Below are 115,343 nucleotides of genomic sequence, written 5' to 3' on the forward strand. Positions count from 1 at the left end.
CGACCATCGCCCGCCGCTGACCCGGTCGACTCACCCGGAATCGCGACTGGGGGGTGGATCCCCACTCAGGGTTGCGGGCCCCACCCCACGGTGAGCACTACCGCGGCTCCTCCCGGATGACGGCGACAGCACCTGCGGCGAGGTCGACCCGTCCACGGTGGACGGTGCCGGTGAGGAGGTCCTCGCCGGTCGCCTCCGCCCACGCCTCGGCATCCGTGTGGTTGATGAGGAAGAGGAAGGACTGCCCGTCACCACCACGGCGCACGGCTTCGACGCCGGATGAGGCATGTGTCACGGCCGCGACGCCCGTCTCCTCGAGGATGCGCTCCAGGAGTGCACCGAGTCCGTCGGGTTCCAGTTCCGTCGACAGGTACCAGGCGGTCCCTCGGCCCACGGATCGGCGGGTGACCGCCGGATGACCGGCGTTCGGACCGGTCGCGTAGCTTGCGACCACCTGGGCGTCGTCGACGCGGACGAGCTCCGTCCACCGCTTCGCCGACCATCCGGCGTCGAGGAGCACCGTCTCGTCGTCGGTCAGCGGATGGATCTGCTCGCTGCTCGCTCCGAGCAGGTCACGGAACGCTCCCGGGTAGCCGCCGAGGCGGACCGTGTTGGTCCCGTCGACGATCCCGGAGAACCAGGTGACGAGCACGGTGCCACCCCCGGCGACGTAGTCGGCGACCGCTGCGGCGTGCTCGTCCGAGACGAGGAACAGGCCGGGAACCACGACCACCGCGTACGCGTCGAGCGTCGTCCACGGCGGGACGACGTCGACGGTCACCGCCCGGTCGAACAGGGCGTCGTGGATCGCACGCGCCGTGTCCGCGTAACCGATGCGGTTGTTGGGCTTGAGTCCACTCCGCAGCGCCCAACCGGCCTCGTTGTCGTGCAGCAGCGCGACCCGCGCCCCGACCACCCGGCTCCCGCGAACCTCTCGCAGCCGTTCGACGATGCCGCCGAGCCGGACGACGTCCTCGAAGACCCTCGTCTCCGCGCCCGCGTGCGGGAGCATCGCCGAGTGGAACTGCTCGATCCCGGCGCGTGACGCCCGCCACTGGAAGAACATCACGCTGTCCGAACCGCGAGCCACGTGCCCGACGGCATGGCGGATCATCTCCCCCGGCAGTTTCGGCTGGTTGATGGCGTGCCAGCTGGACGCACCGGTGGCGTGCTCCATGAGCATCCACGGGCCGCCGCCGGAGATCCCGCGCATGCGGTCACCACTGAATGCGAGCTCCTGGTGCCGGCGTGGGTCGGGACCGAAGGTGTAATGGTCGTTGCCGACGACGTCCATCTCCGGCGCCCACCGCGCGTAGTCGACGACGTCTGGGCCGAGCCCCACCATGAAGTTCGTGGTCACCGGAACCTCGGGCGTCCACTTCTTCAGGATCGCGCGCTCCGCACGGTAGTGCCCGAGCAGCTCGTCCGAGGAGAACCGCTCGTAGTCGAGTTGCTGTCCCGGGTTGTGATTCGTGCCGCCCCGCGGCGTCTGGATCTCCTCGAAGGCCGAGAAGCTGTTCCCCCAGAACGCCATGCCCCACGCCTCGTTCACGGCCTCCACAGTGCCGTAGCGGGCCTCGACCCACTCCTGGAAGCTGCGCGTGGACTCGGCGCAGTGGCAGCGACCGTTCCCGCCGCCGAGCTCGTTGCTCACGTGCCACAGTCGGACGGCCGGGTGCCCGGCGACGTGCTCGGCCAGGCGCTCGACGATGCGGAGCGCGACCTCCCGGAACACCGGCGACGACGCGCACCACCCGAGTCGACCGCCGGGCGCCCGGCGCCTGCCCCACTCGTCCTCCGGCAGGATCTCCGGGTGGGCGTGCTGCAGCCACATGGGCGGAGCCGCGGTCGGCGTCGCGAGGTCGACCGAGATCCCGTGCTCGTGCAGCAGGTCGAGCATGCGGTCGAGCCAGGAGAAGTCGAACTCTCCGTCGCGGGGTTCGTGCACGACCCAGGAGAACACGCCCAGGGTGACGAGGTCGACGCCCGCCCTCCGCATGAGCCGCATGTCCTCGAGGATGACGTCCCAGTCCCACTGCTCCGGGTTGTAGTCGCCGCCGTAGGAGATGCCGTCGGTGGGCCATGCGCCGAGCGCTTGTCCTGCGCCGCTCATCCCTTGAGCCCGCCGGCCAGGAGGTCGGTGCGCCAGTAGCGCTGCAACCAGAGGAACACGAGGATCAGCGGCACGACCGACACCGCCGATCCGATGATGACGAGGGCGTACAGGTCGGTGTCGCCGGACCCCTTCGAGAGGAAGGTGTAGAGGCCGAGGGTCAGCGGGTACTTGTCCTGGTCGGACAGCATGATGAACGGCAGCAGGAAATTGTTCCAGATGCCGACGAACTGCAGGACGAACACGGTGACGAGCCCCTGGATCATCATCGGCATCACCATCGAGACGAAGATGCGCACTTCGCTCGCACCGTCGATGCGGGCGGCCTCGATCGTCTCGTCGGGCACCGCCGCCGTCGCGAAGACCCGGCACAGGAAGATGCCGAAGGGGTTGATGATGACCGGCAGCAGCACCGACCAGTAGGTCCCGGCGAGTCCCACCCAGGCGAGCAGCAGGTACTGCGGCACGGCGAGCACGATGCCTGGGACGAGCACGCCCGCCAGCAGGATGCCGAACAGGGTGTCCCGACCACGGAAACGGAACTTGGCGAGCGCGTAGCCGGCCATCGCCGACACGATCGTCGAGAGGACCGCTCCGACACCGGCGTAGAGGACGCTGTTCAGGCACCACTGCCAGAACTGTCCGTCGCTGTAGGCGTTGAGGTCGGCGAGGTTGTCGAGGAACGCCGTGCCCGGAGCGAAGGAGAAGGTGGAGAACAGTTCGCGCGGCGACTTCGACGACGCGATGATCACCCAGGCGACCGGGACGAGGCAGTAGACCGCTCCGAGGAGCAGGACGATGGTGGCGACACGCGAACCCGCCGTCCCTCGGCGGCCCGCACTTCCTCTCCGACGTCTGGGATCCGGTGTCGCCAGAGGGGCCTCTCGGCGATCCGCCGGCATCAGTGTGGTCGTCATGATCGGCCTCCGAAGGTGCGACGGTTGAAGAAGGTGAGGACTGCGAGCGAGAATCCGAGGATGCCGAGCGCCAGCACGACGGAGGCAGCCGCTGCTGCACCGAGGTTGTCGTTCATGAAGGCGTCTTGATAGATCTTCATCAGCGGCACCCAGGTCGAGGAGATCGTGGAGGTCATCGGCCGGAGTGTGGCCGGTTCGCTGTAGAGCTGCAGCGTGCCGATGACCGAGAACAGGCTCGTCAGGACCAGTGCCGGCGCGACGAGCGGGATCTTGATGCGGAGCGCGATCTGCAGCTCACTCGCACCGTCGATCCGCGCCGCCTCGTAGATCTCCGTCGGGATGGCGCGGAGCGAGGTGTAGATGATGATCATGTTGAAGCCGACGCCCGACCACAGCGCGATGTTCGCGAGCGAGAAGTACAGGACGGGATAGCTGAAGAAGTCGAGCGAGTCCTGCCCGAGGGAGCGCGCGATCGACGAGATCGGGCTCGTGCTCGGCAGGTAGAGGAAGCCCCAGAGCAGGCTCGCGATCACACCGGGAACCGCATAGGGGATGAAGATCGCCGTGCGGGAGAAGGCCGTGAACCGGGCCTTCGGAGTGTCGAGCAGCAGCGAGAACAGCAGGGCGAGACCGAGAACGCTCGGGACGGCGATCGCACCGTAGGTGAGCGCCCGGCCGAGGCCGGCGACGAACTCGGTGTCCGTGAGCGCAGCGACGTAGTTCTCGAAGCCGATGAACGTCTCGACGCGACGGCCGAAGGCGCCACCGCCCTCCACCCGCTGGCCGCGGAAGCTGAGGTAGACGGCGTATCCGATGGGGATGACCATGAACGCGACGAAGAAGACGATCGCCGGCGCCAGGAACATCCAGGGTGCGCGGGTGGGCCGCCGTTTCCGGCGGGGGCCGGTCGGCTGCGGTGCGACGGCCGGGGCTCCGCTGCGCGGCGCGGTCGCGGTGGGGGTTGGTGACATGATCCGTCCTGTTCTGGAGTCGTGCGGGAGCGGTGGGGCCGTGACGACCCCACCGCCGTTCGTCACTTCGTGACCGTGTAGCCCGACTTCTCGAGATCGTCGATGATGGCCTGCTGCGCCGTGGTGAAGGCCTCGGAGAACGGGGTGCCGTCGAGCGCGGCCTGCTGCAGGGCGTCTCCGAGCGTCGTCTGCGCGACGTTGACGTTCGGTCCCCAGGTGAGTGGGATGGTCGAATCCGAGATGATCTGGTCGGTCAGCTCGTAGAAGTCGGTCTGCTCCGGCATGAGGAGCGGCGGTTCGGCCGACTTCGTCGCCTCACGACCAGCGGTGGCTCCCGGGTAGAGGTCGAGGCCGAGGAGCAGCTTCGAGCCCTCGTCGGAACCGGCCAGCCAGGACGCGAACTTCGTGGCCGCCTCGGCGTGCTTCGACTTCTCCGGAATCAGGTAGGTCGAACCGCCGAGGAACGGAACGGACGGGTCGCCGGCGCTCCACTGCGGCAGCGGCGCCCCGGCCCACTTGCCCGCGGTGTCCGGTGCGACGGCGTAGATCACGCTCGGCGCCCAGGATGCGGCCGCCCAGCTGAGGATCTTGCCGTCGTTCACCTGCGCGTTCCACTCCGGGGTGAGGAGCGGCTCGACCTTGACCAGGTCGCGGTCGACGAGGTCCTGCCAGTAGTCGGCTACCTCGATCGAGGCGGCGTCGTCGATGCCGACGCTCCACGCCTCACCGTCCGACTCCCACCAGCTGGCACCCGCTTGAGCGGCCTGGCTGGCGAAGAAGGCGAACTCGGTGGGGGCGAACGAGGCGATGTACGCGGTCGGGTCGGCGGCACGGATCTGCTCGGCCGCAGTGGCGTACTCCTCCCAGGTGGTCGGGACGGCGACGCCGAGCTCCGCGAACCGATCCGTCCGGTACGTGAGCATCATCGGTCCGATGTCCTGGGGCAGGCCGTAGATCTCCCCGCCGACGGTCGTCAGATCCCAGACGTTGTCGGCGAAGGCGTCCTTCACGGGTTCCACACCCTCGGTGATGTCTTTGACGACGCCCGCGACGACGAGCGACGGCAGCGCCCGGTACTCGACCTGGACGACGTCGGGGACCTCGTTCGCGCGGTCGGCGGCGAGGAGTTTGGAGGAGGTGTCGGCGGTCCCGCCGACCTCGGAGAGCTTGATGGTGACGCCCGGGTTCGCCGCCTCGTAGGTGTCGATGATCGCCTCGGCCCGCTCCTCGCCACCCTTCAGCGACCAGGTCCAGAAGTTGAGCGTGACGTCTCCGTCGCCGCTGCCGGAATCGGCCGAGCAGCCGGTGAGGGCGCCGACGAGGAGGGCGCTTCCCAGCACTCCCCCGATGATCGCGTGTCGGTTCCTCATCGCCCGTCTGGCGCGAGCCCCGGTGCGTGTGGTGATTCGTGGTGCAGTCATGTCACATCTCCTTCGACGTGTTTCGGGGCCGTGTGGCGACCGGGTCGGAACCGGCGCCCTGGCTTGTGCTCCATCGGTGCGTTCTCCATGATGATGTTAACGTTGTCATTTCGTCAAGTGAAAAGTTGTCTGAGCCAACAAACTGGGAGTTCCATGACCCTCGTCCGCAATCCGGTCCTCCCGGGCCTCCACCCGGACCCATCGCTCTGCCGCCACGGCGACGAGTACTTCCTCGTGGTCTCCTCGTTCGGGTACTGGCCCGCCATCCCCGTGTTCCGATCGACCGATCTCGCCCACTGGACGCCGATCGGGCACGTCGTCGACCGGGTGGAGCAGCTCGACCTCCACGATGCAGACCTCTCCGACGGCGTGTGGGCGCCGACGATCCGGTTCCATGACGGCGAGTTCTTCCTCGTCGTCACCATCGCGAAGCAGCGCACCGGCGAGCGGACACTGCTCTTCACCACGACGGACCCGGCCGGCGATTGGAGCGACCCGATCGACCTCGATGCGACGGGCATCGACCCGTCGCTCCTCTTCGACGACGACGGGCGGGCCTGGCTCACCCTCTCGCGCGACGCGGAGAACCCGGAGCTCGGGCCAGCGGAGATCACCCTGCAGGAGTTCGACCCGCGCAGTCGACGGCTCGTCGGCGACGTCACCGTGATCTGGCGCGGATTCGCGCGAGACACCTGGGTCGAGGCGCCGCACCTCTATCGGTCGGGCAACGGCTACCTGCTCCTCGGCGCGGAGGGCGGCACTGAGCGCAACCACGCCGTGACCGCAGCCGTCTCGGAACACATCGAGGGACCCTACCGATCCGATCCACGCAATCCCCTCCTCACGCATCGACACCTCGGTGCGGCGCACCCGATCCAGAACGTCGGCCACGCGGACCTCGTCGACACGCCGAGCGGGGAGACCTGGGCGCTCGTACTCGGCACCAGACCCGTGCACGGGCACCATGTGCTCGGTCGTGAGACGTTCCTCGTGCCCGCCGTCTGGGACATGCAGGGGTTGGTGCTCGCGCCCGGGGACGGTCAGGTGCCGGATCGGGTCGAGATCCCCGGCAGCGGGCCGACCTCGCCCGGCACCCTGCACACGGATCGATTCGACGGGGATTCGCTGGCAGCGGACTGGCTCTCGCTGCGCGGGCCGCTCGGCGAACGCGCCGCGACCCGAGCCCGCTCGGGCGCCGGACTCCGGCTCCGGAGCTCGAGTGAGCTCGGTGCCGTCGACGGGACCCCGGCGTTCCTCGGTCGTCGGCAGCAGCACCACCGGTTCAGCGCCGCCGTGACCCTCCGGCCTGACGGACTCGTCGATGCCGCTGCAGGGATCGCCGTCGTGCAGAGCGAGCACCGCTTCGTCAGCGCCCTCCTCGAGCAGCGCACCACGGGCGACTTCCAGGTGCGCGTCACCCTGCGCGCCGACGGTGAGAACCGCGTGCTCGGTGCCGAACCGGTACCCCAGGGCGCGTCCTGGGTACGCCTCGTCGTCGATGCCGACGAGCGCGCCTACCGCATCGCGGTGGAGACCGACCTGGACGCCGGCACACGAGCCGACCCGGGCATCGCGATCGACACGAGGCTCCTCAGCACCGAGTCCGGGGGCGGATTCGTCGGCGTCGTCCTCGGACCGTACGTGGAGGGTCGGGGGTCGGCCGGAGCAGCCGTTCTCGAGCAGTTCGACTATCGCGGCGTGGAGCGCAGCTGCGACGACGACGACGCGGCGGTCAGCGACGGGGAGCTGCGGTACTCCGTCGCACCATGAGCTCCGGGAGGAGCCGCGTGATCCCGGGCGCGGCGCCGCCGATACGGTCGAGCACGATCCGGATCGCCTCGGCCCCGAGAGTGGTGAAGTCCTGACGCACGGTCGTCAGCGCCGGCACGGTGAACTCCACACCCGCCTGGTCGTCGTAGCCGACGAGGGAGACGTCCTCCGGCACCCGGATCCGGTGCTGCGCGAACGCGGCGAGCACACCCATGGCGATCTGGTCGTTCGCGGCGAACACCGCCGTGGGCGGACCCTCAGGTCGTGTCGCGAGGAAGGAGCCCCAGCGGTATCCGCTGGTGGCTTGGAAGTCGCCCTCGTAGCGCTCGCCGCCGGTGATGCCGTGGGCTCGCAGTTCCTCCTGCCATCCCTGGAGGCGCGCGTTGGCGTCGAAGGTCGCCAGGTTACCGGTGATGTGCGCGACGGTGCGGTGGCCGAGGTCGAGCAGGTGCCTGACGGCAGCACGCGCGCCGTGGACGTGGTCGTACTCGATGTACCCCAAGCCCTCGGTGCCCTCCACCTGGCCGGAGAGCATCGCCGTGGTGGGCACGCGCGGGCGGAGCGCCGCCAGTTGGTCGACGACGACCGGTCGGTCGGCGATCAGCAGCACGCCTTCAACGGCGCGGTCACCGAGCCGCTCGATGGTCTCGGCGAGCGGGTCACCGCCGATGCCCTGCCAGCTCGCGAGGTTGAGTCCGTACCCGGCCTCGCGGGCGGTGGTCTCCACGCCGAAGAGTGTGTGCGGCAGCTCGAACAGCTGCGCGCCGGCGAGCACGACGCCGATGGTCGAGGACTTCCGGCTCTTGAGCTCCCGGGCGATCTCGTTGCGTCGGTAGCCGAGTTCCGCGATCGCGTCCTCCACGCGCTTGCGCGTCTCCGGTTTGACGAGCTCGCGGTTGTTGAGCACGCGCGAGACGGTCACGTGGGAGACGCCGGCCAGTCGGGCGACGTCGACCATGCCAGGCGGACGGGACACGCGACACTCCAGTGGTTCGACCGCGCGAACAGCTCGCGCAGTCGAATCCTCCCATACGGGCGCGGCTCACGGATGCAACGGTCTCAGCAGCGCGTAGCGTTGGCGCATGACCGTCGTCATCGCGTTCCTCGCCAACATCGTCGTCGCCATCGCCAAGTCGATCGTGGCCGCCCTCACCGGTTCGGCGTCGATGCTGGCGGAGGCTGCGCACTCGTGGGCCGACGCCGGGAACGAGATCTTCCTCCTGATCGCCGATCGACGGGCGGTGAAGGATCGAGACGACGCCCATCCGCTCGGGTACGGGCGCGACGCGTACATCTTCTCCCTGTTCGCCGCGTTCGGGATCTTCACCGTCGGTGCGGTGGTGTCGATCCAGCACGGCATCCAGAGCCTCGCGGCACCTGAGGCCGTCGAGAACTATGCACTCAACTACCTCGTGCTCGCCGTCGCGTTCGTCCTGGAGGGCTTCTCACTCACCCAATCGATCCTCCAGGGGCGCCGTGCGGCGAGGAAGTACGGGCGCGGGTTCTTCGACTACGTCGTCAACGGGTCCGACACGACACTCCGCTCGGTGTTCTTCGAGGACACCGCTGCGCTCCTCGGCCTCGTCATCGCGGGTGCCGGGATCGGACTCCACCAGGCGACCGGCGATCCGGCGTGGGACGCGATCGGCTCCATCGCGATCGGCATCCTGCTCGCGGGCGTTGCCTTGCTACTCATCAGCCGCAACCGCCGGTACCTGCTGGGGGCCGGGCCGAGCGCCCAGTACCGGACCCGGACGATCCGCGCGTTGCTCGCGCACTCGGAGATCGAGCGGGTCACGGCCCTGTACCTCGAGTTCAGCGGGCCGAGCTCACTCTTCCTCGTGGCCGCCGTCGACCTCGTCGGTGACGACACCGAGAACGACGTCGCCCGTCAGCTGCGCCGTCTGGAGCGAGACCTCGAGCAAGACGAGCTCATCGGCAAGGCCGTGCTCACCCTCTCGGTGAGCGACGAACCGTCCCTGACGCCGTGATCTCACGCTGAGTCGCCCGAAAACGCGCGAAATCCGCCGATTTCCGAACCGTTTCGGGCGACTCAGTGAGGGGTCACGCCATGCAGGGGGCCCATTCCTGGTTGGAGAGCTCGCGCTGCTCCTCGTCGGTCTCGACGATCCAACCGGTCTTGGTGGCGCCGCGGTACTGACCACTCACGAGGTCGGCGCACCATGATCGGCCGTCGAACGCCCAGCGGACGAAGCTCGCCTCGCTCCCCTTACGCAGGAGTGGTCGTTCGCGCTCGGCCTGAATCATGGGATCCGTTCTGTTGGGTGAACACACAAGTCTTCCCACCGTACAGATGATCGATGTCGCTGAACAGACATCTTGCGTTTCCCTCAGCGATCACGCATGATGCGCCGCGGAGTCGGCGCCGCCGAACCGGGCGATCCCGCCGAGCAGACATCGCCTCCGATCAGAGCGTCTTTCGACAAGCTGAGGGACCGGGCGCGGTCGGCAACCCCGCCACTCAGCGAAGCGAGTAGCCGCCGTCGACGTAGAGGGTCGAGCCGGTGGTGTAGCCGTTCGTGAGCAGGTGCACGACGGCACCGGCGATCTCGTCCTCGGTGCCGGGACGGTGGAGGAGCGTGTCGGCGGTGAACTGCGCGAACGCCGCCGTGCGCGACGCTTCGTCGCGGTTCGCCCAGAGGTTGCCGTCGATCGTGCCCGGCGAGACGGCGTTCACCCGCACCGGCGCGAGCTCCACCGCCAGCCCTCGCGCCAAACCCTCGATGGCCGCGTTCGCCGCGACGTAGGCAGGCGCTGCCGCCGGCGGCCGCACACTTGCCGCACCCGACATCAGCACGATCGACGCATCAGCGGACAGCCGGTCGAGCGCCGCCCGCACCACGCGGTACTGACCCCAGAACTTCGATTCGAACGGCGAAGCGGCGGCCACCGGATCGAGGTCGCGCATCGACCCCACCGTGTAGTCCGCGGCGGTCGTGAAGATGCCGTCCACCACGGGCACACCGTCGAAGAACGCCGCGACCGACGCCTCGTCGCCGGTGTCGACGACCGCCCACGTGGCCCGCTCCCCCAGCTCAGCGGCGGCCGCGCTGAGGCGCTCCGGAGTGCGACCACCGAGCACGACCGCAGCGCCGAGCGCGATCGATCGTCGCGCCACAGCCAGACCGATGCCCGAACCACCGCCGATGAGCACGACCGTGCGGCCATGCAGCGACTCGTGGAAGGGGTGGGCGGTGGTCGTGGCCTGCGGTTCTTCGTTCGTCATGCCCTCAGTGTGACGACAGCGCGCGCGCACGGGATTGTGCAGAGTGCTGATTGTTACGCCCGATTACTGCATCTTGCACATTCAGTCCCTTTCGCCGCCTGCGTAGGGTTGCCGCAACCCGCACCTCTCCCGCCTCATCCCCCACCTCTGGAGACCAGCATGGCTCGCATGGCACACGCAGACGACTTCGCCCTGTCCCGCGTCCGTCCCGACGCGCAGAAACCCTGGTTCGGCATCGCCGTCCAGCGCTTCGGTCAGGTATCAGCACTGTCCCAGTTCCTCCTCGGCGCCACCCTCGGTTACAGCATGACCTTCGGCGAGGCCTTCCTCGCCCTCCTCCTCGGCTCGATCATCCTCGAGGTGATCATGTGCATCGTCGGCATCATCGGTCAGAAGGAGGGCCTCAACACCGCCCTCCTCGCCCGCTGGACCGGCTTCGGCGAAGTCGGCGCCTCACTCGTCGGCCTCGCGATCGGCATCAGCCTCATCGGCTGGTTCGGCATCCAGAGCGCGATCTCCGCAGAGTCCCTCGACGCCCTGCTGCCGGGCGTCCTGCCGGTCTGGGCGTGGAGCCTCATCTTCGGCCTCGCCGTCACCGCGATCGTCGCCTACGGCTTCAAGGGCATGCAGTGGCTCGCGAACGTCACCGTGCCGCTGTTCCTCATCCTCGTCGGATGGTCGATCATCAGCGAGCTCACCCAGCACGACTTCATGGAGCTCGTCACGGGCCCCGCTCCCGGTCCCACCATGAGCGTCTGGGCGGGCACCGGGATCGTCGCCGGCGGCCTCATCGTCGGCGCGATCATCACCGCCGACATGACCCGCTTCAACCGCTCACGGGCCGACGTCATCAAGCAGACCGTCGTCGGCGTCTCGCTCGGCGAGTTCGTCATCGGCCTCTCCGGTGTGCTCCTCGCCCACGCGGCAGCCTCCGGCAACGTCGTCGCGATCGTCACCTCCTCGGTCGGCCTCGTCGGCCTCATCATCGTGATCACCGGGACCCTCAAGATCAACGACTGGAACCTGTACTCCTCGACGCTCGGGCTCGTGAACTTCATCTCGACCGCCCTCGGCAAGAACCTCAACCGCGTCACCACCACGATCGTCCTCGGCGTCGTCGGCTCGATCCTCGCCGCCGTCGGCATCCTCGGGCAGTTCTCCGGTTTCCTCATCATCCTGGGCGTCGCGTTCCCACCCATCGCGGGCATCATGGTCGCCGAGTACTTCATCGTGAAGCGCTGGCGCGGCGAGCTCGACGCCACCCGCGAGTCGGGCCGACTGCCCGTCTCGGCTCCGCGCATCGTGCCGGCGACCATCATCATCTGGGCCGTCTCCGCGATCACCGGCTACTTCGTCACCTGGGGCATCCCGGCGGTGCTCTCGCTCATCCTCTCGATGGTGCTCTACGTGATCGCCGGCAAGCTCGGCTGGGTCCGCGGCGTCGGCACGGCGCACACCACCCAGCCGGATGCCGAACCGGCCCTCGACACCCCTGCCAACGCGACCAGCTGACCGACCGCACCATCGCGCACCTCTCCACCGCTCCAACAGAAAGCGAACCCCCTTATGCACATCGGTATCGATGTCGGCGGCACCAACACCGACGCCGTGCTCATGGACGGCACCAGCACCCTCGCCGCCGTGAAACACGCGACCACCCCTGACGTGACGGACGGGATCGTCCAGGCGATCGGCGAGCTGCGCAGCGGCCACCACTTCGACGGCGAGCAGATCACCGCCGTCATGATCGGCACGACGCACTTCATCAACGCACTCGTGCAGGCGAAGCGGCTCGCGCCGACGGCAGCCCTGCGACTGGGGCTTCCGGCGACGCGGGCGCTCCCGCCACTCGTCGACTGGCCGGCGGAGCTCATCGAGGCGATCAGCGCGAGGAGCTATCTGGCGCACGGCGGCTACGAGTTCGACGGCCGGCCGATCTCCCCGATCGACCCCGAGGAGCTGCGTGCCCACGCCGAGGACATGCGGGCGAACGGTATCCGCTCGGTCGCGATCTCGTCCGTGTTCAGCCCGGTCAACCACGACCTCGAGGTGGAGGCTGCGCGCATCGTCGGCGAGGTCCTCGGACCGGACGTCGCGATCTCGCTCTCCCACGAGGTCGGACGGATCGGCCTGCTGGAGCGGGAGAACGCGACGATCATCAACGCGGCGCTCCGCGAACTCGCCTCGGAGATCGTCGACGGGCTCACCGCCGCGGTGCGGAAGCAGGGCATCGAGGCGCCCATCTTCCTCAGCCAGAACGACGGCACGCTCATGGACGAGGACTACGTGCGCCTCTATCCCGTGGCGACCTTCGCCTCCGGGCCGACGAACTCCATGCGGGGGGCCGCGCTCACCAGCGGACTCGCCACCTGCGCGGTCGTCGACATCGGCGGCACCACGGCCGACATCGGGCTCCTCATCAACGGCTTCCCACGCGAGACGTCGAACGAGGTGAAGGTCGCGGGCATCCGTACGAACTTCCGGATGCCCGACGTGCTGTCCATCGGCATCGGTGGCGGCAGCATCGTCGATGAGGAGACCGCGGAGGTCGGCCCGGCTTCGGTCGGCTACCGGTTGATGACCGAGGCCCTCGTGTTCGGCGGTTCCACCCTCACGGCCACCGACATCGCCGTGGCCGCCGGGCGCGCGTCGATCGGGGACGCCTCGAAGGTGGCCCACCTCGACCCCGTGTTCGTGGAACGGGTGCTGGCCAGGATCGGCGAGCGGATCGCGGAGGCCGTCGACCGCATGCGCACCTCGCCCGAACCCATCCCGGTCGTCGCGGTCGGCGGTGGTTCGATCCTGCTGTCCGAGGAGCTGCCCATCTTCGGCGCCGTGCACCGACCGGACAACTACGCGGTCGCGAACGCGATCGGCGCCTCCATCGCCCAGGTCGGCGGCGAGATCGACAAGGTCTACGCGATCGAACCGGGGCGTCGAGAGGAAGCCATCGCCGCTGTCCGGGCTGAGGCGGTCGACAAGGCCATCGCAGCTGGTGCGTCGCCGTCGTCGGTCGCGATCGTCGACTTCGACGAGGTCCCCATCCCCTACCTGCCCGGCAACGCCACACGCATCCGCGTGAAGGCGGTCGGCGACCTCGACATGGGAGGACTCCGATGAGCTGGACGATCACCGCCGACATCATCCCCGAACTCGCCCGCGGGGCGGCCGTCCTCGGCACCGGCGGGGGTGGTGACCCCTACATCGGCGCGCTCCTCGCCGCCCAGGCGCTCCGTGAGCACGGCGACGTCACCGTCGTCACGCTCGACGAGGTGCCGGACGACGCGCTCGTCCTCACCGTCGCGATGATGGGCGCCCCGACCGTCATGGTCGAGAAGCTGCCGAGCCTCACCGAGGTCACGGCTCCCGTGCACGCCCTGAGTGCGTCGCTCGGCCGCGCGGTCACGCACGTGGCCTGTGCGGAGGTGGGCGGGGTGAACTCCACCATCCCGATCGCCGCGGCAGCCGCACTCGGTCTGCCGCTCATCGACGCCGACGGCATGGGCCGCGCCTTCCCCGAACTCCAGATGGTGCTGCCGACGCTCTACGACATCGACGCTTCGCCACTCGCGTTCAGTGACGAGAAGGGCAACACCGGCGTCCTGACGACCGTCGACAACAGCTGGACCGAGCGCATCGCCCGCGTCGCCTGCGTCGAGATGGGTTGCTCGGTGATGATCTCCGGCTTCCCGATGTCCGGCGTCCAGGCACGCGAATCGCTCGTCGCCGATTCGCTGTCGCTCTGCCGCGAGATCGGTGCGGGCATCGTGGAGGCTCGCGCCGAGAAGACCGACCCGGTCGAGCGCACGGTCCGCCTCCTCGGTGGGCGGGAACTGTTCGCCGGCAAGGTCGTCGACGTCGAACGCGCGACGACCACCGGGTTCGCGAGAGGTCGCGCCCGCATCGACGGCGTCGACAGCAGCCTCGAGCTCTCGTTCCAGAACGAACACCTCATCGCCGCAGTGGACGGCGCGGTGCTCGTGACGACGCCCGACCTCATCATGGTGCTCGAGCACGACTCCGGCGAACCGATCACCACGGAGGGCTTGCGCTACGGACAGCGGGTCCGTGTGATCGCCGCACCGAGCGACGAGCGCTGGCACAGTGAGGCGGCTCTGGCCATGGTCGGCCCGGGGTACTTCGGCTACGACGTCCCGTCGCGTCGATTCGACGGCACCGTCGACGACACGTCGCCCGTCGGGACGGAGGTGGCGGCGTGAGCTGGCAACTGACGGCGGCCGACCTCCCCGACCTCGCCCGCGGCGCCACACTCCTCGGCACCGGCGGCGGCGGCGACCCCTACATCGGCATGATGCTCGTGCAGCAGGTGCTCGGCGACCGCTCGATCACGATCCTCTACCCCGACGAGCTCGACGACGACCTGTTCGTCATCCCGACCGCTCAGATGGGTGCCCCCACTGTGATGATCGAGAAGATCCCCGCCGGCTTCGAGCCGACGCTCGCGCTCCGCACCCTGGAGGAACATCTCGGCCGCACCGCCGACGCGACCATGCCGATCGAATGCGGAGGCGTGAACTCGATGATCCCCCTCGTCGTCGCCGCAGAGACCGGCCTCCCGGTCGTCGATGCCGACGGTATGGGACGCGCGTTCCCCGAGCTGTCGATGGAGACTTTCGCGGTGTACGGCGTGCACGGTTCGCCCCTCGCCCTGGCTGGGGAACGCGGCGAGCGCGTGATCATCGACACGGGCGACGACGACCGCCAGATGGAGTGGTTGGCGCGTGGGATCACCATCCGACTCGGCGGTGTCGCGCACATCGCCGAGTACGCGATGAGCGGTGCCGATGTGAAGCGCACCGCGGTGCCGCGCACGATCTCGATGGCGCTCGCCCTCGGCCGGGCGATCCGCGTCGCGCGCGAGGAGCACCGGTCGCCGTTCGACGCCATCGCCGAGACGCTGTCGACGACGCTCTATTCGCACGTGCGCGAGCTGTTCGTCGGGAAGGTGACCGATGTCGAGCGACGGACGACCGACGGGTTCGCCAAGGGCACCGCGGTCATCTGGTCGGTGGACCAGCCGAGCACCGAGCGTCTGGAGATCACGTTCCAGAACGAGAACCTGATCGCCAAGCGGAACGGCGAGCTTGTGGCGATCGTGCCCGACCTCATCTGCATCGTCGACCACGAGACCGCCGAGCCGATCACCACCGAGGGCCTGCGTTACGGCCAACGGGTGCGGGTGCTCGGCATCTCGACGCCGGCGATGATGCGCACGGACGGGGCGCTGCGGGCGTTCGGTCCGACCGCCTTCGGGCTGTCGGAGCCGTTCGTGCCCGTGGAGGGTGAGGCTGCCGCGGCTGTCGCAGCCGAGACCTTCGCAGCGACCGCGCACGCGCGCGGGCTGGGGCTGGGCGAACTCGTGCCGGAGGACCTCGCGGGGGCGGTTCGCGCCTAGGTGCGGGGCGCCCGTGAACCGACAACGGCGCTTCGTTTTCGGTGCACTGTGGTGAGGAGGTCGGCCTGGGGTCAGCGGTCGATCCAAGACTGCATCTTGTCCGGATAGCGAGCCGCTGACGTATCGATGCCAGCCGAAGCTTCGGTGAGCTGAGCCAGCTCATCGTCTGTGAGCGCGACCGCGGCTGCTCCGGTGTTCTCTTCGAGCCGATGGATCTTCGTCGTGCCGGGGATCGGTGCAATCCAGGGTCGCTGGGCGAGCAACCACGCCAGGGCGACCTGCGCGGGTGTGGCATCTCGACCCTTGGCGATCGCACTGAGCAACGAGACCACCTGGGCGGCCGCGGCGCGGCTCTCTTGCTCGTACCGTGGCAGGGTGGCTCGGACGTCACCCTCAGAGAACCGGGCCTGCATGTCGACCGTACCCGTGAGTAGCCCCTTGCCCAAGGGACTGAACGGTACGAAACCGATTCCCAGCTCTTCGAGCGTCGGCATGATCTTCGTCTCGGGCTCCCGCCACCAGAGCGAGTACTCGCTCTGGAGCGCAGCGACCGGATGCACGGCATGTGCTCGGCGGATCGTGGAAACACCGGCCTCAGAGAGGCCGAAGTGCGCCACCTTTCCCGCCTGGATCAGTTCTTTCACTGTTCCTGCGACGTCCTCGATCGGCACGTCGGGGTCGACGCGGTGCTGGTAGAGCAGGTCGATCTTCTCGATGTCGAGCCGCTGGAGCGAGGCGTCGACGGTCTTCCGAATGTACTCCGGGGAGCTGTTCAGCCCAGATTCACGGGTGCCCTCGAAGTCGAAGCCGAACTTCGTTGCGATCTGTACGTGATCCCGCACGGGGGCGAGCGCTGCGCCGACGAGTTCTTCGTTGGTGAACGGTCCGTAGACCTGTGCGGTGTCGAAGAACGTCACCCCGAGGTCGACGGCTCGGCGGATGATGGCGGTGGCTTCGCCGTGGGTGAGCGTGTGGTTGTAGCCGTGGTTGAGCCCCATGCACCCGAAGCCGAGGGCGGAAACCTCCAGCCCGTCACCGAGTTTGCGTGTCTGCATCGTGTGGTCCTTTCGTTTCAGAGCGCCTGGTCGGCTGGGCGCAGCATGATCTCGTTGAGTGCCAAGTGGCGCGGCCTCGACAGCGCGAAGGCGATGACCTCTGCGATCTCCTCGGGCTTGACCGTCGCCTGGTCGTAGCCCTGCTGGACGGCTCGGCGGGTTTCCTCGTGAGTGATGTGGCTGGGTAACTCGGTGTCGACCACTCCTGGTTCGATGATCGTCACTCGAACATCCGGACGCAGCTCCTGGCGCAGCGACTCGGACCACCCGTTCATGCCCCACTTCGTGGCGGCGTACACACCGTTGCCCGCACGAGCGACCCGTCCGGCGACGGAGGAGATGTTGACGATGTCGCCGCCGCCGTCCTTGAGCTGGTCCAGGAAGACCTCTGTCGCGGTGATCGCGCCGAGCAGGTTCGCCTCGATCATTGCCCGGTAGTCCGCGTGCTGCTCCGAGAGAAATGGGCCCAGCAGCATGATCCCGGCGTTGTTCACCAGGACGTCTGCGCCTCCAAGCTCCTCCTGCACACGGATGCTCGCCGCGATGATCTGTTCGCGGTCGGTGACATCGGCGGCGACCGCCAATGCCCCGTCGCCGAGTTCGTCAGCAAGGCTTTCGATCCGGTCGACGCGCCGCGCCAGAAGTGCGACCTTGTAGCCGTCGGCGTGCAGGGCCCGCGCCGTGGCTGCCCCGATGCCGGATGAGGCGCCGGTGATGACCGCGACGCGGCCCGAGTTCTGAGTGTTCGACATGTGCTTCCATCTTCTGCAAGCGAGCAGAGCGCTAGTCGGGCAGCTCTGCGAGAACGTTGACCGCGGTCATGCCCGCGGGCCAACCTGCGTAGAACGCCAAGTGGGTGGCGATCTCGGCGAGCTCGTCGCGTGTGACGCCGTTCTGGAGCGCCCTGCCCATGTGTCCCTTCAGCTGGACGTCCCGACCGAGGGCCATCAGCGCGGCAACCGTGATCAGACTCCGATCCCGAGGAGACAACTCGGGGCGTTCCCACACGTCGGCGAAGAGAACGTCGTCGGTGAGGTCGGCAAGCTTCGGCGCGTGTTCGCGAATGCGATCGGGGGCGACGCGAGGGTTGGTGCCAGTCATCTGCTCAGGCCTCCGGGATGTCGCGCCCGAATGATTCCAGGGTGATGACCTCGGGCTCAGGGCCACCGCGGACTCCGGTGTCGAGGCCGTCGATGGCGGCGATCTGCTCATCGGTCAGCTCGAAGTCGAACACGTCGAAGTTCTCCGCGATGCGGGTGGCCTTGGTTGACTTCGGGATGACGGAGCGACCTTCCTGGATGCCCCAGCGCAGCATCACCTGCGCGGCGGATTTGCCGTGCGCCTCGGCGATTTCGAGGAGGGTGGGGTCTTCAAGGGCGCTCTTGTCGGAGTCGCGGTAGTGGGTGATGCCGCCGATGGGCGACCACGCCTGGGTGAGGATGCCGTTCTCGTCGTTCACGGCCTGCAGCTCCTTCTGCTGGAAGAAGGGGTGCAGCTCGATCTGGTTCACTGCGGGTACGACCGTTGTCTCGGCGAGAAGCTGCTCGAGGTGGTCGGGCATGAAGTTGCTGACGCCGATCGCGCGCACCTTGCCGTCGGCGAGGAGCTGCTCGAGAGCTTTGTACGCGTCGATGGTGAGGTCGAAGCGGCTCGGCAGGGCCTGGTGGAGGATGAACAGGTCGATGGTGTCGACGCCGAGCTTCGCGGCGCTCTTCTCGAACGCGTGCAGTGTCGCGTCGTAGCCGTAGTCACTGATCCACACCTTCGTCTCGATGAAGACCTCCTCGCGGGGAACACCGGAACGGCGGATGCCCTCCCCGACCTCGCGCTCGTTGCCGTAGGCGGCGGCGGTGTCGATGTGGCGGTAGCCAGCGCGGAGAGCGGCCTCGACTGCGGCGGTAGTCTCCTCCGGCGGGGTCTGGAACACGCCGAGACCGATGGCGGGAAGCTGCACCCCGTTGTTCAGGGTGAGGGCGGGGACGGTGGTCATGATGGTGCTTCTTTCTGTCGTGCTCGGCCGGTTGTTCGGCGAGCGAGGGGTGTGGAGGCTAGGCCGCCGCTTGTTCCTTGATCTGGGCAAGGGCGTTCATGAACCCTTCAGAACAGCCGCTAGAGCCGGCGAGCCGATCGACCGCGATCTCGTCGAGGTTGCGGCCGATGACCGTCCCGGGAAGCGCTTCGGCGAAACGCTGCTGGTAGCCCAGCGAGGCTTCGTCCTCGGCGGGGGTGGTGATCTGCACCTCGGTGACGATGTCTTCGTCGACGGTCAACGTGACGTCGTGATGTGAGGGCAGTGATCCGTACCAGCCGGTCGCGCTGTACGTGCCGTCCGCATACGCACCGGCAGCGTCAGGCGCAGGTGTTGCGGCTGCTGTCGGTGACGGTTCCCGGGAGTCGACGGCGGACGATGCGGGCGTCTGCGCCTGCGCGGCGCAGGCGGCAAGCGTGGCGCTGAGGGTGAATGCGCCGAGGCCGAGAGTAGCCCGGGTGCGGAGGTTGTGAGGCATGATCGGGTGGTCTTCCGGTGTCAGTCGGTGGCGGCGGGTGCGGTGGCTGCCCAGCTGGCCAGGAGGCGGAGGGCATCGGCGGTCTCCGAGCCGGGCTCTGCGCCGTAGACAATGAGCATCTGGCCGTGGTCGGCGGGGAGTTCCATCGCTTCGAAGGTGAGGTGCAGGTCCCCGACGACGGGATGGTGAACGTCTTTGAACCCGGTGTCGTGGTAACGGACGTCGTGCGACGTCCACAGCGCCCGGAACTCGTCGCTCCCCCGGTTCAGGTCGTCGATCAGAGCCGTGACGCCCGTGTCGAACGGATCGCGGCCGAGCTCGGTGCGGATGTTCGCGACCGTGTCGACAGCGGTCTTGTGCCAATCAATGAAGAACTCCCGCGAAGCCGGGCTGAGGAACAGGAACCTGGCCGTGTTCGGAATTCCGTGTGACGCCGCGTCGTAGAGCGGGGAGAAGACCGCTCGTCCGAGCGCGTTCGTCGCAATCAGGTCACGGTTGTTGGTGGCGACGAACGCGGGAGCGTCGGTGACGGCATCGAGGACCCGCTGCACAGCCGGACGGACGACGCGAGGTGCTGGGCGGCGTCGGTCGGGCCGGATCGTCGCGGCGGTGCCGGTGAGGTTGAAGAGGTGGTTCCGCTCGGCCGGGGTGAGCTGCAGGGCCCGGGCCACCGCATCGAGGACGCTCTCCGACACGGCACCGATCGTGCCACGTTCGAGTTTCGTGTAGTAGTCCACGCTGACGCCGGCGAGCATCGCGACCTCTTCACGGCGCAACCCTTTCACCCGCCGGTTGCCGCCGTACACGGGCAGCTTCGCCTGCTCGGGCGTGATCTTGGCGCGGCGGGTGCTGAGGAACTCGCGCAGCTCGGTTCGGGTGTCCATGTCCACCACGCTACGCCCGGGACTCAGGGTGAGAGAGGCTCTCTCGGTACCTGGCTCACGAGAGCCTGTGCCGGATCGAATAGGAGGTATTGAATCAGCAGGAGACACCGCACACGCTGCGGGAAGAACGGAAAGGCCATCATGACCACCATCCGAACCGTCCTCATCGTCGGCGCCACGGGGAGCATCGGCCGACTCGTCACCGAGGAGGCAGGGCGTGACGGACACATCACCCGCGCACTCGTGCGACCCACCTCGAACGGGGAGCCACATGCCCCCGGTGCAGTCGCTGTCGTCGGTGACCTCACCGACCCCGACCAGCATGCGCTCACCTTCTTACAAGGCGACACCCGGCGTGCGGGCGATCCCAGCGACGGAGCCATCTCCCGCCGGCAACTCGGGCAGGTGCTCATCGAGAGCCTCACCTCCGCATCCGCGGAAGACGTCACGTTCGAGCTCGTCGCCGACACCGGGCCCACGCCGGCGCAGCTCGAACCGCTGTTCGCGGCGCTCGACCGCGACCCCGCGGACTCCATCGACGGAGTCCGCGACCCCGACAACCTCCCGGCGCGCGGCGAGCCCGACCGCGTCCGCGCCGATCTGACCAAGCACACATCGATGAAGGGAAACTGACATGACCACCTGGTTGATCACCGGAGCTTCCAGCGGCCTCGGAGCCGCACTCGCCCGCGCCGTCCTCAAGCAGGGCGACACTGCCGTCATCACCGCCCGAAACCCCGATCACCTGACCGACATCACCGCTCAGTACCCCGACACGGCGCTGGCGGTTGCGTTGGAGGTCGCCGACCACAACCAGGTCGTGGCGGCAGTCACCGCTGCGACCGCCCGGTTCGGAGGAGTGGACGTTCTGGTCAACAATGCCGGTCACGGCTACCGGGCGGCTGTGGAAGAAGCGTCCGTCGACGAGGTCGACGAGCTGTTCGCCACGAACTTCTTCGGACCCGTCGACCTCGTCAAAGAGGTGCTGCCGCAGATGCGTCACCGTCGCTCGGGCACCATCATCAACGTCTCCTCGATCGGCGCGCCCCGCTCGAACCCGGCGTCCGGCTACTACACCGCCTCAAAAGCCGCACTGGAAGGCATGTCCGACGCCCTCAATCGGGAAGTCTCACCGCTCGGCATCCGGGTGATCGTGCTCGAGCCCGGCGCCTTGCGCACTGACTTCTCCGGCCGCTCTCTGGCACAGTCCCGCACAGTGATCGACGACTACGCCGACACGGCGGGCAAACGCCGCAAGGAGAACGACACCACCCACGGCACCCAGCAGGGCGACCCCGACCGCGCCGCGCAAGTCATCATCGACACGGTCCGAAGCGATTCCGCACCGTTCCGGCTCCTGCTCGGCTCCGACGCGATCGCCATCGTGCGAGACGAACTGCAGGGCCGCATCGACGAGATCGACGCGTGGGCACACGTCAGCGCCACCACAGACTTCCCAGACCAGACCCGCCCGTGACCACTCGCCCCTCGCCGGAACCTCCAACGCCCCCGGTCGAGTTCCGCCGAGCATCCCACGACGGTCGCCAACGACCGGTCGCGTGCCAGATCTCGCACACGTCACACGACAACGAAGAAATCTTCCCCGCTGCCATCAGAAGCTCTCAGCTGAGCGGCACGATCGCGTCGATCTGCACGAGCGCATTGCCCTGGAGTACGTCCACTCCGATGAGAGAGCGCGCAGGAGGCGCCACGGTGAAGAACTCACGGAGGACACGATCGATGATCGGGGCGAACTGGATCAGCATGGGCGTGTAGACGGTGAACTTGATCGCGTTGGACAGATCGGCCCCTGCCGCCTGGCAGATGGCGTGCAGATTGTTCAGGCACTGCCTCATCTGAGCGTCGGCCGCTTGCTCGCCGCCGCCGAACGACGGGTTCAGCGGTCGGGGCAGCATCTGCCCGGTCGCCGGGTCGATCGGCAGCTGACCCGACACGTGGAGCAGACCGTTGTACGCGATCGCCTGACTCGAGCCGCCGGGCGACCACGGTGCGTTCGGAGTGAAGATCACGTTGCGTTCCACAGGTCCCTCCCCAGGTGTGATGTCGACAGCTCTGATCCCGACATCCTACGGTGGCACCTTCCTCGCACCGATCGGCGACGCAGCGGCGGTCCGAGCCTAGGCTGGTGCCATGCCGACCACCCTCGAGCCTGCACGGCTCCCCGCGCTCGCCACGGGGTTCGCCTTGCTGGGATCGGGCGGGGGCGGAGCGACCACCATGCTCGAGATCGCGCTCCGCGATTCGGGCGGCTGGCCGTTCACGCTCTTCGACGTCGACGACCTCGATCCGGCGACCCCCTGCCTCGGCGTCGGCTTCGTCGGATCGACCATCCTGCTCAGCGAGCGCCTGCCGGGCACCGATCCGTTCGGCCGCCTGATCGCAGCCGCCGAACGCTGGCTCGGCCATCGGGTGCCGGTGATCTGCTCGCTGGAGGGCGGCGGCGTCAACGGGCTCGCACCGTTCGCATTCCCGGGCGGACGGATGATCGTGGACGCTGACCTCACCGGGCGGGCGTTCCCCGCGCTCGACCAGATGTCACTCCTCGTCGACGGCGTCGGCGGAGTCGTCGTCACCTGCGACACCGGCGACGGCGGCGTCGCGCTCGTCGACACCGGCCGAGCCCTCGACATCGAACGCGTCGTCCGCGCCGCGACCGTGCAGGCGGGCGGCAGCGGCGGCATGGTGTTCGCCGGCTTCACCGTCGGCGACCTGCGAGAGCACGCGATCATCGGCGGGACCGCTCGCGCCCTGCGGCTGGGCGAGGCGTTCCTGTCGGCCGCCTCCGGCCCGCTGAGCGAACTCGCGGCGCGCCTCGGCGGTCGACTGCTCGCGGAGGGGCGGGTCAGCGCGGTGGAGGCCGACGCCCTCGATCCACACGTGATCGCCTTCGGCATCGACGGCTCTGAGGGCGCCGTGCACCGCCTCGTCGCCCGATCTGAGACCCTTGCGTTCATGACCGACGGCCGGTTGGAGGCCTCTGCACCCGACCTCATCGTCGTCATCGACGCGGTCTCGCGCGACATCCTCGAGGTCACCGCGGTCTCGATGGGCCGCCACGTCGCCGTCATCCACCTCGACGGACCGGGGTGGTGGTTCCAGGCCGCCGGTCGACTCCGGCACGTCCTGCCCTCTGCCTACGGACTCGACGAGCTCGACGACCGCAGCGGGCTGAGCCGTGTCGGCGGGGTGAGCGCATGAGCGACGTCCTGCACCTGAGCGCCCTGCTCGCGCACCCGGAGAACGGGGGCGTGCGGATCGTGGCCGGGCCCGCCGTGGCCGAATGGGCCGGGGTCGTCGTCGAGACCAACGAAGCCGCGCTCCCCGCAGACGGCGCCGGTCGGCTGGCCATCCTCACCGACCTGCCGCCGTCCCGCCCCTGGCAGCAGGACGCCCTCGTGCGCCGCACCCGTGATCGCGGGTTCCGGGCGCTGGCCGTCCCCGAGGCCGACGCGTTCGGTTCGGGGACCCGCGCCCTCGCCGACCGCTTCGGGTTCTCGCTGCTCCACGTCGACCGGCCGATGCTCCTCGCGAAAGCGTGCTGGCAGCTCGTCGAATCCCGCGACGCCCTGACCCTCGGATACGTCCGCAAGGTCGCGCAGTCCATCGAGTACCACGCCGACGGTCTGCCCGATCTGCTCCGCCATCTGTCGTCGAGCGTCGGGCATGGGATCGCCCTCATCGACGCCGAGGGGGTGCTGCTCGAGGCCGGCGGTCGCCTCACGTCCGAGGTGCACGGAGCCATCGACTTCGCCCCATGGGTCGATCTCACCAGGATCGGTGCCGGGACCGCGGCGTCAGTGCGCGTCGACAGCCCGAGTCGCGAAGGTCTCCGACTGGCGTTCTTCGGGGACGGCCTCGACGAGCGTCAGATCAGCGCACTGGCCGTCGCCGCCGAGGTCGCCATGCCGGCCGTGGCCGCGCGGATCCTCATCGACGAGGTCGCCGAGGTGAGCGACGCGTCGGTGTCGTCGGGCGTGCTCCGCGACTTCGTCGACCTGCGCGGGCGACCGGACCCGGATGTGGAGCGTCGCATGCTCGAACGCGGCTGGCGCACCACCGGCTACCATCTCGCCTTCCGGATGATCGGGCGCAGCCGCGTCGACGCCCTCCAACTGCTGCGGTCCGTCACGGCAGGGCTCGGGCGTATCGCCGCCGACTCGCATGCGACGACGAGTGGTCGAGGGGTGAGCGGGTGGCTGACCTTCGCCGAACCGCCGGCGCCGTCCCAGGTGGAGCGGTACATCGCCGCGCTCCGCGACCTGCACGTCCACGCGCGGCGTTCGTTCAACATCGCGACCGCGGTCGGTTCCCTCGCGAGCGGTTCCGCAGGACTCACGAGTTCGCTGGGCGAAGCCGCCGACGCCGCGCGGATCGCCGTGAACCGGTCGACGACCGGCTGGTTCGTGCGCGTCGACGGGCTCGGGCTCGAACAGCTGCTGCTCGCCTGGACCGGCAACGACACCTTCGTCCCGGCCGCGCGGTCACTGCTAGCGCCCTTGCAGACCGGCGGCGGAGAACTCCTCACCACACTGTCCGCCTACCTCGACCACGAGTCGGCGGTCGCCCCGACGGCTGCGGCGCTCGGCCTCCACCGCAACACCGTCGCGACGCGCATCACGCGTGCCCAGGAGCTGCTCGGCGTCGACATGTCCGACCCCGAGGTGCGCCTCGCCCTGCACCTCGCCTGTCGCGCCGTCCAACCCCGCTGAGTCGCCCAAAACGGTGCGAAAATCGTCCGGATCCGTGCAGATCCGGGCGACTCAGCGCTCGGACCCGTTCGGACCCGACCGGATCGGACCGCAAGAGTAGGGTGCCGGACTGAGAGACACGGCAGTGTGGCTGTCGAAGGAGGCGCTGATGATCTCGGAGTTGAACGCCCTGGTGGACCTCGTGGAGGAACACCTGGACGACGACCTCGACGTGGGTGCCGAGGCGACTCGACTCGGCACGACCGAGTACCACCTCCGGCGGATGTTCTCATCGCTTGCCGGGATGCCCCTGTCGGAGTACATCCGTCGACGCCGCATGTCGGTCGCCGCAGCAGAGGTGCTCGGGAGCGGAACGCTGCTGGGCATCGCCGTGCGCTACGGCTACGGCTCGACCGAAGCGTTTGCGAGAGCGTTCCGGTCGGTGCACGGCGTCGGGCCCGGCGAGGTGCGACGAGACGGCGGCCCCCTTCGATCACAACCGCAACTCAGGTTCCGCCTGACCGTCGAAGGGAACTCCCCCATGGACACCAGCATCACCGACCGACCCGCCTTCCGCCTCATCGGCCACGCCGTTCGCGTCCCACTCATCCACGAGGGCGTCAACCCTCGCATCCAAGCGCACATCGCTGCGCTACCCGGCACAGAGCACGCCCGGCTGAGGGCGCTGAGCGACACCCAACCGGCTGGCCTCCTGCAGGTCAGCGCCGACGTGGACCCGGACTACACCGAGGGGAGCGAGCTGACCTACCTCCACGGCGTCGCGGTGACCGAGACGACGCCGGTTCCCGCCGACCTCGACGTGGTCGAGGCACCTGCAGGCACCTGGGCGGTGTTCCACACCGAAGGCGAGTACCCGGCCACCCTGCAGGCGACGTGGGCGGCGACAGCGACGGACTGGTTCCCCTCCAATCCGTGGCGGCTCCGCCCAGGGCCGTCCATCGTCGCGATCCTCGACCGCGCAGACGACTTCAGCACGGCACGGTGCGAACTGTGGCTCCCTGTGGAACGCACGGCACCGGCAGAGCCGCCCCGCTGAGTCGCCCCAACGTGCACGAAAATCGCCCGGATCCGTGCAGATCCGGGCGATTCAGCGTGGGGTCAGACCGCCGTGGCGGTGAACTGCAGGCGCGGGTTCGCGTAGAACTCCTGCGCCTCGACGAGCTGCAGCTCACGCTGACCGGAACGGTAGGTGAGCTCCACGAGGTCGAAGACGCTCGACACCGTGCGCTCGAGCGAGAGCTTCGCGTCGCGGGTCTCGCCGTAATGCGCCGCGAACAGCGCAGCCGTGACGTCGCCCGAGCCGTTCGCCTTGAACGGCAGCAGCGGCGTCTGCACGAGCCAGCGCCCGGCGTCGTCGACGACCAGCATCTCGATGGTCTCCGGGTCGCGGTCGGGGCGCTCGACGCTCGTCACGAGGACGACCGACGGGCCCATCGCCCGGGCGAGCTCCACCGAAGCGAGCGTCGACTCGAGCGAGGCGGGCTCCGTGCCGGTGAGGTAGCCGAGTTCGAACTGGTTCGGCGTGATGATGTCGGCGTTCGGCACGACGCGGTCGCGCAACAGGTCGGGGATCTCGGGGGCGACGAAGCAGCCGGACTTCGCGTTGCCCATCACCGGGTCGCACGCGTAGAGCGCCGACGGGTTCGCCGCCTTGACCCGCTGCACGGCGTCGACGATGACGTCGCCGATGCCGACCCCGCCCTGGTACCCCGACAGCACGACGTCGATCTGCGGGAACGCTCCACGCTCCTCGACGCCCGTGATGACCTCGCCGACCTGCTCGGGCGAGATGAGCGGACCGCGCCACGCGCCGTAACCGGTGTGGTTCGAGAAGTTCACCGTGTTCACGGGGATCACCTCCACGCCGATGCGCTGAAGGGGGAACACTGCTGCCGAGTTGCCGACGTGCCCGAAGGCCACGGCGGACTGGATGGAGAGGATCTTCACGGTGTCGCAATCACGATGGGGTGGCCGCCTCGGACGGTGCGTCAGGGCGGGCGTGGACGGTGCCTGCAAGAAGTCAACGATACTCTCGCCGGAGTCAAGCCGAGCCCGACATCCGGACACCCGCAGTGTTCCCCTCCTATGCTGATCGGATGACGACACCCGAGAGCACGACACCCTCGAACGACGCCACCGGCAGCACGCCGCCCACCGCCGCAGGCAAGCGCGTCGCCGCCGTCGTCTACAACCCCGTCAAAGTCGACCTCGACGCCCTGCGCACGGCGGTCGACGAGTCCGCCGCCGAAGCAGGCTGGGGTGAGTCGCTGTGGTTCGAGACGACCGTGGAGGATGTCGGCCAGGGGGTCACGGCTGAAGCGATCGCCGCCGGCGCCGACCTCGTCATCGCAGCCGGTGGCGACGGGACCGTCCGCGCCGTCGCCGAGGCGCTGCGCGGAACGGGCGTCCCGCTCGCGCTCCTCCCCTCAGGAACCGGCAACCTCCTCGCCCGCAACCTCGACCTCACCCTGAACGACCTCCCTGGCTCGGTCATCACGGCGTTCACCGGTGAGGACAAGCGCATCGACCTCGGCGTCATCGACATCGAGCGCGCCGACCATTCGCGCGACCGCCACGTGTTCGTCGTCATGGCCGGCATGGGTATCGACGCGAAGATGATCAAGAACACCGACGACGACCTCAAGGCGAAGGCCGGCTGGGCCGCGTACGTCGACGCGATCGTGAAGTCGCTCCGCGATCCCGACGAACTGCACATGCGCTTCAGGATCGACGGCGAGGACGCCACCCGCGCCACGGTGCACACGGTCATCATCGGCAACTGCGGCTCGCTGCCCGCCAACATCCTGCTGCTCCCCGACGCGGTCGTCGACGACGGCATGTTCGATCTGATGTTCATGCGCCCGGGAGGCCTCCTCGGCTGGCTGCGCATCTGGGCGAAGGTGGCGTGGGTGAACGGCGTGCTCCGACGGACGAAGGCCGGGCAGGCACTCGCCGGGAAGACCAAGGACGACAAGCACCTGCAGTACGGCACGGCGAAGCGGTTCGTCGCCCGGCTGTCGAAGCCCGAGGAGATCGAGCTCGACGGCGACGGCTTCGGCAAGGCGACGGCGTTCAACGCGTGGATCGAGCCCGGTGCGCTCGCCGTGCGGGTGCCGGCAGCGACGGCCGACGCGCCGCGATAACCTGGCCGACATGACCGCCTCGTTGAACGCCCTGGCCGCCGAACTCGCCCGTCGGGAGCTCCTCCCGTCACCGACCGTCGAAGACGACTTCGTCTACGGACTCACCCGGTTCGCGGCGATCGACGCCGAGGTGATGTTCAACGTCGACCCCGAGCCCGAGGACCGCCCGGAGCTCGACGTCTCAGACCTGGCGGACGCCGTCGAGCGGGTGCTCGCGATCACGCCAGCGCAATGGAGTGTGCTCATCGAGCGCATCGCCGCCGAGGTCGAGGAGGCCGTCGGTGAGGACCCGGTCGAGGAGTCGACCGACCTCCGCGACGACCTGTCCCTCATGTCCGTGGTCGTGTTCGCCGACGTCGTCCTCCTGTCGTTCGACGCCCCGAAGCAGTTCCCCGACAGCGACATCCGCGTCCAGCTCGACGAGGAGCTCGCGTTCGACGACCTCGAGATCGAGGACCGCGACGCCGACGACGCAGAGACCATCACCTTCGAGAGTGTCGACGCGCTGCTGGACCACCTCTCCAAAGATCAGTGATCGGGCCCCTCACCCGCGTCACGCCCTGGTCGTACGCCTCGCCCACAGCAGGACGGGGATGAGCAGCAGCGCGAGCACTCCCCCGGCGATCGACAGTGCTCCGTAGCCGACACCGGCCATCACGACGCCGGACAGGACACCGGCCCCGGCTCCGGCGAGGGCGATGAGCACGTCGAGCGTGCCCTGCGTCCTGGCCCGGTTCGCCGGCACGGTGTGGTCGACGACGAGCGCGGTTCCCGCGATGAGGCCGAAGTTCCAGCCGAGGCCGAGCAGCGCCAGTGCCAGGATGAGCAGCCCCAGCGAGTCGGCCGGTGCCAGTGCGCCCGTCGCCCCCGCGAGCAGCAGGGTGACGCCGGCGGCGACCGCCATCGGCGTGCGGCCGATCCGGTCGACGAGCGCACCGGTCACGAGCGACGGCAGGTACATCGCACCGATGTGGATACCGATCACCAGGCCGACCTCACCCAGCCCGTGATGGTGCGCGCGCATGTGCACGGGCGTCATCGTCATGATCGCGACCATCGCGATCTGCGTGACGACCATGACCGCCGCACCGACGTAGGCGCCGACGCCCGGCCTCGGCACGACGGCGGCGGCGGGTGCGGGTGCGGATGCGGATGGAGTGGGTGCGGTTGCAGTTGTGGGTGCGGGTGCGGAGGGTGACGCACCGGGGGCGAGGGCCGGTGCGGACGACGCGTCGGACACGGCCGCCCGGCCGTCCACCTCCTCTCGGGCAGCGCGCTCCGCATCGAGGCGTCGGGCCAGGAGGAAGGGGTCGGGGCGCAGGAGGAGCAGCAGCGCAGAGCCCGACGCGAGGTAGGCGACCGCGGCGAGGAGGAACGGGCCGGCGAGCGGCGGCAGGCCGAAGGAGGTCGCCATACCGCCGAGCGGCTCGACGAGGTTCGGTCCGGCGACCGCCCCCAGCGTCGTCGACACCATCGCGACGCTGATCGCCGTACCACGACGGGCGGGGACGGCGAGGTCGGTGGCCGCGTACCGCGCCTGCAGGTTGGTCGCGGTCCCAGCGCCGTACACGAACAGCGAGAGGAAGAGGAGCGGCACCTGCTCGGTCGCACTCGCCACGACCACACCGATCGCGCCCAGTCCGCCGGCGGCGAAGCCCAGTCCCAGGCCGATCCGACGCCCCAGACGTTGCGTCACCCGGCCGACGAGGAACGCGGTGAGCGCCGAACCCAGGGTCAGCAGCGCCGCCGCGACCCCGGCGAGGCTCGCGCTGCCGAGGATCTCCTGCACGAGCAGCGCGCCGACGGTGACCCCCGCCGCAAGACCGGCACCGCCGAGGACCTGACTGACGACGACGACCCGAAGCGTCCGCCGTTGGACGCGAGCGCGTTCCGACTCGATGGTCGCCGCGGTCATGCTCGCGGCGCGGTCATCGCCTGGTGGACACGCGCCCGTAGGCATCGACCGTGACGATGAGCGACTCGATCTTGCGGTTCACCACGCGGATGATGACGACGATGAGCCAGAGTCCTGCCGTGAGGAGGGTGAGGATCAGGTTCCAGAACCAGCCGATGCGCTTCTTGCGTTGGAGCACCGCCTGCTGCCCCTGCACGGACGACACCGTCCAGCCGCGTGCCGCGAAGCGAGCGACCTCGGCGTTGAGGATCGCGGTGAGCTGGTCCATCGGGAGCGGTGCTGCGGCTGCGGAGGTCATGGTCCGAATCTACCCGGCCGAGGCCGCCACGGCAGCCGCGCTCCCTGGGCCACCCGGTCCCCGAACCGCCCGCGGTCACTGAACCGCCCGCGCTCCCTGGCTCACCCCGGCCCCTGAGACGCTCCGGTCCTTGGGCCACTCCGGTCCCTGAGCCGCTCTGGTCCTTGGGCCGCTCCGGTCCTTGGGCCAATCCGGCCCCCGAGCCACTCCGGCCCCCGAGCCACCCGGCCCCCGAGCCACTCCGGTCCTTGAGCCACTCCGGCCCTGGGGCCACCCCGGTCCCTGAGCCTGTCGACGGGCGTCGCGCCTCTACGATCGAGGGATGCACATCCGTCATGCCGAGACCGACGACCTGTCGGGCATCCTCGCCATCCACGCCGACGCTGTCGCGAACGGCATCGCCATCTGGACCGAGGTCCAACCGGACCTCGAAGAGCGCGCTGCGTGGCTCGCCCGCCATCAGGAGCCCGGTCGCGTCGCCCTCGTCGCGATCGCCGACGACCCGGCGGACGGCATGCCCACCGGCAGCGTCCTCGCCTTCGCCGGCTACGGTCCGTACGCGGCGAAGGACGGCTATCGGCACACCGTCGAGAACTCCGTGTACGTGCATGCCGACGCCCAGGGCCGTGGGCTCGGGAAGGCGCTGTTGCTGGAGCTCCTCGAGCGCGCGACCGCCGACGGCCACCACGTCATGCTCGCGCTCATCGAGTCCGGTAACGCAGGATCGATCGCACTGCACACGAAACTGGGCTTCGAACAGGTGGGCCTGCTGCCGGAGGTCGGCACGAAGTTCGGTCGCTGGCTCGACCTCGCGATCCTCCGACGCCCCCTCGGCTGAGCCCCTCCGTCCACAACTCCTGCATCCCGGAGCGACCGGGCCCCGGGCATGCCCCCAAGCGGCGGAACACCGCAATCAGCAGGAGTTGTGCGCGCCGCCCCCGGAGAACTCCCCCGAAACTCCCCCTGACCCCCGGAGAACTCCCCCGGCAGCTCCTCGGAGAACTCCCCGGGACTCCCCCAGAACTCCCCCAGAACTCCCCCGGCAGCTCCTCGGCCGAGCACCCCGTCCACAACTCCTGCAGCCCGCGCCGAATCGGGCCGGGTCAAGCCCGCGAGCGGCGACGGGTGGAGATCAGCAGGAGTTGTGGACGCGGTCAGTCGACGGTGACGACGATGCGGACGACTTCACCGGCGGACAGCTCGATGGCCTGAGGCGTCGGCGAGGCTGCCAGCTCCACGCGCAGTGCAGCCTCGGTCAGGTTGCCGAGCAGGAGCACGACCTCCCCGGTGTCGTCGACGGCCGCGACGGCAGTCAGTCCACCATCCGACACCGGCGACCCGTCACCGATCGAGACACCGTCGACGTCGACGGCCACACGTCGACGCCCAGCGAGAGCGGCGATCCAGCCGAGCGCCCGGCCGGCACCGGTCAGCGTGCCGTCAGCCGCCGCCAGCCCCCGCGGCCCCGTCGCCTCGAAGTAGGACAGTGTCTCGACGCCGGGCACCGCGAGCGCCGCGACACTCGCCACGACCCACGCGCCCAGCGCCTCGGCGGATTGCCGCTCGTCCGTCGCGCCGGGCACGGATTCGGCTCCGAAGCCTGCTCGCAGGTCCGGGTCGACCGTCTCGCTCTGGGCGGCAGCGGTCGTCGCGACGGCGTTGTACCGGGCACCGAGCGTCACCGGGCCCACGTGCAGCGGACGACCGTCCGCGATGCGCGCCGCGTCCCGCACGACGACCGCCTGCATACCGAGCGATTCGACGAGCTGGTGTCCGCCGCGATCGTGCATGAAGGGCGTGATGCTGAACGCGAGTGGTCCGCTCCAGCGTTCGAGCCTCGCGTGGTTGCGGTTCAATTCGGTGAAGTGGGCGCGTGTTCCACCGACGACGGTGGGGCGGGGAAGGTCCGTGTCGACCCACACGGCATCGAGCGCGTGCGAGACCGAGTCGAGCAGTGCACCCTCGGAGAGGTGCGTCCGCCGGTGGAAGACGCCGAGGCGGGCGATCGGCGACGCGTCGTCGAGCAGGCGGCGCAGCACGGGCGTCGCCTCCTCGCCGCGTCCGAGCACGAGTCGCACGTCGAGGGGGCGGCCGTCGGCCTGCCGCACGGCGCGGTCGAGGACCGCCGACCACTCGGGGTGGACTGGGTCGAGCTCGACGAGCAGTGCGCTGATCGACACCGGGACGGATGCTCCAGCGCGCCCACCGTCGGGGTCGCTCGACACCGCGGTCGAGACCGTCGGGACGACGGCGTCGAGGACCGCGCCGAGCTGGATCCGCACCGGCGCACGCTCGGCCTGTTCAGCATCACGCCTCGCTGCCACCTCGGTCTCGGGCACGACCGTCACACCGAGCGCCGCTGCGAGCGGTTCGTCGGACTCCCCCGACCCGCTCGCGCGCTCGCACCGGACCTCGACCTGCTGCGTGATGACCTCTCCGACCGCGAGCGGCACGGGGAAGGGCAACGAGAGCGGCGTCGAATAGGTTTTGAACGAGGCGTCGGTCCAGTTGCGCTGGTCCTCCATCTCGAAGACGTCTCCGGCGAACTCGACACGCGTGGCGATGCGATCGCCAGTCCAGGACAGCGAACCGATGCGGATCGCGGGCTGGTGCGGCGAGACCTGCTCCGGCAGCACGGAGGTCGTGGTGGAGCCCTCCGGGTGACCGACGATGATCTCAGTACCCGCGAGCGACGGCGACTGCAGCACGATGAGACCGAGACGGTTGCGCCGGAACGGCGTCTGGACGACGGCTCGCAGGCCGACACGGAGGGCGGACGCCGCGACGTCGACGGTGAGCGTCCACTCGGCCACCTCGCCGTCGAACCCGGTGCGGCCACGCAGCAGCAGGCCCCCGGTCGTCTGTTCGAGTGCGTCGACGACCACCGGGAGCGTCGTCCAGTCCTGGTCGCGCACCACGAAACGGATGCTGCGCAGCACCGTCTCCCCGTCGAACGCGATGTCGTCGAGTTCGGAGCCGCGCAGGGAGCACGACCAGGGGCCGCGGGTGACGGAGAGCGCCGTGCGTTCGCGCTCCAGCAGGAGTTCCGGTGCGACTCGGAAGGTCATGGTCCTGGCCTCAGAGGCTCGTCATGCCGCCGTCGACGCGGAACGTCGCGCCGGTGGCGAAGCTCGACTCGTCGCTGGCCAGGTAGACCATGATGCCCTCGACGTCGGCGGCCTGGCCGGGACGACCGAGCGGGATGCGGCCGACGATCGCCGCTCGCGACTCGGGGTCGCCGGAGATCGCGGTGACGAGCGGCGTCTCGGTGTATCCGGGGACGACGGTGTTCACGCGGATGCCCTGGTCCGCGTATGCGGCGGCCACGGTGCGGCCGAGACCGTGGATGCCGGCCTTCGTCGAGCTGTAGGCGGTGAAGTCGGCGCCTTCGCCGTTCAAGCCGGTGGGGCTGCCGGTGAGGATGATGGAGCCGCCGCGACCGAGCATCGCGCGCACCGCGTGCTTGGTGGTGAGGAAGGTGCCCGTGAGGTTGATGTCGACCGTACGACGCCACACCTCGAGGTCGAGGTCGGCGATCTTCGCATCCTGTCCGAAGAGTTGGACGCCGGCGTTCGCCACGACGACGTCGGGGGTCTTGCCAGCAGCGTCCATGACGGCGAAGGCGGCTTCAACGCTCGCTTCGTCGGCGATGTCGAGTCGCACGGCGATGGCCGTCGGGAAGGGGGCGGCGGCTTCGCGGGCGGCGGCGATGTCGCGGTCGGAGAAGACGACCGAGGCGCCTTCTCGCGCGAAGCGTTCGGCGACGGAGCGCCCGATCCCGGAGCCTGCTCCGGTGATGAGCGCGGTCTTGCCTTCGAGTCGTCCAGTCATCGTCGTCTGTCTCTCCTGTGCAGCGTTGCGGGGGTCCTGCGGGGGCATTGCGGGGTGTGCCTGGGGGTGGTCGCCTGCAGCCTATCCGGGAGAACCGGTTGACCGCACGCGTATTACCTGACAAGTGTCGGTTTTCAACCACCAGCGCGCTGTTGCCCCTTTCTCAGGAGCTGCCCGGCGTGTCCGGCCCGACGGGGCCGGACACGCCGAAGCGAGCCTGAGAAAGGGCGAGGGAGCCGGTGGTGACGGTGCGGCCTAGCGCTCGATCTTGTCGAGGTGGAGCATCGCGGCGAGGTTCTTGTCGAGCTCGTCGTCCTGGAAGACCTTCTTCCAGTCGTCCTTGATGATGGCGCCGCGGCCGTAGTCCATCGCGATGAGGCACGCGTCGGAGAACGGGTTGTCACCCTTGAGCGAGTTCGCGAGCGCGACCTGCGTGTGACCGAGGAGGATCGCGCGAGCGGCCGGCTCCGGGACACCCATGGTGTTGACGGCCTCGTCCAGCGACTCCTTGAGGAGTGCGCCGATCATGCAGGCGATGGTCTCGACGAGCGTCGGCTCCAGCTGTGCGAGCTGCTTCACGGTGACCCAGTGCACCTCGCCGACGGGCGCGAAGATCGCGCGGACGACGGCCTCGACCTGCGCCTGCTTCGCGGCGTCGTCGGACTCGATCGCGGCGATCGCGTCCTGGAGGGCGGCGATGCCACCGAAGGTGTCCGCGTACTCCTCGGGCGTGTGACGCTCGACGAACACCGACGGGTGACACGGGTGCGTGACCGCCTGGATGACGTCGTCACGACGCGTGAGGAGACCGGCGTAGGCGGCCGCAGGGTCCAGCGTGAGCAGCACCGCGCCCGACTTCATGAGCGGGACGACACCGGCGGACACGGCCTTGAGGGCGAGGTCCGGGACGGCGAGGATGACGACGTCGGCGTCCGTGACGGCCGCATCGGTCTCGGTCAGCACACGACCGGTCGCGGTGACGCGCTCCTGGCCGGCGGGCGAGACCTCGCTGTAGAAGACGTTGTGGCTGGTCTTCACGAGGTTGTTGGAGACGCGCATGCCCATCTTGCCGCCAGCGCCGATGACGGCGATGGTGAGCTGGTCCGCGACGGTGTTGGTGTCGGTCATGATCTTCCTTCTCTCAGGTACTGCAGGTTGTGTGCGGTCCACGTGCGCTCGAGTTCGATCGTCTCCGTGATGGAGTCGCCGAGCGGGAGCCAGTGTTCGATGATCTGGTTGATGCCGCGGTCGTCGGGCTGCACGACGGCCACGAGAGCGGCGTAGTCGAGCAGGCCGGTGCCGAGCGGCGCACCCTCGAGGGTGAAACCGACCCAGCCGCCACGGCGGGTGAATGCGAAGTCCTTCACGTGGATGTTGCGCACGTGAGGGGCGGTGCGGGCGATGACGTCGCTCGGGTGTTCGAGGCGCGCGACGGTGTTCGCGGGGTCCAGGCAGATGCCGAGGTTCGGGTGGTCGACGGCGGTCACGAGCTCGACGAGTTCCTGCGACGACAGCTGCTCGTACGTCTCGAGGGCGATCGTGACGCCGGCAGCTGCGAACGCCGGGAGCACCTGGCGAAGACGCTCGACGGCTTCGGCGTGCGTCGGGCGGTCGTCGCCCGAGGTCACCATGCTGCGGAGCAGGGTCGCACCGAGCAGCGTCGCGATGTGGAGGAACTTCTCCAGGTGCGGGACCGCGATCCCCTTCGTGCCGAGTTCCAGCGCGACGCCGCGTTCGCGGGCGACCTCGGCGACCCGTCGCAGCTCGTCGTCCGACATCGTCTCGATGCGGCTGTCGTCGCAGATCTGGAACAGCTCGACGCCGGCGTCCGCAGTGCGCTCGACCATGCCGATCACGTCGAGGCGTTCAGGCGCGAGTTCCGAGCCCTCCCAGAAGAAGGTGTACGTTCCGAAGCCGATCACGCTTGGCCCTCCGATCCCTGAGCCTGTCGAAGGGTTTCATCGAGCACGGCCTCGAGGGCGGCGACGTCGTGGGCGAAACGTCCGAGGAACACGCCGTCGACGTCGTCGCCGAGAGCCGTGAGCAGACCGGGGCCCGCACTGCCGCCGTAGATCACCGAACTGCCGACACGGTCGGCGCGTGAGGCGATCGCGTCCTTGAGGATCGCTCCGACGGCCCGCACGTACGCGGGTTCGGCGGGCTCGGCCGCACCGATCGCCCACACGGGCTCGTACGCGACGATGACCGCGCCGGCGACGGTGTCCGCGAGCGCCGAGTCGAGTTGCCGCAGGCACTCGGCCGCTGCCGCTTCGGGGCTGACCCGTTCCAGCTCGCCGATGCAGAGGACGGGCGAGATGCCGTTGCGGAGGGCGGCGGCTGCCTTCGCGGCGACGACCTCATCGGTCTCACCGAAGAGCGAGCGACGCTCGGCGTGCCCGACCTCGGCCACCGCGACGCCCACCTCAGCGAGCTCCGGGCCGCCCACCTCACCGGTGAACGCACCACGGTCCGCGCTCGCGAGGTCCTGCGCGCCGACGAGCACACCGGTGCCGTCGAGCGCTGCGACGGACTGCACGATCGACAGGTAGCCGGGGATCACGAACAGCTGCACGCGGCCGTCGACGATCGCCGGGTGACGACGCGCAAGCGCACCGACCTGGCCGATCCAGTCGAGCGTCTGCGCGTGCCCGAAGTACATCTTCAAGCTCACGCCGACCACGCGCTGCGCGGCGGAGGAGGACGGGGAGGTCATCAGCAGGAGCCCGTTGCCTCGTACTCGCCGATGACGGCGACCTTCTCGGCACTCGCGCTGGTCTCGTCGAAGCGGTAGGTCAGCCACTCGCGGACGAGGCGGCGGGCGAGCTCGATGCCGATCACACGCTGACCCATGGTGAGCACCTGGGCGTTGTTGCTGAGGACGCCGCGCTCGACGGAGAAGCTGTCGTGGGCCGTGACGGCGCGGATGCCCTCGACCTTGTTGGCTGCGATGGCGACGCCGAGGCCGGTGCCGCAGAAGAGGAGGGCGCGGTCGGCTTTTCCGGCGGCGACGAGTTCGGCGGCGGCGATCGCGACGCGCGGGTAGGCGGTGTGGCCGTCAGCATCGACGCCGACGTCCTGGACGGAGGCGACGCCGTCGTTCTGCTCGAGGTCGCGCTTGACGATCTCCTTGTAGTCGAACCCGGCGTCATCCGAGCCGATGACGATGCGCAGCTGATCGGTCATTGCTGATCTCCTTCGTAGGTGGTGCTTCGGTGGTGAATGCTGTGCGGGCGGCGCTTCAGACGCTCAGCGCGGGCACGATCGCCGTCACGATGAGACCGAACGAGTACGCTCCCGCGTCAACCGTGCCGAGGCTCTTCTCGGCGTGCGGGCGGGCGCGGCCCATCTTCGGCAGCAGGTTCGCGGTATCGGCCGCGGCGGTGCGTGCCGCCTCGGCGGCGTTCGTCCACGCGGCGACGAGGTCGGCTCCCGCTGCCACGTCCGCGCTGAGCGTCGTGGTGAAGGGGACGAGCGCGTCGACCATGGTCTTCTGTCCGACCTCGGCCTTCCCGAAGGCCATGATGCCGTCGACCGCGGCCTGGACGCCGGCGGCGACATCGGAGCGGGTCGGCGCCTCTTCGTCGCCGAGCGCGGTGCCGACGGAACGCAGCGCGACGCCCCACAGGGCACCCGAGGTGCCGCCGGCGCGGTCGGCCCAGGCGTCGGCCGCGAGGTGCAGGACGGTGCGGGCGCCGGCTCCGGCCTCTGCGGCGGCGTGGGCTGCGGCGACCGCGGCACGGGCTCCGCGCTGCATCCCGATGCCGTGGTCGCCGTCTCCGGCGATGGCGTCGATGCGGCCCAGCTCGTCGACGTTGGTGTCGATGACGTCACCGAGGGCGTCGAGCGCTCCGACGACGACCGCTGCTGCCTCGCGGGAGGCTGGGCTCGACGCGGGGATGACGGCGGCGAGCTCGGCGACGATGTCCGCAGGGTCCAGCTGTTCGGCGGCTCCGACGACTCCCTTGCGGTAGGCGGGGGTGTCGGCACCGGCGAGCCAGAAGCCTTCGAGCTCCTCGTCCAACCAGAAGAGGGTGAGCGAGACGCCGGCCATGTCGAAACTCGTGACGAGCTCGCCGACCTCCGGGTCGACGATCTCGACACCGGCGGCCTCGAGCTGAGCTGAGACCGCGCGGTAGACGACGAACAGCTCCTCGTACTTCACCGAACCCAGGCCGTTGAGGATGACGCCGACGCGGGCACCGTCCGCTTCGGTCACGCCGTCGGGCAGTTCGGCGAGGAGGGAGGAGACGAGCAGGGCGGCGAGTTCGTCGGCGGTCGGGACGTCGGTCTCGTCGATGCCGGGCTCACCGTGGATGCCCATGCCGACGGCCATGCGGCCCTCGGCGACGGTGAAGAGCGGTTCGGTCGCCCCGGGGAGTGTGCACCCGCTGAAGGCGACGCCGAAGGAGCGAGTGCGCTCGTTGGCGTGGGTCGCGACGCGCACGACCTCGTCCAGCGGGTAGCCGGCCTCGGCTGCTGCAGCGGCCGACTTGAAGACGGTGAGATCACCGGCGATCCCGCGACGCTTGTGCTTCTCAGCGATCGGGGCGCTCGAGATGTCGTCGGTGACCGCGACGCTTCGGGTCGGGATGCCCGCAGCGTTCAGGGCGTCCTGTGCCTGGGTGAAGTGGAGGACGTCGCCCGCGTAGTTGCCGTAGCTGAGGAGGACGCCGCCGCCGCGCTGGGCGGACTTCGCGACGGATTCGACCTGGTGCGCGGAGGGGGATGCGAAGAGGTTGCCCATCGCCGCCCCGTGAGCGAGACCCTGGCCGACGATGCCGCCGAACGCCGGGTAGTGGCCGGAGCCGCCGCCGATGACGAGCGCGACGGTGCCTTCGGGGGTCTTGGTGCTGCGGACCACACCACCGACCACGCGACGGACCTGCTTGCTGTTGGCAGCGACGAAGCCGTCGATCATCTCGTCGGCGAAGTCGGCCGGATCGTTGAAGAGGCGGGTCATCGGGAGTCCTTCGTGAGAAACGGCCGTCGGTGGCCGGTGGAGCGTGGAGCGTGGATTGGGGCGGACGGGGCGACGCGCATCACCCCGTCCGGGCGCGGGTCAGGAGTGCGCTGCGACGTCCTCGACCGAGGCGTTGAGCCGCTGCGAGCTCTTCTGCTTCGAGAGGATGAGCATGAGCACCGCTGAGAGCAGCATGAAACCGCCCACGATGAACATCGGCACGATGTACTGCGGGGTGTCCCCGACCTTGGTGAGGTCGGCGACGGCACCCGTGATGTACGGCGCGGAGAATCCGGCCAGGTTGCCGACGGTGTTGATGAGCGCGATTCCCGCTGCGGCTGCTGCACCGGTGAGGAACTGCGTGGGCAGCGTCCAGAAGTTCGGCAGCGCGGCGAAGATCGCCATGGCGGTGATCGCGATGATCGCGATGGTGAGGGCGGGCGAGTTCGCGAACAGCGCGAGCGGGATGCTGACGGCACCGACGAGCGCGGGGATCACGATGTGCCAGGTCTTCAGGCCACGACGCGTCGCGTCACGCGACCAGAAGTAGAGCGCGATGGCAGCCGGCACGTACGGGATGGCCGTGATGAGACCCTTCTGCATGACGTCGAACTCGACACCGAAGGACTCCTGGAAGCCGGCGATGATCGTCGGCAGGAAGAAGCCGAGCGCGTAGAGGCCGTAGATGAAGCCGAAGTAGATGAAGGCGAGCATCCAGACGCGGCCGCTCTTGAACGCGTGCTTGATGCTGACGTGGCCCTGCTTCTGCTCGGTCGTCGCCTTCTCGTGGGCGAGTGCCGCCGTGAGCCAGGTCTGCTCCTCGGGGGTGAGCCACTTGGCCTCGGAGGGACGGTCCTTGAGGTAGAACCAGGCGATGACACCGATGATGATCGCGGGGAGACCGACACCGAGGAACATGAAGCGCCAGCCCTCGAGGCCGAAGAACACACCGTGCTGGCCGATGAGCCAGCCGGCGAGCGGGGCGCCGATGACGGTGGTGAGGGGCTGCGCCAGGTAGAACAGCGCGAGGATCTTGCTGCGGTGCTTCGCCGGGACCCAGAGGCTCAGGAAGAGGATCGCGCCCGGGAAGAAGCCGGCCTCGGCGACACCGAGGATGAAGCGCAGGATGGCGAGCTGTTCGAAGTTCGCGACCCAGGTGAAGAGGACCGCGACGATGCCCCAGGACACCATGATGCGCGACAGCCAGCGGCGGGCGCCGAACTTGTTGAGCGCCAGGTTGCTCGGGACCTCGAGCAGGATGTAGCCGATGAAGAACACGCCCGACGCGAAGCCGAACTGAGCCGCGGAGAGGGCCAGGTCGTCGTTCATGCCGTTCGGGGCGGCGAACCCGATCGCGGTGCGGTCGAGGTAGTTGATGAAGAACATCAGGGCCACGAACGGTACGAGGCGAATCGATACCTTCCGGATGGCCGAGCGCTCAACGGCCGGGTTGGCCGCGGGTGCTGTGGTGTCCACTGTGACTCCTTGGGTGGGCGGCGTCGGCGCCGCGTGCAGGGCTGGTCCGTTCCGGACCCGGGATGACGATACATCAACCGGTTGACCAATTCAAGCGACCAGTAGGCCTGGATACATGACCGAGCCCGGTAGCCCTCGACAAACACCCGACGAGCACTGACATCGCGGGATGATCAGGGCACGCCGCGGGAGACGGCACGAACCCCTGGCGGGAGCCGACGAACCGTGGCACGCTCTCGGTACCCAGTGCGAGACGGAGAGCATCATGACCACTGCCGCTGACCTCATGACCGACGACCCCGCCGCCATCACCCCTGCCGACACGCTCGTCGAGACCGCGGAGTTCATGCGCGACCTCGACTCCGGCGTCCTGCCCGTCATCGACGACGACGGGTACCTCATCGGCGTCATCACCGAACGCGACATCGTGGTCCACGCCATCGCGAAGGGCTTCGACCCCGGGACGACCCTCGTCGACGTGCTCGGCTTCCAGGTCGTCTACACCGTCAGCCGGGAGACCGACCTCGACTCGATCCGATCCCTGATGCAGCGTCGCCGGGTCCGCGAGTTGCCGGTCGTGGATGACGGCGGTTTCCTCGTCGGCATGATCTCCTTGCGCGACGTCGCGGCGCACACCGCCGACGCGCTCACGCGCATGCTCACGACCGTGCTGTCCGAGTAGCACAAGCGGCGGCTGGCGCGGAGGGAACCGGTCGGCCACCGCGCTACAGTGAATGCATGCCAGCGTTCCCGGATCGGCCGACCGACGAGATCTCGTCCGCGCTCCGCCCGGTCGCCGTCGGCTCGGCCGTTTCAGCGGTCGCGAAGCGCCTGCTCGACCACTTCACGAGCGGCGACATCGCGCCGGGCACCCGTCTCCCACCGGAGCGCCAGCTCGCGGCATCACTGGGCATCGGCCGCTCTGCGGTGCGCGAGGCCCTCGCCGCCCTGGAGATCCTCGGCGTCGTCGACGTCCGCCCCGGCAGCGGCACGTACCTGCGCGGCAGCGTCTCCGAACTCCTCCCGGAGACGCTCAGCTGGGGGCTCATGCTCGGCGAACCCCGCACGCGCGAGCTCATCGAGGTGCGCGGTCAGCTCGAGGTGTTCGCCGCCGGACTCGCCGCGACGCGCATGGACGACATGGCGCGCAACCGCCTCCGCAACCACCTCACCGCGATGCGCGAAGCGGGCGACAACCGCAACAAGTTCATCGAGGCCGACCTCAAGTTCCACCTGGAACTGGCTTCCAGCACCGGCAACCGCGTCCTCTCAGACCTCCTGCAGAGCATCCGGTCGCTCCTGCGCATCTGGGTCGAACGCGGCATCCACGCCGACGAGGACGCCCAGCGTGCCTTCGAGGAGCACGAGGCCGTCTACGAGGCGATCCTCTCCGGCGACCCCTCCGCCGCCAGCGCCGCGATGCAGCACCACATGGACACCGCGACCGAGCGCCTCAACCGCACGCTCACCGCATAGGCCCCACGCCGCAGCAGGTCATCCGCGCGACGGCAGGACGTTCCGCGGCGGCGTGTCCTGCTGTCGGGCACATCTCCTGCTGGCCACGGGAGCGGCACACCCGCACGGACCCGTGGTGTCACTATCTTGGTGGCATGAACTCCCGGACTGCCGCGATCCTCTACCGACTCGTGTTCGCCGTGCTCTCGCTCACCGCCGTGTTCGTGCAGTTCTTCGCGGTGACGGTGGCGGGCGGCCTCAGCGTCTTCAACTTCTTCTGCTATTTCACCAACCTGTCCAACCTGATGATCTCGGCCGTGTTCATCATCAGTGCCGTGCGGCTCATCGTCGGCCGCACGGATCCGTCGGATTCGGACGTCGCGATCCGCGGCGGCGCGGTCGTCTACATCGTGTTCGTCGGCGTCGTCTTCAACACGATCCTTGCGGACGGCGACGTCGGTGCGGTCATCCCCTGGGTGAACACCGTCGTCCACATCATCGTGCCGATCGCCGGCCTCGCCGACTGGATCATCTGGGCGCCACGACGTCGACTCCCGTTCAGCGTCACCCTCTGGTGGATGATCTGGCCCGTCGTCTACTCGCTGTTCTCGCTCATCCGCGGGGCGATCGACGGCTTCTACCCCTACCCGTTCTACAACCCGGAGCGGTCGGGCGGCTACGGCGGTGTCGCGCTCTGGTGCCTCGCGCTCATCGTCGGGTTCTTCGTGCTCGCGAACGTCGTGCGCTGGGTGGGCAACCTGCGGCACCGCACGCTCGAACCCGCCAGCTGATCGCAGGAGTTCCGCGCGGCGACAGGCCCCTCGTGCACTGTCGGTCCTGCTGCGGGGCGATGCTCCTGCTGCCGAGCGGTGTGGCTACAGCGGGCGACCGAGCAGGCCGGACAGGAACGCGCGGAGCTCGTCGGCCATGTCGACTGATTCCGGCGCGAGCAGCCACTGCACCTGCAGGCCGTCCATGAGCGCGATGGTCATCGACGCGGCGCTGTGCGCGGAGAACCCCTCATGCACCTCGCCGCGCTCGACGAGTAGTCCGAAGGTCCGCTCGAGGCGCCCACGGGTGGACGCGTAGCGCCGCACGAAGTAGTCGTGAGCCGGGTGATCGGGCGACGTCCCCTCCGCCGATAGCGTGCAGTAGAGCGCGACCACACCAGGGATGGAAGCGTTGTACCTGGCCAGGTCGACCAACCCCCGAAGGGTCGCGATCGGGTCGTCGCCGTCCATCGGCACGAGCCGCCCGGCGTGGTCGTCGCGGTGGGCGAGGACGGCCGACAGCAGGGTGCTCTTGTTCGGGAAGTGGTGCAGCAGACCCGCCTCGCTCATGCCCACATGAGCGGCCACTTCACGGAGGGATCCGGCCCGGTATCCGCCGTTCGCGAAGACCGCCAGGGCAGCATCGAGGATCGCCAGACGCTTCATGCCCGTTTTCGCATACGAGCCGCGCGGCTTCCCCTGCGCCTTGCTCGCGGTGTTCGCGGTGTTCGCGACTGCCATCGGACGACCTCCCCCTTCGGACGGCTTCACGATATCGCGCTCGTCGTCGAACGCCGCGGCCTGGTCGTGATCCAACTGTGACAGAGCGGAAAACAAAAAGCTAGTAGGTACTCGGGTTTCGTGCTAGCGTCCTCAATCACCAGCGATCCGATGAGGGATTGCTCACAGCGAATAGGACAAAGATGTTCCGATGGAAGACGACCGCAGCCGTCGCGGTCACCGCTGCTGCACTCGTGCTCACCGGATGCTCCGGTAGCACCTCCGGTTCCGACAGCGGCTCCGGCGGCACCCTGATTCTCGGCGCGATCACCGCCCCGACCACGTTCGACCCGGCCGGCTCCGAATGGGGCAACCGCTCGGCGTACTACCAGGCCGTGTTCGACACGCTCCTGGTCGCCACCGCCGACGGCGAGATCGAGCCATCGCTCGCCACCGAGTGGTCCTACAACGACGACAACACGGTCCTCACCCTGAAGATCCGCGACGACGTCACCTTCACCGACAAGTCCAAGCTCACCGCAGACGTCGTCAAGCAGAACCTCGAGCGTTTCAAGACCGGCACCTCCCCCGACGCCGGCTACTTCGCAGGCGTCGCATCGGTCGAGGCTCCGGACGACACCACCGTCGTCATCACGCTGTCGGCTCCCGACCCCGCCATGCTGAACTACCTCACCCGCGACCCGGGCCTCATCGGCAGCGCCGAGAACTTCGACAGCCCCGACCTCGCAACCACCCCTGTCGGCTCCGGTCCGTACATCATCGACACGGCCGCGACCGTCACCGGGACGAGCTACTCCTTCACCAAGAACCCCGACTACTGGAACAAGGACTGGCAGCACTACGACAAGCTGACGATCAACGTCCTCCAGGACGCGACCGCAGGTCTCAACGCCATCAAGGCCGGCGAGGCGAACGGTGTGAAGCTCGCGAGCAACGACAACCTCGCCGAGGTCGAAGGCGCCGGCTGGACCGTCAACGCCAACGAGCTCGACTTCCAGGGCATGCTGCTCCTCGACCGCGCAGGCACGATGAACCCGGCCCTCGCCGACGTCAAGGTCCGCCAGGCGATCAACTACGCGTTCGACCGCCCCGCACTCCTCAAGGCGCTGCAGAACGACAACGGCACGGTCACCGGTCAGGTGTTCCCGGAGAGCTCGCCCGCGTTCGACAAGTCGCTCGACGACCGCTACGGCTACGACCCCGAGAAGGCCAAGGAGCTCCTCGCCGAGGCAGGCTACGCCGACGGCTTCACGCTCGCCATGCCGTCGTCCCCGGTGCTCGGTGCCACGACGTACACGCTCATCTCCCAGCAGCTCGCCGACATCGGCATCACCGCTGAGTACACCGACCCTGGCAACAACTTCATCGCCGACCTCCTGGCACCGAAGTACGCCGCCTCGTTCATGGCACTCGAGCAGAACCCCGACTGGCAGCTGATCCAGTTCATGATCGCCCCGAACGCCGTGTTCAACCCCTTCAAGTACGACGACCCGAAGGTCGACGAGCTGATCAAGCAGATCCAGTACGGCGATGAGGAGACGCAGGGCAAGGTCGCCAAGGAGCTCAACACGTACATCGTCGAGCAGGCCTGGTTCGCACCCTTCTACCGCGTGCAGGGCAGCTTCGCGACGGACGCCAACACGACCGTCAAGATGATCCCGACGAACGCCTACCCGTCGCTGTACGACATCCAGCCGAAGTAGCCCTGCCGGCAGTCGCACCATTCCCGGCCCACCCGAGCGCCTCGCGCTCGGGTGGGCCGGCCCCAACACCCCTTCGTTCACCCACTTCCTGGAGTGACCCATGCTCGGATTCATCCTCAGACGCCTGGTTTCCGGTGTCGTCCTCATCTTCGTGATCTCCGTGATCGCGTACACCCTCCTCTATCTCGGCGGCGGCGACATCGCCCGTCGCATCCTCGGTCAGAGCGCCACGGCTGAGACCGTCGCCAAGAAGGCGACCGAACTCGGGCTCGACCGCCCACTGCCCGTGCAGTACATCGACTGGCTCACCTCGGCCTTCCAGGGCGACCTCGGCCGCTCCTGGTTCACCGGTCAGCTCGTCGCGACGGGCGTCACCAGCCGACTCGCCGTCACCCTCTCGATCGTGATCGGCGCGACGATCATCGCCGCGATCGTCTCGGTCATCCTCGGTGTCCTCGCAGCCCGTCGCGGTGGATGGATCGACAATGTCGTCCAGTTCATCTCCGTCATCGGCTTCGCGATCCCCAACTTCCTCATCGCCCTCGTGCTCGTGATCACCTTCGCGATCAACCTGCGGCTGTTCAAAGCGACCGGGTACATCCCGATCACCACGTCGTTCTCCGGCTGGGTCGCCTCGGTGACGCTCCCGATCATCGCGCTGGCCATCGGCGCCATCGCGACCGTGTCGCAGCAGGTGCGAGGTTCCGTCATCGACGCGATGTCGAAGGACTACGTCCGGACACTCCGCAGCCGCGGCCTCGGCACCAACCGGGTCGTCTACAAGCACGTGCTCCGCAACGCCGGCGGACCCGCTCTCGCCGTCCTGGGCGTCCAGTTCATCGGCCTCCTCGGTGGCGCCGTCATCATCGAGCAGATCTTCGCCCTTCCGGGCATCGGCCAGCTCGCCGTCCAGGCGACGAGCTCGGGTGACATCCCGATCGTCATGGGCGTCGTCATCGCGACAGCGATCATGGTCGTCATCGTCAATCTGCTTCTCGACCTCGCGCAGGCTGCGCTCAACCCGAAGGTGCGACTGTCATGACCGCCATCGAAACCCCGATCACCGTCCCGACGCCGCAGGTGCGCGTCAACCTGCTGCGACGACTGCTCAAGCGACCGATCGGTGCGATCGCGCTCGGGTTCCTCACCATCGTGGCCGTCATCGCCGCCATCGGACCGCTCATCGCACCGAAGGACCCCAACCTCGCCTCGTTGCAGCTCGTCCTCGCCCCGCCGAGCGGCGACCACCCGCTCGGCGCCGACAGCGCCGGCCGCGACGTGCTCTCGCGACTGCTCGCCGCGACGCAGATCAGTATCGCCGCCGCCCTCGTCGCCCTCGTCGTCGCGATCGTCATCGGCGTCATCGCCGGTCTGATCGCCGGCTACTACCAGGGCTGGTTCGACGCCGTGTCCTCCTGGTTCGCAGGGCTGATCATGGCGTTGCCCGGGATCGTCGTCCTCCTCGCCGCCCGCGCCGTCCTCGGCCCGTCCGTGTGGATCTCCATGGCGATCTTCGGCATCCTGCTCTCCCCGGCCTACTTCAGGCTCGTCTACGCCGCGGTCACCGCGGTGCGCTCGGAGCTGTACGTCGACGCCGCCCGCGTCTCCGGCCTGAGCGACCCGCGCATCATCGCGAAGCACATCCTGTCGGTCGTCCGCGCGCCGATCATCATCCAGTCCGCCATCGTGGCGGGCATCGCGATCGCGATCCAGTCCGGCCTGGAGTTCCTCGGCCTCGGCGACCTCTCGGTGCCGACCTGGGGTTCAATGCTCAACGACGGCTTCACGAACATCTACAAGGCGCCGCTGCTGATGGTCTGGCCGTCGCTCGCGATCGCCCTCACCTGCATCGCCCTCACCCTGCTCGCCAACGCCATGCGCGACGAGCTGGAGCGCACCGTCACGGTCCGTCGCCGCAAGCGCAAGATCGTCACCACCTCGAAGACCGGCTCGAACACGATCGTCACCCAGTCGATCAGCACGTCGGGCATCTCCGAGGACGAGATCGTCGGCGTCCCACCGATCCGTCACGACGACGACGCCCGCGCCGCCGTCCGTGAAGGCGGGCTGGTCCTCAGCGTCCGCGACCTCCGGGTCGGCTACGACAAGGAGGGCGGCAAGGTCACCGAGGTCGTCCACGGCGTCGACCTCGACATCCGGAAGGGCGAGGTCCACGGCCTCATCGGCGAGTCGGGCTCCGGCAAGACGCAGACGGCGTGGGGCGTCCTCGGGCTCCTCCCGCGCGGCGGTCGCGTCACCGACGGCACGATCAGCTACGAGGGGACGCGCCTCGACACGCTGGGCGAACGCGAGTACACGGCCATCCGCGGTCGCCGCATCGGCTACATCCCGCAGGAGCCCATGTCGAACCTCGACCCCGCGTTCACGATCGGCAGCCAGCTCACCGAACCGCTCCGCGTCGGCCTCGGCCTGAGCAAGAAGGAGGCGACCGCGAAAGCGCTCGCACTGCTCGACCGGGTGGGCATCCCCAACCCGAAGCGCACCTTCGACGCCTACCCGCACGAGATCTCGGGCGGTATGGCTCAGCGCGTCCTCATCGCCGGAGCCGTGTCCACCGACCCCGACCTGATCATCGCCGACGAGCCCACCACGGCTCTCGACGTGACGGTGCAGGCCGAGGTCCTCGACCTGCTGCGCGACCTGCAGGCCGAACGCCACATGGCCATGCTGCTCGTGACGCACAACTTCGGCGTGGTCGCAGACCTCTGCGACCGCGTCTCGGTCATGCAGAACGGCCTGATCGTCGAGACCGGACCGGTCCGCGCGATCTTCAACGACGCGAAGCACCCGTACACGCAGTCGCTGCTCGGCGCGATCCTCGACGAGGGTCCTGCGCGTCCGGCGCTCGCAACCGAACCGGCAGGAGAGACCCGATGACGAAGTCACTGCTCGAGGTCGAGGACCTCGAAGTCGAATACCCGGGCAAGGGGTTCCGCGCCCAGCCCTTCAAGGCCCTCAAGGGTGTGTCGATCGACATCAAGCCCGGCGAGACCGTCGGCCTGGTCGGCGAGTCCGGCTCCGGCAAGACCACCCTCGGTCGCGCCGTGCTCGGGCTCGCCCCGGTCACCGGCGGCAGCATCCGCTACCGCGAGCAGGAGATCGGTCACCTGAAGCGCAAGGAGCGCAGGGCCCTCAGCTCGGAGATCCAGGTCGTCTTCCAGGACCCGTACTCGTCGCTGAACCCCTCGCTCACGATCGAGCAGATCCTCACCGAACCGCTCACCGTGCGCGGCGTCTCCGGGGCGGATGCGCGCAAGCGTGTCGGTACCCTGCTCGACCAGGTGCAGCTGCCCACCGGAGCCGCCTCCCGTCTCCCCCGTGAGTTCTCGGGTGGTCAGCGCCAGCGCATCGCCATCGCCCGGGCCCTCGCGCTCGACCCGAAGCTCATCGTCTGCGACGAGCCGGTGTCGGCGCTCGACCTGTCGACGCAGGCCCGGGTGCTCGACCTGTTCATCGACATCCAGGAGCAGACGGGCGTCGCCTACCTCTTCATCTCGCACGACCTCGCGGTCGTCCGGCACATCAGCCACCGCGTGGCCGTGATGTACCACGGTGAGATCGTGGAGTCCGGCGACGGCGACCAGGTCACGGCCCGCCCGCAGCACCCGTACACGCAGCGGTTGTTCATGGCTGCGCCCATCCCGGACCCCGACCGCCAGGAGGACCGGCGCGTCGAGCGACGCCGCCTCATCGACGAGCAGAAGGCCGCGGAGACCGCCGCCTGATCCTCGATCACCACGACCGCCCGGTCGGCCAGGGCCAGGAACCAGGCCGGCCGGGCGCACCATCGCTCCACCACAGCACGAGCACCGCCGCCCGTCCTCCGCCCGGCGCCTCGATCCCCACCGCGCCGCGAGCGCAGAACGGACACCCCGTCATGACGATCACCTCCCCCAAGCACGCGGCGCCGGCGCGCACCGTGGATCTCGCGGCCATCGACGGCCTCGTCGCACGCCTCGACCTCGAGGAGAAGGTCGCGCTCGTGTCGGGCGCCGACTTCTGGACCACGGTCCCTCTGGAGAAGATCGGGCTCCGAGCCATGGTCCTCTCCGACGGCCCCGCCGGCGTCCGCGGGCCGGTGTGGGACGAGCGCTCCCCCTCCATCAACCTCCCGTCGGCCACCGCCCTCGCGTCCTCATGGGACCCGGCGCTGGCGTACCGCTACGGTGCGGTCGCCGCTGCAGAGGCCCGCCGCAAGGGCGTCGACGTCGTCCTCGGCCCGACCATCAACCTGCACCGTTCACCCCTCGGCGGCCGCCACTTCGAAGCGTTCAGCGAGGACCCCGAGCTCACCGGCACGCTCGCCAGCGCGTACGTCAGCGGGCTCCAGGACAACGGTGTCGCTGCGACCCCGAAGCACTACGTCGCCAACGACTCGGAGACCGACCGCTTCACCGTCGACGTCCACGCCAGCGCGCGTGCCCTCCGCGAGCTCTACCTCGCACCCTTCGAGCGCACCGTCACGGAGGCGGGCACCTGGGCGATCATGAGCGCCTACAACTCCGTGGACGGCGTCACCATGAGTGAGAACGACCTCCTCGAGACACCGCTCAACTCCGAGTGGGGCTTCGACGGCGTCGTCGTGAGCGACTGGACCGGCGTCCGCAGCCTCGGCTCGGCCACCGCATCACAGGACCTCGCGATGCCGGGCCCGGCTCCCGCGTGGAGCGAGCAGTTGGTCGCCGCCGTGCGCGACGGCAGTGTCCCCGAGGCCGACGTCGACCGCAAGGTCGCCCGTCTCCTCGCACTCGCCGTCCGTGTCGGCGCCCTCGGCGAGGAGGCGCTCGCGCCGGCGACGGTCGACGGCATCGGCTTCTCCCGCGAGGCCGAGACCGAAGGCATCGTGCTCCTCACCAACGACGGGACCCTCCCGCTCGAAGCCGCAGCACTCGGCCGTATCGCCGTCATCGGCCACAACGCCCGCGATGCCCGAACCCAGGGCGGCGGCAGCGCGACGGTCCTCCCGGAGCACACCGTCAGCCCGCTCGAGGGGCTGCGGGCCGCACTCCCCGGCGCGACCATCGACTACGCGGTCGGAGCGATCGTGCAGGAGGGCGTCGCCGAGCTGCCCCTCGACCGCCTCACCAACCCGCGCACCGGTGGGCCCGGCCTCGTGTCGACCTTCCTCGACGCCGACGGCGGCGAGCTGTTCACCGAGGACCGGTTGTCCACCTCGCTCGTCTGGTTCGGCGGCGACGCCCCGGTCGGTACCGCCGCCCAGCTCGTCCTCACCACCACCTACACGCCCGACGCGACGGAGCAGCTCCGCCTCGGCTTCGCGACCGCCAACCACGGTCGCCTCTTCGTGGACGGCGTGCTCCTCGTCGACGAACAGCCCGTCGTCACCGGCACCGACCTGGGCGCAGCTCTCCTCGCACCGCCCTCCGCCACGGGTGCCTTCGCAGCCACCGAAGGGGTCGCCGTCGAACTGCGCGCCGAGTTCGACCTGGTGGCGACGGAGAACGGGCTGAGCGCGGTCAGTGTCACCGTCGGCCGTGCGCCCGACGACTCCGACCCGGACGCCCTCATCGCGCAGGCGGTCGATGCGGCGCGCGCTGCGGACGTCGCCGTCGTGGTCGTCGGCACCAACTCGCAAGTCGAGTCGGAGGGCTGGGACCGCAGCGACCTCACACTGCCGGGCCGACAGGACGAACTCGTCCGTGCCGTCGCCGCCGCGAACCCGCGCACGGTCGTCGTCGTCAACTCCGGCGCGCCCGTGCTCCTGCCGTGGAGCGAGGACGTCGCGGCGGTCCTGCTCGGCTGGTTCGGCGGTCAGGAGATGGGCAACGCCCTCGCCGACGTCCTGCTCGGCGCCGTCGAGCCGGGTGGTCGTCTGAGCACCACGTGGGCAGCTGCGCTCGACGACGTCCCCGTCCGGGGCGTCACCCCGCAGGACGGCGTCCTCCGCTACGACGAGGGCATCCACATCGGCTATCGCGCCTGGCTCCGAGCGGGCGCGACGCCGGCGTTCTGGTTCGGTCACGGCCTCGGGTACACGAGCTGGAGCATCGGGGGCAGCAGCCTCGACGGCGACGTCGCCACCGGCACCGCGCGCCTCCACGGCTCCGCGACGAACACCGGCGACCGCGCTGGCAAGCACGTGGTGCAGGTCTACGCCGAGCGCAACGACTCCGCCGTCGACCGTCCGGTGCGCTGGCTCGTCGGGTCCGCCGTCGTCCGTGCGGCGGCCGGCGCGACCACCGACTGGGAGGTCGCCCTCCCGGCGCGGGTCTTCGCGCACTGGTCCGACGGCTGGCAGGTCGAAGCCGGTGACTACGCGGTCCGTGTCGGCAGCTCGGTCGCCGACCTCGCTGAGGGCGTCGTCGTGACCGTCGCCGAGGGAACCGACCGATGAGCACGGGCGCGGCAGCAGGATCCGCCGAGGCTCGCATCGCGGGCTTGCGGGCGGAACTGCGCGACGACCGGCCGGCCGTCGCGACCCCACTGCCGCGCCTCAGCTGGACCGTCCAGACGCCGGGCACCGACTGGGTGCAGGCGTGGGCCGAACTCCGGAGCGACGGCGAGACCGTGCGCCTCGAGGGCCGCGACTCCGTGCTCGTCGCGTGGCCGTTCGCGCCACTGTCGGCAGACGACGTCCGCACCGTCGAGGTCCGAGCGGCGTCGACGACCGGCGAGGCCACGCCGTGGAGTGCGCCACTCAGCGTCGAAGCCGCGTTCCTCTCCGAGGGCGACTGGCGGGCCGAGTTCATCGGGCTCGCGTCGCCCCTGCGCGCCGCGCAGCCCGTCCGACTCCGTCGGTCCTTCACCGTCGATCGGCCGGTACGCCGCGCCCGCCTGTACTGGACGGCCCTCGGCGCCGCTGCGCCGCAGCTCAACGGCACACCCGTCGACGACGACGTGCTGGCTCCGGGCTGGACCGCCTACCGCGACCGCCTCGTCCACGAGACGGTCGACGTCACCGTCCACCTCGTCGACGGCGAGAACGTCATCGGCGTCGACCTCGCCGGCGCCTGGTACACCGAGAAGTACGGCTTCTTCCAGTTCGCCGACCGCGTCTACGGCGATCAGCCGTCCTTCGCCGCGCAGCTCCGACTCGACTACCTCGACGGGACCAGCGAGACGATCGTCACCGACGCGACGTGGTCCGCCTCCGACGGCGCCGAGCACGTCGACAGCGGCATCTACGCGGGCGAGACCATCGACGCCACCCTCGCCGAACCAGCCTGGGCGACCGCCGGTTTCGACGCCTCGGCGTGGCCCCCGGCCCGCATCGACGAGACCGCGACACCGACTCCGGAAGCGCGCATCGCTCCGCCGGTGCGCCGTATCGAGGAGCGGGCTGTCGAGGCCGTCTTCACCTCACCCTCGGGCGGCACCATCCTCGACTTCGGACAGAACCTCGTCGGCCGACTCCGCCTCACGGTCACCGGTCCTCGTGGGACGCAGCTCACGCTCCGTCACGCCGAGGTGCTCGACGCCGGCGAACTCGCCCTCCGCCCACTCCGCAACGCGGCGGCCACCGACCGCATCACCCTCGCCGGCACCGGCGAGGAGACCTTCGAACCCCGCTTCACCTTCCACGGGTTCCGCTACGCCCAGATCGACGGCTGGCCGGGCGAGTTCGACCCGTCCGCGGTGCGAGCCGTCGTCCTCCACAGCGACCTGACGCGCACCGGATGGTTCTCCTCCTCGCACGAGCTGCTCGACCGACTGCACGAGAACGTCGTGTGGGGCATGCGCGGCAACTTCCTCAGCATCCCGACCGACTGCCCGCAGCGCGACGAACGCCTCGGCTGGACGGGTGACCTGCAGGTCTTCGCGCCGACCGCCAGCTTCCTCTACGACAGCGCCGGCTTCCTCGACTCCTGGCTCCGCGACCTCGCCCTCGAACAGCAGCACCGCGACGGCATCGTGCCGATGGTCGTGCCGTCGGTCCTCCCCGGGTTCGGCGGTGGCGCCCCCACCGCGGCCTGGGGCGATGCGGCCACGGTCGTGCCATGGGTGCTCCACGAACGCTACGGCGACGTCGACATCCTGCGCGACCAGTACCCGTCGATGCGCTCCTGGGTGGAGGCGGTCCTGCGCGTCAGCACGGAGGGCCTCTGGTCGAACACCTTCCAGCTCGGCGACTGGCTCGACCCGAGCGCGCCGGCCGACCAACCGGCGAAGGCGAGGGTCGACTCGGACATCGTCGCGAGCGCATACCTCGCCCGGTCGCTCCGCATCCTGGCCGACACCGCCGCGCTCATCGGCGAGACGGACGACGCGGCGCGCTATGACGGGCTTGCCGAGAGCAGCCGTGCCGCATTCGTCGCGGAGTACGTGACCCCGGCCGGCCGCATGATGTCCGACGCCCCGACCGCCTATGCGCTCGCACTCCGCTTCGACCTCGTGACCGATGTGCGCATGCGCGACCGTCTGGCCACCCGCCTCGCCGAACTCGTCCGCGCCGACGGCTATCGCATCGGCACCGGCTTCGTCGGCACGCCGCTCATCACCGATGCGCTCGCCGACGGCGGCCGGCTCCGGGAGGCCGGACGCCTGCTGCTCCAGACCGAGAACCCGTCGTGGCTCTCACCCGTCACCAAGGGAGCGACGACGATCTGGGAGCGCTGGGACAGCCTGCTCGAGGACGGCTCCGTGAACCCGGGTGAGATGACATCGTTCAACCACTACGCGCTGGGCGCTGTCGCGGACTGGATGCACCGCACCGTCGCCGGGCTCGCCCCCGCAGCCCCTGGGTACCGCGAAGTGCGGATCGCCCCACGGCCGATCGCCGGGCTGGACCACGCCCAGGCCCGCCATCTCACGCCGTACGGGCTCGCGTCCGTCGGCTGGCGACGTGACGGGTCGACCGTGCACGTCATCGCCGAGGTGCCGGCGAACACGACCGCGACCGTCGCCCTGCCCGGTGCCGCCGAGTTCACGGTGGGTTCCGGGTCGCACGGGTGGAGCTTCGCAGACGCGGTCGACCACGTGTCCTCGGTCTCGTACGGCCTCGACTCGACCCTCGCCGAGATCATCGACGAACCCGCGGCGTACGAGGCGCTGCTCGCGGCGGTCGCGAAGCACGATCCGGGCAAGGCCGACGAGATCCGGCGCGGCACCACGTGGAGCGCCGGACGACGGGTGGACCAGCTGCTCATGTTCGTCTCGCCGGCCCTCTCGTCCGAGGTGGCGACGGCCCTCGCCGCAGTGGGTTCTCGGGAGCCGGAAGTCGCTCACTGACCACCGGCGGACCGTTTCACGTGCAACACTCCCACCGCCTGCTCCACCCGTTCCTCTCGTACCATTCGTTTCACCGCGCAGAACAGCGCCGGGCACCGCTCGGCTGATCAAAGGAGTTCCATGTTCGACCGCAGCTCAGCCTTCGGAGACGTCATCGCAAGCCCGGCCGGTCGTACCGCCCTCGAGACGTTCCTGCCCGGGATCGCGGCATCGCCGATGGCCAAGCAGTTCACGAGCATCCGTCTCGGCCAGCTCTCCGCGATCGTCCCGGAGCTGCAGGACGCCGATGCGAAGGAGCGACTCTGGGCCGCGCTGGCCGAGGTCGACGACGGCCCCGACGCGCGCGCTCCGTACGGTGCGGCCATCGACGCCTCGACCGAGTACGAGGGCGACGACGTCGAACGCGGCTCCGCGGCCCTCACGCTGCCGGCCCCGACCCCGCTCTACGGCGTCATCGAAGTCCGCCTGGACGGCCCCTCGCACGGCAACCCCTTCGTCGACGTCGAACTCGGTGCGACCTTCTCGAACGGGTCGCGGGAGATCACGATCGGCGGCTTCTACGACGGCGACGGCCGCTACCTCCTGCGCATCCTCGCCGAAGCGGAGGGCGAATGGACGTTCACCACGACATCCACCGCGCGCTCGCTCGACGGCATCACCGGCAGCGTGACCGTCGCGGGGGCACAGCCCGGTAGCCACGGGCCCGTCCGCGTCGACGGGTTCCACTTCGTGCACGCCGACGGCACCCGACACCGCCCCCTCGGCACCACCGCATACGCGTGGACGCACCAGCCCACCGAGCTGCAGGAGCAGACCCTGCGCTCGCTCGAGGCAGCACCGTTCACCAAGATCCGCATGTGCCTCTTCCCGAAGTCGTACCTCTACAACGCGAACGAGCCCGAGGTCTTCCCCTTCCCCGGCTCCCTCGCCGACGGCTTCGACCACGAGCGCTTCGACCCCGACTACTGGGCGAACCTCGAGCAGCGCATCGCCGAACTCGGCCGACTCGGCATCGAAGCCGACCTCATCCTCTTCCACGCCTACGACCGCTGGGGCTTCGCCGACCTCGGTCCCGCCGTCGACGAGCGGTTCCTCCGCTACGCCGTCCGTCGCCTCGCCGCGTACGCGAACGTGTGGTGGTCGATGGCGAACGAGTACGACCTCCTGTGGGCGAAGACGGGTGACGACTGGGAACGTCTCGCGGCAGTGGTCGGCGCGGAGGACCCGCACGGGCACCTCAACTCGATCCACAACTGCCAGGGGTTCTACGACTACTCGAAGCCGTGGATCACCCACTGCAGCGTGCAGCGCATCGACGTGTACCGCACGGCGGAGAACACGGATCAGTGGCGCGAGCAGTGGGGCAAGCCGATCGTCATCGACGAGTGCGCCTATGAGGGCGACATCGACCAGGGCTGGGGCAACATCACCGGCGAGGAGATGGTGCGGCGGTTCTGGGAGGGCGCGATCCGTGGTGGGTACGTCGGCCACGGCGAGACGTACCTGAACGACATCGAGCAGTTGTGGTGGTCGAAGGGTGGGGAGCTCGTCGGTACGAGCCCCGACCGCATCGCGTTCCTGGAGCGGATCTCTGCGGAGTCGCCGACCGGTGTGCTCGACCCGTTGCCCGGCGACTGGGACGTGCCGTGGGGTGGCGCCCCGGGCCGATACGTCATCGGGTACTTCGGCTTCAACCGTCCGCGCTTCCGGAACGTGTTCCTGCCGGACGGCGAGTTCCACGTCGACGTGATCGACACCTGGAACATGACGGTCGAGACGTTGCCAGGCACGCACTCAGGTACGGTGCGCGTCGATCTGCCCGGCCGCCAGTTCATGGCGGTGCGGCTGCGTCTCGTCGAGTAGGCCGGCCCTGCCCCCACCCACCCCGCCCACCCCTCTCGCCCTCCTGAACCACTGGCCCCTGACCCCTTCTCATCTCCCCAACTCAGGAAGCGCTCGGCGCGTCGTGCCTGAGCGTCCTGCTCCGGACGCGACACGCCGAGGTGTTCCTGAGTTGGGTCACCGCGCCGGTTCGCGTTGACAGGGTTTGCACGGACGGTTTACGGTTGGTGCGCATTCACGCAACGTCCGTTGCGTAATGCGCAACCTCTGCAGACTGGAGCGTGAGCATGCACGACGGCACCAGCACCGCCCTCCTCGGTGGGCTCCTCCGAGGTACCGCGCTCACCGCGCTCCTGCCGAGCTGGGTCTCCGGCGGCGGCGGGGACGCGGTCCTGGATCGCCTCCGCGACGACGCGGTCGTCGCCGAACTCGAACGTGCGCTCGACGAGCCGCCCGAAGCCGACCGGATCGACTGGTCCGCTGTACGCATCGCACAGGTGTCGCACCCCGACCTCGCCGAGCTCGTCGGTCGCAGCATCGCGGACCTCGCCGCTGAGGCCGGACAGACCCCGCTCGCCGTCGTCTCGGACACGCTCATCGCCGACCGCCTCACCACGCTCGTCGACGCCTCGCCCGCGCTGTCGCCCGCACCCTCCCGACCCTGAGTCTCCCGACCCCGCCGCCAGGACCAACGCACCAGTTCCGACCACCTCCTCCCCGTCCCTGTCTCAGGACTCCCTCGGCGCGTCGCTCGCCCAGCAGCGCGACGCGCCGGGACTCTCCTGAGAACGGGTCAGAATGAGGGAGGCTTCGATCAGAGGAGGAGAGCAGATGCTCCCACTGCCCACGTCCGTCCGACCGCAGGGCGGGGCGTTCACGCTCCGCGAGACGACCGGCCTCGGCGGCGACCGCCGCTTCATCGCAGCGAGCCGGTGGCTGCGCGGGGTGCTGCAGGCGTCGACCGGTTTCGACCTCGACGCACGGATCGACCTGCGCACCGACAGCATCGCGTTCATCCACGACGGCGCCGTCGTGCCCGGCGGCTACCACCTCGAGGTCGGCGCGGAGGGCGTCCGCATCGCAGCTTCCGACGCGTCCGGCGCGTTCTCGGGCGCCGTCACGCTGACGCAGCTCCTCCCCGCCGAGGCCAACCGGCGGGCGCTCGTCCGCGGCGTGGACTGGACCGTCCAGGCCACGATCATCGACGACGAGCCACGGTTCGGCTGGCGCGGGGTCATGCTCGACGTCGCCCGCCACTTCCTCCCGAAGGCCGACGTCCTCCGCTTCATCGACCTCGCTGCACGCCACAAGCTCAACGTCCTGCACTTCCACCTCACCGACGACCAGGGCTGGCGCGTCGAGATCGACGCGTTCCCCCGCCTCACCGAGGTCGGCGGGTGGCGGACCGAGAGCCAGCACGGCGCAGCACGTCACGCTCCGGGCGATGGGCGTCCGCACGGCGGCTTCTACACGAAGGACGACCTGCGGGAGATCGTCGCGTACGCCGCGGACCGCTCCATCACCGTGGTTCCGGAGATCGACCTCCCGGGCCACGCGCGCGCGATCATCGCCGCGTACCCGGAGCTGGCGGTGCCCGACGTCGCGCAGGATGCCGACGAGCCGTCGGTGTGGACCCGTTGGGGCATCAACGAGGCGATCCTCGACATGGGCGAGGAGACCGTCGCCTTCTTCCGCACGGTGTTCGACGAGGTCATGGAGGTGTTCCCGTCGACCTTCATCGGCGTGGGCGGCGACGAGGCGAAGAAGGCACGCTGGGCCGCGAGTGCGCGGACGCAGGCGCTCATGGCCGAGCGAGGTCTCGCCTCGGTGGAGGAACTGCAGGCCTGGTTCATCCGTCAGCTCGAAGCGCACCTGGCTGCCGCCGGCCGTCGGCTCTACGGCTGGGACGAGATCTTGGAGGGTGGCGGGTTGCCGCAGGGTGCGACGGTCGCGTCCTGGCGGGGAGAGTTCGGCGCGGTCGCGGCGGCACGCTCCGGTCATGACGTGATCGCCTGTCCGGACGACCGCGTGTACCTCGACTACCGCGAGTCCGACGATCCGCGCGAGCCGATCCCCGTCGGACCGCCCCTGACGATCGCAGAGGTGTACGCCCTGGAGCCGGTGCCGGCGGAACTGACCGACGACGAGGCGAAGCACGTCATCGGCGTGCAGGCGAACATCTGGACGGAGCACATGGACTCCGCGCGGGTCATCGACTATCAGGCGTACCCGCGGCTCTGCGCCCTGGCCGAGGTCGCCTGGGTGGGTCGCGAGCGCGACTTCGCCGGATTCGAGTCACGTCTGGAGCAGCACCTCGAGCGGCTGGACGCCCTCGGGGTCGAGTACCGGCGTGCGTCCGGCCCGATGCCGTGGCAGGAGCGCCCGGACGCGGAGGGCCGCCCGTCCACGCGCGAGCAGCGCGCCGCCCTCGTCGCCGAGCTCACGAAGGACATCCGGGCGTAGCCCCTCGACAGGCTCAGGGACCGGCGCCCTCGCTGCGCCCGACCTCCCGGTTCGCAGCGCCCGACCTCCCGGTCCTGAGCCTGTCGAAGGGTGCCCTCGCCCGCTACTCTCAGATCTGACGCGCATGGTGCGCCCGCCGCCAGATCGGACCCTGTGGATGCCCGGACTCTCCCGACGCCAGTTCATGACCCGCGCGGCCGTCATCGCGGCCGCCACCGGACTCGATCTCGACCTGCTCGGCCCGCGCCTCGCCACGGTTGCGGCGGCCGCAACGACCGCGCCCGCCACCGTGCTGCCCGGAAACCAGGACATCCCCACGACCCTCCTGCAGACCATCCGTCAGGGCGGCGTCACCGCCGGGCGATACCGCACCCTGACGACCGGTCCTGGTGAGCCGTATCTCCCCCGACTCGACATCCTCCGCGCCACGCCCACCGCGAACCGCCAAGCCGCCCGACGCTCACTCCTCTACCTCGGGCATCTGTCCGACCTCCACGTGATCGACGCGCAGTCCCCGGCGCGCATCGAGCCGATGATCGAGCAGGACCACGCCGCATGGGGCTCGGCGTTCCATCCGCAGGATGCACTGAGCGTTCACGCCACGGCGGCGATGGTGCAGGCGTTCTCCGACGCCCGCTACAGCCCACTCACCGGCGCGCCGATGGGAGCGGCGATCGTCACCGGCGACAGCGCGGACATGCACTCGAACCTCGAACTGCGGTGGTACATCGACCTCATGGACGGCCTCTCCGTCGACCCGGCGACGGCCGGCGGCGCCTACCAGGGCGTGCAGGCGTGGGCCGAGGCGCAGTGGGCGTACCGGCCAGGCGATCCGCGAGGCGGTGCCTTCGGCGAGTACGGTTTCCCGACGCTCCCCGACCTCCTCGCGCAAGCCATCGCGAAGCCCGTCGAATCGGTCGGCCTCCCCGCACCGTGGTACGCGGTCTACGGCAACCACGACACCCTCCTCCTCGGCACCTTCGACCTGACACCGCAGCTGCGCGCGCTCGCGATCGGCGGGCAGAAGTCGTACACGCTCGACGGCACGGCGGGCGTCGCCCTCGGCGGGTACACCTCTGCGGCCGGGGCGCTCGCTCAGGCGATCGACGCGCTCGGCCTCGCGTTCGGTCGGCCGGGCTTCCGATCCGTCCCGTCGAACCGGGACCGCTTCCTCTTCGAGCAGCGCGACTTCATGGCCGAGCACTTCCGCACCGAACCGACTCCCGGTCCGGTCGGCCACGGCTTCACCCAGCACAACCTCGACACCGGTGAGACCTGGTGGCGGACGGAGCTCACCCCGAGCATCCGCGCCTTCGGCCTCGACACCTGCAACCAGGTCGCCGGCCCGGACGGCGCCGTGCCCGACACCCAGTTCCAGTGGCTGCGCCAGGAACTCGACGTCGCGCAGCGCGAGCAGAAGCTCGTGCTCGTGTTCAGCCACCACAACAGCCTCACGCTCGAGAACCGCGCGCAACGCCCCGGCGACACGGAGGTGCTGCACGGGGCGGAGGAGTTCGTCGACCTGCTGACCGGCTACCCGGTCGTGATCGGCTGGCTGAACGGCCACACGCACCTCAACCAGATCCTCGCCCACCCGGCGGCCACGGGCACCGGCGGCTTCTGGGAGATCACGACCGCGTCCTGCATCGACTTCCCGCAGCAGCAGCAGACGGTGGAGGTCGTCGACAACCGTGACGGCACGCTCTCACTGTTCACGACCGTGCTCGACCACGCCTCCCCCGCGGTGCCCGGCACGAGCGGCGACCGCGCCGACCTCGCCTCCCGCAGTCGAGAACTGGCCGCCAACGACTGGGCGGAGACGCCGATGATGCGCCGCGGGTCACCCTTGGATCGCAATACGGAGCTGCTCCTCCCGGCTCCGTTCGACCTGTCGGGCATCACCGACGCCACGCTGGAGTCCCAGCGGATGACCGAGCACGCACGCCTGCTCGCCTATGAGACGGAGCGCGGACTGTGATGAGGCGACGGACCGGGAGCATCCTGTTGCTCAGCGGATTCGGGCTGGCGGTGCCGCTCGGCCTGCTCGGCTGCTCGCAGATCGCGGCGGTCGCCCCGGTCGGCGGCGACCACCTCGCCGAGGTGCGTTACGCGACGATCGACGTGCTGCTCGATCAGGGCGTCGACGTCATGGTCGCGCCGGACTGCGAGCAGGCTGCCGACAGCACCGTGACCTGCACCGGTGAGACGACAGACGGTGAGCGCATCCTGTCCGTGTCGGAGGCGGCCGACCCGACGAGGGTGACCGTCACCGTCGGTGACGACCAGGTGTTCGACGGCGTGATCCTCGACGTGCTCGACGACGCAGCGCGGGACGCCTCGTGAATGCGACCGGCGACGTGACGTCGCCTCGCGTCTCGACGTCGCGTTCGGCGTTGGGGCTCGTCGCCCACGGGTGGCGTCTGCTGGTGCCGGCGGTCATCGGCAACGCGGTGGTGCAAGCGCTGACGGCTGCGCCGCTGGCGACGCCGGAGGCCACCTGGTCGGTCGGCCTCCGCGTCGGCGGTTCGGCCCTCGCCGTCCTCATCGCGACTATCCTCGTGCTGTCACAGCTTCGCGCGTCCGCCCTGGGTGACCGGCTGTGGCCTCCGCGGGCGCGGCTGGTGTGGTTCGTGCTCGTCGCCTCGGCGGTCGTGATCGCCGCGACCGTGCTGCTCTGGCCGCTCCTGATCCCGGCGACGGCCGCCGCGGTCCTCGTCCTCGCTCCGCGGCCAGCCGACGTCACGTGGTGGTCCGTGTTCCGCGTCGATCCGGCCCGATCCGTCCTGCTGTTCGCCGGGACGCTGCTCGTGCTGACGCTGCTCGTCGTCGGCGCGTTCCTGTCAGGCTTCTTCATCTCGGGCCGCGGCTCCGCGCTCCTCGTGTGGGTCGTCGTCGGTGCGGTCGTGACGCTTCTCGTTGCCGCGTGGACGGCGCGAGCGTGTCGGGGTCTCGCAGTCCCGAACCGCCCCGCTGCTTGAGTCGCCCCGGCCTCTGAACCACCCCGGGGCCTGAGCTACCCCGCCCATGACGACCCCCGGGCCCTGAGCGTGTCGAAGGGCATCCCGCCGCGCACGTGTCCCAGGTCGCACGGAGGGTCGCCTGGAACACTGGCGACATGACGACCATCACGCTGACCAAAGGCCTCACCGCCTACCGCGCCGACCCGCCGAAGGGCGTCGAGCTGCGCGGCGGGCTCGTCCTCATCCACGAGATCTGGGGGCTCGTGCCGCACATCACCGATGTCGCCGACCGTTTCGCCGCGGAGGGCTACATCGTCATCGCGCCCGACATCCTGAGCGGCGCGGGTGTCACGCCTGAGATCGGCGAGGAGCTGCAGCAGCTCGTGTTCAACGCCGACGAGGCCACCCGCACCGCTGCCCAGCCGAAGCTCAGGGAGAAGCTCTCGACCACGAAGTCGCCGGAGTATGCGGAGGAGGCGCTCGGGTACCTCGGCAAGGCCGTCGACAAGCTGTTTGACGAGGAGGGGGTCGACGGGCGTGTCGCGGTGGTCGGCTTCTGCTTCGGCGGCGGCTTCAGTTTCGCGCTCGCGGCCGCCGATCGCCGCATCCGTGCCGCCGTCCCGTTCTACGGCTACCCGCCGGAGCCCGAGGCCGTCACCGCCATCTCGTGCCCCGTGCTCGCGTTCTACGGCGATCAGGACGAGGGCCTCATGAAGAGCCTCCCCGAGCTGACGGCCACGATGGAGGACGCCCGGGTCGAGTTCACCGCGACCGTGTACCCGGAGGCCGGCCACGCCTTCTTCAACGACACGAACACGATCACCTACCGTGAGGACGCCGCCCTCGATGCGTGGGCGAAGACGCTCACCTTCCTCGACACGTCCCTCGGAAACGCCTAGCCCCGTCCCGTCCCGCCACCGCCCTGCCCCGTCCCGTCCCGTCCCTGCACCGCCGCGCCCCGTCCCGTCCCTGCCCGTCACCGCCCCGTCTCTGCACCGCCGCGCCCCGTCCCGTCCCTGCCCGTCACCGCCGCACCCGGTACACAACTCCTGCGATCTGCGGATCCGTGCCGCCTCAACAGCCGAATAGGGCCGACGACGCGCCATCGAGCAGGAGTTGCGAACCGGCTTCGACCGATGCGGCGGTTCCGCGCACAACTCCTGCAGCAGCCGGACTTCACCCCCGGAACCGACGGTCTGGGCCCGCCTCGCAACCAGGAGCAGGAGTTGTGCACGCAGCACACTCGGCGACCAGGCACCGCGGCCGCGCACCGCGCACCCCGCACCGCGCACCGCGCACCCCGCACAACTCCTGCAGCAGCCCGGTCCGGACCACAGATCGAAGCAACTCAGGGCCGAATCGAGGGATCAGCAGGAGTTGCGCGCGAAACGACGGGGACGGAGGACGAACGAGACAAGCTCGGGACCGGAAACCGGTCACCGAGCTTGTCGAGGTGGAGAGCAGAGGACCTACGCGCCCTTGAGGCGGGTGGCGAGGTACGCGTAGAGCTCGTCGATCGCGACGCGCTCCTGCTGCATGCTGTCGCGGTCACGCACGGTCACCGCGTTGTCCTCGAGCGAGTCGAAGTCGACGGTGACGCAGAACGGCGTGCCGATCTCGTCCTGGCGACGGTACCGACGCCCGATGGCGCCCGAGTCGTCGAAGTCGATGTTCCACGACCCGCGCAGCTCGTCACCGATCTGCCGGGCGAGCGGCGACAGCGCCTCGTTGCGGGACAGCGGCAGGACGGCGACCTTCACGGGCGCGAGACGCGGGTCGAGGTGCAGCACCGTGCGCTTCTCGACCTTGCCCTTCGCGTTCGGCGGCAGCTCCTGCTCCTCGTAGGCGTCGACGAGGAACGCCATGAGCGCACGCGTCAGGCCGAAGGACGGCTCGATGACGTACGGGATGTAGCGTTCGTTCTTCGCCTGGTCGAAGTAGGAGAGGTCCTTCGTGGAGCTCTCGGCGTGCACCTTGAGGTCGTAGTCGGTGCGGTTCGCGACGCCCATGAGCTCGCCCCACTCGCTGCCGGCGAAACCGAACTTGTACTCGATGTCGACCGTGCGCTTCGAGTAGTGCGCGAGCTTCTCCTGCGGGTGCTCGAACCAACGGATGTTGTCGGGCGTCATACCGAGGTCGATGAACCACGCCCAGCAGAGGTCCATCCAGGTCTGCTGCCACTCGTCGTCCGTGCCGGGCTCGACGAAGAATTCGATCTCCATCTGCTCGAACTCGCGCGTACGGAAGATGAAGTTCCCGGGCGTGATCTCGTTGCGGAACGCCTTGCCGATCTGGCCGATGCCGAACGGCGGCTTCTTCCGCGCCGTCTGCAGCACGTTCGCGAAGTTCGTGAAGATGCCCTGCGCGGTCTCCGGACGGAGGTAGTGCAGGCCCGACTCGTCGTCGACGACCCCGAGGAACGTCTTCAACAGGCCTGACATCTGACGGATCTCGGTCCACTGGCCGATCTTCGACGGGTGCTCCGGGTCGGGGATGTCCGCGAGACCGTTCTCCGGCGGGTGGCCGTGCTCGGCCTCGTACGCCTCGAACAGGTGGTCGGCGCGGTACCGCTTGTGGGTGATGAGCGATTCGGTCAGCGGGTCGCTGAAGACCTTGACGTGACCGGACGCCTCCCAGACGGCGGTGGGCAGGATGACGGCGGAGTCGAGGCCCACCATGTCGCCGCGGCCGCGCACGAACGCGTTCCACCACTGCTTCTTGATGTTCTCCTTCAACTCCACGCCGAGGGGCCCGTAGTCCCACGCCGACCGGGTTCCGCCGTAGATGTCACCGGACGGGAAGACGAACCCCCGGTGCTGCGCCAGGGTGACGACGGAATCGAGTCGGGACTGCTCTGCCATGTGGGCCTCTCCATGCCGCTTTGCCGTGCGGCGGTACCTTCCGTGCTGACGCCTGGCTGGCGCCCGCTCCCGGAACCACTCAATCCTATGGGCGCGCGCCTGACAGCCCCAGTCGTGTGCCTGGACCGCGTCCTCGTCCATCGGCGCTCGGAGCGACGGGACTGCCGCCTCAGGATCGCGAGCGCTACGCTCAGCACATGCTCGACGTCATCGGAAGCCTTCTTCCGCTCGGCCTCGCCGTGGCGCTCAGCCCGTTCCCGGTGATCGCCATCATCCTCGTCCTGCTGTCCGAGCGGGCGCGGGCGAGCGGCCCGGCGTTCCTCGCGGGATGGGTCCTCGCCACGACCGTGGTCGCGATCGTGTTCACGGCATTGGCGAAGACGGTCGAGCCCTCGGACCCCGACGTCCCGAACCCGCTGACCGGCGTGCTGCGACTCGCACTCGGCGCACTGCTCCTCGTGCTCGCCGTCCGCAAGCTGCGTGGCGGACCGAAGCTCGACGCGGACGGCGAACCCGAACTGCCCGGCTGGATGTCGACCCTGACGTCCGCCACCGCCGGCCGCAGCTTCACCATGGCGTTGCTGCTCGCGGGTGCGAACCCGAAGAACCTCGCCATCACGGCCGCTGCCTCCCTCTCGATCGGAACCGGCGGGCTCGCGCCGGGTGAGGTCGTCTGGTCGATCGTGGTCTTCGCCCTCATCGCCTCGGCGACGATCGTCGTGCCCGTCGTCGGCCATGCCTTCTTCGCCGCTCAGCTCGACGCCCCGCTCCGTCGGCTCGAAGTGTGGCTGCTCGGCAACCACACGGCCGTCATGGGCCTCCTGCTCGTGATCTTCGGCGTCATCCTGCTGGGGAACGGCATCGCGAGCTTCTGAACGATCCACCGGCTCAAGCCTGTCTGCGTGCGGGCCCAGGATCGGCCGGGACGGGAGGACTACTGCAGCGACGACGTCAGGCGCGCGAGGTTGTCGAGTACCTTCGCCGAGAGCGGCCGGCGCTGCCAGTCGTCGAGGTGCAGCCTGGTGCTCGCCGCCTTGTAGTCGTCCTCGACGGCACGCATCCGTGTGACGAACGCTGCGCCGTGCACCAGCACCGAGGCTTCCATGTTGAGGCTGAAGGAGCGGATGTCCATGTTGCTCGAGCCGATGACCGCGACGTCGTCGTCGATCGTGAAGTGCTTCGCATGGAGGACGACCGGCGGCCGGTACTGGTAGATGGCGACGCCCGCACGGAGCAGGGACTCGTAGTAGGAGCGCTGCGCGTGGTGCACGAGCTTCTGGTCTCCCAGTTCGGAGACGAACAGTTCGACCTGGAGCCCCCTGGCCGCCGCGGTCGTCATGGCGAGCAGCAGCGATTCGTCGGGCACGAAGTACGGGCTGGCGATGCTCACGCGCCGGTCGGCCTTGTGGATGAGGGCGGTGAACAGTTTGAGGTTGTTGTCGGCATCGAAACTCGGGCCGCTCGGCAGCACCTGGGCGTCGAGCAGCTCCGGGTCGGATCCCGGCAGCACTGCGGACGTGTCGAGCGGCAGGAGCACCCCGGTCTCGGCGTACCAGTCGGTGATGAACACGGCGTCGAGCTCCCGGACGACGGGACCTTCGAGCTCGACCATCAGTTCGAGCCAACGGAGACCACGCGCGATGTTCGCGGGCTTCAGGTAGCTCTCGTCGATGAGGTTCTGCGATCCGGTGAAACCGATGCGCCCGTCCACGACCACGATCTTGCGGTGATTGCGCAGGTCCGGCCGCTGCCACTGTCCGCGGAACGGGCGGAGCGGGAGCATCGCCTCAGCGGACGCGCCCATGGCCCGCAGCGCCTCGGCGGTCTGGGCGCGATTCGGCGACAGGAAGCTCGCGACGTGGTCGAAGAGCACCCGCACGACCACCCCGCGGGCGCAAGCGCGGGCGAGCGCGTCGAAGAACGGCCTCGTGGAGTCGTCGAGCACGAGGATGTAGAACTCCACGTGAACGGTCGTGGTCGCGCTGTCGATCACCTCGATCATGCGGTCGAACGACTCGCGGTAGTCGGCGATGAGCGAGGCACGGTTGCCGCCCACCATGGGCAGCGCACCGAGGGTCGTGTTGAGGCGCACCGTCGTGTGCAGCCACGCCGGCCACTCCTCGGAGTGGCTGAGGAGCCAGGGGCCGTCGGTGCGGGCGAGCATCGCCGCGTTGACCTCGTGCTGTTGTCGGACTCTCGCGGCCGGGAGGCGGTCGCGACCGACGAGGAAGTAGGCGAGGGCGCCGACGAAGGGGATGAAGACGATCGTGAGCACCCAGGCGATGGCCGCGGACGGGCACCGATTGGCAGCCACGAGCACCGTCGCGACGAAGCCGAGGACGATGTGCGCGCCGATGAGGAGTAGCGCGACCGTCTCCGTCGTCTCCAGGGCGGTCACGCGAGTTCCTGCTTCGGGACGATGACCTTCTTGATGATGAGGAGGATCGAGGCGCTCACCGGGCACGCGATCAGTGCGCCGAGGAGACCGAGGAGGGTGCCGCCGACGAGCGCACCGATGAGCACGAGGGAACCGGGGATGCTGATCGCTTTGCCGACGATGCGCGGTGTCAGCACATAGGACTCGATCTGCACGTACACCAGCATGACGATGAGCACGACGAGGCCGGTTGTCGGCGAGGTGAACAGTGCCACCGTCGAGATGACGACGGTGTTGACGACGCTCCCGACGAGGGGGATGAGGGTGATCGGGAACGCGATCGCGGCGAGGACGGCGGCTGAGCGGACCCCGCAGACGCTCAACAGCACGAAGGTGAACACGGCGTTGCACGCCGCCAACGTCACCATGCCGCCGAGGTACTTTCCGACCGACTGCGTGATCGTCTCCGACAGCTCGATGAACGAGGTCCGCTTCGATGCGGGTACGAGCGCATACGCCGCCGTCTTCATCGATTCGAGACCGGCGACGAAGTACATCGTCAGGACGACGACGAAGACGGTGCCGAACGTGGCGTTCAGGAATCCGGCTCCGACACGCAGCGCGCCGCCGCCGACGGCGAGCCAGACGCTCGGGTCGACGATGGCACCTCGCAGCCAGGTCACGGCGTTCGTGAGCGCTCCGCCGAAGGTCGCGTCGACCTCCGTGAACCATTCCTGGTGCTCGATTCGGGCGAGACCCGCCGGCACGGAGTCGATCAGTTCGCGCAGCTGGGCGATGACGATGGGGACGACGAGACCGATGAGCAGCGCGGCGATGGCGAGGAAGACGCCGAGCACCGTGAGGACGGCGCCAACGCGGGACAGCCCGCGACGTTCGAGCCAGAGCACGCTCGGGTACATGCCGAGGGAGATGAAAAGTGCCAGGAAGATGAGGGTGAGCGCGGTGCTCAGCGAAGCGATCGCAGCGCCCAGGAGCAGCGCGAGCAGCACCCCGAGGGTGGTGACGAAGCCGAACTGGAACGGGCCTCGGGCAAGCAGTGACGGTCGACGCGGTTCGCCGGTCTCGCTCATGCTGATCGCCTCTCGTCGGGTGCCCGTCTCACCAGGCGGACGCCTGCTGGAGCGGCGGGGTCCGCGCGCTGCCGCCACAGTACTGGAAAACGGAGCGCCCGCCGGGCTCGCTACGAGGAGCTCTCTGGCGCGGGCGGGCCGGCGATGGCGGCGCCCGTGTCGGTGGCCCCCGCCGTGGCGCCGCTGGTCGGCGCGGCGTCCGCGGTCGCGAGGAAGGTGCCCGCCCGGACCGCCGCACGATACTCGCCGGGCAGCATGCCGTGACGGGCGCGGAACGCCGCCCGCAGCTCGAATGCCGAGGAGAATCCGCTCCGTCTCGCGAGCTCGTCGATCATCATCGCCGAAGCGCCTGTCGCGGACAGCAGCATCGACGCCGTCTCGGACCGGCGGTCCGCGATGGTTCCCGAGATCGTCGAGTCGCTCCCCTGGAAGGCGCGTTGGAGGCTGCGCAACGAGACACCCAACGCGAGCGCGACGGTCTGTGGCGACAGGGCGGTGTCGCGGTGGCGCTCCTGGATGTGCGTGAGGGCCCGCCGTCTGAGGCCCAGTCGGAGTTCGTCGCTGTCCATGGCGCGACCGGAAGCCTCCTGGAAGAGGCCGATCACGAGGTCTTCGACGACACGCTCCGCGACGATCGCCGTCGCTGGGTCGGGCGCCCATGCCGCATCGGCGATCGCCATGCCGAAGTCGCGGAGCGGTGTCGCGAGTGACAGCCGGACGTCCGCACGGTAGCGGTGGGCGGACAGGTCCACACCCCGTTCCCTGAGCCGCGCCTCCGGCACCCTGATGCTCAGGCCGCGCGTCGATTCGAGCGCCGTGAGGTTGTACGAGGTCCAGTCGTGCACGACGTACGCCTGGCCGCGCCCGATCGAGCCACCGCCGCCCGACGACGGACCGAAGTCGCAGACGCCCTCGAGGAGGAATCCGAGGTGGACGGTGCCTGAGGAATGCGCTTCGCGCCCTCTGATCCGCAGGCCCGACTGGCTCGACATCATGACGAGTGAGCGTCCCAGGCGCGCCGTCCGCGCGGCGAAACGGAACGGTCGTCCCTTCCGGGTCCAGAATCCCGGGCTGAGCCGACCGAGCTGCGCGTCAGTCGCTGTGACGCCGGTGGTGCGCAGGATCAGCTGACGCAGATCGGTGGTGGCGATGGGCTTCCACACGTACGCCCCTTTCAACGTCGTCCACCGTCGGTGGGCCCAGAAAACGAGCACCTGTCGGATTTGGGCCCGTGCGCTCACGTTACACAGGATCGAAGCCCACCGATGCACCCCGATCGCGGGCGATGCGCACCGTGAAACCGCGCCACTGCCGCAGCAATCCCGTGCCACCGACTCGGAGGGCTCCCGAGCACCGTCCTACTCTCTGCACAGGAGCGCACGCACCCGAGCGCCCCTCTCTCCGCCGCAGCCCGGGCAGCGGCGCTTCGCCTCGAAAGGCCTCCCGTGAACTTCTTCGACGTCCTCTGGCTCATCATCATCTCCTTCGCCTTCGTCGCCTACCTGAGCGTGCTGCTGTCGATCGTCCGCGACCTCTTCCGCGACCACGGCCACAGCGGTTGGTGGAAGGCGATCTGGGTCGTCTTCCTCGTCTTCGTCCCCTTCCTCACCGCGCTCGTCTATCTCATCGCGAACGGCAAGGGCATGGCGGAGCGCCAGCTCGCCGACGCCCAGCAGCACCAGCACGCCGCGCAGGAGTACGTCCGAGACCTCGCCGGACGCAGCCCGGCGACCGAGATCGCCGACGCCGCAGCACTTCGCGATGCAGGCACGATCACCGAGGCCGAGTTCCAGGCGCTGAAGACCAAAGCGCTGGCCTGACCCTCCCCGACAGCCGCGGTCGCGTACCGCGGTGAGCCCGCCTGCCGACCGCGCTCCCCGACGCGCGGTCGGGGGGGGGCGTCAGCGCACGCACACTTCGGTCGATTCGCCTCTGGCGCGCTCCAGCACCCGAGGTCTAGCGTTCCCCGTAGGCGCCACCACACGCACCACGCACGATCACGAGAGAAGAGCAGCATCATGGCATTCGGACGACGCAGAGCACGCGGCAGCCTCCTCCAGACCGCAGCGCGGACCGCGGTGATCACCGGCACGGCCGCGGCGACGAGCAATGCCGTCCACGGCAAGGCCGCGGCCCGCGAACAGGCCGCGCAGGCCGCTGCCGCACCAGCTGTCGCCCCGGTCGCAGCCGCCCCCGTGGCCGCTGTACCAGCCACCACCGGCGTCAGTCTCAGCACGATCGAGCAGCTCGAACGCCTCGGCGCTCTCCACGCCTCCGGTGTCCTCACCGATGCGGAGTTCGCGACCTTGAAGGCCCAGGCGATCGGCTGACCTCGGTCGTTCCGCACCGTCTCGCAGCACCAGCTTCTCGAGAAAGCAGCAGCGCATGAACGCACCAGCGACCGAACCCGCGGTGGAGACCGAGACGCGAGCGTCCTGGCTGCCGCTCGTCGTCGTGGTCCTCACCCAGATCCAAGCGTCGTTCGCCGTGAACGCCCTGACCGTGTCCATGGGCGGCATCACGACCGACCTCGACACGCCGGCCACGTCGGTCGGCACAGCGATCACCGCTGGAACCTTCGCGATGGCGGCGTTCATCCTGCTGGGAGCGAAGATCGGCGCGAAGTTCGGCACGCGGCGCGTGTTCCAGATCGCGGTCGTCGTGCACGGCGTAGCCATGGCGCTCGTCGCCCTGAGCGTCTCGCCCGCCATGCTGTTCATCGCCCAGGCCGCGTCCGGCGCGGTCATCGCCCTCATCGCCCCGGCGCTGACGGTGTTCATCGCCTCGAACTTCCGTGGTGCGCAGCAGGGCCAGGCGATCGGATTCCTCGCCGCAGCCATCCCAGCGGCCGGCGTCCTCGCACTCCTCATCGCGGGCACGTTCGCCTCGACGATCGGCTGGCGCTACTCCTTCGCCCTCGTCGCCGCGCTGGCAGTCATCAACCTGCTGCTGAGCTTCAAGCTGAAGGTCGTGCCAGCGCACCCCGAGCTCACCATCGACTGGATCGGCGCCCTCCTCGCCGCAGCCACGATCATCCTGCTGAGCTTCGGCTTCTCGGGTCTCGGCTCCTGGGGAGTGTGGCTCGCTCAACCGGGCGCACCGTTCTCGGTGCTCGGCCTCTCGCCCGCGCCCGTCCTCATCATCCTCGGCATCGTTGGCGGCCAACTGTTCTTCTCCTGGCTGCGCAAGGGCAAGGCCTCAGGCCAGCCGCGCATCTTCGACCTCGACGTGCTCGCCACCGGCGCCGAACGTGCCGTCACGGTCTGCATGGCGACCATGTTGTTCGTCGGCACCGCAGCAAACTTCCTCATCCCGCTGTACATCCAGGTGGTCCAGGGACGGTCGAGCTTCGAGACGTCGATCGCGATCATCCCCTACACGTTGTCGATCTTCGTCGCCAGCACGGTCGTCGCGAGCCTGTACAAGCGGTTCACGCCACGCCAGATCGCCCGCTTCGGCTTCGTCGTCGTCGCCCTCGGGCTCATCATCCTGGCGTTCACCATCCGCAACGAGTGGGAACAGTTCTTCGTCGTCGTCGGCCTCATCACGCTGGGTCTCGGTCAGGGCTCGATCGTCGCCCTCGTCTTCAACACGCTGCTGTCGGCCGCGCCGAAGCGGCTCGCCGGGGATGTCGGGGCCTGGCGCGGACTCGTGCACAACCTGAGCGGCAGTGTGGGAATCGCCGTGGCGAGCGTCTTCGCCGTCGGACTGCTGAGTTCCATGGTGCTGACCGGTGTGGCACAGAACGAGGAGCTCACCGAGCAGCTGACCGCGCAGGTCGACCTCGGCAACATCAACTTCGTCTCGAACGACCAGCTCGACGAGGTGCTCGCGACGACCGACGCCACGCCGGCGCAGGTCGAGGCAGCGGTCGCCCTCAACGAGGAGTCGCGCCTGCGTGCGCTGCAACTCTCGCTGCTCGGTCTCGCCGCCCTCTCGCTGCTGGCGATCATCCCGGCCGGTCGTATGCCCGGTCGCTTGCCCGGTGAGCTGCCGGAGGACCTCGCGGCGACCAGTGTCCCCGTCCCCGCCGGCGAATCGCCCGCAGCAGACCGCGACTGAGCGCGGCGTCGGTGGATCAGGTCTGGATCACCCTCGGCATCCTGCTCCTGGCTGTCGTGGCCTTCATCTGGAACCGTCTCCCAGTGGGCATCGTGGCCATCGGGGTGGCTCTCGCGCTCGCCTTCAGCGGCGTGCTCACCTTCCCCGAAGCTCTGGCAGGCTTCGGCGACCCGGTCATCGTGTTCATCGCGGCGCTCTTCGTCGTCAGCGAGGGCCTCGACGCCACCGGCGTGACCACCTGGGCCGGCCAGCAGCTCGTGCAGCGTGCCGGCACCGGACGGAAGACGCTCATCACGCTCGTGATGGTCCTCGTGGCCGTCGTCACGGCGCTCATCAGCGTCAACGGGGCAGTCGCGGCTCTCGTGCCGATGGTCGTCGTGCTGTGCCTGCGCACCAAGCAGCCACCGTCGCAGATGCTCATGCCGCTCGCCTTCGGCGCCCATGCCGGATCGCTGCTCGTCCTGACCGGCACACCCGTGAACGTCCTCGTCTCGGAGTTGGCAGCCGACATCACCCCGGAGGACGGTGGACGGCCCTTCGGCTTCTTCGAGTTCGGCCTGGTCGGCGTGCCACTCGTCGTCGGCACGATCCTCATCGTCGTCCTGTTCGGCAACCGGCTGCTTCCGAAGCGCGCAGCGACGCACGCACCACGCGACCTGAGCGCCCACGCCGCAACGCTCGCCCAGCAGTACGCCCTCGACTCCGCCGACGGTCTCCTCACCCGTGATTCGGGCCTCACCGAGGTCGTCGTGGTCCCCCGCTCTCCGTTCATCGGCGATGAGGTCTTCCCCGGCATGGTCACCGCCAGCGGCGACCTCGTGATCGTGGCCATCCAGCGCAGCGGCGAGGACCTCGGCAGGGTGCGGCTCGCGGCCGGAGACGTCATGCTGTTGCAGGGCACGTGGGCAGCCCTCGATGCGAACACCGTCGACCCGGCCGTCGCCGTCATCGACACCCCGCAGACGATCAGGCGTCAGGCCGTCCCGCTCGGGCCCCGAGCCGGTTTCGCCATCGTGATCCTCGCCGCCATGGTCGTCCTCCTCGCGACGGGCATCGTCCCGCCGGCCGTCGCCGCACTGACGGCTGCCGCAGCGATGGTGCTGCTGCGGGTCATCAGCGTCAGCCAGGCGCACCGGTCCATCTCCTGGACGACCCTCATCCTCGTCGGCGGCATGATCCCCCTGTCCACGGCGATCCAATCGAGCGGCACCGCCGACCTCATCGCGAACGGCCTTGTCGCCGCGCTCGGCTCGTCGAGCCCGTATCTGCTGCTGCTCGGCATCACCGTCGTCACGGTCGTCCTCGGGCAGCTGATCAGCAACATGGCGACTGCGCTCATCGTCGCCCCCATCGCCATCGCGATCGCCGCGGAATCGGGCATCTCCCCGCTCCCGCTGCTCATGGGCGTCGCTGTCGCAGCGGCGGCGTCATTCCTCACCCCGGTCGCGACGCCCGCGAATACGATGGTCATGGGGCCGGGAGGCTACCGCTTCGGCGACTACTGGAAGCTCGGGCTACCGCTCATGCTCCTGTTCATCGCCGTGGCCACGCTCCTGGTGCCACTCATCTGGCCGTTCTGATCGATCATCGACGCCCGGACCACCAGCCACCCACCGACAACCGAGACGAAGGACGCTGAGATGCCATCCCGCCCACACAAACTGATCCCGCCGACGTTCTCGCGCACGCCGTCGCTCGACGCAGAGACGGTCGAGCTCGCCGTCGCCATCGAACTCCCCGAGGGCGTCGAGGCGATCGGCCTCGCGGTCGCACCGGTGGTCGATGAGGATGCCGACGACGTCCCCTCGGCTCTCGGCCTCGATCGCGCCGCGCTCAAACGCGCCGGTTTCACCGGCGAGGTCGGCCAGACGCTCGTCATCCCGGCCCAGGACGCACCCACTTACATCGCTGTCGGCGTCGGCGCGCCGGAGAAGCGGACCGCCGCAGTGCTCCGCGACGTCTCCGCAGCGTTCGCGCGGGCTGCCGGCGCGTTCGCGAGCATCGGTCTCGACGTGTCCCGCTCCTTCGACGTCGATCCGGCGTCCGCCGGTCAGGTCATCACCGAGGGCGCACTGCTCGCCCGGTACCGCTACACCGAGCTGAAGCGCGAGGCGAAGCACACGCCCCTCGCAGCCCTCCACCTCGTCGCCGGTGCTGAGGACATCGCAGCGACCGCCTCCGGCGCACACCGTGGCGAGGTCCTCGCCCGATCCGCGAACCTGGCCCGCGACCTCGCGAACACCCCACCGAGCCACCTCACCGCGAGCGACCTCGGCGACGTCGCGCTCGCGGTCGGCGCGACGCACGGTCTCGCCGTGGAGGTCTTCGACAAGGACGCCCTCATCGCGCTCGGCACGGGAGGCCTGCTCGGTGTGAACGCCGGCAGCGTCGAGGAGCCGCGCATGATCCAGCTCCGCTACACGCCGAAGGACGACAGCGGCGCACCGATCGAAGCGACTGGACACCTCGCCCTCGTGGGCAAGGGCATCATGTACGACTCGGGCGGCATCTCGCTCAAGCCGTCCGACCCGATGCACGCGTCGATGAAGATGGACATGGCCGGCGCCGGCGCCGTGCTCGCGGCGATGACCGCACTGCAGGAGCTCGGCTGCACGAGCAGCGTCACCGCGTTCCTCATGTGCACCGACAACATGCCGTCGGGATCGGCCACCATGCTCGGCGATGTGCTCACCTTCCGGAACGGCACCACTGTCGAGGTCAAGAACACCGACGCCGAGGGTCGGCTCGTCCTCGCCGACGCGCTCTGCCTCGCCGCCGAGGAGGAGCCTGACGCCATCGTCGACATCGCGACCCTCACTGGCGCCGCGCTCATGGCGCTCGGTACGAAGACCGCGGCCGTGCACGGCAACGAACAGGGCATCGTCGACCAGGCGCTCGCCTCGTCGAAGGCGACCGACGAGCCACTCTGGCAGTTGCCCCTCGAGCGCAGCTACCGCAAGCAGCTCGACTCCGATGTCGCAGACATCTCCAACATGGGTGGCCGCTTCGCGGGATCGACGATCGCCGCACTGTTCCTCGCGGACTTCGTCGGGGACATCCCGTGGGCGCATCTCGACATCGCCGGCACGATGCTCGTCGACGCCGACGAGTCCTGGCGTCCCAAGGGCGCGACGGGCTACGGCACGCGCCTCCTGATCGACCTCGCGGAGAACTTCACGGCCGCTCGCTGAGTCCCGTCGACACGTTCGGGGACCGGGAGCCACCGGTCCCTGAGCGTGTCGAGGGGGTTGCCGTTCCAGCAAGAAATCGGCGCCCGAATGACCGGATGGTGCACACTCGCGAGATGACCACTGCACATCGCCACCCGCACCATGAACCGGCGATCACCGACGAGCGGGCGATCACGGACCCCGCGGCCTTCTGGGAAGACCGCTACAGCAGTCGCGGTCAGGTGTGGAGCGGCCGACCGAACGCCGCGCTCGAACGCGAAGTGACCGGGCTGACGCCCGGCACCGCACTTGAACTCGGCAGCGGTGAGGGCGCGGACGCGATCTGGCTGGCGCAGCAGGGTTGGCAGGTCACCGCCGTCGACATCTCACCATCGGCTCTCGCACTCGGGGCGTCGATCGCCGAGCGGGCGGGCGTCGCCGAGCGCATCACGTGGGTCCAGGCCGACCTCGTCGACTGGCAGCCGGAGGGCACGTACGACCTCGTCACGTCGGCGTTCCTGCACTCCCCCGTCGAGTTCGCACGCGAGACCGTGCTGCAGCGCACCGCCGCAGCGGTCGCTCCCGGTGGCGTCCTGCTCGTCGTCGGCCACGGTGGTCCACCACCATGGGCGCCCGCCGAGCACATCGGTCATGCCACCTTCCCCACCCCGGAGGAGGTCCACGCCTCCCTCGAACTCGACCCGACAGCATGGGATGTCCTCACGTCCGGCGTCATCGCGCGCGCCGCGATCGGACCCGACGGCGAGCCTGCCGAGCTGGACGACAGCGTCCTCAAACTCCGTCGACGCTGACGGCGATCAGCTGAGGGCGATCACCGGCTGGAGCCGCCAGCCTGCTGCTCGTTCGTGGTCGAGCCGTCGCCGGCAACGGCGAAACCGAAGCGGTCAGGCACGCGGAACACCTGAGCCGCCGCGGTCATGCCGGCTCCGAAGCCCATGCTCAACGCGAGCTGACCAGGACGGACGATTCCGGCGTCGAGCATGCGGGCGAGCGCGAGCGGGATCGATGCGCTCGAGGTGTTCCCCGAGGTCCGGATGTCGTCGGCGATGATCGAGTGGCCGAGACCGGAACGACTCACCAGCGCGTCCGTGATCCGAAGGTTGGCCTGATGGGGCACGAACACCTCGATGTCGGCAGCAGTGCTCCCCGCTCGTTCGAGGGCGTGTGCGATCAGGCCGGGGCCGTGCTCCACGACCCACCGGTACACCGCTGGACCCTCCATGCAGACGACCGGCCAGACAGGAGGGTTCGCATCGAACGCGCGTCGCCAACCGGCCGGACGCATGCCGATCAGGCCTCGACGTGTCCCGTCTGCGAGCGTCGCCGCCGGCCAGAGGCCGGGAACCGGCGAGGCGACCACGAGCGCTGCTCCGGCGCCGTCGCCGAAGACGGGTGCGGTCGAGGCGTCGGTGTGATCGAGCCAGATGCTCATCTGCTCCGCAGCGACCACGAGCACCGAACCGGACGTGCCCGCGACGATCTGGTCTCGTGCCAGACCCAGGGCATACGCGAATCCGGCGCAGGCTGCGACGACGTCGAACCCGCCCGCTCGACTCGCCCCGATCGCCGCGGCGACGGTCGGGGCGACCGGCGGCGACTGATGCACGCTGCTCTCCGTGACGACGATCACCTGGTCCACGTCGCGAGCGTCGACCTCCGCACTGTCGAGGAGTCGGCGCGCCACGTCCACCGCCAGTGTCGTCACGTCTGTGTCGGAGACGAAGCGACTCGTGATGCCCGTTCGCTGCGTGATCCACTCGGCCGAGACTCCCGCGGCCGCTCCCGCCTCGGCGTTCCCCACCTCGCGATCGGGTCGGATTCCGGCCACTGTATGGATCCGAGCGTGCATGTTTTCCCCTCACGACGACCACGTTGGTGCGATCACTAGTATATGTTCTGATGAGCATCATGCATATTTGTTATCGAATCGTGCCAAACTGCGGGCTACGCCGCATCAAACCAGGAGCGTGACATGCCGATCCCAGAACCTCACCACAGCCCGCGTCGACGGACCCTCCGCCGTGAGGCCGCGGATCTCATCCGCGAGGCGATCTACGCCGGCGTGCTGAAACCCGGGGAGGCGCTCGGCGACCACGAACTGCAGAGCTGGCTCGGCTTCTCTCGCACCCCCATCCGAGAAGCCCTGAACGACCTCGAACGCATCGGGCTCATCGAGATGTCCCCGCAGCGGTACACCCGAGTCTTCGTGCCTCGTCCAGAGGACCGGGTACCCATCCTGCACTCGCTCGGCGCGCTCCTCGGCGGCGTCGCGAGCCTGACGATCCCGACGACCACGGGTTCAGAGCGAGACGAGCTCGTCACCACGTTCCTCGCGATCGAAGACGCGGCAACAGCGACAGATCGCGATGCGCTCGAGCGCACCACCGCGGCCTCCGTCGATCTCCTGCTCGCACTCTGCCCGAACCACATCCTGCTGGACGGCGTCCGCGACCTCGCGATGGGACTGCTCTACCGTCTTGCGGCGGTCCGAGACGATCTGGAGATCGACTGGGCTGCGATCGCCACCGGCTCGCAGCTCCTGGTCGAGGCGACATACGAGAACGACGGCGTCAAGGCAGGGCTGTTGGTCGCCAAGATCTTCCGGATGCCCACACCGGGAGCGGCGACCGGGATCCAGCCCGAACGCGTCGAGGCATTGGCGAACACCTCCACATCCTGAGCGGCGAGACGCATGCAAAGCGAGCCGTCTCCCCGGCAAACGGAGAACGGGCCACGGAACGCCATGTCCCGGGACCCGCTCTCCCTGCGTCGTCGGACGGTGGTCAGTCGGTGCCGGCGTCGAACGCCGCGCCCTCCGAAGCCAGGTCGGTCGCGCGGTCCAGTGCGTCCGTCGCAGCGTCGATGAGTTCGCCGCCGAGGATCTCCTGCGCCTCACCCTGCTCGAGCTTGCCGACGAGCTCGCCCGTCGCGCCACCGACGATGCCGGCTGCCGCGTACTGCTCGAGACGCGAACGCGAGTCGGCGATGTCGAGGTTGCGCATGGTGAGCTGCCCGATGCGGTCGTCGGGGCCGAAGGCTGCGTCACCGACGCGCTCCATCGAGAGCTTGTCGGGGTGGTAGCTGAGGCTCGGGCCCGCGGTGTCGAGGATCGTGTAGTCGTCGCCACGGCGCAGACGGATGGTGACCTCACCGGAGACGGCGGAACCCACCCAGCGCTGGATCGACTCACGCAGCATGAGTGACTGCGGGTCGAGCCAACGGCCCTCGTACATGAGGCGACCGAGACGGCGACCCTCGTTGTGGTAGTTCGCGACCGTGTCCTCGTTGTGGATCGCGTTGAGCAGACGCTCGTACGCGATGTGGAGGAGGGCCATGCCGGGAGCCTCGTAGATGCCGCGGCTCTTCGCCTCGATGATGCGGTTCTCGATCTGGTCGCTCATGCCGAGCCCGTGGCGACCACCGATGGCGTTGGCCTCGAGGACCAGGGCGACGGCGTCGGCGTGCTCGACACCGTTGAGCGCGACCGGACGACCGGCCTCGAAGGTGACGGTGACGACCTCGGACGCGATCGCGACGTCTTCACGCCAGAACGGCACACCCATGATCGGCTCGACGATCTCGATACCGGAGTTGAGCTCCTCGAGACGCTTCGCCTCGTGGGTGGCACCCCAGATGTTGGCGTCGGTGCTGTAGGCCTTCTCCGTGGAGTCGCGGTAGGGGAAGTCGCGGGCGACGAGCCATTCGCTCATCTCCTTGCGACCACCGAGCTCGTTCACGAAGTCGACGTCGAGCCACGGCTTGTAGATGCGCAGGCGCGGGTTGGCGAGCAGCCCATAGCGGTAGAAGCGCTCGATGTCGTTGCCCTTGTAGGTGGAACCGTCGCCCCAGATGTCGACGCCGTCCTCCTTCATGGCGCGGACGAGCATGGTGCCCGTCACGGCGCGACCGAGCGGCGTGGTGTTGAAGTACGTCTTGCCGGCGTTGCGGATGTGGAACGCACCGCACTGGAGGGCGACGAGGCCCTCCTCGACGAGCGCCGACTTCGCATCGACGAGACGCGCGATCTCTGCGCCGTACTCCTTGGCACGGTCGGGGACGGCACCGATGTTGGGCTCGTCCGCCTGGCCGATGTCGGCGGTGTAGGTGCACGGGACGGCACCCTTCTCGCGCATCCAGGCGACGGCGACGGAGGTGTCGAGACCTCCGGAGAAGGCGATGCCGACGCGCTCGCCGACGGGGAGGCTGCTCAAGACTTTAGACACGCCTGCGATTCTACAAGTTCGCGGCGGCGCGCGTTCGCTCGCCCACTCTTGGGCGAGGGGGGCATTCGTCTCCCCAAGAACGGGCGGCACGGCGACGCCGATGCCACCAGGGGGCGCGGCCGGGGGGGACGGCGAGCGCGGGTGGCATCGGCGGCGACGCTGCTGTGAACCGGACGGATCGGACCAGGTCCACTCGGGCGCGTGTTCGGGTCTACGCTTCGGGTGTCTCAGGAGCTCGGGTGGGGATTCGTCGACTCTTCGATGATTCTGGCAGCGTGCATCGACGTCGCACACCTCCCAGTCCTGGGGTCATCATCTGGGGGCGACAGGCAGGGTCGACCGCCGACGTCGTCAGGGCTGGCGATACCACCCGCAGGCAAGCGTCTTCTCGCCGGTCGCCTCATCCGTCACCACGAAGCCGACGGGGTTCCACCCAGGAACGGCGGCGGCCGGCTGGATGAACACGTTGAAGACCGGCACCGCGTCACCTTCGGCCACCACGGGAGCGGACTCGTCCGGTGCCGATCGCAGCACCACCGCGGACGGCGACGCCTCGTCCTGCCAGGCAGGATCGACCACCCAGGCGACACCGGCTGCCGCCACGGGCGCCAGCTGCGTCGGCCAGGCCACACCGGCGCCGTCGATGAAGACGCCGATGACCCGCTCCCTGACCGTCGGTCCCGGCTCCGAGCACGGGACGTCGACGTCAGCGGCGGTTCGGAGCGCCTCGACGACACGGAATCCGCCCTCCACCGCCGTCACCCCGGTCACGGCGTCCCCACACCGTGCGCCGCGCGCGACCGGGTAGTCGAGCTGCACCGGCACGTCGGCGTCGGCCAGCCACACGTAGTGCAGGATCTCGACACCGTTGCCGTCCGCCCGCTGGATCGGCACGATCGCGTCATCGGCACCATCACCGTCGGCATCCGAGTAGACCGGTTCGCCCACGGTGTACACATACGGCCCCACCGTCGCGGTCCCGCCGACGAGCTGCACGGCATCGGCCTGTTCCGCACGGAACGACGCGAACGTCCACTCCAGCTCGCCGAAATCGACCTCAGTGATGAGCGGTGCCGTCGGGGTGGGGGTCACTCGCGCGGTCGTCGGGTCGGTCGCCTGGTCAGCCGCACCGCCCGAACCGGTCCCGCAGGCGCTCAGCAACATGGCGAGGAGCGCACCGGCACCGGCCGCGAGACTGATCCGGTGCGGGCGTGCCAGCGGCGGACGGGTGGGGCTTCGTTCAGGACCGAGCATGAGCACGCCTCTCGACCGCGGCGAGCAGGGCCACCGCTGCTGGCAGCCAGCCTGGCACCACGGGCGAAGCGACGCACCACCCAGTCCTGGGGTCGTCGATCCGAGTCGTCGGACGCACGAGAGCCGGATGGAATCCATGATTCCGCCCGGCTCTCGTGCAAGCAGCGCGTCTCGCGGCTACCAGATGGTGACGCGCTCCTCCGGGGCGAGCCAGGCCGCATCGCTCTCGGTGACGCCGAAGGTCTCGTAGAACGCGTCGATGTTGCGGACGATCTGGTTGCAGCGGAACTCGTTCGGCGAGTGCGGGTCGATCGAGAGCAGACGGATCACCTCGGCGTCGCGGCCCTTCTGCTGCCAGGCCTGCGCCCAGGAGAGGAAGAAGCGCTCTGCGCCGGTGAGGCCGTCGACGACCGGCGGCTCCTGGCCGTCGAGCGACAGGAGATACGCCTTCCAGGCGATGCCGAGTCCGCCGAGGTCGCCGATGTTCTCCCCGATCGTGAGTGCACCGTTCACGTGGTGATCGGGCACCTGCGCGGGGGCAAGCGCGTTGTACTGCTCGATGAGCGACGCGGTGCGCTCCTCGAACGCCGCACGGTCGGCCTCGGTCCACCAGTCGGTGAGCTTGCCGTCGCCGTCGAACTTCGAACCCTGGTCGTCGAAGCCGTGGCCGATCTCGTGGCCGATGACGGCGCCGATCGCGCCGTAGTTCGCGGCGGCGTCGCGGCCGGCGTCGAAGAACGGGTACTGCAGGATCGCCGCCGGGAACACGATCTCGTTGAACCCGGGGTTGTAGTACGCGTTGATCGTCTGCGGCGTCATGAACCACTCATCGCGGTCGAGCGGCTTGCCGATCTTCCCGAGCTCGCGGTCCATCTCGAAGCGGCTCGCGCGCCGGACGTTGCCGAGCAGGTCGTCGGACTCCAGCTCGAGCGCCGAGTAGTCGCGCCACTTCACCGGGAAGCCGATCTTCGGGGTGAACTTGCCGAGCTTCTCGAGCGCGCGGGTGCGGGTCTCGGGGCTCATCCACTCCAGCCGCTCGATGCTCTGACGGTACGCCTCGACCAGGAAGCCGACGAGCACGTCCATCTCGCCCTTCGCCTCAGCCGGGAAGTGGCGGTCGACGTAGATGCGGCCGACGGCTTCGCCGAGCATGCCCTCGACGAGCGAGACGCCGCGCTTCCAGCGCTCGCGCTGCTGCGGGGTGCCGGTGAGGGTCTTCCCGTAGAAGTCGAAGTTGGCGCGGCCGAAGTCCTCGGACAGGTACGGGGCGGCTCCGTGCACGACCTTCCAGGCGAGCCAGTCCTTCCACGACTCAAGCTGGGCGGGGACGAGCAGCTCGCCGAGTCCTTCGAGGAAGCTCGGCTCGCGCACGACGATCTCGGCGAACACGTGCTCCGACGCACCGACGGCGTCGCGCCAGACACTGAGGTCGGGGCCGTCGAGGTCGGCACCCGCGGCGAGCGCCGCGGCATCGTCCCAGCGGTAGAGGTTGTAGGTCTTCTCGCTGTCGCGGGTGGCGACGTTGTCCCAGTGCTTGGAGGCGATGGCGGTCTCGAGGGCGAAGACGCGGTCGGCGCGGCCTGCCGGGTCGTCGACGCCTGCGAGTTCGAACATGGTCTGGATGTGCGCACGGTAGGCGTCGCGGATCTCGGCGAAGGTGTCTTCGCGGAAGTAGCTCTCGTCGGGCAGGGTGATGCCGCCCTGCTCCGCGAACACGAGGTAACGCTCGGGGTTGCCTGGGTCGTTGTCGACGAAGAGCTGGAGGAAGCCGCCGACGCCCTCTGCTTCGAACTCGCCGGAGAGACGCAGGAACTCCTCGACGGAGGAGACGGCTGCGACGCGCGCGAGCTGGTCGGCGAGCGGCGCTGCGCCGAGTTCGTTCGCCCGCTCGACGTCCATGAAGCTGGCGTACAGGGCGCCGATCTTCACGCCTTCGTCGCCGTCGGGGGTCGTCTGCGACTCTTCGATGATCTCGCGGACGGCGTTCTCCGCGTCTTCCGCCAGCTGGTGGAACGAGCCCCAGCGGGCTTTGTCGTCGGGGATCTCGGTGCGATCGATCCACTTGCCGTTCACATGCCGGAAGAGGTCGTCCTGCGGCCGCACGGCCGGGTCGAGTTCGGTGAGGTCGATGCCGGAGGCGAGCTGCGCGTCAGTCATGCGGTCAGCCTAGCGACCGGGTCCGACGACGGGCCGGGTGTTCTCTCAGAGCGCCCTTCGACGGGCGCGGCGACCGCCGCTCACAGGCGGGCGGGACCCGCGACCCCGCCGCAACGGTTCCTGAGCTTGTGGAAGGGCGGAGCCGAGGGACTACCGTTGCATCACCGGTCGGAAGGAGCTCGCGTGGACTGGTTGGCGAACTTCCCGCCCGGTGTGCTCCTGCTGGTCGTGTTCCTCGTCGTGGCGGTCGAGAGCCTCGGGGTGCCGCTCCCGGGTGAGACGGTCCTCATCGCAGCGACGCTCCTCGCGGCGACCAGCGGCGTGAACCCCGTGTTCGTGGCGGCCGCCGCTGCGGGTGGCGCGATCCTCGGCGACTCCATCGGGTACTGGATCGGCAAGCGTTACGGCCGACGCCTGCTGTCGGTGCTGAACCGGCGGTTCCCGAAGCACGTCGGCCCGAAACGGCTGGGTGCCGCCGTGCACCTCATGCACCGGTGGGGTCCGTGGGCGGTGTTCTTCGGGCGCTTCGTCGCCGTGCTGCGCATCTTCTCCGGGCCGTTGGCCGGCATGTTCCGCATGACGTACCCGCACTTCCTCGTCGCGAACGCCGCCGGCGGGATCGCGTGGGCGACGCTCGTCGTCACGGTCGTGACGCTGCTGGGTTCCGCAGCGACCGAATTCCTGCATCGCTTCTCGTGGGCGGCGCTCGCCCTGGCCGGGGCGGCGGCCGTCGTGATCGCCGTCGTCCTCGTCTATCGCGCCAGGCGGCGAGCGGCGCAACCCGCGGCAGAGCGCGCGGTCGTCTCGATGACGGAGGCGGAGCTCGACGAGCTCTTGTCGCCGGGCGGGGCCGTCGCACTCGGCGGCCGAGCAGTCGAGGGGACGGGTGCCGAGGCCCCGGCTCCCGACGCGACCACACCGGCTCCCGCGCGAGCCGATCTGCGTGCCGCCGTCGTGGCCGTCCTGGCACCGGCCCGTTGGGTGATCCGCCGCACTCCGGCCACCGGCGCGTTCGTCACCGTGTTCGTCGCGCTCGGCGTCGTCACCGGAGGGCTCTGGCGCGCCATCGACCAGGCAGCCTGGTACCCGTGGTTCGCCTACGGCATCCCGAGTCTCGAGGATGGGCGCTGGTGGACGATCCTGACCGGCATGTTCATCACTGCCGATCCGCTCACGTACCTCGTCGCGATCGTCGGGGCGGCGGTGTTCGGCGGCTGGGTGGAGTACCGCTTCGGGACGTTGCGGGCCTCGGCGATCTTCCTCTCCGGGCATCTCATCGGCATCCTCGGCGCCCTCGCGATCGCCGCTGCGCTGTCCCCACTGGACTGGCCGTGGGCGCAGTCGCTCGCGACCACACTCGACGTCGGTCCCAGCTGCGGCATCCTCGCCTGCGTGGCGACGGCGACCGCGTTCATGCGTTCCCCGTATCGCTTGCGGTGGCGGCTGCTCCTGCTGTCGTGGGTGTCGATCGCCCTGCTCTACGTCGGGCAGATCGACGATCTCGAACACTTCATCTCGACCGTCGTCTTCGTCATCGCCGCCCGCCTGTGGGTCGGTGAGCACCGTTCCACGCCGCGGCCCACCGAGCGCGACTGGAGACTGTTCGCGGTGTCGGGCCTCCTGATCCTCGGGGCCGTGCAGCTCCTCGTCACCCTCGTTCCGCTGAACGGACCACTCGGCTCGACCGCGCTGACGCAGGGGTCACTGCTCGACGTCGCGTTCGACACCGTCGCGATCCTCGTCATCTCGAACTGGCTCCGCCGTGGGCATCGCTGGGCCTGGTGGGCGGCGATGGTGCTGACCGTCGGGAACCTCCTGATCACGCTCGCCCTCGTCGCGCTCGCCTGGCTGGCGGCGGTGCCGCTCACGACGGCGACGATCTGGATCTCCGCGAGCGTGCTCTGGGTCGCGCAGGCGGTCGTCCTGGTGCTCTCGCGGCACGCGTTCCGGGTGGCTGCCAACCAGACGCGACGGCGGCTTCCCGGCGCGATCGGGCCGGGAGGGCGGCGGGCGCGCGCCCGAGCCGCCGAGCTTCTGCGCGAGTACGGTGGCGGGCCGCTGTCCGCGTCGGCGCTCCGTTCCGAGAACCGCGTGTTCGTGACCGCTGACGGCACGCACGCCGTCGCTTACCAGCAGCACGCCGGGGTCGCACTCGCGCTCGGCGAACCGATCGGCCCGGCCGGTGCCACGCAGCGCGTCGTGACAGAGTTCGCCGCGGCTGCAGAGCGTGTCGGCCTCACACCCGCCGTGTTCGCAGCGGTCGACCGTGAGGCTGCTCCGGCGGGATGGCGGGTGTCGCCCCTCGCACGTGACCTCGTCCTCGACCCGTCGACGGCCGTACCGACCGCGACCACACGTGATGCCGGTCTCGTCGGCACGCTGCACTCGGCGAGCGACGTGCCATGGGAGTTACGGAGCCAGATCCGGGCGCTGTCGTCGGTGTGGGCATCTGACCGACGCGTGCCCGAACTCGGCCTGACGATCGGGGCGAGTGTTGCACCATCCGGCACTGCCCTGCCCGGAGTGCGGGTGTCCGTCGTCACCGACGAGTCGGGGACGGTGCTCGTCGCGCTCACCTGGCTCGCGATCCCCGGGCCGGAAGGCACTGTGCGCGGCTGGGCGCTCGACGTCGTCCGCCGAGCCGTTCCGTCGGACACTGCGATCGACGAACGCGTGTCTGAGGCCATCGACCTCGCCATCGTGGAAGCGTGCGCGGACTTCGGCGCCGAAGGTGCGTCGCTCATCTCCTTCGCAGCCTCGGGGCTGTCACAGGATGGCACGGAACCCGACGGTGTCGCTGTGCGCACCATGGCCGGGATCGCGCACCGCGTCGAACCGCTGTTCGGCTTCGCGCAGATCGCCGCAGTGGCCGAGCGTTTGGGCGCACGACCTGTGCCACTGTTCCTCTGGTGCCGCGAGGACGGCGACCAGCCCCGTGTCGCCTACGCGGCGACCACCGGGTTCCTCACCGGCATCCGCCTCCGCGACCTCCCGGGCATCAGCGGGTCCCTGCTCGTGCGGTGAGCGGCAGGACCGCTCCTCCCAGCCGTCGGGCGAGACTGCAGGAACGGTGGCAGCGACGTCGGCGCACTGGCAGCGGCCTCCGGTGTCAGCACCCGTGGCTAGGCTCGACGAGTGAGTGACGGACGGAACGGGCGACGGATGCGGCCTGTCGACCGCGACATCCTGCGACTCGCCGTTCCCGCGCTCGGGGCGCTCATGGCGGAACCGCTGTTCCTCCTCGCCGACTCCGCGATGATCGGCCACCTGGGCGTCGTCCCGCTCGCCGGCCTTGGCGTCGCGAGTGCCGTGCTGCAGACGGTCATCGGCCTGATGGTGTTCCTCGCCTACGCCACCACCCCTGCAGTTGCACGACGCCTCGGCCACGGCGACGAACGCGGCGCGGTCTCCCTCGGCATCGACGGGCTGTGGCTGTCGCTCGGCCTCGGCATCGTGATCGGTGCGGCCGGCTGGTTCCTCTCCCCCACCCTCGTCGGGCTGTTCGGCGCGACCGACGCCGTCGCACAGCAAGCCGACGCCTACCTCGGCATCTCGATGCTCGGTATCCCCGCGATGCTCCTCGTCTTCGGCGCCACCGGGCTGCTGCGCGGGCTGCAGGACACCACGACACCGCTGGTCGTCGCGGGAGCCGGGTTCGCGGCCAACATCGGCCTCAACTTCCTCTTCATCTACGGTCTCGGGCTCGGCATCGCCGGTTCCGCCATCGGCACCGTCATCGCCCAATGGGGCATGGTTGTCGCGTACCTCGTGGTCGTGCTGCGACACGTGCGGCGAACAGGGGCGAGCGTCCGACCGCACCGCGCTGGGCTCGGCGGGGCAGCACGCTCCGGTGGGTGGCTGTTCCTCCGCACCGTGAGCCTCCGAGCCGCCATGCTCATCGCGGTGTTCGTCGCAACCGACCTCGGTACCGACGAACTCGCTGGTTTCCAGCTCGTCATGACCCTGTTCGCCACGCTCGCGTTCGCCCTCGACGCCCTCGCGATCGCCGCCCAGGCACTCGTCGGGAAGGGTCTCGGGGCCGGCGACGTCGACGGGGTGCGGGCCGTGCTCGTCCGATGCCTGCAGTGGGGCGTCGGCGCGGGGCTCGTGCTCGGGCTCATCATCGGCGCGACGAGTCCCGTCATCGGCCTGCTGTTCACGAGCGACCCCGAGCTGGCTGCCCTCATCACCCCGGCGATCATCGTGCTCGCAGTCACCACCCCGCTCGGTGGCGTGGTCTTCGTGCTCGACGGCGTCCTCATCGGTGCAGGCGACGCCCGATATCTCGCGATCACGGGCCTCGTCAACACCCTCGCGTTCCTCCCGCTGGCCCTCGCGGTGCTCGCGTGGGGTCCCTCGGGCCAGGCGGGACTCACCTGGCTGAGCGTCGCCTTCCTCGTCGGCTACCTCGGTGCGAGAGCGATCACGCTCGGCCTCCGCGCCCGCACGACCGCCTGGATGCGCACCGGCGCCTGAGCGCACGACGTCTCGTTCGCTCCTGCTCGGGCGAGGAAGCAGCTCGCCCGACCACGGGCGAACGGACGGTGGCGCGGAGCGCTACTCCTGGCCGGCTTCGGCCTTCGCCTGGGCGATGGCCGCGTGCACCTCGGCCATGTCGAGTCCCTTGACCTGACCGATGAGGTCTTCGAGTGCGGGCGCGGGGAGCGCACCGGCCTGCGAGAACACGAGCACACCGTCACGGAAGGCCATGAGCGTGGGGATGGAGGTGATGCCCATGCCGCCGGCGAGCTCCTGGTTCGCCTCGGTGTCGACCTTCGTGAAGGAGACGTCGGTGTGCTTCTCCGCGGCAGCTTCGAAGACAGGGGCGAACGCACGGCACGGACCACACCACTCGGCCCAGAAGTCGACGAGGACGATGCCCTCTGCGGAGACCGTCTCCTCGAAGTCGGTCACGGTCAGTTCGCGGGTCGCCATGGTTCCTCCAGAGGGATCGAGTCGGCGTGCGCTCCGATGGGCGGCGCGGCCGAGCTGAGAGCCTACCCCGCCCACCTGAACTCCGCCCGGGCGCGCATCCTCGCATCAACCGATCGGTGGATGCGAGGATCACCCACTCCACCGCTACCGGCCGCGGCTCCACCGGGCCAGCATGGACACCATGAGCACACGACCGATCATCGAGGTCCGCGAACTGCGGAAGCAGTACGGCGACCTGGCCGCCGTCGACGGCGTCACCTTCGACATCAACGAGGGTGAGACGTTCGCCCTCCTCGGCCCGAACGGTGCGGGCAAGAGCACGACCATCGAGATCCTCGAGGGCTACCGGCACCGCACGGGAGGTGAGGCGCGCGTCCTCGGCGTCGATCCGGCGCACGGCGGCCTCGACTGGAAGGCTCGTCTCGGCATCGTCCTCCAGTCGAGCGCTGAAGCCGCCAACGTCACCGTCCGCGAGCAGCTCACACAGTTCGCCCGCTACTACGCGGATCCCCGCGACGTGGACGAGGTCATCGCGGCTGTCGGCCTCACCGCCAAGGCCGGTACCCGCATCGGTAAGCTCTCCGGCGGCCAGCGCCGACGGGTCGACGTGGCCCTCGGAGTCATCGGCCGCCCCGCCCTCCTCTTCCTCGACGAACCCACGACCGGCTTCGACCCCGAGGCCCGCCGCCAGTTCTGGGACCTCATCCGCTCGTTGAAGCGCGACGGAACGACCATCCTCCTCACCACCCACTACCTCGACGAAGCCGCGCAGCTCGCGGACCGCGCCGCCGTCATCGCCGGAGGTCGCCTGGTGGAGATCGGTGCCGTCGACGAACTGGGCGGTGCGGCGGCCCGCGTGCCCGTCGTCCGTTGGCGAGACGCGACCGGCCTGCACGAGGAACGCACCGAGCAGCCCGCAGCACGAGTCGCAGCACTGACGGCGACCGTCGGCGGCGAACCTCGCGACCTCGAGATCATCCGTCCAAGCCTCGAGGACATCTACCTCGGCCTCGTCCAGGCGGCGAACGCCACCAGCGCAGCCACCACCAGCACCACACCGAGCACGACCCTCACGACCGGAGTCGACGCATGACCGTCATCGACCGCCCATCGGGCGCCCTCGTCCCACCGCTTCCCCGTGGCCGCACGCTGCGTCTCGGCGCGAGCCGTGTCGGCTACGAGACCCGCATCTACTTCCGCTCCGGCGACCAGGTGTTCTTCACGTTCCTGTTCCCCGTCGTCATGCTCGCGATCTTCTCGACCGCGTTCAGTGCGGTGGGCGACGTCGGTGCTGGCCCCGATGGCACCGGCGGTGTCAGTCAGGCGGCATACTACCTGCCGGGCATGATCGCGGCCGGCATCCTGCTGTCGGGTGTGCAGAACCTCGCGACCGACATCGCGACGGAGAAGAGCGACGGCACCCTGAAGCGCCTCGGCGGCAGCCCGCTCCCGGTGGTGAGCTACTTCCTCGGGAAGATGGGGCAGGTGCTCGTCACCTCCGTCCTGCAGATCGCCCTGCTGCTCCTCGTCGCTCACTTCGCGTTCGACGTCGCGCTGCCGACGGAGCCCGAGAAGTGGTTCACGTTCGCCTGGGTGTACCTGCTGGGCATCGCGACGTCGGCTGTCCTCGGCATCGCACTGTCGGCGGTGCCGCGGAGCGGGAAGAGCGCGACCGCCGTCGTGATCCCGATCGTGCTCGTGCTGCAGTTCATCTCCGGCGTGTACCTGACGTTCACCATGCTGCCCGAGTGGTTGCAGAACGTCGCGAGCGTCTTCCCGCTGAAGTGGATCGCGCAGGGCATGCGGTCGGTGTTCCTGCCGGAGAGCTTCGCCGCAGCCGAGCAGACGGGCGCGTGGGACCTCGGCTCGGTCGCGCTGGTCCTGGCGATCTGGGCGGTCGCGGGCCTCGTCCTCACCCGTCTCACCTTCCGCTGGGTCCGCCGCGCCTAGCCCGCGAGGGGTCCCGAATGGCTGGTCGGGACCCGGGCACACCAGCCATTTGGGACCCTTCGCGAGCAGGGATGGGAGAGTATGACCATGGACGGACGACGATGGTGGGATGTCGCCTTCGGTGTGGGCTGCCTGCTCGTCGGTGGGATCGCCAGCGTGAGTGTGGATGGGACGACGTGGCGTATCGCCGGCGTCTGGATCGTCATGGCGCTCCTCTGTCTCGTGTACTACACCGCAGGACGGCGCACCCTCCAGACCGAACGCGGCGGCCTCTGGTTCGCGATCACGATCATCGTGCTCACCGCGGTGGGCACGGCGTTCGCGCCGAACGTGCTCACGCTGCAATGCCTGGTCTTCCCGCTGCTGTGGGTGCTCTCACCACACACGCGGACGGCGATCCTGCTCAACATCGTCAGCGCGTTCGCACTCGCGGTGGGGTTCATCGTCGGGCTCGGCGCGACACCGGACGTCATCGTCCAGGCATTCGCCATCCAGGGCGTCTCCCTCGTCTTCGCACTGTCCCTCGGATTGTGGATCACCCGCATCGCGGAGCTCGGTGACGAGAAAGCCCGCCTGCTCGACAGCCTGCAGGCCGCACAGGCGGAGACCGAGCGGGCGAGCCGCGAAGCCGGCGCCGCGGCGGAACGTGAGCGGATCGCCCGCGACATCCACGACACCATCGCCCAGAGCCTGACGAGCGTGGTGCTGCTCGCGCAGCGGGCACGGGCCGAGGTCGGGCAGACGATCGCCGGGACGAACGACGCAGCACCGCTCGACGGCCGACCTCCCGCGGTGTCCGAGAGCATCGACCTCATCGAGTCCACTGCCCGCGAAGCGCTCGGTGAGGCACGCGCGCTCGTCGCGACCATGGCGGCGATGCCGAGCCCCGACTCCTCCCTCGGCGACAGTCTGCGGCGACTCGGTGAGCGCTTCGAGCGGGAGACCGGAGTCGCCGTGCGCGTCGAGGTGGCGGCGGACAGGTTGCCGCGCGCCACCGAGGTGGTGCTGCTCCGCTGCGCCCAGGAGGGGCTTGCGAACGTGCGGAAGCACGCACAGGCCGAGAACGTCTGGCTGCGCGTCACCGTGATCGACTCCTTCGCCGACCTGCGACTCACCGATGACGGCGTCGGCGTCGTCGGTACTGCCGGCGACGGATCGGCCCCCGACGCGCTCCTCGAACACGCCGCGCGGTCGGGCTTCGGCTTGCACGGCATGCGCGATCGCGTGGCACTCCTCGGCGGGACGGTGAGCATCGCGGCCGCGGAACCGCGCGGAACCGAGTTGCGCGTGCGTGTGCCGGTGCCGGTCGCGAGCCCGCAACACGCGGCCTCTGAGCCTGTCGAAGGGCCCACCCCGACCACGGACCAGAACGAGACGACCGCATGACGACCGACACCACAGCACCCATCCGGATCGTCGTCGCGGACGACCACCCGATCGTCCGCTCGGGCATCGTCGCTTTGCTGGGGCGGGCGCCGGACCTCGAGGTGGTTGCAGAGGCAGCCGATGGTGGTGCAGCGGTGGCCGCAGCGGACGAGCATCGTCCCGACCTCGTGCTCATGGACCTCCGCATGCCGATCCTCAGTGGTGCGGAGGCGACGGCGCGGATCCTGCAGCAGCTGCCGGGTGTCCGGGTCCTCGTGCTCACCACGTACGAGAGCGACGACGACATCCTCGGCGCGATCGAGGCGGGTGCGAGCGGCTATCTCTTGAAGGCTGCTCCCGAGCAGGAGATCCTCGCGGGGATCCGTTCGGTCGTCGCCGGGCAGACGGTGCTCGCACCGGAGATCGCCGCGACCCTCGTCGGGCGGATGCAGGGCGGCTCAACGGCTCGACCGCAGCTGAGCGCGCGCGAACTCGACGTCCTCCGCCTCGTCGCCGCAGGCAACAGCAACCGGGCCATCGCCGCTGCGCTCTTCATCTCCGAGTCGACCGTGAAGACCCATCTCATCCACGTCTTCGAGAAGCTCGACGTCACCGACCGCACCCGAGCCGTCACCCGCGCGCAGGAGCTCCGCCTCCTCTGAGGAGGCGGCGCGTTCGAGCCGAGCATGGCGCGCACCGGCAGGTGAGCTCAGGCGGTGCCGCGCCGCTTCGGTGCGTCGGGCTGCGCGGCGGCGAAGGCCGACTGCCCGGTCGAGCCCGGCTCACCAGCCGGGATCGGGACGATGTACGCGGCCGTGCCGTAGGCGGTGAGTTGGGTCCACGTCCCGCCGATGTCGGTCGTCTCGAGGCGCATCGCGAGGATGGCGTTCGCCCCTCGCTGCTCGGCCTCGGCGACGAGTCGCCGCATGACCTCCTGACGGGACTCGAAGAGCAGTTGCGTCATCCCCGGTACTTCCCCGCCACCGAGCGCGGAGAACCCGATCGACATCGACGACCCCCAGTCACGCGCGCGGACCGTCAGGCCGATCACCTCACCGAAGACCGCGTCGATGTGATGCCCTGCGACGGTGTCGGTCGTGACGACGATCACGCTTCGACCACCACCCCTCCGCCAAGTCGGGAGAGTGCCGCCAGGGAGAGCGCGGCGATGCCGACATCGAGGGTCGGGTGGATGAGCGGCGCGAACTTCGAGGAGTGGTTGCCGGGGAGATCCTGCTCCATGCGGCCGGACGCGTACGCCGCCGCGAACGCCTGCGGGTCCGCGCCGCCGAGGATCCAGTAGACGATCGGGGCGTCAGCGGCGGTCGCGAGCATGCCGACGTCCTCGCTCCCCGTCACGAGCCCGGGGTCGAGCACACGGTTCGCGCCGAACGCCTCGGAGAACACCCCGGTCAGCTCAGCGGTCGCGGCCGGGTCGTTCACGAGCACCGGGAACGCCTCGGTGTGCTCGATCACCGGTTCGCGTTCGGCACCCGAAGCCGCCGCCTCGGCCCGGACGATGCGCTCCATCGAGCCGACGACGCGGTCGCGCACGTGCGGCTCGTAGCTACGGATGTTGACCCCGATCTGCGCGGTGTCCGGGATGATGTTGTTCTTCGTCCCGGCGTGGAAAGTACCGACAGTGAGGACGGCGGTGTCGGTGCCGGCGACCTCGCGAGACACGATCGTCTGCAGCCGCAGCACCGCGGAGGACGCCATCACGATGGGGTCGATCGTCGACTGCGGTCGCGAGCCGTGCCCGCCGCGACCGTGGAACGTGACGCGGTAGGCGTCGGTCGCCGCGAACGACGGACCGGCGTGCGTCCCGACGACCCCGGCCGGCAGCGGGCCGACGTGCTGCCCGAACACGATGTCGGGCTTCGGCACCTGCGCGTACAGATCGTCGTCGATCATCGCCTGCGCGCCACCACCGGCCTCCTCGGCCGGCTGGAACAGGACCACGAGGGTGCCCGACCAGCTGTCGCGACGGGCGACGAGGAGTTCGGCGGCACCCAGGAGGCAGGTGACGTGGACGTCGTGTCCGCAGGCGTGCATGACGGGGACGTCGTTGCCGTCCGGGTCGACGCCGCGAGCGACGCTGGCGTAGTCGAGGCCGGTCTCTTCCAGGACGGGCAGGCCGTCCATGTCTGCGCGGAGCAGCACGGTCGGCCCGTCTCCGTTCTCGAGCACCCCGACGACGCCGGTCTGGCCGATGCCCGTCGTGACGGCGTAGCCGAGGGCTCCGATGCGCTCCGCGACGATGCCGGCGGTGCGATGCTCAGCGAACGACAGCTCCGGGTTCGCGTGGAGGTCCTGGTAGACGGGAGCGAGCGACGCGGCGAGCGCCGACGCCTCCTGCTGGACGAGGATGGCGGAATCGGCGTGCGTGGTCATGGTCCTCCTTGAGCGTTGCCTCCACCCTACGACTCGGCCGTGGAACGTTCGAGGAGCGCGTCCCGAGTCGCAGGGAGTCGTCAGCGTCGTGCGCGGCGTCGTGCGCGGAGACCGAGGAGGACGAAGACGACCGCGATGACCACGGCGATCGCGGCGACGCCGAACGGTCCGATTCCGGCGAGGAGCGCCGTGAAGCCTGCGCGTCGGCCGGTCCCGCGCCCGGCGACCTCGTCCCAGATCGGCGTGAAGCACAGCACGGCGGCGAGGAGACCGACCCCCGCGCCGACGAACCAGCCGAACGGGGAATCCCCCGACTCCTCGACCGTCCACTGGCCCGACGCGTCCTGCTTCGCCTGGTCCTGTTTCGCCGGGTCGTGCTCGGGCTGCTGCGCGGCGGTCACTTCTTCCAGACCGTCCCGCCGTCGTTCACGTCGGAGTTGCCGACGTACACGCCGGTCAGGTCCGTGTCGCCGTCCGAGGACAACGGGATGCACACCGTGACGGTCTTGCCGGAGGCGAGGTCGTCGACGGCCGTCGTCGGGTCCTCCGGAGTACCGCTGCACTCGCTGAGGCCGATGAAGGAGGTGTCGAGGAAGGTGCCGTCGGAGAGTTCCGCGTACACGTTGTTCCAGGGCACGGCGAGCACATCGGCACTCGCGTCGCCGGCGTAGGAGAAGTCGATGGAGGCGAAGTAGACGGTGTCGTCGCCCTCGATCTGCTCGGCGACCGCTGCGGGAGCCTCGTCGAGGGAAGCGACCGTGACCGTGAACTCCTGGGCGTCGTTGCCGGCCGTCTTGGCGGCCATCGTGACCTTCGCGGAATCACCGATCGACACGGAGCCCCCGGAGCATCCGGCGAGCGCGGCGGCGAGCACGAGCACGCAGGCGCCCCCGGCGAGTCGGGCGAGCTGCTTCGTCGGTCGGGGGCGTTGCGTCATGGGTCTGTCGTCTTTCTGCTGGTGTGGGTCGCGCCGGCGAGCGTCGGCCGGCGGTCCGAGGCTGGGGAGGCGGCCGAGATGATCGGCCGGGACGAGCGTGCCAGGACGGCGCTGCGTGCGGCGAGTCTCCCGAACGAGCCCGAACGGCGGCGACCCGCGATCGGAGCGGCTCGGAGCGCGCCGGAGCGCGCCGGTCAGACGACTGGTACGGCGGCCGGCGGGGCGATGACGGCCGCCCGCCAGTGGCCGACCGTCGCGAGCAGCTCGGCGGCCTGCGCGAGTGCCACAGAGCAGGCTTCGGCCTCTCCGCGCAGCGCGTGCGCACGGGCGATCGTCTCGATGGCCCTGGCCTCCTCGACCCGGTCCCCGAGATGTCGGGAGATCTCCAGCGAGCGGAGCGCCCAGCGTCGCGCCTCCTCAGCGTCGCCGGCGTCGGCTGCGATCTCACCGAGCGTGCTGCCGGCATCGCTCAGCAGGATCGGGTAGGCGACCCGTTCGGCCTCTGCGAGGGCGACGTGCGCCAGACGCTCGGCTTCCACGAGATTCCCTCGGCGACGGGCGACCTGCGCGAGGTGGATCGCGATCTCGGCGTCCTCGTCGAAGGTCGTGGGCCCGCCGTCGTCCGCCCCTGCGGCGAGCAGGTCCGCCTCCGCCTCGTCCACGCGGTCCACATCGAGCAGGATCATCGCGCGCTGGATGAGCAGGTAGCCGTGGTTCACGCCCGGACCTCCGCGGGCGATGAGTGCATCGCATCGTCGAAGGGCATCGTCGAACCGCCCCTGCGCCTGCAGGACGAGCACCCGGTTGGACTCGACGATCGTGAGGTTCACCTCGTCGCCGCACCGCTCGCTCACCACCTCGGCGAGGTCGAGCAGGCGCTCCGCCCGACGATACCGACTCGTGATGCGCGCGAGGTTCCCGAGGTTGCCGATCGCCCGGCCACGCGTGACCGGGTTCTCGGCAGACGCCGCGATGCGCGCCGCCTGTAGGTACGAGCGCTCCGCCTCCGCCATCCGACCCAGCTGGCGTTGCACGTTCGCGATGACGTTCATCGTGCGACCGGGTTGTTCCTCGGCCAGCAGGCGACTCGCACGGTGCAGCTGGTCGAGCGCGTCGTCATAGCGGCCGAGCTTCTCGAACGCACGCGCGAGAAGTTCGGCCGCGGTGCCGCGTCGCTCGGGGGCGACGAACGGCTCGGCCAACTGGAGGAGCTCGGCCGCATGGCCCCAGTACCCGGCGTCGCCCACGCGCTCGACGACCTCCAGGGTCGCCTCGGCGAGCATCGTCCCGACACCCTGTTCCACCGCCAGCGCGGCAGCGGCGGTCAGCCCGTCGGCGAGTGACAGGTCGACACGATGCGCAGCGACGAGCGTGCGCAGATGGTCCAGCACGCGCAGGGCGACGTCGGTCAGCTCCGACGGCCGCTCCTGCCGGGCGGCCAGCCGACGCGCCGCGGTATGGACGAGCGGATGCAGCTCCACGGCGTCGCCGACTTCGACGACGAGGTGCATCGCGGCGAGCCGGTGGACCAGACGATCGACGGCGGCGGTGTCCATCTCAGATCGCCCGGCACCCGCGAGGACCTCGACCACGTCACGGCGCACGGTCCCACGCAACAGCCCGAGCCGCCGGAACAGCGCTTCGGCCTCCGGACCGACCGCAGCGATGGACGGCTCCAGCAGCGGCACCGCATGATCCCGGCGCGGGTGGTCGCCGAAGCGCTCGGCCACATCCGTCAGCGTCCAATCAGGGTGGTCGTGGATGAACCCCACCACGAGGTCGAGGTCGAGACGGATGCCGCTGATCGCTTGGGCCAGCCGCCGGATCGCCGCACCATCGGCCTCCGAGCGGTCGCCGGTATCGGGGTCGACGGATGATCGCCATCCCCGCGTCGCCGATTCGAGCAGCCGCACCGTCTCCTCGGTCTGCAGCGGGTGGACGATGCGCCGATCGACATCCATCGACTCGGTAGCAGCGAGCTCCTCCAGCCCGTCGAGCCGTGCCCGCGACGTCACGACCAGCCGCAGCCCACCGCCTCGGCCGGTGGGCGACGCGCCGGCGATGAACACTGGCGCGAGCTGGGCGGCGGAAGCGGCGTCTTCGAGCAGCACCACGACCGCGCGGTCGCGGGTCGAAGCGGCCAGTGTCTGGCGGAGCGCCGCGGCGTCGTACCTCCGGTCGGGACGCCCACCCAGCACCCGCACGAGTTCGCGCAGGACGTCGACGGGCTCGGCCGGACGCTGATCGTCCTCGAAACCGTGCAGGTGGAGGCGCAGCACGAGCTCGGCACCCCACCGTTCGCCCTCAGCCTCCGCGAGCGCTCGCGCCAGATCGGTCTTCCCGACGCCCGGCATCCCCGTCAGCACGACGACCGGCGCGGCAGCCGGGGCGATGTCGACCGTCCGCGCAGCAGCGGCGGGAGCGAGCACCGTCGCCACGACCGGACCGCCGATCACCGAGCCGTTCAGGCGCGCAGCTGTCACCCGCCAACCGACCGCGTCGGCCGGCGTCGCCCCGAGCGCGAGCACGAGGTCATGGATCAGTTCGGCGTCGATGCGCTGGCGGTCGGTGCGGAAGCAGTCGTAGACGGTCACCTTGCCTGGTGCATCGGACGATCCCCGAGCCTGGCGGAGCGCGCCGACGCGTCTCGCGAGCTCGGCGTAGGACGGCGCTCCGGCATCGACCCGCAATGCACCGAGCGCGAGCGCGAAGTCCTTCAGCGTGGCGACGGACGGAACGGATGCGCCGCCCATCACCGGGACCGGTGGGCCTCAGCCGTCGTGGCACCGCGGTGGAAGCGGACCTCGAACTCCTCCAACTCGGGGTCTCGGCCGTCGAGCATCGCGACGATCGCCCGGCCGGCGGCAGACCCCTTCTCCCGCGAGGGCTGCCAGACGGTGGTGAGATCGTAGTCGAGTCCTTCGACCCGGATGCCGTCGAAGCCGACGACGCTCAGCTCGCGCGGCACGTCGATCTCGAGCTCCTCCGCCGCCCGGATGACGCCAGCGGCGAGGAGGTCGCTCTGGGCGACGATCGCCGTCGGACGCAGTTCCGGTGCCACATCGAGGATCGCGTGGCCGGCGATACGGCCCTCCTCGAGCGATGACCCGGTCGCGACGAAGCCGCCGACATCGGGGAAGACGTCGCGGAGACCACGCAGGCGGTCGATGGCGGGCACGGTCGTGGCCTGCCGCTCCAGGTCGGCGGTGAGCGGACCCCGACGCTGCGACGGCACGAGGTTGAGGGTGACGACGGCGACATGCTCATGACCGAGCCCGACAAGGTGCTCGGCCTCCTGCCGCACACCGCCGCGGTTGTCGACGGTGATGTCGGGGACACCGAGCGAGGCGAGCCCCTCGATCGACACGATCGGCATGCCGCGACGGCTCAGCACGCTCACCGAGTTGTCGAGGCGTGGACTGCAGCCGATGAGGACGACACCGTCCATCGGGGCGTTGCTGAGCTGCAGCATGCCCTCCTCGGCGTCGTTCAGCAGCAGCATGCCCGCGCCGATCGCCGCGAGTTCCTCGGCGAGACCGTCGAGCGTCTGCACCATCACGGGGTCGCGGAACGAGTGGATGATGCGGCCACCGATGACCGCGCCGACGATCCCGCTGCGACCCTGGCGGAGCGAGCGGGCCCGGGGATCGGGGCCAGCGTAATCGAGCTCGGTCGCGGCCTGGAGCACGCGCTGTTTCGTCGCCTCGGAGACGGGGCCCGCGCCGCTGAACGCGAGTGAGGCCGTCGACGGGGACACCCCGGCGCGCGCGGCGACATCGGCCAGCGTCGGTCGTTGGGGGCGTGATTCCTGGTCCACGATCTGCTAGCTTAGTCGACGTCATCGAATCGATTCGATTATCGTCCAGCATCACCCGGAACAGCAACGAGGACCACCGTGTCAGAGCCGACCATCCCGCAGCCCGCCGTCGACGCCTCGCGTCCGCGCCGGGAACTCGTCGCCTGGCGGAACGCGATCTTCGTCATCTTCGCACTCAGTGGCCTGAGCATCGCGACCTGGGTGGCACGCCTCCCGGCCATCCGCGACAACCTCGACCTCACGACCGGCACCGTCGGCCTCCTCATCCTCGGCATGTCGATCGGCTCGATCATCGGCCTCGTCGCCTCGCAACACCTGCTCGCACGCCTCGGCCCGCGGAACGGCATGCGCCTCACGCTCGGACTCGTCGCCACCGGCCTGCTGCTCATCGGGATCGGCGCGAGCCTCGTGCCAGAGGCCGGCATCGTGCTCATCGGCCTCATCATCTTCGGCTTCGGCAACGGCGCGCTCGACGTCATGATGAACGTCGAGGGCGCGGCAGCGGAACAGGAGCTCGGCAAGACCGTCATGCCACTCATGCACGCCTGCTTCAGCTTCGGAACGGTCGCGGGAGCAGGCCTCGGCGCACTCGCCTCGGCGGCAGGCATCGAGGTCTTCTGGCACGCGCTCATCATGGCCATCGCCATCGGCGTCACCGCGGTGGTCGTCATGCGCTTCGTGCCGGCCGCGCAGGAGATCACGCCTGTGCACGCCGATGCACCGAAGACCCCCTGGCAGGAACGCCTCCGCGAGAGCCTGTCGGTGTGGGCGGACGGCCGCCTCATCCTCATCGGTGTCATCATGCTCGGCATGGCGTTCGCCGAGGGCAGCGCGAACGACTGGCTCGCACTCGCGGTGGTCGACGGCCACGGCCAGACCAACACGACTGGCGCGCTCGTCTACGGTGTCTTCGTCACGGCGATGACCGTCGGACGCATCGTCGGCGGTCCGCTCATCGACCGGTTCGGCCGCGTCCCGGTGCTGCAGGTCTCGGCGGGCGCCGCCATCGTCGGGCTCGTGCTCTTCATCCTCACCCCGATCACCTGGGTGATGATCGTCGGCACCGTGCTGTGGGGCCTCGGCGCCTCGCTCGGCTTCCCCGTCGGCATGTCGGCTGCGGCGGACGACCCGAAGCGCGCCGCAGCCCGCGTGAGCGCCGTCGCCATGATCGGCTACTGTGCGTTCCTCGTCGGCCCGCCGCTCATCGGCATCCTCGGCGAGCACGTCGGCTTGTTGAACGCCCTGTTCGTCGTGCTCGTGCTCATCGTGTTCGCCGGCCTCGCCTCGCCCGCCGCTCGGGAGAGCAGCCGCCGGAAGCGCTGAGGCGGGTCGGTTCGCACGCCCCGCCCCAGCGCGTGGTCGCGTCAGTCGAGCGGCACGAACGCGCCGCCGACGACGCGGTACGTGCGCTCCTTCGCGTCACTCCCGGCGAGCAGTTCGCCGGTCGCGCGGACGATCAGCCGGTTCGTCGGCTCCTGATGGGTGACGACCAGCGTCGAACCCTCGGGAACGGACACTCCGTGCAGGGCGTCTCGCATGACCGCGCCGGTGGCGTTCCCGTCCACGCTCGCAGCGGCGAGCACGGCGCCGTCCGCGGACCTCAGCTCGGCGGACACGTAAACCTGTCCGCCGAAATAAGGGTGGGCGGCCGTTGACGAGCCGGGATCGACGAGCAGCACGCCGTCGTGGAGGCCGACCGTCGCCACCAGGTTCTCGCCGATTCCATGGAACGCCGCTTCGTTCTGCATCGGGACGAATGACCCGTCCACGACCCGGAACGACCGCTCGCGGCTGTCGCTCCGCGGCGCCTGCACGCCGCCCGTCCACACCTTCAATCGATTCTTCGGTTCTGCATGAGCGACCACGAGCGTTGAGCCGTTCGGCACAAGCACTCCCTCGAAAGCCTTGCGCAGCACCGAACCGTTGTCCTGACCCTGCACGATCGCGGAGGCGAGCACGTCGCCCCGCGGGGAACGCAGTTCAGCCGACACGTACTCCTGTCCTCCGAAGTAGTCATGCGCGGCTCTTCCGTCCCCGGGATTCACTCGGACGACGCCCGCATCGAGAGCGATCGTCGCGATCAGACGGTCACTGATTCCGTCGAACTCAACGACGTCCACTGCGCGCGCTTCAGCGCTGCCGACGAGGACGTTCCGGTTCCCGAGCGAGTCGACGATGGTGGCTGCGATCCGAGCGCCCTGAGCGCCCACCTTGGAGTACACCACCGAGACATCCTCGACGATCGTGCCGGCCGCGAGCCCCGTCACCGACAGGTCGTCCGGGTCGAGGACCGACTGCCCGTACTGCACCGTGCCCACAGGGCCGAGCACACCGGATGGGACCACGAGGGAGGGGACCTGGCGCTCGATCACATCCGTCAGGCGATCGTCGTTCTCCCAGATCGGCGTCTGCAGCTTCGGGAACGCGGCGAGTTCCTCTGCCAGCGCGCCTTCCACGGGCAGACCCCACTCCCGGAAGAACGGTGTCAGGTCGCGATCGGCGATCCGCGAGGCTTCCCAGATGAAGCGGTCGTGCCCGGCGTACGCCCGGTCGTACCCTCGCGCATCCTGCATCCGGATCTCCTGAGCGAGTTGCGCGTAGAAGTCGTCGCCGAAGGCTCGACGCAGCTGGTCGAACATGAAGACCTTGAGGAACAGGTCCGAGATCTTGTTGTAGGCGCGCTCACCGATGGGCGTCTGCCGGAACGCGGCGAAGCCATTGCGAATTCCGGCACTGTCGACGCGGCTCGGATAACCGAGACGCTCCTGGACGTACAACGCCGAGATGTTGACGCTCACTTCGCCCAGTCCGCCCCCGTCTCGAACGATGCTCGGCTGGTAGGTGTGTCCGATCTCGTGCCAGAGGCCCCAGTTGTCGAAGCCACCCGCGAGGAGGTCCTTGCCGGCGCCGGTGTCGACCTGGAAGGTGATTCGCGAGTTCGTCGCCGACGCATAACCGGCACCGGTGTCGGGGTTCGAGACATACATCCGGTGGTCATAGCGGTGTCCGACACCTGATGCCGATTTCGCGAGACCGTAGGCGTCATCTGTGAGCTGCACCACTGTGTCCCAGGACGCGATCCGCACGTCGAGATCCTGTCCCTTGACCGCTTCGACGACGATCCGTCGCTGGAAGTCACCGAAGATCCGATCGCCGACGAGCGACACATACGGCGTCGACGACCACGCTGCGAGCTGGGCGTCGAACGTCGCGCGATCAGTACGTCCGACGAGGTACGTCGGGACAGGGAGCCCGCCGGCCACCGTCACCGCTCCGGCGGAGGTCTCGGACTGCAGGTAGACCATGCCGTCGCGGTCTGCTGTGATCGTGTTCACACCGGCGCGCAACCCATGCGAACTGTGCCCGACCGAGGCGCCGCCGTTCGCGACGGCGTGCGATCCGTACAAACCGACGACGAGGGCCGCGCCGTTCATGTCGCCCGGCACCGTCACGGTGAGGTCCTCGCCCTTCTCGACGTAGCGACCCGTTGGCTGAAGATCGCTGTGCGCGTAGGACCGCCCTTCGCGAGCCTGCGCCTCCCCGGCCGAGATGAGCGCGACGACATCGACGACCGAGCTCTGCTCGGAAACGACTGGGCCAGGCAGGTACTGCCCGCGGACACTGATCGTGGTGCTCACCCGGTCGATCTCGACGCCGCCCACCGTCTGGACGGCGCGGACATCCTCATACCGTCCGACACCGATCGGTTCGTCCCACAGCGCCGACCAGGCTCCGTCGGCGCCGGCCCGTGTCGCGCCGACCACGTGTCCATCGGCAGCCTCGATGCGGATGTCTGCGTGCGGCGTGGCATGACCGGTGAACTCCGGGGTCACCGACCCGCCCGCGTCGGCCACCAGCTCGGTGCCTTCGACCGGAGTGAGCAGTTCAAGCGGACGCATCGCGGGTCGCACGACCGCGAAGTCGTACGGAACCCGACCGACGTCCCGCCCACCGACCGACTGGATCGTGTGCCCACCGGAATACCGCGCCGGACGCAGCGACTTGTCCCAGGTGATCGACCAACGCCCCTGGGCGTCTGCAGCGACCTCGCCGACGTGGTCGCCCCACTGCGTCACGACACGCACCTGCGCCTCAGGGGTGGACAAGCCCGAGAACACGGGAGTCGCGAGGCCTGACGCATCGATGAAGACCTCACCGTTCAGTGCCGGGGTCTCAACCTCGAGCGGGGTGACCGCAGCATGGTTCACCGTGAAGTCGTATCGGACCCGGTCCACGTCTCGCCCACCGACGGACTGGATCGTGTGCCCGCCGACATATCGCGCCGGAAGCAGCGACTTCTCCCAGAGGATCGACCAACGCCCCTGGGCGTCCGCCGTGACCTCGCCGACGTGGTCGCCCCACTGCGTCACGACACGCACCTGCGCCCCAGCTGTAGCGATCCCGGAGAACACCGGGGTCGCCAGACCCGTGGCGTCAGCGGCGAACTCGCCACCGGCAGCCGGAGACTCCACCTGGAGAGCCACAGACGTCTCGACGTCGCGTTCGGCGAGGATCGTCGTTCGAGCCACCGAAGGCGACACAGCAGACCGGATGTTCGGCACGCTCGCAGCTTCGGCGGCCGTCGGCACGAGGATCGCCGTCGCGATGAGGGCGGTGATGCAGAACGTGAATCGCCCGTGGTGAGCGCGCTGAGAGACACGGGGGGACATGGTCAAGCCTTCCGATGGGGAGAGATATGTTAGTATATTACTATCACGATCACCGTCGCGCAAGACCATGCAGGGCGACCGCGAGCGACCTCCCTACCGGTAGGCTCGTCGTCGTGCGTTTGGTGATTGCGGAGTGCTCGGTCGACTATGCGGGACGCCTGTCGGCCCATCTGCCGTTGGCGAAGCGGCTGCTGATGGTGAAGAACGACGGCAGCCTGCTCGTCCACTCCGACGGCGGCTCCTACAAGCCCCTCAACTGGATGAGCCCGCCCTGCACCCTCACCACCATCGAGCCCGATGAGGACCAGGCTGCCGCCGGGATTACCGAGCTGTGGAAGGTGACCCACAAGAAGACCGGCGACGCACTCATCGTGTCGATCCACGAGGTGCACCACGACAGCGCCCACGAACTCGGTGTCGACCCCGGCCTCCAGAAGGACGGTGTCGAAGCACACCTGCAGAAGCTCCTCGCCGAGCAGATCGAGCTCCTCGGCGACGGCTACCGGCTCATCCGCCGTGAGTACATGACGGCGATCGGACCCGTCGACATCCTCGCCACCGACGCCACCGGCGCTTCAGTCGCGGTCGAACTCAAGCGCCGTGGCGACATCGACGGCGTCGAACAGCTCACCCGCTACCTCGAACTCATGAACCGCGACCCGCTGCTCGCTCCCGTGCAGGGTGTCTTCGCCGCCCAGGAGATCAAGCCGCAGGCGCGCACGCTCGCGCAGGACCGCGGCATCCGCTGCGTCGTCCTCGACTACGACGCCATGCGCGGCCTCGACGACAGCGACTCGCGCCTCTTCTGACCGACCCGGGGACCTTTCTCAGGAGCCCTCGGGCGTGTCGGCCTGTCGCGGGGCCGACACGCCGGGAGGGTCCTGAGAAAGGTCGACCAGCGAGGGCTAGACGAACTGCCAGATGAGGGCGACCATCGCGAAACCGACCACCGAGAGGATCGTCTCGAGTACGGTCCAGGTCGCGAGCGTCTGCTTCACCGACATGTTGAAGTACTTCGAGATGATCCAGAAGCCGCCGTCATTGACGTGCGAGAGGGTGATGGAACCCGCCGCGATCGCGATGCCGATGAGGGCGAGCTGCGGCTGCGAGTAGGAGGCCTCCAGGACGACCGGCTGCAGGATGCCAGCGGTGATGACGATCGCCGCCGTCGCCGAACCCTGCGCCACTCGGAGTCCCGAGCTGATGAGATAGGCGGAGACGATGATCGGCAGGCCGAGCGAACCGAGCACCTCGGCGAGCGCCGCTCCCACGCCGGTCGCGGAGATGACCGCACCGAAGAACGCACCGGCGCCGACGACGAGGAGGATCATGCCGATGGGCTTCAGCGACTGCCCCGACAACTCCCCGAGTTCTGCGAGAGACATGCCCCGCCGCACACCGAGCACGTAGTAGGCCAGGCAGACGGCGATCGTGAGGGCGACGGCCGGGTTGCCGATGAGCGTGAGCGCCTCCAGCAGCGGGCCGTTCGGCAGGGCGAGCGCACCGAAGGTCGCAGCGAGGATGAGCAGGATGGGTGCGACGATGATGAGTCCGACGCTCCACAGCGAGACGTCCTTGCGATCCGGGGCGTCGTCGGCAGGTTCGAGCACGTACTCTTCGGGCACGGACACCATGACGCGCTTGCCGATCCACAGCGGCCAGGCGATTCCTGAGGCGATGAACGCAGGGATACCGCAGAGGAAGCCCATGAGGATGAGCCAGCCGAGGCCGACCTCGAAGGTGCCTGCGAGGGCCGTCGGACCGGGGTGCGGCGGCAGGAACGCGTGCGTCATCGACAGGCCGGCGAGCATCGGCAGCGCGTACAGCACGAGCGACTTCCCGCCGCGACGGGCGGTGATGTAGACGAGCGGCGCGAGCACGAAGATGCCGACGTCGAAGAAGACGGGGATGCCGAAGATGAGACCGGTCAGGCCCATCGCGATCGGCGCACCACGTTCACCGAATCGACCGAGCAGTTTGCGGATGAGGACGTCGGCACCGCCGGAGCGTTCGAGGATGGCGCCGAGCACCGTGCCGAGGCCGATGATGATCGTGATGTGGCCGAGGATGCCGCCGAAGCCGGTCTCCAGCAGTGACGCACCCGGCTTGATCTGTTCGTCGTCGAACGGGTCGGGGACGGCGACGCCGACGATCTGGTAGATGCTCGTCCCGGTCGCGAGCGCCAGGCCGATGCCCACGATGAACAGCGAGATGAACGGTTCGAGCTTCACCCTGATGATGAGGACGAGGAGGACCGCGATCGCGACCGCACAGAGGATGAGGAGGCCCGGAGTGGTCTCCTGCAACCAGCTGATGGGGTTGTCGGGGGAGGATGCGGCAGCGGCGATGCTGCGCGCGAGGGAGCCTGAGTACATGCGTTGCTTTCAGTTCTGGTTCGGAATTCAGGGAATCTCGGGCCGCCATTGACGGGTTGTCCGATTTCCGCCAGCGATCAGCCGATTTCAGCGGAGTCGCCGAGAGATTCCCTGAATTCTGAACATGGTCTTGGAGAGGGCAGGGGGGCAGGGGGTCAGGCCGACGGGCGGCGGAGGGCGCGGCCGGGTGTCGCAGTGGTGCGACGGCCGTCGGCGATGACCGGGATGCCGGCGACGAAGACCCAGGGGATACCGGCCGCCTGCTGACGGGGCTCGGCGAAGGTGGCACGGTCGGAGACGGTGGCCGGGTCGAAGAGCACCAGGTCGGCGACGGCACCGACGCGCAGGACGCCGCGGTCTCGGAGGCCCAGCCGCGCCGCTGGCCGCGATGTGAGGTGCGCGACGGCCTCCTCGAGCCCCAGGACACCCTCTTCGCGCACGTAGTGGCCGAGGTAGCGGGGGAAGGTGCCCCACGCGCGTGGGTGCGGCTTGGCTCCGATGAGGATGCCGTCGCTCCCGCCCGTGTGCGCCGGGTGGACCATCATCGTGCGGACGTTCGCCTCGTCTCCGACGTGCTGGAGGATGCCGGTCGCCAGGCGGTCGGCGAGCAGGATCTCGAAGAACACTGCCGTGGGGTCTCCGGACCAGGACCGCCCGGGCTCTTCGGCGATCGCCGCGACGGTTCGGCCGACGAACGGCGCCAGTTCCGGGTTCGCGACACCCGAGATCTCGATCGTCGACCAGTCGGTGACGACACCGTGGCAGCCGTCCGTGCCGACGACCTCGACCTCATGACGCACCCGCGCCCGCACGGACGGGTCGCGGAGGCGCTCGAGCGTTGCAGCCGGCCCGCCCACGGCAGCCCAGCTCGGTAGGAGCGCGGAGAGCGTCGTTGAACCGGGGAGGTACGGGTAGGTGTCGAGGGTGATGTCGACCCCGTCGGCGATGGCTTCGTCGATGAGCGCGACGAGCTCGGCCGCACGGCCGGCGTTCACGCCGAAGTTCATGGTCGCGTGCGTGAGGTGGAGCGCACAGCCGGACTGCCGGCTCACCTCGATCATCTCGGCGTACGCCTCGAGAGCGCCCTTGCCGTAGGAGCGCTGATGCGGCGCGTAGAAGCCGCCGTGCTCGGCGACGACCGTGCAGAGTGCGACGAGCTCGGCCGTGTCGGCGAACATGCCGGGCACGTAGGTGAGTCCGGAGGACAGGCCGATGGCTCCCTCCTGCATCGAGGTCGCTACGATCTCCTGCATCCGAACGAGCTCCGCAGGGCTTGCCGGTCGATTCTCGGTGCCGACGACGAGCATCCGCACCGAACCCTGCGGTACGAGGTAGGCGACGTTGAGGGCCGCACCGCTGTCGACTCGGTCGAGGTACTCCCCCACCGTGCGCCAGGCGAAGTCGACATCGTCCGGCTCGCCGTTCCAGCCCGCGATCTGCTGCCTGATGATCGCCATGGTGCGATCGTCGGTGGGTGCGTAGGAGAGCCCGTCCTGACCGAGGACCTCCGTGGTGACCCCCTGCGACACCTTCGCGAGGTGCTCGGGATCGCGCAGGACAGCGAGGTCGGAGTGGGCGTGCATGTCGATGAAGCCCGGTGCTGCGACGAGGCCGGAGGCGTCGATCACGTGGGCGTCGTGCGGTGCGGCGTGCTCGGCTGCACCTCCGAGAGCCGCGATGCGGCCGTCCTGGATGAGCACCGACCCGTGCACGCTCGGTGCGCCCGTGCCGTCGATGATGCGGGCGTCCTGGACGAGCACCGCCCGGCCGTTGCCCGCCGATGCAACGCTCATGGCAGGAGCGCCGCCTCCGTGAACGCGGTGGCCCGGGCAGCGACGCCCGCCCAGTCGGCGGCCGCGACGTGTGCGGCACCGACGACGCTCGATCCTGCCGTCACGGCGGCGGCGCCGGCCTGGATGTACTCCCGCGCGTTCCCGGCGTGCAGCCCACCGGAGGGTACGAGACGGAGCTCGGGGAACGGACCTCGGAGGTCCTTCAGGAACCCTGATCCCATCGTCGCTGCGGGGAAGATCTTGACCGCGTGCGAACCGAGCGCCGCCGCACGCATGACCTCGCTCGGTGTCATCGCGCCGAGGAGGAACGGGACGCCTGCCGCGAGTGCGACCTCGGCGACCTCTTCACTCAGCCCGGGAGTGACGAGGAACTGCGCGCCGTTGTCGATCGCCCGCCGCGCGGTGTCGGCGTCGACGACCGTTCCGGCTCCGATGACGGCACCGTGGTCTGCGCGTGCGTCGGCTGCCGCGCGGATCAGCGCCTCGACGCCCGGCGTCGTGAACGTGAACTCGACGCTGCGGATACCGCCGGTGGCGAGGGCACGGCACAGCTCCACCGGGTCGGGGATGACGGGCACCCGGACGACGGCGATCGCGCGGTCGTCGTAAAGCGCGTCGAGTGCGTGCGGGGTGGTGATGCTGGACATGCGGTCCTCTCTCGCCGGCGAGCCCGGCTCGGTCGTCGGGGCTGGATCAGCCGAAGGTGGTGGTGACGACGTCGACGGCCAGTGGATCGGCGCCGCGGACGTCGTCGATCACGATGAGGGCTCGCCACTTGTCGAAGGTCGTACACGGGTGCGAGAGGCCGAGCCGGACGACGTCGCCGACCTCGAGGTCGCTTCCGGCCGGGAGGGCGATGAAGGTGTGCTGGTCGTTCATGGCCGTGGCCGTGGCCCCGGGGAGGGGTTCGACGGTCTTCGAACCGGCGCGGCGGACGCCCTGCACCTCGGGTAGGCCTTCGTCGAAGGGGAAGTCGCGCTTGCCGCCGTCGACGAGCGCGAGACCGGGCTCAGGACGCGACACGATCGTCGCCCAGCCGTGGATGGCGGAACGGAAGTCGCCTGTGCCCGTGTGCCGGGAGAGTGGACTGATGCCGCGGTAGAAGCCGTCGTCATGGGTGATGTACGCGCCTGAGCGGAGGAGGACGTCGACGGCGCGGCCAGTGCTGCCTGCCAGGTCGCGGAGGCTGGCGAGCACCTCGGCCACCACGTCGAAGTAGGCGCTGCCACCGGCGGTGACGATCAGGGTGTCGACACGGGCGTCGTAGCGGTCGGCACGCAGGAGGGTGGTGTGGAGGTCGGCGAGCGAGACGAGGTAGTCGTGCACGATGCGGAGCGAGCCGTCGTCGCCGTGATGGGCGAGCGCACCCTCGTAACCGCTCACGCCGGCGAGGGCGAGCTCGGGCGATGCGGAGACCGCCTCGGCGATCTCCAGCGCCGTCGCGTGGTCTCGTGCGCCGGTACGTCCGCCGGGGGCCCCGAGTTCGACGAGAACGTGCAGCGGTCGGCGCGGCGGCTGCTCGGCGAGCACTGCGGCCATGATCTGCACCGCTCGGACGGAGTCCGCCCACACCACGATCTGTGCGTCGCCGGCGTCGAGCGCACGAGCGACGGCACGGAGGTGCTCCGGCTGCACCAGCGCGTTGGCGAGCATGACCTTCGGAATCGACCAGTCGAGCGCGACCGCGAGCTGCCACGGGGTGGCGACGGTGATTCCCCAGCTGCCGGCGTCGAGCTGGCGTTGCCAGAGCGCGCGGTTCATCGTGGTCTTGCCGTGGGGGGCGAGACCGACACCGGCGCGCTCGCACCAGCGGCGCATCGTCTCGACGTTGTCGCGGACAGCCGAGCGGTCGAGGGTGACGAGTGGCGTGGTGAACCCGGACAGTGCAGGCGCGGCGGCGAGGAAGGCCACGGCATCGAGACCGACGGAAGCCGGCGGGAAGCCTTTGAGGCTGCCGTCGAGCACACCGATCCTGCTGGCGTCGAAGTCGTCCGTCATGGTCTCCTCGTTTCGATGTCGAGAACCGCTTGCCCTTCATTCGTTGCGTATTGTGCAACGTGTATTGCATGCAGCGCTACGTCTGTTCTAGCATTGACGCCAGAGGCCGTCAACCGAGATCGGCCGGAACGCGAGGCGAACTGTGATGACGACGTCACCGTCCACCGTGAGCACGATCGGCGAGGCCATGGTCGTCCTGCTCCCCGAGAGCCAGCTCCCGCTCGCAGAGGCCCGTGAGTACCGCACCGGTGTCGGTGGAGCCGAGTTCAATGTGGCGTCCAGCCTCGCACGCCTCGGCATCCCCACCCACTGGATCTCACGCGTCGGCGATGACGGCTTCGGAGACTACGTCCTCGACACCGCCCGCCACGACGGCGTCCTGGTCGATGCGGTCGAGCGCGACGCCCAGCGCCCGACCGGCCTGTACATCAAGGAGACGGTCGTCGCGGCCGACGGCGACCGCCGCCCGCGCATGCACTACTACCGCAGCGGCTCTGCGGCCTCACAGCTCAGCGCGTCCACGCTCCAGCACGCCAGCACCCGTTCCGCGCTCGACGCCTCAGCCATCGTGCACACCTCCGGCATCACGCCGGCGCTGTCCGACTCCACGGCCGAACTCGTCGGGGTCCTGCGAGCAGCCCTCGTCACCGATGCGGTGCTGAGTGTCGACCTCAACTTCCGGCCTCGCCTCTGGGAGGGCCGGTCGACGGCTCCGCTCCACCGCCTGCTCGATCAGGCGGCAGTGCTCTTCCTCGGAGTCGACGAAGCCGAGCTGTTCTTCGGGCACGCCGATCCCGCGCGCCTGTTCGCAGAGCTCCCAGCACTGCAACGCATCGTGCGGAAGGACGAGTCCAACGCCGCGACCACGGTCCATCGAGACGAGCCGAGCGACAGCACCGAGGTCCCGTCCCTCGTGGTCGACGTCGTCGAGACGGTCGGAGCAGGAGACGCCTTCGCAGCCGGATACCTCGCAGGCCTGGCCTCCGGCGCTCCCGACGCCGCCTGCATGCGGCTCGGTCACGCGATCGCCGCCTCCACCCTCATCTGTCATGGAGATCGCCCCGAACTCGTCCCCGACGCTGACGGCGTGCAGGCCATCGTCGACGCCACCGACGAGGCGTGGGCGTCGTGGCGCATCTCGCCCGCGAGCCCCCTCCCGTGGACGACGATCGCGGCACAGGGGATGATCAAGACATGAGTCAATCGCTGTCGCGCGCCCTCGACCTCCTCCGCGAGATCGTGTCGGGCACCAACTCCCTCGATGGCCTCGCCGCAACGGCCGGCGTGCACAAGACCACCGTCCTGCGTCTGCTGAACACGCTCGAAGAGCACGGCTTCGTCACCCGCGACGCCGGATTCCGCTACCACCTCGGCCCCGCGATGTTCGAGCTCACCCAGACGGCGCTCGAGGAGCAGGACGTCCGGGGTGTCGCATCACAGCATCTGCGCGCGCTCGGGGCGGCGACCGGGCAGACCGTCCATCTCGCCGCCTACGAAGACGGCTCCGTGTTCTACATCGACAAGGTCGAGTCACGACAACCGCTGCGCATGTACTCCCGCGTCGGCCTTCCCGCCTCGCTGTATGCCACCGGCGTCGCGAAGGTACTGCTCGGTGGCCTCGACCCGGCCGAACGTCGGCGCATCGTCAACGGCATCGTGTTCGAGCGGTACACCGACAAGACGATCACCGACGCCGACGCCCTGCTCGCCGACATCGAGCGTTCGAAGGAGCGCGGCTGGGCCGAAGACCACGAGGAGCACGAGAGCTTCATGAACTGCGTGGCCGCCCCGGTGTTCGGGCCGGACGGACGCATCGCGGCCGCCGTGTCGATCTCGGTGCCGACGATGGTGCTCCCACACGCCGACGTCAGAGGCCTGCTCCCCCAGCTCCTCGCGACGACGGCGGCCATCTCCATCGAGCTCGGCTACGCACCCGCCGAGGCGCGCACTCCCAGCGCGTCAGTCACGCCCACCACGGCGGCGACTGAGCCCCACCCCGCCACCTGAGCCTCCACCCCGGCCACGGCCGTCCAACCTCGGCCGCTGAGCCTGTCGAAGCGCCACCAACACGAAGGAACGAACACCCCCATGACCGCACGCACCGCCATCTCCACCACGGACGCTCCCGCACCGGCGCACACCTTCTCGCAGGGTGTCCGGAAGGGCAACTTCGTCCAGGTCTCCGGGCAGGGCCCCGTCGACCCGGCCACGAACGAGTACCTGTTCCCGGGCGACGTCGCCGCGCAGACCATCCGGACGCTGCAGAACGTCGAGGCGATCCTCGCGGCCGGTGGCGCGAGCTTCGACGACGTCATGATGCTGCGCGTGTACCTCACGAAGCGCGAAGACTTCAGCATCATGAACGACGCCTACGGCGAGTTCGTCGGCTCGCGCATCGCGGGCGGCGTCCTGCCCTCCCGCACGACCGTCTTCACGGGTCTCCCCCGCGAGGAGATGCTGGTCGAGATCGACGCGATCGCCATCGTCGACTGACACCGTCCCGGCTCTGGCCCCTCGGTTGTACGCTCCAGTGCGTGGAACGCGAACGATGGGTACTCGACCCGAGCAGCCAGGTAGAGCTGCGTGTGCCGCCATTCGCAACGCCTGAAAGCACGATTCGTCACCACGAGCTGGCCAGCCAAGGCCTCTTGCGGCGGATCCGCTTCTTTCCGGATCATGGCCGATTGGACCCTCTGTGGGACGACGAAGCCGATGAGTACACCGTGTCTGCGGAGGAGCTCGGACTGAGCTCATCACTCACCGTGGAGCTTCGATCGTGGCTGCAGTCCTGGCAGGAACGTACCGAACGACCGCATGCCGAGGACGATGATGACCGAGCCACGGCGGCTTGGGAAGACAGAGGTGACACCTTGCTCGAGCGTCTTCGCGAAGAACTGTGGCCGACCTCACAGGTGGACCCAGAGTTCCGACGAGCCCGCGGGCTTTCGCTCGCGTAGATCGTCGGAACTGGGGAACCTGTCAGCAGGTGGTCTTGCGGACCCCCGCGTTCGGTCCAGCGCACCGAGCTGGACCGAACGACGGAGGAACTGCTACTGGGCGCTACCGCGGCGGCGGCGACCACTCAGCACGAGCAGCAGAGCACCGAGAAGCGCCAGGACGCCTCCCACGATCCACAGCCATGCTCCGGCGAAGCCGGTCGAGCTCAAGGAACCGTCCGTGAGTGCCGAACCCGGGTCAGCGGGCACGACCGGTGCCGGGTCGAAGGTGTTCACGACCGCAATGGTCGCAGCCTCGCCCGCGGCGACCGTGACCACACCGACAGCGGCGTCGCCGTCGTTCGGCGTGATCGCCGTCGACGTCGCGCCACCGGCATCCGTCTCGACGAGCTCGCACTCGGCACCGACGGGCAGCTCCGCGTACTCGGCGGTGAGGCCGGTGTCGCGGGACAGTGTGCGCTCGGCACCGCCTGGGATCTCGACGGCGGCGGACTCACCGTCGACGTCGGCGAGGCAGCTGAGCGCGACCGTGAAGGTCTTGTCCGCGTTCGCAGCGGCTGCCGCACCCGCGAGTTCCTTCGTGACCGTGATCGACCCGACCTCGAACACGTTCGTGATCGTGGCGGCGAGCGTGGCGTCCGACTGGATCGTCGTCTCGACACCCTCGGTGCCCGAGCCGGTCTCCGCGCCCTCACCCGAGCCGATGGTGATGATCGAGTTGGTCGCGCCACCACTCAGCGACTCGACGATGCGGCACTCCGCACCGACAGGCAGGGCGTCGAAGTCGGCGATGAGTCCACCGTCGATCGACACCTCGCGGGTCGGACCACCGGGGATCTCGACAGCCACGGACTCGCCGTCGACCGTGCGGACACAGCTCAGCTGCACCGTGAAGACGCCCTGACCGTACCGCTCCGCACCGTCACCGGCCACAGCCTTCGTCACCTCGAGCGAGCCGAGGAGGAAGGTGTTCGTCACCGTGAAGCCGACCGTCGCGTCCGGTGCGATCGGGTCCGCCGAGGAGGCGATGTCGACGATGTCGGCACCACCCGTCTGCGTCTCCGTCATCGCGCAGACCGCGCCTGCAGCGAGGTGCTCGATCGTCGCGACGAGCGGGAGGTCACCGCCGAGGGTGACGTCGCCGTCCCAGACGACGCGCGTGCCGGAGTCGTCGGTGAGCGTGCAGACCGCGTGGACGACGAACGGACCGGCTCCATAGAGTTCGGCACCGGGACCGGTGACGACCTTCGTGATCTCGAGTGCACCGTCGGCGAACCCGTTCACGATCGAGGCGGTGTTCGTCGGCTCGCCGTCGGCGTCCGCGGTCAGCGTGACCGGCGCGTCGGTGGCGTCGACCGGCTCCGCAGCCCCGTCGGCCGTCGTCATCGTGATGCTCGTCGAGACAGCACCCTTCGGGTCCGTCTCCGTCACCGTGCAGTCGGCACGTGCCGGCAGGCCGGTGAACGAGGCGGACTCACCATCGGCGAGCGTCGCGGTCATCGGGGTCTCAGCCGAGAAGCCGTCGGCGTAGACCGGCTCGTCGAGGAAGAGGCACTGCACCGCGACGTCGAAGGGTCCGTAGGAGACCGGCGTCCCGTCCTGATCGACGGCGTCCGTGGCGACGGACTTCTCGACGACGAGCCCTGCGAGGTCGTAGGTGTTCGTCGCGATCACGACGGGCACCGTCTGCGGCGGGCGCACGATCGTGACGGTGTTGATCTGCTCCGAGGTCTGACCGTTGTCGTCTTCCGCGATGGTGCACTCGGCACCCCACGGCAGGTCGGGCACCGACACCGGCGTGCCGTCGGCCGACAGGGTGATGGGACGGACGGGGATGTCCTCGCCGACCGAAACACACGTCACGTCACCGGTGAAGGTCGCCGGCGCGTACCGCTCGGCGCCGTCACCCGCGAGTTCCTTGAGGGCCTCGAGCGGACCGGTCGCGAGCGCCACACCGACCTTGTTGCCTTCGGTCGCAGGCGTCGTGCCGATGGTCTGACCGCTGACCGTGCGCCCCGCCACCGCGATGGTGTTCCACGCGATGGTGTCGGGGCCGGCCGTCGGCGAGTACGCGGGAGTCCGCGTCTGCAGGTCGATCGAGACCGTGCCGGCCGGCGGCAGCGCCGTCCCGAAGTCGACGACGAACTTGAGCGAGGTCACCGTTGCCGGGTCGACGGCGGCGGCGGCCGCGCTGTCCCACACGAGCCAGCTGCCCGGTGCGCACTGCGCTCCGGTCGTGTTGAGGTCGCTCACGCAGGGGTTCGCGGCCGTCGTGTAGTAGGTGGTCATCGATGCCGTGGGTCCTGCGACGGCGAGCGTGGCGACGCCCGTCCAGCTCGGCTGCCACTCGGAACGGCGCGGCAGGGCGCTGTTGGCACCGGTGTCGCCGACCTTGGGGAGGCGGTCGATCGCGACCATCCGGTTCATCGGGAGGGTTCCGACATTGGTGAGCACTGCACGCCACGTCTCGGTGCCGCCGGGCTTCGTGACCGGAACGCAACCGCCGCGGTAGAAGCCGGCCTGGTTGGGCTTGCAGTCCACGGCGCCGTTCACGGCGTTGGTCCCGAGTTCGGTGTCATCGGCCTTGACCGTCTTGACGCCGCGGATGGCGCCGGCGAGCTGCACCGTCACGCTGGTGTTCGTGCGGCACTCGCCCGTGGTGGCGTCCAGACGCCCGGAGCAGGCGTCCCACGCCCGGTCACCGGTCACGCCCATCGTGTTGGTCACGACGGTGTTGGCCGTCAGCCCCGGACGGAAGACCAGCTGCACGGTGATGCGGTACGTCTGACCGACCTCGAGGACGCTGCCCTCGGGGAAGGTGAACGTGATGACGTCTGCGCCGGAGTTCACGGAAGCGGTCACGTCGGCACCGTCGGTCGGCAGGGCCGGCCCGTTCGGGGTCGACGGTGCCGCGCCGGTCAGAGCGTAGCTGTACGGCGAGCTCGCCGGATCCGCCGCCGGGTCGAAGATCAACTGCACCCCACCGGCGTCACTCGGCAGGCGGTCGGTGACGACCGGGTTGACGATCGGCGTGTTGCCGGAGTTCGTCACCGCGAGGCCGTAGTTGATGACACGACCGGGGCTCTGGACACCGGTCGGCGTCTTCGCGACGGTCACGGCGTTGTTCGAGTGGATGTA

General features: G+C 69.3%; 98 protein-coding genes (2 of these 98 cut by a window edge). 51 read left to right on the forward strand and 47 right to left on the reverse strand.

The window, feature by feature from the left end; translation table 11 throughout:
* Positions 1–20 carry the final stretch of a LacI family DNA-binding transcriptional regulator gene (locus KXS11_RS10875; protein ID WP_437385599.1) on the forward strand. 1,027 nt of this gene lie to the left of the window's left edge, so the window shows 20 of its 1,047 coding nt (coding positions 1,028–1,047); the start codon falls outside the window, past its left edge; the stop codon is at positions 18–20.
* A 77-nt stretch (positions 21–97) separates the two neighbouring features.
* Here the strand turns inward: KXS11_RS10875 and KXS11_RS10880 are convergent, their stop codons facing one another.
* The 4 genes from KXS11_RS10880 to KXS11_RS10895 form a co-directional block, all read right to left on the reverse strand.
* Entirely contained in the window at positions 98–2,113 is a 2,016-nt protein-coding gene (locus KXS11_RS10880) for a beta-galactosidase (protein WP_437385600.1), read from the reverse strand.
* Entirely contained in the window at positions 2,110–3,030 is a 921-nt protein-coding gene (locus KXS11_RS10885; protein WP_437385601.1) for a carbohydrate ABC transporter permease, read from the reverse strand. Before KXS11_RS10885 ends, KXS11_RS10880 begins: the two co-directional genes overlap by 4 nt.
* The gene (locus tag KXS11_RS10890) at positions 3,027–4,001 is read right to left on the reverse strand and encodes a carbohydrate ABC transporter permease (RefSeq protein WP_437385602.1); all 975 of its coding nucleotides are present in this window, start codon (positions 3,999–4,001) and stop codon (positions 3,027–3,029) included. The genes KXS11_RS10885 and KXS11_RS10890 overlap by 4 nt, the downstream gene beginning before the upstream one ends.
* Before the next feature lie 62 nt (positions 4,002–4,063).
* A complete protein-coding gene (locus KXS11_RS10895) occupies positions 4,064–5,422 on the reverse strand; it encodes an ABC transporter substrate-binding protein (protein ID WP_437385603.1) in 1,359 nt (452 codons plus the stop codon).
* Between the two features lie 153 nt (positions 5,423–5,575).
* Between KXS11_RS10895 and KXS11_RS10900 the strand changes: the two genes are divergently transcribed.
* Positions 5,576–7,192: a family 43 glycosylhydrolase gene (locus KXS11_RS10900; protein WP_437385604.1), complete on the forward strand. Its 1,617-nt coding sequence runs from the start codon at positions 5,576–5,578 to the stop codon at positions 7,190–7,192.
* On the opposite strand, the gene KXS11_RS10905 is transcribed toward KXS11_RS10900, so the two are convergent.
* Positions 7,155–8,168 carry a LacI family DNA-binding transcriptional regulator gene (locus KXS11_RS10905; RefSeq protein ID WP_437385605.1) on the reverse strand — a complete coding sequence of 338 codons (1,014 nt, stop codon included), beginning with the start codon at positions 8,166–8,168 and terminating at the stop codon, positions 7,155–7,157. The two genes, KXS11_RS10900 and KXS11_RS10905, sit on opposite strands and share 38 nt — an antisense overlap.
* A gap of 106 nt (positions 8,169–8,274) precedes the next feature.
* Here KXS11_RS10905 and KXS11_RS10910 point away from each other — a divergent pair, with 106 nt between their 5' ends.
* Complete coding sequence (locus tag KXS11_RS10910; protein WP_437385606.1) at positions 8,275–9,183, forward strand: cation diffusion facilitator family transporter; 909 nt, start codon at positions 8,275–8,277, stop codon at positions 9,181–9,183.
* 73 nt (positions 9,184–9,256) lie between these two features.
* Here KXS11_RS10910 and KXS11_RS10915 read toward each other — a convergent pair whose 3' ends face one another.
* Together KXS11_RS10915 and KXS11_RS10920 are read right to left on the reverse strand one after the other, a co-directional pair.
* Positions 9,257–9,460, reverse strand: a complete 204-nt coding sequence (locus KXS11_RS10915; protein ID WP_437385607.1) for a hypothetical protein — start codon at positions 9,458–9,460, stop codon at positions 9,257–9,259.
* Positions 9,461–9,674: 214 nt separating this feature from the next.
* The gene (locus tag KXS11_RS10920; RefSeq protein ID WP_437385608.1) at positions 9,675–10,439 is read right to left on the reverse strand and encodes an SDR family oxidoreductase; all 765 of its coding nucleotides are present in this window, start codon (positions 10,437–10,439) and stop codon (positions 9,675–9,677) included.
* Between the two features lie 159 nt (positions 10,440–10,598).
* Between KXS11_RS10920 and KXS11_RS10925 the strand changes: the two genes are divergently transcribed.
* The 4 genes from KXS11_RS10925 to KXS11_RS10940 are packed head-to-tail and all read left to right on the forward strand — an operon-like array spanning position 10,599 to position 15,855.
* A complete protein-coding gene (locus tag KXS11_RS10925; RefSeq protein ID WP_437385609.1) occupies positions 10,599–11,951 on the forward strand; it encodes a purine-cytosine permease family protein in 1,353 nt (450 codons plus the stop codon).
* Between the two features lie 54 nt (positions 11,952–12,005).
* Entirely contained in the window at positions 12,006–13,559 is a 1,554-nt protein-coding gene (locus tag KXS11_RS10930; RefSeq protein WP_437385610.1) for a hydantoinase/oxoprolinase N-terminal domain-containing protein, read from the forward strand.
* The gene (locus tag KXS11_RS10935; protein ID WP_437385611.1) at positions 13,556–14,659 is read left to right on the forward strand and encodes a DUF917 domain-containing protein; all 1,104 of its coding nucleotides are present in this window, start codon (positions 13,556–13,558) and stop codon (positions 14,657–14,659) included. Before KXS11_RS10930 ends, KXS11_RS10935 begins: the two co-directional genes overlap by 4 nt.
* Positions 14,656–15,855: a DUF917 domain-containing protein gene (locus KXS11_RS10940; RefSeq protein ID WP_437385612.1), complete on the forward strand. Its 1,200-nt coding sequence runs from the start codon at positions 14,656–14,658 to the stop codon at positions 15,853–15,855. The genes KXS11_RS10935 and KXS11_RS10940 overlap by 4 nt, the downstream gene beginning before the upstream one ends.
* A 71-nt stretch (positions 15,856–15,926) precedes the next feature.
* Here KXS11_RS10940 and KXS11_RS10945 read toward each other — a convergent pair whose 3' ends face one another.
* Genes KXS11_RS10945 through KXS11_RS10970 form a run of 6 tightly spaced genes read right to left on the reverse strand, consistent with a single transcriptional unit; the run spans position 15,927 to position 20,301 of the window.
* Positions 15,927–16,910 (reverse strand): aldo/keto reductase, encoded by a 984-nt coding sequence (locus KXS11_RS10945; protein WP_437385613.1) that lies wholly within the window; start codon positions 16,908–16,910, stop codon positions 15,927–15,929.
* 17 nt (positions 16,911–16,927) lie between these two features.
* Positions 16,928–17,662 carry an SDR family oxidoreductase gene (locus KXS11_RS10950; protein ID WP_437385614.1) on the reverse strand — a complete coding sequence of 245 codons (735 nt, stop codon included), beginning with the start codon at positions 17,660–17,662 and terminating at the stop codon, positions 16,928–16,930.
* 31 nt (positions 17,663–17,693) lie between these two features.
* Complete coding sequence (locus KXS11_RS10955; RefSeq protein WP_437385615.1) at positions 17,694–18,011, reverse strand: carboxymuconolactone decarboxylase family protein; 318 nt, start codon at positions 18,009–18,011, stop codon at positions 17,694–17,696.
* A gap of 4 nt (positions 18,012–18,015) precedes the next feature.
* Complete coding sequence (locus tag KXS11_RS10960) at positions 18,016–18,900, reverse strand: aldo/keto reductase (protein ID WP_437385616.1); 885 nt, start codon at positions 18,898–18,900, stop codon at positions 18,016–18,018.
* A 58-nt stretch (positions 18,901–18,958) separates the two neighbouring features.
* On the reverse strand, positions 18,959–19,417 hold the full coding sequence (locus tag KXS11_RS10965; protein WP_437385617.1) for an FMN-binding protein: 459 nt from the start codon (positions 19,415–19,417) through the stop codon (positions 18,959–18,961).
* A 20-nt stretch (positions 19,418–19,437) separates the two neighbouring features.
* Positions 19,438–20,301: a helix-turn-helix transcriptional regulator gene (locus KXS11_RS10970; protein ID WP_437385618.1), complete on the reverse strand. Its 864-nt coding sequence runs from the start codon at positions 20,299–20,301 to the stop codon at positions 19,438–19,440.
* A 141-nt stretch (positions 20,302–20,442) separates the two neighbouring features.
* Between KXS11_RS10970 and KXS11_RS10975 the strand changes: the two genes are divergently transcribed.
* Complete coding sequence (locus KXS11_RS10975) at positions 20,443–20,934, forward strand: NAD(P)H-binding protein (RefSeq protein ID WP_437385619.1); 492 nt, start codon at positions 20,443–20,445, stop codon at positions 20,932–20,934.
* A 1-nt stretch (position 20,935) separates the two neighbouring features.
* Complete coding sequence (locus tag KXS11_RS10980; protein WP_437385620.1) at positions 20,936–21,778, forward strand: oxidoreductase; 843 nt, start codon at positions 20,936–20,938, stop codon at positions 21,776–21,778.
* Between the two features lie 145 nt (positions 21,779–21,923).
* Here the strand turns inward: KXS11_RS10980 and KXS11_RS10985 are convergent, their stop codons facing one another.
* The gene (locus KXS11_RS10985; protein WP_437385621.1) at positions 21,924–22,343 is read right to left on the reverse strand and encodes a RidA family protein; all 420 of its coding nucleotides are present in this window, start codon (positions 22,341–22,343) and stop codon (positions 21,924–21,926) included.
* 109 nt (positions 22,344–22,452) lie between these two features.
* On the opposite strand from KXS11_RS10985, the gene KXS11_RS10990 reads away from it, so the two are divergent.
* The 3 genes from KXS11_RS10990 to KXS11_RS11000 all read left to right on the forward strand — a co-directional run bounded on the left by KXS11_RS10990 (position 22,453) and on the right by KXS11_RS11000 (position 26,067).
* Positions 22,453–23,520, forward strand: a complete 1,068-nt coding sequence (locus KXS11_RS10990; protein WP_437385622.1) for an S-methyl thiohydantoin desulfurase domain-containing protein — start codon at positions 22,453–22,455, stop codon at positions 23,518–23,520.
* The gene (locus KXS11_RS10995; RefSeq protein WP_437385623.1) at positions 23,517–25,031 is read left to right on the forward strand and encodes a PucR family transcriptional regulator; all 1,515 of its coding nucleotides are present in this window, start codon (positions 23,517–23,519) and stop codon (positions 25,029–25,031) included. Before KXS11_RS10990 ends, KXS11_RS10995 begins: the two co-directional genes overlap by 4 nt.
* Positions 25,032–25,179: 148 nt before the next feature.
* The gene (locus KXS11_RS11000) at positions 25,180–26,067 is read left to right on the forward strand and encodes an AraC family transcriptional regulator (protein ID WP_437385624.1); all 888 of its coding nucleotides are present in this window, start codon (positions 25,180–25,182) and stop codon (positions 26,065–26,067) included.
* Positions 26,068–26,129: 62 nt separating this feature from the next.
* On the opposite strand, the gene pdxY is transcribed toward KXS11_RS11000, so the two are convergent.
* Positions 26,130–26,978, reverse strand: coding sequence for a pyridoxal kinase PdxY (pdxY, locus tag KXS11_RS11005; RefSeq protein ID WP_437385625.1), 849 nt, complete (start codon positions 26,976–26,978; stop codon positions 26,130–26,132).
* A 149-nt stretch (positions 26,979–27,127) separates the two neighbouring features.
* Between pdxY and KXS11_RS11010 the strand changes: the two genes are divergently transcribed.
* A complete protein-coding gene (locus KXS11_RS11010) occupies positions 27,128–28,174 on the forward strand; it encodes a diacylglycerol/lipid kinase family protein (RefSeq protein ID WP_437385626.1) in 1,047 nt (348 codons plus the stop codon).
* A 10-nt stretch (positions 28,175–28,184) separates the two neighbouring features.
* On the forward strand, positions 28,185–28,709 hold the full coding sequence (locus KXS11_RS11015; protein ID WP_437385627.1) for a cytochrome C5: 525 nt from the start codon (positions 28,185–28,187) through the stop codon (positions 28,707–28,709).
* Between the two features lie 18 nt (positions 28,710–28,727).
* Here KXS11_RS11015 and KXS11_RS11020 read toward each other — a convergent pair whose 3' ends face one another.
* Positions 28,728–30,089 (reverse strand): MFS transporter, encoded by a 1,362-nt coding sequence (locus tag KXS11_RS11020; RefSeq protein WP_437385628.1) that lies wholly within the window; start codon positions 30,087–30,089, stop codon positions 28,728–28,730.
* Positions 30,090–30,102: 13 nt separating this feature from the next.
* Complete coding sequence (locus tag KXS11_RS11025; protein WP_437385629.1) at positions 30,103–30,387, reverse strand: hypothetical protein; 285 nt, start codon at positions 30,385–30,387, stop codon at positions 30,103–30,105.
* Between the two features lie 322 nt (positions 30,388–30,709).
* Here KXS11_RS11025 and KXS11_RS11030 point away from each other — a divergent pair, with 322 nt between their 5' ends.
* Complete coding sequence (locus KXS11_RS11030; protein ID WP_437385630.1) at positions 30,710–31,225, forward strand: N-acetyltransferase family protein; 516 nt, start codon at positions 30,710–30,712, stop codon at positions 31,223–31,225.
* 316 nt (positions 31,226–31,541) lie between these two features.
* Here the strand turns inward: KXS11_RS11030 and KXS11_RS11035 are convergent, their stop codons facing one another.
* From KXS11_RS11035 to KXS11_RS11070, 8 genes are all read right to left on the reverse strand, one after another.
* Entirely contained in the window at positions 31,542–33,455 is a 1,914-nt protein-coding gene (locus tag KXS11_RS11035) for a hypothetical protein (RefSeq protein WP_437385631.1), read from the reverse strand.
* 10 nt (positions 33,456–33,465) lie between these two features.
* Complete coding sequence (locus KXS11_RS11040) at positions 33,466–34,218, reverse strand: SDR family NAD(P)-dependent oxidoreductase (RefSeq protein WP_437385632.1); 753 nt, start codon at positions 34,216–34,218, stop codon at positions 33,466–33,468.
* 255 nt (positions 34,219–34,473) lie between these two features.
* Positions 34,474–35,346, reverse strand: coding sequence for a phosphogluconate dehydrogenase C-terminal domain-containing protein (locus KXS11_RS11045; RefSeq protein WP_437385633.1), 873 nt, complete (start codon positions 35,344–35,346; stop codon positions 34,474–34,476).
* Positions 35,343–36,140, reverse strand: a complete 798-nt coding sequence (locus KXS11_RS11050; protein ID WP_437385634.1) for a sugar phosphate isomerase/epimerase family protein — start codon at positions 36,138–36,140, stop codon at positions 35,343–35,345. Before KXS11_RS11050 ends, KXS11_RS11045 begins: the two co-directional genes overlap by 4 nt.
* A complete protein-coding gene (locus KXS11_RS11055) occupies positions 36,137–36,931 on the reverse strand; it encodes a triose-phosphate isomerase family protein (protein WP_437385635.1) in 795 nt (264 codons plus the stop codon). Before KXS11_RS11055 ends, KXS11_RS11050 begins: the two co-directional genes overlap by 4 nt.
* Positions 36,931–37,401 carry a ribose-5-phosphate isomerase gene (locus KXS11_RS11060; RefSeq protein ID WP_437385636.1) on the reverse strand — a complete coding sequence of 157 codons (471 nt, stop codon included), beginning with the start codon at positions 37,399–37,401 and terminating at the stop codon, positions 36,931–36,933. Before KXS11_RS11060 ends, KXS11_RS11055 begins: the two co-directional genes overlap by 1 nt.
* Before the next feature lie 55 nt (positions 37,402–37,456).
* Positions 37,457–39,178, reverse strand: coding sequence for a dihydroxyacetone kinase family protein (locus tag KXS11_RS11065; RefSeq protein ID WP_437385637.1), 1,722 nt, complete (start codon positions 39,176–39,178; stop codon positions 37,457–37,459).
* A 99-nt stretch (positions 39,179–39,277) separates the two neighbouring features.
* A complete protein-coding gene (locus tag KXS11_RS11070) occupies positions 39,278–40,654 on the reverse strand; it encodes an MFS transporter (RefSeq protein WP_437385638.1) in 1,377 nt (458 codons plus the stop codon).
* A 265-nt stretch (positions 40,655–40,919) separates the two neighbouring features.
* On the opposite strand from KXS11_RS11070, the gene KXS11_RS11075 reads away from it, so the two are divergent.
* From KXS11_RS11075 to KXS11_RS11085, 3 genes are all read left to right on the forward strand, one after another.
* Positions 40,920–41,336 (forward strand): CBS domain-containing protein, encoded by a 417-nt coding sequence (locus KXS11_RS11075; protein ID WP_437385639.1) that lies wholly within the window; start codon positions 40,920–40,922, stop codon positions 41,334–41,336.
* A 56-nt stretch (positions 41,337–41,392) separates the two neighbouring features.
* Entirely contained in the window at positions 41,393–42,130 is a 738-nt protein-coding gene (locus tag KXS11_RS11080; RefSeq protein ID WP_437385640.1) for a FadR/GntR family transcriptional regulator, read from the forward strand.
* Between the two features lie 134 nt (positions 42,131–42,264).
* A complete protein-coding gene (locus tag KXS11_RS11085; protein WP_437385641.1) occupies positions 42,265–42,900 on the forward strand; it encodes a Pr6Pr family membrane protein in 636 nt (211 codons plus the stop codon).
* A gap of 84 nt (positions 42,901–42,984) precedes the next feature.
* On the opposite strand, the gene KXS11_RS11090 is transcribed toward KXS11_RS11085, so the two are convergent.
* Positions 42,985–43,620 carry a TetR/AcrR family transcriptional regulator gene (locus KXS11_RS11090; protein ID WP_437385642.1) on the reverse strand — a complete coding sequence of 212 codons (636 nt, stop codon included), beginning with the start codon at positions 43,618–43,620 and terminating at the stop codon, positions 42,985–42,987.
* A 182-nt stretch (positions 43,621–43,802) separates the two neighbouring features.
* Between KXS11_RS11090 and KXS11_RS11095 the strand changes: the two genes are divergently transcribed.
* The 13 genes from KXS11_RS11095 to KXS11_RS11155 all read left to right on the forward strand — a co-directional run bounded on the left by KXS11_RS11095 (position 43,803) and on the right by KXS11_RS11155 (position 62,697).
* Entirely contained in the window at positions 43,803–45,323 is a 1,521-nt protein-coding gene (locus KXS11_RS11095) for an ABC transporter substrate-binding protein (protein WP_437385643.1), read from the forward strand.
* A gap of 100 nt (positions 45,324–45,423) precedes the next feature.
* Complete coding sequence (locus KXS11_RS11100) at positions 45,424–46,365, forward strand: ABC transporter permease (protein ID WP_437385644.1); 942 nt, start codon at positions 45,424–45,426, stop codon at positions 46,363–46,365.
* Positions 46,362–48,221 (forward strand): dipeptide/oligopeptide/nickel ABC transporter permease/ATP-binding protein, encoded by a 1,860-nt coding sequence (locus KXS11_RS11105; protein ID WP_437385645.1) that lies wholly within the window; start codon positions 46,362–46,364, stop codon positions 48,219–48,221. The genes KXS11_RS11100 and KXS11_RS11105 overlap by 4 nt, the downstream gene beginning before the upstream one ends.
* Positions 48,218–49,069 carry an ATP-binding cassette domain-containing protein gene (locus KXS11_RS11110; protein WP_437385646.1) on the forward strand — a complete coding sequence of 284 codons (852 nt, stop codon included), beginning with the start codon at positions 48,218–48,220 and terminating at the stop codon, positions 49,067–49,069. Before KXS11_RS11105 ends, KXS11_RS11110 begins: the two co-directional genes overlap by 4 nt.
* A gap of 152 nt (positions 49,070–49,221) precedes the next feature.
* The gene (locus tag KXS11_RS11115) at positions 49,222–51,699 is read left to right on the forward strand and encodes a beta-glucosidase (protein ID WP_437385647.1); all 2,478 of its coding nucleotides are present in this window, start codon (positions 49,222–49,224) and stop codon (positions 51,697–51,699) included.
* Positions 51,696–54,533 carry a family 78 glycoside hydrolase catalytic domain gene (locus KXS11_RS11120; RefSeq protein WP_437385648.1) on the forward strand — a complete coding sequence of 946 codons (2,838 nt, stop codon included), beginning with the start codon at positions 51,696–51,698 and terminating at the stop codon, positions 54,531–54,533. Before KXS11_RS11115 ends, KXS11_RS11120 begins: the two co-directional genes overlap by 4 nt.
* A gap of 120 nt (positions 54,534–54,653) precedes the next feature.
* Positions 54,654–56,396, forward strand: coding sequence for a DUF5605 domain-containing protein (locus tag KXS11_RS11125; RefSeq protein WP_437385649.1), 1,743 nt, complete (start codon positions 54,654–54,656; stop codon positions 56,394–56,396).
* A 266-nt stretch (positions 56,397–56,662) separates the two neighbouring features.
* Entirely contained in the window at positions 56,663–57,040 is a 378-nt protein-coding gene (locus tag KXS11_RS11130) for a hypothetical protein (protein WP_437385650.1), read from the forward strand.
* A 166-nt stretch (positions 57,041–57,206) separates the two neighbouring features.
* Positions 57,207–58,838: a beta-N-acetylhexosaminidase gene (locus KXS11_RS11135; RefSeq protein WP_437385651.1), complete on the forward strand. Its 1,632-nt coding sequence runs from the start codon at positions 57,207–57,209 to the stop codon at positions 58,836–58,838.
* Positions 58,839–58,995: 157 nt separating this feature from the next.
* Positions 58,996–60,816 carry a TIGR03767 family metallophosphoesterase gene (locus KXS11_RS11140; RefSeq protein ID WP_437385652.1) on the forward strand — a complete coding sequence of 607 codons (1,821 nt, stop codon included), beginning with the start codon at positions 58,996–58,998 and terminating at the stop codon, positions 60,814–60,816.
* Positions 60,816–61,181 carry a hypothetical protein gene (locus KXS11_RS11145; protein WP_437385653.1) on the forward strand — a complete coding sequence of 122 codons (366 nt, stop codon included), beginning with the start codon at positions 60,816–60,818 and terminating at the stop codon, positions 61,179–61,181. Before KXS11_RS11140 ends, KXS11_RS11145 begins: the two co-directional genes overlap by 1 nt.
* On the forward strand, positions 61,178–61,816 hold the full coding sequence (locus tag KXS11_RS11150) for a hypothetical protein (RefSeq protein WP_437385654.1): 639 nt from the start codon (positions 61,178–61,180) through the stop codon (positions 61,814–61,816). Before KXS11_RS11145 ends, KXS11_RS11150 begins: the two co-directional genes overlap by 4 nt.
* Before the next feature lie 137 nt (positions 61,817–61,953).
* A complete protein-coding gene (locus KXS11_RS11155) occupies positions 61,954–62,697 on the forward strand; it encodes a dienelactone hydrolase family protein (protein ID WP_437385655.1) in 744 nt (247 codons plus the stop codon).
* Positions 62,698–63,267: 570 nt separating this feature from the next.
* Here the strand turns inward: KXS11_RS11155 and KXS11_RS11160 are convergent.
* Entirely contained in the window at positions 63,268–64,659 is a 1,392-nt protein-coding gene (locus tag KXS11_RS11160) for a glycine--tRNA ligase (protein WP_437385656.1), read from the reverse strand.
* Between the two features lie 197 nt (positions 64,660–64,856).
* Between KXS11_RS11160 and KXS11_RS11165 the strand changes: the two genes are divergently transcribed.
* A complete protein-coding gene (locus KXS11_RS11165) occupies positions 64,857–65,534 on the forward strand; it encodes a GAP family protein (protein ID WP_437385657.1) in 678 nt (225 codons plus the stop codon).
* A gap of 59 nt (positions 65,535–65,593) precedes the next feature.
* Here KXS11_RS11165 and cls read toward each other — a convergent pair whose 3' ends face one another.
* From cls to KXS11_RS11180, 3 genes are all read right to left on the reverse strand, one after another.
* Positions 65,594–67,048 (reverse strand): cardiolipin synthase, encoded by a 1,455-nt coding sequence (gene cls / locus KXS11_RS11170; protein WP_437386017.1) that lies wholly within the window; start codon positions 67,046–67,048, stop codon positions 65,594–65,596.
* 5 nt (positions 67,049–67,053) lie between these two features.
* The gene (locus tag KXS11_RS11175; RefSeq protein WP_437385658.1) at positions 67,054–68,127 is read right to left on the reverse strand and encodes an AI-2E family transporter; all 1,074 of its coding nucleotides are present in this window, start codon (positions 68,125–68,127) and stop codon (positions 67,054–67,056) included.
* A 110-nt stretch (positions 68,128–68,237) separates the two neighbouring features.
* Positions 68,238–69,290, reverse strand: coding sequence for a helix-turn-helix domain-containing protein (locus tag KXS11_RS11180; protein ID WP_437385659.1), 1,053 nt, complete (start codon positions 69,288–69,290; stop codon positions 68,238–68,240).
* Between the two features lie 282 nt (positions 69,291–69,572).
* Here KXS11_RS11180 and KXS11_RS11185 point away from each other — a divergent pair, with 282 nt between their 5' ends.
* From KXS11_RS11185 to KXS11_RS11210, 6 genes are all read left to right on the forward strand, one after another.
* Positions 69,573–69,947, forward strand: coding sequence for an SHOCT domain-containing protein (locus tag KXS11_RS11185; protein WP_437385660.1), 375 nt, complete (start codon positions 69,573–69,575; stop codon positions 69,945–69,947).
* A gap of 198 nt (positions 69,948–70,145) precedes the next feature.
* Positions 70,146–70,457, forward strand: a complete 312-nt coding sequence (locus KXS11_RS11190; protein WP_437385661.1) for an SHOCT domain-containing protein — start codon at positions 70,146–70,148, stop codon at positions 70,455–70,457.
* Positions 70,458–70,512: 55 nt separating this feature from the next.
* Positions 70,513–72,189: an MFS transporter gene (locus tag KXS11_RS11195; RefSeq protein WP_437385662.1), complete on the forward strand. Its 1,677-nt coding sequence runs from the start codon at positions 70,513–70,515 to the stop codon at positions 72,187–72,189.
* A gap of 11 nt (positions 72,190–72,200) precedes the next feature.
* On the forward strand, positions 72,201–73,769 hold the full coding sequence (locus tag KXS11_RS11200; RefSeq protein WP_437385663.1) for an SLC13 family permease: 1,569 nt from the start codon (positions 72,201–72,203) through the stop codon (positions 73,767–73,769).
* 60 nt (positions 73,770–73,829) lie between these two features.
* Entirely contained in the window at positions 73,830–75,380 is a 1,551-nt protein-coding gene (locus KXS11_RS11205; RefSeq protein ID WP_437385664.1) for a leucyl aminopeptidase, read from the forward strand.
* Positions 75,381–75,493: 113 nt separating this feature from the next.
* Entirely contained in the window at positions 75,494–76,171 is a 678-nt protein-coding gene (locus tag KXS11_RS11210) for an SAM-dependent methyltransferase (protein ID WP_437385665.1), read from the forward strand.
* A gap of 20 nt (positions 76,172–76,191) precedes the next feature.
* Here KXS11_RS11210 and KXS11_RS11215 read toward each other — a convergent pair whose 3' ends face one another.
* A complete protein-coding gene (locus KXS11_RS11215) occupies positions 76,192–77,229 on the reverse strand; it encodes a 3-oxoacyl-ACP synthase III family protein (RefSeq protein ID WP_437385666.1) in 1,038 nt (345 codons plus the stop codon).
* Between the two features lie 123 nt (positions 77,230–77,352).
* On the opposite strand from KXS11_RS11215, the gene KXS11_RS11220 reads away from it, so the two are divergent.
* Positions 77,353–78,060 (forward strand): GntR family transcriptional regulator, encoded by a 708-nt coding sequence (locus tag KXS11_RS11220; protein WP_437385667.1) that lies wholly within the window; start codon positions 77,353–77,355, stop codon positions 78,058–78,060.
* 103 nt (positions 78,061–78,163) lie between these two features.
* Here KXS11_RS11220 and argG read toward each other — a convergent pair whose 3' ends face one another.
* From argG to KXS11_RS11235, 3 genes are all read right to left on the reverse strand, one after another.
* Positions 78,164–79,603 carry an argininosuccinate synthase gene (argG, locus tag KXS11_RS11225; RefSeq protein ID WP_437385668.1) on the reverse strand — a complete coding sequence of 480 codons (1,440 nt, stop codon included), beginning with the start codon at positions 79,601–79,603 and terminating at the stop codon, positions 78,164–78,166.
* Between the two features lie 351 nt (positions 79,604–79,954).
* On the reverse strand, positions 79,955–80,857 hold the full coding sequence (locus KXS11_RS11230; protein WP_437385669.1) for a hypothetical protein: 903 nt from the start codon (positions 80,855–80,857) through the stop codon (positions 79,955–79,957).
* A gap of 177 nt (positions 80,858–81,034) precedes the next feature.
* Positions 81,035–83,014 carry a M13 family metallopeptidase gene (locus tag KXS11_RS11235; RefSeq protein WP_437385670.1) on the reverse strand — a complete coding sequence of 660 codons (1,980 nt, stop codon included), beginning with the start codon at positions 83,012–83,014 and terminating at the stop codon, positions 81,035–81,037.
* A gap of 183 nt (positions 83,015–83,197) precedes the next feature.
* On the opposite strand from KXS11_RS11235, the gene KXS11_RS11240 reads away from it, so the two are divergent.
* Together KXS11_RS11240 and KXS11_RS11245 are read left to right on the forward strand one after the other, a co-directional pair.
* Positions 83,198–86,038: a rhomboid family intramembrane serine protease gene (locus tag KXS11_RS11240; RefSeq protein ID WP_437385671.1), complete on the forward strand. Its 2,841-nt coding sequence runs from the start codon at positions 83,198–83,200 to the stop codon at positions 86,036–86,038.
* Positions 86,039–86,176: 138 nt separating this feature from the next.
* Complete coding sequence (locus KXS11_RS11245) at positions 86,177–87,490, forward strand: MATE family efflux transporter (RefSeq protein ID WP_437386018.1); 1,314 nt, start codon at positions 86,177–86,179, stop codon at positions 87,488–87,490.
* Positions 87,491–87,571: 81 nt separating this feature from the next.
* Here the strand turns inward: KXS11_RS11245 and trxA are convergent, their stop codons facing one another.
* Complete coding sequence (gene trxA, locus KXS11_RS11250) at positions 87,572–87,949, reverse strand: thioredoxin (RefSeq protein WP_437385672.1); 378 nt, start codon at positions 87,947–87,949, stop codon at positions 87,572–87,574.
* 181 nt (positions 87,950–88,130) lie between these two features.
* Here trxA and KXS11_RS11255 point away from each other — a divergent pair, with 181 nt between their 5' ends.
* The 4 genes from KXS11_RS11255 to KXS11_RS11270 all read left to right on the forward strand — a co-directional run bounded on the left by KXS11_RS11255 (position 88,131) and on the right by KXS11_RS11270 (position 91,926).
* Positions 88,131–89,042: an ABC transporter ATP-binding protein gene (locus tag KXS11_RS11255; RefSeq protein WP_437385673.1), complete on the forward strand. Its 912-nt coding sequence runs from the start codon at positions 88,131–88,133 to the stop codon at positions 89,040–89,042.
* Positions 89,039–89,899: an ABC transporter permease gene (locus tag KXS11_RS11260; protein ID WP_437385674.1), complete on the forward strand. Its 861-nt coding sequence runs from the start codon at positions 89,039–89,041 to the stop codon at positions 89,897–89,899. Before KXS11_RS11255 ends, KXS11_RS11260 begins: the two co-directional genes overlap by 4 nt.
* An 87-nt stretch (positions 89,900–89,986) precedes the next feature.
* Positions 89,987–91,285 (forward strand): sensor histidine kinase, encoded by a 1,299-nt coding sequence (locus KXS11_RS11265; RefSeq protein ID WP_437385675.1) that lies wholly within the window; start codon positions 89,987–89,989, stop codon positions 91,283–91,285.
* Positions 91,282–91,926, forward strand: coding sequence for a response regulator (locus KXS11_RS11270; RefSeq protein ID WP_437385676.1), 645 nt, complete (start codon positions 91,282–91,284; stop codon positions 91,924–91,926). The genes KXS11_RS11265 and KXS11_RS11270 overlap by 4 nt, the downstream gene beginning before the upstream one ends.
* 47 nt (positions 91,927–91,973) lie before the next feature.
* Here the strand turns inward: KXS11_RS11270 and KXS11_RS11275 are convergent, their stop codons facing one another.
* The 6 genes from KXS11_RS11275 to KXS11_RS11300 form a co-directional block, all read right to left on the reverse strand.
* Positions 91,974–92,375, reverse strand: coding sequence for a YbjQ family protein (locus KXS11_RS11275; RefSeq protein ID WP_437385677.1), 402 nt, complete (start codon positions 92,373–92,375; stop codon positions 91,974–91,976).
* Positions 92,372–93,658, reverse strand: a complete 1,287-nt coding sequence (locus KXS11_RS11280) for an amidohydrolase (protein ID WP_437385678.1) — start codon at positions 93,656–93,658, stop codon at positions 92,372–92,374. Before KXS11_RS11280 ends, KXS11_RS11275 begins: the two co-directional genes overlap by 4 nt.
* 80 nt (positions 93,659–93,738) lie before the next feature.
* Positions 93,739–94,059 (reverse strand): hypothetical protein, encoded by a 321-nt coding sequence (locus KXS11_RS11285; protein ID WP_437385679.1) that lies wholly within the window; start codon positions 94,057–94,059, stop codon positions 93,739–93,741.
* On the reverse strand, positions 94,056–94,595 hold the full coding sequence (locus KXS11_RS11290) for a hypothetical protein (RefSeq protein WP_437385680.1): 540 nt from the start codon (positions 94,593–94,595) through the stop codon (positions 94,056–94,058). The genes KXS11_RS11285 and KXS11_RS11290 overlap by 4 nt, the downstream gene beginning before the upstream one ends.
* 194 nt (positions 94,596–94,789) lie before the next feature.
* Entirely contained in the window at positions 94,790–97,348 is a 2,559-nt protein-coding gene (locus KXS11_RS11295; RefSeq protein WP_437385681.1) for a hypothetical protein, read from the reverse strand.
* Positions 97,348–98,412, reverse strand: a complete 1,065-nt coding sequence (locus tag KXS11_RS11300) for a LacI family DNA-binding transcriptional regulator (protein ID WP_437385682.1) — start codon at positions 98,410–98,412, stop codon at positions 97,348–97,350. The genes KXS11_RS11295 and KXS11_RS11300 overlap by 1 nt, the downstream gene beginning before the upstream one ends.
* Positions 98,413–98,490: 78 nt before the next feature.
* Here KXS11_RS11300 and KXS11_RS11305 point away from each other — a divergent pair, with 78 nt between their 5' ends.
* Positions 98,491–99,735, forward strand: coding sequence for an MFS transporter (locus tag KXS11_RS11305; RefSeq protein ID WP_437385683.1), 1,245 nt, complete (start codon positions 98,491–98,493; stop codon positions 99,733–99,735).
* A 41-nt stretch (positions 99,736–99,776) separates the two neighbouring features.
* Here KXS11_RS11305 and KXS11_RS11310 read toward each other — a convergent pair whose 3' ends face one another.
* Entirely contained in the window at positions 99,777–103,082 is a 3,306-nt protein-coding gene (locus tag KXS11_RS11310; RefSeq protein WP_437385684.1) for a M60 family metallopeptidase, read from the reverse strand.
* A 113-nt stretch (positions 103,083–103,195) separates the two neighbouring features.
* On the opposite strand from KXS11_RS11310, the gene nucS reads away from it, so the two are divergent.
* Positions 103,196–103,891, forward strand: a complete 696-nt coding sequence (gene nucS / locus KXS11_RS11315; RefSeq protein ID WP_437385685.1) for an endonuclease NucS — start codon at positions 103,196–103,198, stop codon at positions 103,889–103,891.
* A 96-nt stretch (positions 103,892–103,987) separates the two neighbouring features.
* Here the strand turns inward: nucS and KXS11_RS11320 are convergent, their stop codons facing one another.
* The 4 genes from KXS11_RS11320 to KXS11_RS11335 all read right to left on the reverse strand — a co-directional run bounded on the left by KXS11_RS11320 (position 103,988) and on the right by KXS11_RS11335 (position 109,248).
* Complete coding sequence (locus KXS11_RS11320; RefSeq protein ID WP_437385686.1) at positions 103,988–105,457, reverse strand: GntP family permease; 1,470 nt, start codon at positions 105,455–105,457, stop codon at positions 103,988–103,990.
* 155 nt (positions 105,458–105,612) lie between these two features.
* A complete protein-coding gene (locus tag KXS11_RS11325; protein WP_437385687.1) occupies positions 105,613–107,250 on the reverse strand; it encodes an N-acyl-D-amino-acid deacylase family protein in 1,638 nt (545 codons plus the stop codon).
* Complete coding sequence (locus tag KXS11_RS11330; RefSeq protein WP_437385688.1) at positions 107,247–107,897, reverse strand: bifunctional 4-hydroxy-2-oxoglutarate aldolase/2-dehydro-3-deoxy-phosphogluconate aldolase; 651 nt, start codon at positions 107,895–107,897, stop codon at positions 107,247–107,249. The genes KXS11_RS11325 and KXS11_RS11330 overlap by 4 nt, the downstream gene beginning before the upstream one ends.
* A 46-nt stretch (positions 107,898–107,943) precedes the next feature.
* On the reverse strand, positions 107,944–109,248 hold the full coding sequence (locus KXS11_RS11335) for an amino acid deaminase (RefSeq protein WP_437385689.1): 1,305 nt from the start codon (positions 109,246–109,248) through the stop codon (positions 107,944–107,946).
* A gap of 145 nt (positions 109,249–109,393) precedes the next feature.
* Here KXS11_RS11335 and KXS11_RS11340 point away from each other — a divergent pair, with 145 nt between their 5' ends.
* From KXS11_RS11340 to KXS11_RS11355, 4 genes are all read left to right on the forward strand, one after another.
* Entirely contained in the window at positions 109,394–110,446 is a 1,053-nt protein-coding gene (locus KXS11_RS11340; protein ID WP_437385690.1) for a sugar kinase, read from the forward strand.
* A complete protein-coding gene (locus tag KXS11_RS11345) occupies positions 110,443–111,255 on the forward strand; it encodes an IclR family transcriptional regulator (RefSeq protein ID WP_437385691.1) in 813 nt (270 codons plus the stop codon). The genes KXS11_RS11340 and KXS11_RS11345 overlap by 4 nt, the downstream gene beginning before the upstream one ends.
* A gap of 81 nt (positions 111,256–111,336) precedes the next feature.
* Complete coding sequence (locus KXS11_RS11350) at positions 111,337–111,741, forward strand: RidA family protein (RefSeq protein WP_437385692.1); 405 nt, start codon at positions 111,337–111,339, stop codon at positions 111,739–111,741.
* A 41-nt stretch (positions 111,742–111,782) separates the two neighbouring features.
* Positions 111,783–112,205: a hypothetical protein gene (locus KXS11_RS11355; RefSeq protein WP_437385693.1), complete on the forward strand. Its 423-nt coding sequence runs from the start codon at positions 111,783–111,785 to the stop codon at positions 112,203–112,205.
* A 93-nt stretch (positions 112,206–112,298) separates the two neighbouring features.
* Here KXS11_RS11355 and KXS11_RS11360 read toward each other — a convergent pair whose 3' ends face one another.
* Positions 112,299–115,343: the end of a DUF5979 domain-containing protein gene (locus KXS11_RS11360; RefSeq protein WP_437385694.1), read on the reverse strand. 4,041 nt of this gene lie beyond the right edge of the window; only the last 3,045 of its 7,086 coding nucleotides appear in the window; its start codon lies off the right edge, out of view — the gene reads right to left on this strand; its stop codon occupies positions 112,299–112,301.

Source organism: Plantibacter flavus (genome assembly GCF_051487245.1).
Classification (GTDB): Bacteria; Actinomycetota; Actinomycetes; order Actinomycetales; family Microbacteriaceae; genus Plantibacter; species Plantibacter flavus_B.

Coding starts and splice junctions, on each gene's coding strand:
- KXS11_RS10880 (WP_437385600.1), bottom strand. CDS start 2,113: ATGAGCGGCGCAGGACAAGCGCTCGGCGCATGGCCCACCGACGGCATC.
- KXS11_RS10885 (WP_437385601.1), bottom strand. CDS start 3,030: ATGACGACCACACTGATGCCGGCGGATCGCCGAGAGGCCCCTCTGGCG.
- KXS11_RS10890 (WP_437385602.1), bottom strand. CDS start 4,001: ATGTCACCAACCCCCACCGCGACCGCGCCGCGCAGCGGAGCCCCGGCC.
- KXS11_RS10895 (WP_437385603.1), bottom strand. CDS start 5,422: ATGACTGCACCACGAATCACCACACGCACCGGGGCTCGCGCCAGACGG.
- KXS11_RS10900 (WP_437385604.1), top strand. CDS start 5,576: ATGACCCTCGTCCGCAATCCGGTCCTCCCGGGCCTCCACCCGGACCCA.
- KXS11_RS10910 (WP_437385606.1), top strand. CDS start 8,275: ATGACCGTCGTCATCGCGTTCCTCGCCAACATCGTCGTCGCCATCGCC.
- KXS11_RS10915 (WP_437385607.1), bottom strand. CDS start 9,460: ATGATTCAGGCCGAGCGCGAACGACCACTCCTGCGTAAGGGGAGCGAG.
- KXS11_RS10920 (WP_437385608.1), bottom strand. CDS start 10,439: ATGACGAACGAAGAACCGCAGGCCACGACCACCGCCCACCCCTTCCAC.
- KXS11_RS10925 (WP_437385609.1), top strand. CDS start 10,599: ATGGCTCGCATGGCACACGCAGACGACTTCGCCCTGTCCCGCGTCCGT.
- KXS11_RS10930 (WP_437385610.1), top strand. CDS start 12,006: ATGCACATCGGTATCGATGTCGGCGGCACCAACACCGACGCCGTGCTC.
- KXS11_RS10935 (WP_437385611.1), top strand. CDS start 13,556: ATGAGCTGGACGATCACCGCCGACATCATCCCCGAACTCGCCCGCGGG.
- KXS11_RS10945 (WP_437385613.1), bottom strand. CDS start 16,910: ATGCAGACACGCAAACTCGGTGACGGGCTGGAGGTTTCCGCCCTCGGC.
- KXS11_RS10950 (WP_437385614.1), bottom strand. CDS start 17,662: ATGTCGAACACTCAGAACTCGGGCCGCGTCGCGGTCATCACCGGCGCC.
- KXS11_RS10955 (WP_437385615.1), bottom strand. CDS start 18,011: ATGACTGGCACCAACCCTCGCGTCGCCCCCGATCGCATTCGCGAACAC.
- KXS11_RS10960 (WP_437385616.1), bottom strand. CDS start 18,900: ATGACCACCGTCCCCGCCCTCACCCTGAACAACGGGGTGCAGCTTCCC.
- KXS11_RS10965 (WP_437385617.1), bottom strand. CDS start 19,417: ATGCCTCACAACCTCCGCACCCGGGCTACTCTCGGCCTCGGCGCATTC.
- KXS11_RS10970 (WP_437385618.1), bottom strand. CDS start 20,301: ATGGACACCCGAACCGAGCTGCGCGAGTTCCTCAGCACCCGCCGCGCC.
- KXS11_RS10975 (WP_437385619.1), top strand. CDS start 20,443: ATGACCACCATCCGAACCGTCCTCATCGTCGGCGCCACGGGGAGCATC.
- KXS11_RS10980 (WP_437385620.1), top strand. CDS start 20,936: ATGACCACCTGGTTGATCACCGGAGCTTCCAGCGGCCTCGGAGCCGCA.
- KXS11_RS10990 (WP_437385622.1), top strand. CDS start 22,453: ATGCCGACCACCCTCGAGCCTGCACGGCTCCCCGCGCTCGCCACGGGG.
- KXS11_RS10995 (WP_437385623.1), top strand. CDS start 23,517: ATGAGCGACGTCCTGCACCTGAGCGCCCTGCTCGCGCACCCGGAGAAC.
- KXS11_RS11000 (WP_437385624.1), top strand. CDS start 25,180: ATGATCTCGGAGTTGAACGCCCTGGTGGACCTCGTGGAGGAACACCTG.
- KXS11_RS11010 (WP_437385626.1), top strand. CDS start 27,128: ATGACGACACCCGAGAGCACGACACCCTCGAACGACGCCACCGGCAGC.
- KXS11_RS11015 (WP_437385627.1), top strand. CDS start 28,185: ATGACCGCCTCGTTGAACGCCCTGGCCGCCGAACTCGCCCGTCGGGAG.
- KXS11_RS11020 (WP_437385628.1), bottom strand. CDS start 30,089: ATGACCGCGGCGACCATCGAGTCGGAACGCGCTCGCGTCCAACGGCGG.
- KXS11_RS11025 (WP_437385629.1), bottom strand. CDS start 30,387: ATGACCTCCGCAGCCGCAGCACCGCTCCCGATGGACCAGCTCACCGCG.
- KXS11_RS11030 (WP_437385630.1), top strand. CDS start 30,710: ATGCACATCCGTCATGCCGAGACCGACGACCTGTCGGGCATCCTCGCC.
- KXS11_RS11035 (WP_437385631.1), bottom strand. CDS start 33,455: ATGACCTTCCGAGTCGCACCGGAACTCCTGCTGGAGCGCGAACGCACG.
- KXS11_RS11040 (WP_437385632.1), bottom strand. CDS start 34,218: ATGACTGGACGACTCGAAGGCAAGACCGCGCTCATCACCGGAGCAGGC.
- KXS11_RS11045 (WP_437385633.1), bottom strand. CDS start 35,346: ATGACCGACACCAACACCGTCGCGGACCAGCTCACCATCGCCGTCATC.
- KXS11_RS11055 (WP_437385635.1), bottom strand. CDS start 36,931: ATGACCTCCCCGTCCTCCTCCGCCGCGCAGCGCGTGGTCGGCGTGAGC.
- KXS11_RS11060 (WP_437385636.1), bottom strand. CDS start 37,401: ATGACCGATCAGCTGCGCATCGTCATCGGCTCGGATGACGCCGGGTTC.
- KXS11_RS11065 (WP_437385637.1), bottom strand. CDS start 39,178: ATGACCCGCCTCTTCAACGATCCGGCCGACTTCGCCGACGAGATGATC.
- KXS11_RS11075 (WP_437385639.1), top strand. CDS start 40,920: ATGACCACTGCCGCTGACCTCATGACCGACGACCCCGCCGCCATCACC.
- KXS11_RS11080 (WP_437385640.1), top strand. CDS start 41,393: ATGCCAGCGTTCCCGGATCGGCCGACCGACGAGATCTCGTCCGCGCTC.
- KXS11_RS11085 (WP_437385641.1), top strand. CDS start 42,265: ATGAACTCCCGGACTGCCGCGATCCTCTACCGACTCGTGTTCGCCGTG.
- KXS11_RS11090 (WP_437385642.1), bottom strand. CDS start 43,620: ATGGCAGTCGCGAACACCGCGAACACCGCGAGCAAGGCGCAGGGGAAG.
- KXS11_RS11095 (WP_437385643.1), top strand. CDS start 43,803: ATGTTCCGATGGAAGACGACCGCAGCCGTCGCGGTCACCGCTGCTGCA.
- KXS11_RS11100 (WP_437385644.1), top strand. CDS start 45,424: ATGCTCGGATTCATCCTCAGACGCCTGGTTTCCGGTGTCGTCCTCATC.
- KXS11_RS11105 (WP_437385645.1), top strand. CDS start 46,362: ATGACCGCCATCGAAACCCCGATCACCGTCCCGACGCCGCAGGTGCGC.
- KXS11_RS11110 (WP_437385646.1), top strand. CDS start 48,218: ATGACGAAGTCACTGCTCGAGGTCGAGGACCTCGAAGTCGAATACCCG.
- KXS11_RS11115 (WP_437385647.1), top strand. CDS start 49,222: ATGACGATCACCTCCCCCAAGCACGCGGCGCCGGCGCGCACCGTGGAT.
- KXS11_RS11120 (WP_437385648.1), top strand. CDS start 51,696: ATGAGCACGGGCGCGGCAGCAGGATCCGCCGAGGCTCGCATCGCGGGC.
- KXS11_RS11125 (WP_437385649.1), top strand. CDS start 54,654: ATGTTCGACCGCAGCTCAGCCTTCGGAGACGTCATCGCAAGCCCGGCC.
- KXS11_RS11130 (WP_437385650.1), top strand. CDS start 56,663: ATGCACGACGGCACCAGCACCGCCCTCCTCGGTGGGCTCCTCCGAGGT.
- KXS11_RS11135 (WP_437385651.1), top strand. CDS start 57,207: ATGCTCCCACTGCCCACGTCCGTCCGACCGCAGGGCGGGGCGTTCACG.
- KXS11_RS11140 (WP_437385652.1), top strand. CDS start 58,996: ATGCCCGGACTCTCCCGACGCCAGTTCATGACCCGCGCGGCCGTCATC.
- KXS11_RS11145 (WP_437385653.1), top strand. CDS start 60,816: ATGAGGCGACGGACCGGGAGCATCCTGTTGCTCAGCGGATTCGGGCTG.
- KXS11_RS11155 (WP_437385655.1), top strand. CDS start 61,954: ATGACGACCATCACGCTGACCAAAGGCCTCACCGCCTACCGCGCCGAC.
- KXS11_RS11160 (WP_437385656.1), bottom strand. CDS start 64,659: ATGGCAGAGCAGTCCCGACTCGATTCCGTCGTCACCCTGGCGCAGCAC.
- KXS11_RS11165 (WP_437385657.1), top strand. CDS start 64,857: ATGCTCGACGTCATCGGAAGCCTTCTTCCGCTCGGCCTCGCCGTGGCG.
- KXS11_RS11175 (WP_437385658.1), bottom strand. CDS start 68,127: ATGAGCGAGACCGGCGAACCGCGTCGACCGTCACTGCTTGCCCGAGGC.
- KXS11_RS11190 (WP_437385661.1), top strand. CDS start 70,146: ATGGCATTCGGACGACGCAGAGCACGCGGCAGCCTCCTCCAGACCGCA.
- KXS11_RS11195 (WP_437385662.1), top strand. CDS start 70,513: ATGAACGCACCAGCGACCGAACCCGCGGTGGAGACCGAGACGCGAGCG.
- KXS11_RS11205 (WP_437385664.1), top strand. CDS start 73,830: ATGCCATCCCGCCCACACAAACTGATCCCGCCGACGTTCTCGCGCACG.
- KXS11_RS11210 (WP_437385665.1), top strand. CDS start 75,494: ATGACCACTGCACATCGCCACCCGCACCATGAACCGGCGATCACCGAC.
- KXS11_RS11215 (WP_437385666.1), bottom strand. CDS start 77,229: ATGCACGCTCGGATCCATACAGTGGCCGGAATCCGACCCGATCGCGAG.
- KXS11_RS11220 (WP_437385667.1), top strand. CDS start 77,353: ATGCCGATCCCAGAACCTCACCACAGCCCGCGTCGACGGACCCTCCGC.
- KXS11_RS11230 (WP_437385669.1), bottom strand. CDS start 80,857: ATGCTCGGTCCTGAACGAAGCCCCACCCGTCCGCCGCTGGCACGCCCG.
- KXS11_RS11235 (WP_437385670.1), bottom strand. CDS start 83,014: ATGACTGACGCGCAGCTCGCCTCCGGCATCGACCTCACCGAACTCGAC.
- KXS11_RS11245 (WP_437386018.1), top strand. CDS start 86,177: ATGCGGCCTGTCGACCGCGACATCCTGCGACTCGCCGTTCCCGCGCTC.
- trxA (WP_437385672.1), bottom strand. CDS start 87,949: ATGGCGACCCGCGAACTGACCGTGACCGACTTCGAGGAGACGGTCTCC.
- KXS11_RS11255 (WP_437385673.1), top strand. CDS start 88,131: ATGAGCACACGACCGATCATCGAGGTCCGCGAACTGCGGAAGCAGTAC.
- KXS11_RS11260 (WP_437385674.1), top strand. CDS start 89,039: ATGACCGTCATCGACCGCCCATCGGGCGCCCTCGTCCCACCGCTTCCC.
- KXS11_RS11265 (WP_437385675.1), top strand. CDS start 89,987: ATGGACGGACGACGATGGTGGGATGTCGCCTTCGGTGTGGGCTGCCTG.
- KXS11_RS11270 (WP_437385676.1), top strand. CDS start 91,282: ATGACGACCGACACCACAGCACCCATCCGGATCGTCGTCGCGGACGAC.
- KXS11_RS11280 (WP_437385678.1), bottom strand. CDS start 93,658: ATGACCACGCACGCCGATTCCGCCATCCTCGTCCAGCAGGAGGCGTCG.
- KXS11_RS11290 (WP_437385680.1), bottom strand. CDS start 94,595: ATGACGCAACGCCCCCGACCGACGAAGCAGCTCGCCCGACTCGCCGGG.
- KXS11_RS11295 (WP_437385681.1), bottom strand. CDS start 97,348: ATGGGCGGCGCATCCGTTCCGTCCGTCGCCACGCTGAAGGACTTCGCG.
- KXS11_RS11310 (WP_437385684.1), bottom strand. CDS start 103,082: ATGTCCCCCCGTGTCTCTCAGCGCGCTCACCACGGGCGATTCACGTTC.
- KXS11_RS11320 (WP_437385686.1), bottom strand. CDS start 105,457: ATGTACTCAGGCTCCCTCGCGCGCAGCATCGCCGCTGCCGCATCCTCC.
- KXS11_RS11325 (WP_437385687.1), bottom strand. CDS start 107,250: ATGAGCGTTGCATCGGCGGGCAACGGCCGGGCGGTGCTCGTCCAGGAC.
- KXS11_RS11330 (WP_437385688.1), bottom strand. CDS start 107,897: ATGTCCAGCATCACCACCCCGCACGCACTCGACGCGCTTTACGACGAC.
- KXS11_RS11335 (WP_437385689.1), bottom strand. CDS start 109,248: ATGACGGACGACTTCGACGCCAGCAGGATCGGTGTGCTCGACGGCAGC.
- KXS11_RS11340 (WP_437385690.1), top strand. CDS start 109,394: ATGACGACGTCACCGTCCACCGTGAGCACGATCGGCGAGGCCATGGTC.
- KXS11_RS11345 (WP_437385691.1), top strand. CDS start 110,443: ATGAGTCAATCGCTGTCGCGCGCCCTCGACCTCCTCCGCGAGATCGTG.
- KXS11_RS11350 (WP_437385692.1), top strand. CDS start 111,337: ATGACCGCACGCACCGCCATCTCCACCACGGACGCTCCCGCACCGGCG.